This window comes from Klenkia taihuensis (assembly GCF_900112525.1).
Taxonomy (GTDB): Bacteria; Actinomycetota; Actinomycetes; order Mycobacteriales; family Geodermatophilaceae; genus Klenkia; species Klenkia taihuensis.
Map to the genome: position 1 here is coordinate 284,091 of NZ_FOMD01000003.1, position 115,343 is coordinate 399,433.

The window sequence follows — 115,343 nt, forward strand, 5'->3', positions numbered from 1 at the left end:
TGGTCACCACGCTCACCAAGAAGATGAGCGAGGACCTCACCGACTACCTGCTCGAGCTGGGCATCAAGGTCCGCTACCTGCACTCCGAGGTCGACACCCTGCGCCGGGTGGAGCTGCTGCGCGAGCTGCGGCAGGGCGAGTACGACGTGCTGGTCGGCATCAACCTGCTGCGCGAGGGCCTCGACCTGCCCGAGGTGTCGCTGGTCGCGATCCTCGACGCCGACAAGGAGGGCTTCCTCCGGTCGGGCACGTCGCTGATCCAGACCATCGGCCGCGCGGCCCGCAACGTGTCGGGCCAGGTGCACATGTACGCCGACAAGATCACCCCGTCGATGGCGCTTGCGATCGACGAGACGGCCCGGCGGCGTGAGAAGCAGATCGCCTACAACAAGGAGAAGGGCGTCGACCCGCAGCCGCTGCGGAAGAAGATCGTCGACATCCTGGACGGCATCTACCAGGCCAGCGAGGACGCCGACAAGGCCACCGAGCAGTTCGGCGGCTCCGGCCGGCAGCAGTCCCGCGGCAAGGCGCCGGTGCCCGGGCTGTCCTCCAAGAGCAAGGGCAGCAAGGCCAAGGCCGGGTCGATCGACGTCGAGGGCCTGCCCCGGGCCGCGCTGGCCGACATGATCCAGGAGATGAACGACCAGATGCTGGCCGCGGCGCGGGAGCTGCAGTTCGAGGTCGCCGCCCGCCTGCGCGACGAGCTCAACGAGCTCAAGCGCGAGCTGCGCCAGTTCGACCAGGCCCACGCCTGACCCGTCCGGCCTTTCCCTGCCCGTCGCGGCTCGCGTCGGCCGGCATTGATCAGCTGGGTTGACCAGAGTCCGTCCTGGCTCACCGGTGCCGGTGAGCCAGGACGGACTCCGGTGAGCTCCGCCGGCGTCCGGCAGCTCGCCGACGTCGACGCGCTGGCCCGCGACACCTCGCTGCGGGCGCCGGGCCTCCGGCGTCCCGGCTGAGCGCCGGCCGGTCTCGTGATGGTGGCTGGCGGCTCAGGGGCTCGCCGCACATCTCGCACGGTCGCCGTCCGTTGCGCTGCGCGGCCACCGTGCACGACGTCCGGCCACCCCGCCGGCCCGCCGCACCCGCCAGCCCGTCCCGCCCGGTGAACCGCCGCGCCCGCCGGCCCGTCCCGCCCGCCGAACCGCTGCGCCCGCCGGCCCGCCGCGCCCGGCCGGGCCGGGCATCGTGCCTGCTCGCCGGCCGGGGTGGTCGGTGAACGCCCACGGTGGGAGGTGGTTGCGCTGGCCTCCCACCGTCGGAGATCACCTCCCACCCTCGCGCGGGAGCCGCCGCGGCGCTGCGGACGGCAGCAGATCCGGCCACCGCCGAGGCTGCCGCAGGGGCCGGTCCAAGTAGTAACGGATTGGTCGATGTCCCCGTGCGCCGCGAGAGGGGTGGGGCCGAGCCGACCCATGGACGCCCACGGCCCGTTCCGGGTGCCGGAACGGGCCGTGGGTGTTCGAGCTCGCGGTCAGCCGCCGGGGCCCCGCCCCGGTCCGCCGCCACCGGGGCCGCCTCCGCCGCCGGGGCCCCCGCCCCCGCCCGGGCCGTCCTCGCCGGGGCCGCCACCGCCGGGGCCGCCACCGGGGCCGTTGCCGCCCCCGTGCCCGCCGCCGGGGCCCGGACCCTCCTCCGTCGTCGGCGACGGCTCGGTCGTGGACGGCTCGGTCGTGGACGGCTCCGTCGGGCTGGTCGGCGCCGTCGTGGTGTCGTCGGCGCTGGAGGGGGCCGCCGAGCTCGGGGCGGGCGCGGTGGTGCCGGCCGGCTCACCCGCCGACGACCCGCTGTCGCCGAGCGTCGCGCCCAGGACCACACCCACGACCAGCACCACGGCCAGCGCCGCGACCGCGGCGACCAGGGCACCCACCCGCCGGCGCGGCCGCTGCTCGCGGGGTGCCGGCGCGACCGGCTCGTCGGCGACCGGGTCCGCCTCGACCGCCGGGAAGGCCGTCGTCTCGTCCCGGGTGCCCAGCGCCCACGGACCCACCACGTGCGTTGGCCGGCGGCTGCCGGGCAGGTCCGACCCGACCGCCGGGAACTCCGACGTCTCCCCGTCCCGCGCGTTCACCCAGGTCCTCCCGTCGGCAGGTGCAGGTCGGGAGTCTGCACCCGGACCACCTGCAACGCCTGGTCGGCGGCGTCCGCGGCCCAGCCGCCCAGCTGCGAGTCCCGGGCCGCGGACAGCCACGGACCGACCCCACCGGGACCCCAGCCGGGGGCGCCGCCGACCAGGGCCAGGCCCAGCCCGACGACCACCAGGGCGAGCACGGCCCCGCCGACCGCGCCCGCCAGCCGGTCCAGCACCCCGAGGTGCAGCCGGGCGACCAGTGCCGCCAGCAGCCCACCGGCCGCGCGGCCCAGGCCGGAGCCCAGCGCCGCCACGACCAGCACGCCGAGGGCGGTGACCGCCACGCGGGTCCCACCCTGCAGCGACCCGGTGAGCACCGGCACCAGGGCGGTGCCGACGGCCAGGCCGACCACCAGCCCGACCACCGAGCCGGCCAGCCGCAGTCCGCCGCGCCGCCAGCCGGCGACCGCGCCGAGCACGAGCAGCAGCACCAGCACCAGGTCCACCCAGCCGGTGCCCACCGCGGGGGTCACCGGTCGGCGTCGGCGACGACCGTCCGGCCGTCGTCGGTCACCGAGCCGTGCAGGTGCACCTCGTCGCCCACCGCGGGCAGCTCGGACAGCGACGCGGCGTCGACGTCCACCCGCAGACCCGGGGTGGTCACCACGGTGAGGTCGGTGCCGTCGACCGAGACCACGGTGCCGTCGACGTGCGCGTCGACCTCACGGACCTCCAGCGCGGCGCCGTCGGACACCCGGACCTCGACCCGGTCGCCGACCGCGATGTCCCCGGCCGACCCGGCGTCGGGTGCGTCCCCCGCGGGCGGCGCCGGCGCGTCCCCCTCGGCGGGGGTGCTGCCGTCGGCCGGGGGAGCGGGGGCGTCGGAGGGCGCGCTGCCGTCCGAGGGCGCGGATGGCGCTGCGGGGGTGTCCCCCTCGGAGGGCGTGGCTGGGGTGCTGCTGTCCGAGGGCGCGGTTGGGGTGCTGCCGTCGGCCGGGGCGTCGGGGGCACCGCCGCCGGGCCCGGGACGACCCTCGCCCGGGCCGCCCGGTCCACGGCCCGGCCCGCCGGGGCCACCGCCCGGGCCGCCGTAGCGGGTCTCGTCGGACAGCGTCAGCTCGTGCGTGGCGCCGGTGTCGTCGGTGACGGTCAGGGACGAGTCCGACACCGCGGTCACGGTGCCGACCACGCGCTCGCCGGCGGGGCCGCGGTCGCCGGGGGCCTGGTCGGTGGACGGGGCGTCGGCAGAACCGGAGCCGGAGCCGTCGGCGAGCGCGATGCCGCCGCCGAGCAGCACCGCGCCGGTGGCGGCGCCGCCGACGACGGCCGCGGTCCAGCGGCGGGAGCGGGGGGTGCGGGCGGATCGGGACACGGGTCCTCCTCGGGTCGGTGCCGTCCCGTGGTCCGGGGCGGCGCTGTCCCCACCGTGTGCGGCGACCCTGAACCCACCCTGAAGCGACCGCCGACCGCCCCGTTCTTCAGCGCGCCTTCAGGCTGGGGGAGGCACCATCGCTGCCGTGCGCAGCGACGGAACCCCCCGGCCACGGGTGCTGGTGGTGGAGGACGAGGCAGCCATCCGGGACGGCGTGGTCACCGCGCTGGCCGACGAGGGCTGCGCGGTGGAGGGCCGCCCCGACGGCAGCACGCTGGCCGCCGACCTCGCCGGCTTCCGGCCCGACCTCGTCGTCCTCGACGTGATGCTGCCCGGTCGCGACGGGCTCGCGCTGGCCGCCGACGTCCGCCGGGCCGGGGACGCCGGCGTCGTCGTCCTCACCGCCCGCGACGCCGTCCCCGACCGGCTGGCCGGGTTCGCCGCCGGCGCCGACGACTACCTGGTCAAGCCCTTCGCCATGGCCGAGCTGGTCGCCCGGGTGCGCGCGGTGCTCAACCGGCGCGGCCGCTGGCCCGGCGCGGTCGAGGTCGGCGACCTCGTGGTCGACGAGCCGGCCGGCACCGCCACCCGCGCCGGCGCCGACCTCGAGCTCACGGCCACCGAGCTGCGGCTGCTGGGCTACCTGGTGGGCAACCGCGGCCGCACCGTGTCCAAGACCCAGATCCTCACCCAGGTCTGGGGCTACGGGGACTACGACCCGAACCTGGTCGAGGTCCACGTCAGTGCGCTGCGCCGCAAGCTCGAGGCGCACGGCCCGCGGCTGGTGCACACCGTCCGCGGGCTGGGCTACACGGTGCGGGCGTGACCGCCCCCGCCCTGCGCACCGCGTCCCTGCGCCGCCGGCTGAGCCTGTGGGTGCTCGGCCTGCTCGCCGTGCTGCTCGTCGTCCTGGGCGTCACCGTCGACCTGGTGCTCGGCGCCAACCTGCGCAGCGACCTCCGGCAGCGGCTGGTCGACCGGGCCGAGATCGCCGCCGAGCTCGTCGCCCAGGGCCGCTCGGACGAGGAGGTGCTCGACGCGGTCACCGGGGACACCGTGCAGGCGCAGATCGAGACCGCCGACGGCGCCCAGGTCGGCGAGCTGGAACCACCCCGCCCGGGCGCCGGGCCCCCCGCCCGGCCCGGGCCACCGCCGCGGCAGGACGCCGTCGTCGACACCGGCGACGCCTACGTGCTGCAGACCGGGCTGGACGACGGCTCGCGGCTCACCCTGCTGGCCGACCAGGGCCCGATCACCGACGCGGTGCACCAGCTGCGGTGGGTGCTGGTCGTCGGCGCCGCGCTCACCCTGGTGCTGGCCGCCGTCCTGGTCAGCGCCACCGTCGGCCTCGGGCTGCGGCCGCTGGGCCGGATGACCGCGCTGGCCCGGTCGATCACCTCCGGCGACCGCGGACGGCGGCTGCGCCCCGACCGCCCGCACACCGAGCTGGGCAGCACCGCGGCCGCCTTCGACGACATGCTCGACGAGCTGGAGGGCGCCGAGCGCACCGCCCGCCGCGCCGAGGCGGGCATGCGGGACCTGCTCGGCGACGCCGCCCACGAGCTGCGCACGCCGCTGGCCGCCGTCCAGGCGTCGGTGGAGACCGTGCTGCGCACCGACCCGAACCGCGACCGCCGCGAGGAGCTGCTGGCCGGCGCGGTCCGGGAGCTGCAGCGCTCCGGCCGGCTGGTGGCCGACCTGCTCGACGTCGCCCGGTTCGACAGCGGCGACCCGCCCGCGCTGGAGCGGCGTCCCACCGACCTGCTCGGGCTGGCCCGGGGGAGCGCCCACCGCGTCGGCGGGCCGGTCGAGGTCGCCGGCGACGCGGTCACGGCCGACGTCGACCCCGACCGGGTCGGCCAGGTGCTGGACAACCTGCTGCGCAATGCCGTCCGGGCGGCGGGGCCGGACGGCCACGTGCAGGTGGTGGTCCGCTCGGAGGGGGAGCACGTGCGGCTGGACGTCGTCGACGACGGCCCCGGCGTCCCGGCCGACCAGCGGGAGCGGGTCTTCGACCGGCTGGTCCGCCTGGACGCCGCCCGCACCCGGGACGGCGGGGCAGGGCTGGGCCTGCCGATCGCCCGGGCGCTGGCCCGCGCGCACGGGGGCGACGTGCTGTGCCTGCCCGCCGACCGGGGCGCCTGCTTCCGGGTGCAGCTGCCGGTGACGGCCGTCACGCAGCCGCCCGGGAACCCCGGGTAGGGCCCGTTCGTTCACCCCCACGAGCTGGTCGCAGCAATGGTTGCCGTTTGCACTCGGTCTCCATCGCGCACAACCGGCTCGCGTGGAGGGGAGTATCCCCCGCGGCAGCTGTCGTCAGCACGAGGTCGCCATCGACCTCCGGCACTGCCGGCCGGTCCCCTCGGGGGTCGGTGGGAGAGACCTCCGGCGTTCTGCAGCAGACACCGGAGGCACACGTTGGACGTCCCGTTCTGGGTGTGGGCAGTCACGGTGGCCGCGATCGTCGGGATGATCGTCTTCGACTTCGTCGGCCACGTGCGCACCCCGCACGCCCCCTCGCTCAAGGAGTCGGCCACCTGGTCGGCCATCTACGTCGGCATCGCGATCCTGTTCGGGATCGGGGTGTTCATCTTCGCCGGCGGCCAGTTCGGCGGTGAGTACTTCGCGGGCTACGTGACGGAGAAGGCCCTGTCGGTCGACAACCTCTTCGTCTTCGTGATCATCATGGCCAGCTTCGGCGTCCCGCGGGAGCTGCAGCAGAAGGTGCTGCTGTTCGGCATCGCGTTCGCCCTGGCGCTGCGCACGGTCTTCATCTTCGTCGGCGCCGCGGCCATCGAGAACTTCAGCTGGGTCTTCTACCTCTTCGGCGCCATCCTCATCTACACCGCGATCGTGCAGGCCCGCAGCGGCGGCCACGACGAGGACGAGGAGTACAAGGAGAACGCCGTCCTCCGGTTCGTCAAGAAGGTCGTCCCGACGACCGAGGAGTACCACTCCGACAAGCTGACGACGAAGATCGACGGCAAGCGGTTCATCACCCCGCTGATGATCGCGCTGATCGCCATCGGCACCGCCGACATCATCTTCGCCGTCGACTCGATCCCGGCGATCTTCGGCCTGACCCAGGAGACCTTCCTGGTCTTCACCGCCAACGCGTTCTCGCTGCTGGGCCTGCGCCAGCTGTTCTTCCTCATCGACGGCCTGCTGGACCGCCTGGTCTACCTGGCCTACGGCCTGGCCGTGATCCTGGGCTTCATCGGCATCAAGCTGGTCATCCACGCCCTGCACACCAACGAGCTGCCCTTCATCAACGGCGGTGAGCACATCACGCTCATCCCGGAGATCCCGACGTGGCTGTCGTTGCTGGTGATCCTCGCGACCCTGTTGGTCACCACCGTGCTCAGCCTCCGCAAGAACAAGAAGGACGCCGAGCGCGGCATCACCAGCCCGACCGGCGCCGCGGACAAGGGCGCCGGCCGCGACGGCCTGCACGCCCAGGGCCCCGGCGACCGCGACGGCAGCCCGGCCGGTGCCCGCGCCGACGCCCCGCCGTCGGGCCGCACCGCCGCGGTGACCGACAGCAGCCGCGAGGGCTGACCCCGCACCACCCAGGAGCCCCACCGGACACCGTCCGGTGGGGCTCCGTGCGTCGGACACCACTGCGGGGCGCACAGCGGGGCCCCAGGTCCGCCCGTACTGTGGCGCGACGTGGAGCTCCCCGTCTGGTTCGAGATCGGCACCTTCGTGGGACTCACCGTCCTGCTGCTGGCCGACCTCGCCCTCGTCGCCCGCCGCCCGCACGAGCCGTCGGTGCGGGAGGCCAGCATCTGGGTGACGTTCTACGTCGCGCTCGCCCTGGTCTTCGGCCTGGTGCTGCTGCTGGTCACCAACGGCGACTTCGCCACGCAGTTCTACGCGGGCTGGCTGACCGAGTACTCGCTCTCGGTCGACAACCTCTTCGTCTTCGTGATCATCATGGCCCGCTTCCAGGTGCCCCGGAAGCTGCAGCAAGAGGTCCTGATGGTCGGGATCATCATCGCCCTGGTCCTGCGCGGGGTCTTCATCCTGCTCGGCGCCGCGGTGATCGAGCGCTTCACCTGGGTCTTCTACATCTTCGGCGCCTTCCTCGTGTACACCGCGATCAACCTGGTCCGGAACCGCGGCGAGGACGAGGACTACGAGGAGAACGCCCTCATCCGGCGGCTGCGCAAGGTGCTGCCGCTGACCAAGGACTTCGAGGGCAACAAGATCCGCGTCCAGCGGGACGGCAAGAAGCTCTGGACGCCGATGATCGTGGTCTTCCTGGCCCTGGGGACGACGGACCTGCTGTTCGCGCTGGACTCGATCCCGGCCATCTTCGGCCTCACCCGCGAGGCGTTCATCGTCTTCACCGCCAACGTCTTCGCCCTGATGGGCCTGCGGCAGCTGTACTTCCTGCTCGGCGGGCTGCTCAAGCGGCTGGTCTACCTGTCGCTGGGCCTCGCGGTCATCCTGGCCTTCATCGGCGTCAAGCTGGTGCTCGAGGCCGTCCACGAGAACACGCTGCCGTTCATCAACGGCGGCGAGCCGGTCGAGGCGGTCCCCGAGATCCCGATCTGGCTGTCGCTGGCGGTCATCCTCGGCGTCCTGGTGGTCGCCACCGTCGCCTCCCTGCTCAAGACCCGCGGCCAGCTGCCGCCTGCCGAGGGCACCGGGGTGGGCCCGGAGCAGCCCGCGGAGCGCACCGAGCAGTAGCGGCTCAGGCGGCCGGGTCGGCCACCCGGCCGCCGGCCGCCACCCGCTCGCCGTCCAGCCACACCTCGCGGACGCGACCGGCCAGGCCCGACAGGTCGGCGGCGTCGCCGTCCAGCACCACGACGTCGGCCCGCTTGCCCGGCTCCAGGGAGCCCAGCTCGTGGTCCACCCGCAGCAGCCGGGCCGCGGACAGCGTGGTGGCGTGCCACACCTCCTCGACCGACATGCCGCGGTCGCGCATCAGCTGCAGCTCGCCGAGGTTCTCCCCGTGCGGGCCGACGCCGGAGTCGGTGCCCATCGCGATCCGCACCCCCGCCTCGTGCGCCCGGGACACCGACGCGTCGTGCTGCGCCTGCACCGCGATCGCCTTGTCCACCACGGCCTGCGGCAGCGCGGCACCGGCGGCCACCGCGGCGAGCACCGCCCGCGGCGCGGACAGCGTCGGCACCAGCCAGGTGCCGTGCTCGAGCATGAGCTCGATCGCCTCGTCGTCGAGGAAGATGCCGTGCTCGATCGACCGGATGCCCGCGCGGACGGCGTTCTTGATGCCGTCGGCGCCCTGCGCGTGCGCCATCACCGCCAGCCCGGCGGCGGTGGCCTCCTCGACCAGCACCGCGAGCTCGGCGGGGCGGAAGTGCGCGTGCCGCGGGTCGTCCCGGGGCGAGAGGACGCCGCCGCTGGTGGCCACCTTCAGCACGTCGGCGCCGGCCCGGACCAGCGTGCGGACGGTGCGCCGCACCTCGTCGGGGCCGTCGCAGATGCCGTTGGGCCGGCCCGGCGTGGGCGGCAGCAGCGGGGTCTCCGCACCGCAGACGTGCCAGTCGTCGGCGTGCCCGCCGGTCTGGCTGATCATGGTCAGCGAGATCTGCATCCGCGGTCCGCGGACCAGGCCCGACCGCACGGCCTCGGCCACGCCCAGGTCGGCGCCGGCGGCGTCGCGCACCGAGGTGATGCCCAGCGCCAGCGTGCGCCGCAGGTTCCGGGCGGCCTCGAAGTAGACCTGGCTGTAGGGGGTCTGCAGCTGGCGCAGGGTGTCCACCCCGCTCATCAGCACGTGCACGTGGCAGTCGAAGAGGCCGGGGAGCACCGTGGCGCCGGTGCAGTCGACCACCTCGTCGCCGTCCAGGCCGGTGCCGACCTCGACCACCCGGCCGTCCTGCACCGCCACGTCGGCCCGCGCGGCGGGGGCCCCGGTGCCGTCGAGGACCTGCCCACCGGTGAACACGCGCCGCGTCGTCATGGGCGCAGCCTAGGTACTGAGCCCGGCTCACGGAATCGCCCCCGGGTGGCGCTGGGTTAGCGTCTGCGCCATGCGGCCCGACGACCTCGCCTCCCTGCGCACGCCCGGTGCGGCCACGGTGACCCCGGACGGGTCGACCGCGGTGGTCGCGGTGACCCGGCTGGACCTCGACGGCGACCAGTACCGCAGCCAGCTCTGGGCGGTGCCCACCGACGCCTCCGCCCCGGCCCGGCCGCTCACCCACGGGCACCGCGACTCGGCGCCGGTCTTCTCCCCGGACGGTCGCTGGCTGGCCTTCCTGGGCGCGGAGAGCGGCGGGAAGCCGCAGCTGCACCTGCTGCCCACCGGGGGCGGGGAGGCCCGCCGGCTCACCGACCACCCGCTCGGTGCCGGCGCCCCGGTCTGGGCACCGGACTCGCGGCGGATCGCGTACACCGCCCGGGTCCCGGAGGAGGGCCGCTACGGCACCGTCGAGGGCGTCGACCCGGCCGCCGAGCCGCCCCGGCTGATCACCACGCTGAAGTACCGGTCCGACGACGTCGGGTTCACCACCGACCGCCGGCAGCACGTGTTCGTCCTCGACCTGCCCGACGACGACGCCGACGACGAGGTGCCGGTCGCCGAGCCGGTGCAGGTCACCTCGGGCGACCACGACGACACCGACGTCGCCTGGCACCCGGCCGGCACCGAGCTGGTCTTCGTGTCCGCCCGCCACCCGCGTGCCGACCGCGACCTGGTCAGCGACGTGTGGGCCTGCCGGCCCGACGGCTCGCACCTGCGGCGGGTCACCGAGAGCCGCTCCTCGTGCTCGGCCCCCACCTACGACCCCGACGACCTCGAGGGCCGCACCGTCTACCTGGCCGCCCAGCCCGACCTGGGCCCCGAGGGGCTGGACTTCGTCGGCCGCGGCACCGTGCCGTGCCGGGTGGACGCCGCCGGCGGCCACCCCCAGCCGCTGCTGGACCCGGCCAAGCACGACCTCGGCCACGACTTCGGCCGCGTCGTGGTGGCCGGCGGCGACCTGTTCGTGGCCGTGCAGAAGCAGGGCGCGGTCGAGCTGCTGCGGGTGCCGCTGGCCGGCGGGGAGCCCGAGGCGCTGGTCGACGGCCCGTACACCACCCGCGGCATCGGGGTGGGCGGCGGTGTCGTCGTCGCCACCGTCGCGCACGACCGCTCGGCGGGGGAGCTGCTGGCGATCACCCCGGGCCGCCGCCGGCTGCTCACCGGCTTCGGCAGCCTGCTGCAGGGCACCGGGCGGCTGCACGCGATGCGGGAGAAGACGGCCACCGCGCCCGACGGCTACCCGGTGCACGGCTGGATCACCGTGCCCGACGGGCCCGGCCCGCACCCGGTGCTGCTCACCGTGCACGGCGGGCCGCACAGCCAGTACGGCTGGTCGCTGTTCGACGAGACCCAGGTCTACGTCTCGGCCGGCTACGCCGTCCTGCAGTGCAACCCGCGCGGGTCGTCGGGGTACGGCGAGGAGCACGGCCGCGCGGTCAGGGAGCGCTTCGGCGAGGTGGACGCCGACGACGTCGTCGCCTTCCTGGACGAGGCCCTCCAGGAGCCCGAGCTCGACGACACCCGGGTCGGCCTCATGGGCGGGTCCTACGGCGGGTACATGACCACCCTGCTGGTCGGGCGCACCCAGCGGTTCGCCGCCGCGATCAGCGAGCGGGCGTTCAACGACCCGGTGAGCTTCGTCGGCTCCTCCGACATCGGGTTCTTCTTCCCCGACCAGTACCTGGGCACCGACCCCGAGCGGGTCGCCGCCCAGTCGGCGATGGCCGGGGCGCACCGGATCACCACCCCCACCATGGTCATCCACTCGGAGGAGGACTGGCGCTGCCCGCTGGAGCAGGGCACCCGGCTGTTCGTGGAGCTGAAGCGGCGCGGGGTGCCCAGCGAGCTGCTGCTGTTCCCCGGCGAGGGCCACGAGCTGTCCCGCACCGGCCGGCCGCGGCACCGCCTGGCGCGGCTGGAGCACGTGCTGCGCTGGTGGGGCCGCTGGCTGCCGACCGCGCAGAACAGCACGGCGGCGGCGCTGCCGGCCGGTCCGACGGCGGGGGAGCAGCAGCCCGCCGGGTGATCCTGTGGGTCCCCTGAGCGGGAGCTGGACCGACCGGTTACCGTCCCCCCGATCCGTCGACCGGACCGGGAGGTTCCGCCAGGTGACCGAGTTCGTGCTGGTCGTGCTGCTGCTGGCCGCGGTGGCCGCCGTGGTGGTGCTCGTCCTCCGGCAGCGGCGCGCCCGGCGGCCCGCCGCCCGCCGCACCGACCCGCTGGCCGGCCAGCCCGACACCTGGGACCCGATGCGGATCGGTCCCGGCGACGTCATCACCTACGCGGGCATCGACCACGTCGTCCGCGGCACGATCACGCTCACCGAGGCCGGCGTCAGCTGGTACGAGCACCTGCTCGACGGCTCGACCGGCCGCCGCTGGCTGACCGTCGAGGACGACGAGGGCGACCTCGAGCTCACCCTCTGGCAGCGCGCCGAGGGCACCGGGCTGACCCCGGACGGCGACGTCGTCCTGCGCGACGTGGTGCACCGGCAGGTCGAGCGGGGCCGCGCGCAGTACCGGGCCGAGGGCACCACCGGCACCGCGCCCAGCGGGACCGTGGACTACGCCGACTACCGCACCCGCGACGGCCTGGGCCTGCTCGCCTTCGAGCGCTGGGCCGACACCCAGTCGTGGGAGGTCTCCACCGGCCGGCGGGTCACCCCGGCCGAGCTGACCGTCTACCACGCCCAGCCCGGTCAGCCCGGCTCGTGAGCACGCTCGACCTCGCCGTCCCCACCCGCGACGTGGCCGCCGACGCGCTGGGCCTGCTGCTGGACGCCCCGGCCCCGCCGGCCCTGGCCTCGCTGCTGCTGCGCGGTGCCCACGGCGGCGAGCTGGAGCTCGGCGTCCTCGGCGCCTCGCACGTCGTCCGCGCCAGCGCGGGCGGCCGGTCGACCACCGAGCAGGTCTCCTGCGACGCCGTCGCCGCCGGCGGCGACCCGCTGCCGCCCACCGCCGGGCGGCCGGGCTACGCCTTCACCGCCACCGTGGAGCACCTCCCGGCCGCCGAGCTCGACCGCCGGGCGGTCGAGCTGCGGGCCTGGGCCGCCGCGGCCGACGACCGGCTGTGCGCCGGCTTCCCCGGCCACGACGCGGCGCTCACCGCGGTCACCGGGGCGGCCACCGCCACCGGCTGGACCTGGACCACCTGGCACCTCTACCCCGGGGCGCCCACCGGGCAGCTCGTCACCACCGCCAGCGACTGGAGGCCGGCATGACCCCCCGACCCGCGTGGGCGGCGCTGCTCGCCGCCGGCCTGCTGCTGACCGGCTGCGGATCGGGCGGCGACCCGGAGGACTTCATCCGCGACACCTACCGCTCGACGGGCACCGACGCCGACGGCGACACCTACGAGTCGTCCGACCCGGTCGGCACCACCGCCGGGGACATCGCCGCGGCCGTCGCGCCCGCGGCCCGGCAGAGCGACGGCGGCTCGGAGTACCTGCGCTACGACGACGACATCGTGGTCGTCACCGCCGCCAGCGCCGGCAGCACCGTCCGGGTCGAGGACGTCGACGGCCGCTACAGCCGCGGCTACTACTCCTACCTCGGCTCGGGCTTCCGGCCCGGCTCGCCCGCCGCCGGCGGGGGCGACGGCGGCCCCGGCGACGGCAAGTGACCACCCACCCCACCCCCGGCAGGAGCACCCCGTGACCTTCGGTTCCCTGGACGGCAGCGAGCTCGGCGACGGCGTGGTCGCGACGCTGCTGTACTTCGTCGTCGGCGTCGCCGTGCTCGGCCTGGGCTTCCTCGCCCTGGACGCACTGACCCCGGGCAACCTGCGCACGCAGGTCTACACCGACCGCAAGCCCAACGCGGCGATCCTGCTGGGCGCCAACCACCTGGCGCTGGCGGTCATCGTGGTCACCGCGATCATGACCAGCTCCGACGAGCTGCTGCAGGGCCTGGTCGACTCCGCGGTCTACGGAGTCCTCGGCGTGGTGCTGCAGGGCGTCGCGCTGCGGGTGCTCGACGCGTTCGTGCCCGGCCACCTGCGGGCGATCGTGGACGAGGACCGGATGAGCGGCGCAGCCTGGGCGGTGGCCACGAGCCTGGTCGCCATCGGCGTGGTCAACGCCGCCGCCCTCTCCTGAGCCCCGCCGTGGCGGTGCTCGAGCAGCAGCGGCCGGCGGCGCGCTGGTACCGGCCGCTCCTGCTGGCCGCCGTCGGGGTCTGCGCGGCCTGCGGGCTGGTGTACGAGCTGGTGCTGCTCACCCTGTCCGCGTCGCTGGCCGGCGGCGGGATCACCCAGACCTCGCTCATCGTGGCCGGGTTCGTCGCCGCCCTCGGCGCCGGCGCGCTGCTGGTCAAGCCGTTCCTGGGCCACGCGGCGGCCACCTTCGTCGCGGTCGAGATCCTGCTCGGCGTGGTCGGCGGGCTGTCCGCCGTCACCCTCTACGTGACGTTCAGCTTCTACGGGGCCAGCGGGTGGGTGCTGGTCGCCGGCACCGCGGTGATCGGCGTGCTGGTCGGCGCCGAGGTGCCGCTGCTGATGACCCTGCTCCAGCGCGGTGCCGACGACGTCGACGCGCAGGGCAGCGGCCGGATCCTGGCCGACCTCAACGCCGCCGACTACGCCGGCGCCCTGCTCGGCGGGCTGGCCTGGCCGTTCCTGCTGCTGCCGCTGGCCGGGCAGGTGCGCGGCGCCGCGCTGACCGGCCTGGTCAACCTGCTGGCCGCCGCCGTCGTCGCCGGGGTGCTGCTGCGCGCCCAGCTCGGCCCGCGCGCCCGGCGGACGGCGACCGCTGCCCTGCTGGCCGCGGCCGCGCTGCTCGGCGTGCTGCTCTGGCGGGCCCAGGACATCGAGGTCGACGCCCGGCAGCGGCTCTACGACGACCCGGTGGTCTCGGCCGAGCGCTCCCGCTACCAGGAGGTCGTGGTCACCCGGCGTGGGGACGACGTCCGGCTCTACCTGGACGGCGACCTGCAGTTCTCCAGCCTCGACGAGCACCGCTACACCGAGTCGCTGGTGCACCCCGTGCTGGCCCGGGACCCCCAGCGGGTGCTGGTGCTCGGCGGCGGCGACGGCCTGGCCGCCCGCGAGCTGCTGCGCCACCCCACGGTGACCGAGGTGGTGCAGGTCGAGCTCGACCCCGCCGTCCTGGACCTCGCCCGCACCCGGCTGGCCGACCTCAACGACGACGCCCTCGCCGACCCCCGCGTGCAGGTCGTCGTCGCCGACGCCTTCACCTGGCTGCGCGACCCGCCCGGGGCGCCCTTCGACGCCGTCGTGGTGGACATGCCCGACCCCGACACCCCGGCACTGGGCCGGCTCTACTCCACCGAGTTCTACGGCCTGGTCGGCAGCGTGCTCGCGCCCGGCGGGCTGGTCACCGTTCAGGCCGGCAGCCCCTACTCCACGCCCGCCGCCTACTGGCGCACGCTGGCCACCGTCGACAGCGCCGGGCTGACCGGCACGCCGTACCACGTGGACGTGCCCAGCTTCGGCGACTGGGGCTTCGTGCTGGCCCAGGCCGGCGACGCGGCCCCGCCGCTCGCGCTGTCGGCGCAGCGGCCCCCCACCCGGTTCCTGGACGAGGCGGTGCTCGCCGCGGCGGGGGTCTTCCCGCCCGACCGGTCGCGTCAGGAGCTCGCACCCAGCACGCTCGACCAGCCGCTGGTCGTCGACGACATGCGGCAGGGGTACCAGGGATGAGGAGACTGCGATGTCGAAGGTGACCGACGGGCTGATCAGCTGCGCGAACCGCACGCCGCTGGCCGTCGCGCTGTACCTGACCACGGTGGTGCTGTCGGCCACCGGCGTGTGGGCGCTGGAGGGCTGGGGGTTCGGCGACTCGGTGTGGTGGGCCTTCGTGACCACCACGACGACCGGCTACGGCGACCTGTTCCCGGTGACCGTCGCCGGGCGGGTGATCGGCGTGCTGACGATGTTCGCCGGCATCATCGGCATCGGCGTCATCGTCGGCCGGATCGCCGCGGTGGTCATCCGCACCCACGACGACTTCACGCACGAGGAGCAGGTGGACCTCCTCGAGGAGTCCGACGAGCAGCTGCGGCTGCTGCGCGAGATCCGGGCCGAGCTCGGCACCCGCCGTCCCGACCACGCAGGCTGAGAGTTCGCCGGGACGGCGTGCCGGCAGAGGGCGGTCGCCGCATGATCGGCCCGTGACCGCGATCGAGGACCTGGCCGTGATCGGCGACCTGCAGACCGCCGCGCTGGTGGACGCCGAGGGGTCGGTGGTCTGGCTCTGCCTGCCCCGCTTCGACTCCCCGGCCTGCTTCGCCGCGCTGCTGGACACCGACGCCGCCGGGCACTGGCGGATCGCCCCCGCCGACGGCGGGCGGTGCACCCGGCGGCGCTACCGCGGCGACACCCTGGTGCTGGAGACCGAGTGGGAGACGCCCGACGGCACCGTGCGGGTGGTCGACCACATGCCGCTGCGCGGCCGCTACCCGGACGTGGTGCGCATCGTCGAGGGCGTCACCGGCGAGGTGGCGGTGCGCGGCGAGCTCGCCGTCCGGTTCGACTACGGCCGGGTGGTGCCCTGGGTGCGCCGCGTCGGCGACCGCTGGCAGGCCCTCGCCGGCCCGGACGCGCTGTGGCTGTCCACGCCCGCCCCGCTGGAGGGCCGCGACCGCACCACCGTCTCGGAGTTCACCGTCCGCGCGGGGGAGCGGGTGCCCTTCGTGCTGACCTGGACGCCGGGCCACCACGACGCCCCGCCCGAGGTCGACGCCGAGCGGGCGCTGGGCGAGACCGTCGCCGCGTGGGAGCGCTGGGTGGCCGACGGCCGGGCCGTCGGCGGCCGGTGGGCCGGTGCCGTCACCCGGTCGCTGGTCACCCTGCGGGCACTGACCCACGCGCCCACCGGCGGCATCGTCGCCGCCGTCACGACCTCGCTGCCCGAGCAGCCCGGGGGCCCGCGCAACTGGGACTACCGGTACAGCTGGCTGCGCGACTCCACCTACACCCTGCAGGCGCTGCTGGCCGCCGGGCACACCGAGGAGGCGCAGGCCTGGCGGCGCTGGCTGCTGCGCGCGGTCGCCGGTGACCCCGCGGACCTGCAGATCATGTACGGCGTCGACGGCACCCGGCGGCTGCCCGAGGCGGAGCTGGACTGGCTGGCCGGCTGGGAGGGGTCCCGGCCGGTGCGCACCGGCAACGCCGCAGCCGCCCAGCTGCAGCTCGACGTGGTCGGCGAGGTGCTCGACGGCCTGCACCTGGCCCGGGCCGCCGGCCTCGGCGCCCCGGAGGAGGCCTGGGACCTGCAGTGCGCGCTGCTGGACCACCTCGAGGGCCAGTGGCAGCAGCCGGACTCCGGGCTGTGGGAGCAGCGCGGCGAGCCCCGGCACTTCGTGCACTCCAAGGTGATGGCCTGGGTCGCCTTCGACCGCATGGTCCGCGGCGCGCGGGAGCACGGCCTGCCCGGTCCGGTCGAGCACTGGGCGCGAGTGCGCGACACCATCCGCGCGGAGGTGCTCGAGCACGGCGTCCACGACGGCCACCTGGTGCAGTCCTACGGGTCCACCGAGCTCGACGCCGCGCTGCTGCTGGTGCCCCGGGTCGGCTTCCTGCCCGCCGACGACCCGCGCGTGGTCGCCACCGTGGAGGCCGTGCAGCGCGACCTCACCCGCGACGGCCTGGTGCTGCGCTACCGCCCCGACAGCAGCGGCGACGGGCTGCCCGGCACCGAGGGCGTCTTCCTGGCCTGCTCCTTCTGGCTGGTGGACGCCCTGCACGGCGCCGGCCGGCGGGACGAGGCCGAGGCGCTGTTCGAGCGGCTGCTGGGGTGCGCCTCCGACCTGGGTCTGCTCAGCGAGGAGTGGGACCCCGACGCCGGCCGCCAGCTCGGCAACACCCCGCAGGCCTTCAGCCACTTCGCGCTGGTGGTCACCGCCGTCCAGCTCGACGAGGGCCGGCACGCCCGCAGCGACCACCCGGTGGGCGCTGCCCGCGCGGGTGCCCCCCGGCTGCCCTAGCGTCGTCGGCGTCCCCGACCGACCCCAGGAGAGCTCCGTGGCCGCCCCTTCGCACGACCCCACCTCCACCGCCGCCTGGTCGGCCCTGCTGGCCCACCGCGACGCCACCACCCCCGACCTGCGCGGCTGGTTCGACGCCGACCCGGGCCGTGCCGAGCGCCTGACGATGGACGTCGCCGACCTGCACGTCGACCTGTCCAAGAACCTGGTCACCGACGAGACGCTCGCGCTGCTGCGCGACCTCGCCGAGCAGACCGGCGTGACCGACCGGCTGCAGGCCATGTTCGCCGGGGAGCACATCAACGTCACCGAGGACCGCGCCGTGCTGCACACCGCGCTGCGCCGCCCGGCCGGGCTGGACCCGCTCACCGTCGACGGGCAGGACGTCGACGCCGACGTGCAGGCCGAGCTGGCCAAGGTCTACGAGTTCGCCCGGGCCGTCCGGTCGGGGGAGTGGACCGGCGCCACCGGCCAGCGCATCACGACGGTGGTCAACATCGGCATCGGCGGCTCCGACCTCGGCCCCGTGATGGCCTACGAGGCGCTGCAGGCCCACCGCCAGGCGGGGCTGACCTGCCGGTTCGTCTCCAACATCGACCCCACCGACCTGGCCGAGACCACCGCCGACCTCGACCCCGCCAGCACGCTGTTCATCGTGGCGTCGAAGACCTTCGGCACGCTGGAGACGCTGACCAACGCCCGGCTGGCCCGGCAGTGGATGTGGGACGGCCTGGCCGGCGAGATCGAGGACAGCGACGCCGGGCGCCGCGAGGCCGTCGCCCGGCACTTCGTGGCCGTCTCCACCGCGCTGGACAAGGTGGCCGACTTCGGCATCGACCCGGACAACGCCTTCGGGTTCTGGGACTGGGTCGGCGGCCGCTACTCCGTCGACTCGGCCATCGGCACCTCGCTGGCCGTGGCGATCGGCCCGGAGCGGTTCGCCGAGTTCCTGGCCGGCTTCCACGCCGTCGACGAGCACGTGCGCACCACCCCGCTGGAGCGCAACGTCCCGCTGCTCATGGGCCTGCTCAACGTCTGGTACGTCAACTTCCTCGGCGCGCACACCCACGCCGTGCTGCCCTACAGCCAGTACCTGCACCGGTTCCCTGCCTACCTGCAGCAGCTGACCATGGAGAGCAACGGGAAGTCCGTGCGCTGGGACGGCCAGCCGGTCACCTGCGACACCGGCGAGGTGTTCTGGGGCGAGCCCGGCACCAACGGCCAGCACGCCTTCTACCAGCTCATCCACCAGGGCACCCGGCTGATCCCGGCCGACTTCGTGGCCTTCGCGACCCCGCAGCACGCGCTGACCGACGGCGACACCGACGTGCACGCCCTGTTCATGGCGAACTTCTTCGCGCAGACCAAGGCGCTGGCCTTCGGCAAGACCGCCGAGGAGGTCCGGGCCGAGGGGACGGCGGAGGACGTCGTCCCGGCGCGGGTGTTCCCCGGCAACCGGCCGACCACCTCGATCATGGCGGAGTCGCTCACCCCGTCGGTGCTCGGCCAGCTGATCGCGCTCTACGAGCACATCACCTTCGCCGAGGGCGCCGTCTGGGGCATCGACAGCTTCGACCAGTGGGGCGTCGAGCTGGGCAAGCAGCTGGCCCTGCAGATCGCCCCCGCGCTGACCGGGGACGACGACGCCCTGCAGTCCCAGGACCCGAGCACGAAGGGCCTCATCGGCTGGTACCTGGCCCACCGCGCCTGAGCGGGCGCGCCCGCGGCCGTCACCAGCCGCGGGCGCGCCACTCCGCGAGGTGGGGGCGCTCGGCGCCGATGGTGGTGTCCTTGCCGTGGCCGGGGTAGACCCAGGTCTCGTCGGGCAGGGTGCCGAACAGCCGCTCCTCGACGTCGTCGAGGAGCTGGGTGAACCGGTCGGGGTCCTGCTGCGTGTTGCCGACGCCACCGGGGAAGAGGCTGTCCCCGGTGAACACGTGCGTGCCGGCCTCGCCGCCGCGCCAGACCAGCGCGATCGAGCCGGGCGTGTGGCCGCGCAGGTGGACCACCTCGAGCACCTGGTCGCCCACCGGCACGGTGTCGCCGTGCTCCACCGGGTGGGTCACCGGCACCGGGAGGTCGGGGGCGTCGGCCGGGTGCGCCATGGTCGCCGCGCCGCTGGAGGCGACCACCTCGGGCAGGGCCCGGTGGTGGTCCCAGTGCCCGTGGGTGGTGACGACGCCGGTCAGCCGGGTGTCGCCGACCAGCTGCCGCAGCGCGTCGGGCTCGGCCGCGGCGTCGACCAGCACGCCGTCGCCGGTGGCCGCGCAGGTGAGCAGGTAGGCGTTGTTGGCCATCTCGCTGACCGCGAGCTTGCGCACGGTCAGGGCGCCCAGCTCGCGGGTGTCCGCGGGCCCGCCGACCTCGACGTCGCCGGTGTACTGGCTCACGCTGCACGCTCCGATCTGAGAGTGTCGGTGGGTCCGTCTAGGTTCGACGGCGTGGACGCCAACCTAGCCACGGAGGGCGCCGGGGGCGCGCGGGAGACCACCCGGCGGCTGGTCGGCCTGCCCGCGGTCGAGCTCGCCGCCCGGGTGCGCAGAGGCGACGTCAGCGCGGTCGAGGTGGTCCGCGCGCACCTGGCGCACATCGCCGCCGTCGAGGCCCGCGTCGGCGCCTACCGGGTGCTGCGCACCGAGGCCGCGCTGGCCGAGGCGGCCGAGGTCGACGCCCGGCCCGACCGCGCCCGGCTGCCGCTGGCCGGGGTGCCGGTCGCGGTCAAGGACAACGTCGAGGTCACCGGCGAGGTGGCCACCGACGGCACCGCCCGCACCGGCCCGCCCGCCACCGCCGACCACCCGGTGGTGGCCCGGCTGCGTGCCGCGGGCGCCGTCGTGGTCGGCATCACCCGGGTGCCCGAGCTGTGCGTCTTCGCCACCACCGACGGCCCCGGCACGGTCAGCCGCAACCCCTGGGACACCGCGCTCTCCCCGGCCGGCTCCTCGGGCGGCAGCGCGGCTGCGGTGGCCTCCGGCGGCGTCCCGCTGGCCCAGGGCAACGACGGCCTGGGCTCGCTGCGGCTGCCCGCGGCCGCCTGCGGCCTGGTCACCCTCAAGCCCGGCCGCGGCGTCGTCCCCGCGCTGCTGGGTGCCGACTCGTGGTCGGGCATGGCCGAGAACGGGGCGCTGGCCACCACCGTCGCCGACCTGGCCCTGGCGCACGCGGTGCTGGCCGACGGCGCGGCCACCGAGCCGGCCGACGACGACGGCGCCGCGCTCACCGTCGCGCTGTCCACGGCCACCCCGGTGCCCGGTGCGCGGCTGGACGCCGAGGGCCGGGCCGCGCTGGAGGCGGTCGCCGCCCGGCTGACCGCGATGGGCCACACCGTGGTGCGCCGCGACCCGCCGGTGCCGCTGTCGGCCGGGCTGGCCGTGGTCGCCCGGTGGTTCGCCGGTGCCGCCGCCGACGCCGAGCACCTGGGCCTCGACCCCCGCGCGCTGCAGCCCCGCACCCGCGCGCACGCCCGGCTGGGCCGGTGGGCGCGGCGGGCGGGGCTGGTGCGCCCGGCCGGCGCCGAGCGGTTCCGGGCGCAGGTGGCCCGCTGGTTCGCCGGCTCCGCGGCCACCGCCGACCCCGGCGTCGACGTGCTGCTCACCCCCGTCGTCACCGGCCCGCCGCTGGCCGCCCGGCCCTGGCACGAGCGCGGCTGGCTGGCCAACGTGACCGCCAACGCGCGGTGGGCGCCGTGGGTGTCGGCGTGGAACCTCGCGGGGCTCCCGGCGCTCGTGCTGCCCGCCGGGATGCGTTCCACGGGCACCCCGCTGGCGGTCCAGCTGGTCGGCCCCCCGGGGGCCGAGACGCGACTACTCTGGCTGGCTGCGGAGCTGGAACGCCACGGACCCTGGCGTCGGCACGCCCCCGTCTTCGACCCCGCCGCCGGCGGCTGAGCCCGCCCTTCGCGGAGCTCCGCCCCGCGGCACCCCCGCACGCCCTCCCACGACCACCCTCGTGACCACACAGACAGGGACCCACATGGACCGGCTCGTCGTCCGCGGCGCCCGCGAGCACAACCTCAAGGACGTCCACCTCGACCTGCCCCGCGACGCGATGATCGTGTTCACGGGGCTCTCCGGGTCGGGCAAGTCCAGCCTGGCCTTCGACACGATCTTCGCCGAGGGGCAGCGCCGCTACGTCGAGTCCCTGTCGGCCTACGCCCGCCAGTTCCTGGGCCAGATGGACAAGCCCGACGTCGACTTCATCGAGGGCCTCTCGCCGGCGGTCTCGATCGACCAGAAGTCGACCAACCGCAACCCGCGCTCCACGGTCGGCACGATCACCGAGGTCTACGACTACCTCCGGCTGCTCTACGCCCGCGCCGGCCAGCCGCACTGCCCCAACTGCGGCAAGCCGATCGCCCTGCAGACCCCGCAGCAGATCGTCGACCAGGTGCTGGAGATGCCCGAGGGCACCCGGTTCCAGGTGCTGGCGCCGGTCGTGCGGGCCCGCAAGGGCGAGTACGTCGACCTGTTCTCCTCGCTGCAGACCCAGGGCTTCTCCCGCGTCCGGGTCGACGGCACGGTGCACCCGCTGACCGAGCCGCCCAAGCTCAAGAAGCAGGAGAAGCACACCATCGAGGTGATCGTCGACCGGCTGACGGTCAAGGACAGCGCCAAGCGGCGGCTCACCGACTCGGTGGAGACCGCGCTGGGTCTGGCCGGCGGCCTCGTGGTGCTCGACTTCGTCGACCGCGAGGAGGACGACCCCGAGCGCGAGCGCACCTTCTCCGAGCACCTGGCCTGCATCGACGACGGCCTGAGCTTCGAGGCCCTGGAGCCCCGCTCGTTCTCGTTCAACTCGCCGTTCGGCGCGTGCCCGGAGTGCACCGGCATCGGTACCCGCAAGGAGGTCGACCCCGAGCTGGTCGTCCCCGACCCGGAGAAGAGCCTGGCCGAGGGCGCCATCGCGCCGTGGGCTGGCTCGATGAGCAACGAGTACTTCATCCGGCTGCTCGGCGGGCTCGCCGACCAGATGGGGTTCTCCATGAAGGACCCCTGGGAACGGCTGCCGGCCAAGGTGCAGAAGGCCGTGCTGCACGGCTCGCCCGACCAGGTGCACGTCCGCTACAAGAACCGCTACGGCCGCGAGCGCAGCTACTACGCCGCCTTCGAGGGCGTGCTGCCGTTCCTGGAGCGCCGGCACGAGGACACCGACTCGGACTTCATGCGGGACAAGTACGAGGGCTACATGCGCGACGTCCCGTGCCCGGTGTGCCACGGCACCCGGCTCAAGCCCGAGATCCTCGCCGTCAAGCTCGACGGCCGCTCCATCGCCGAGGTCACCGGGCTGTCCATCGGCGACGCCTCCGAGTGGCTGGGTGCCCTGACCCTGGGCGAGCGCGAGCGGGCCATCGCCGACCGGGTGCTGAAGGAGATCCAGGCCCGGCTGTCCTTCCTGGTCGACGTCGGCCTGGACTACCTCTCCCTCGACCGGCCGGCCGCCACCCTGGCCGGCGGCGAGGCCCAGCGCATCCGGCTGGCCACCCAGATCGGTTCCGGGCTGGTCGGCGTCCTCTACGTGCTCGACGAGCCCTCGATCGGGCTGCACCAGCGCGACAACATCCGGCTGATCGAGACGCTGGTCCGGCTGCGCGACATGGGCAACACGCTCATCGTCGTCGAGCACGACGAGGACACCATCAAGCAGGCCGACTGGATCGTCGACATCGGCCCGGGCGCCGGCGAGCACGGCGGCGAGGTCGTGGTCAGCGGCACGCTGCCCGAGCTGCTGGCCAGCGAGCGGTCGCTGACCGGGGCCTACCTGTCCGGCCGGGCCGAGATCGCGATCCCCGAGGTGCGGCGGGTGCCCACCCCGGGCCGCGAGCTGGTGGTCAAGGGCGCCCGCGAGCACAACCTGCGCGGGGTCGACGTCACGTTCCCGCTGGGCATGCTGGTCGCCGTCACCGGCGTGTCCGGGTCGGGCAAGTCCAGCCTGGTCAACGACATCCTCTACACGGTGCTGGCCAACCAGCTCAACCGTGCCCGGATGGTCCCCGGCCGGCACCGCACGGTCACCGGCCTGGAGCACCTGGACAAGGTGGTCGGGGTCGACCAGTCGCCGATCGGGCGCACCCCGCGGTCCAACCCGGCCACCTACACCGGCGTCTGGGACCACGTGCGCAAGCTGTTCGCCTCCACCGAGGAGGCCAAGATCCGCGGCTACCAGCCCGGTCGGTTCAGCTTCAACGTCAAGGGCGGCCGCTGCGAGGCGTGCTCCGGCGACGGAACGCTGAAGATCGAGATGAACTTCCTGCCCGACGTCTACGTGCCCTGCGAGGTGTGCAAGGGCGCCCGGTTCAACCGGGAGACCCTCGAGGTGCACTACAAGGGCAAGACCGTCGCCCAGGTGCTGGACATGCCGATCGAGGAGGCCGCGGACTTCTTCGCCGCCATCCCGGCCATCGCCCGGTACCTGCGCACGCTCACCGAGGTGGGGCTGGGCTACGTCCGGCTCGGCCAGCCGGCCACCACGCTGTCCGGCGGCGAGGCCCAGCGGGTGAAGCTGGCCAGCGAGCTGCAGAAGCGGTCCAACGGCCGCACCGTGTACGTCCTCGACGAGCCCACCACCGGGCTGCACTTCGAGGACATCCGCAAGCTGCTGCTGGTCATCCAGGGCCTGGTCGACAAGGGCAACTCGGTCATCGTCATCGAGCACAACCTGGACGTCATCAAGAGCGCCGACTGGCTCATCGACATGGGCCCGGAGGGCGGCTTCCGCGGCGGCACCGTCGTCGGCCAGGGCGCGCCGGAGGTCATCGCCGGGATCCCGGAGAGCCACACCGGCCGCTTCCTCGCCGACATCCTCGACCCGGAGCGGATCGCGGCGGCCGCGGCACCGCCGAAGCGGGCGTCCCGGCGCAAGGCGGGGTGACCCGTGCCCGACCCGTCCACCTACCGGCCGGCGGTCGGCAGCATCCCGGAGTCGCCGGGGGTCTACAAGTTCCGTGACCCCGGCGGCCGGGTGATCTACGTCGGCAAGGCCAAGAGCCTGCGGCAGCGGCTGAACAGCTACTTCGCCGACATCGCCGGGCTGCACCCCCGCACCCGGCAGATGGTCACCACCGCCGGGTCGGTGGAGTGGACCGTGGTCGGCACCGAGGTCGAGGCCCTCCAGCTCGAGTACAACTGGATCAAGGAGTTCGACCCGCGGTTCAACGTCCGCTACCGGGACGACAAGAGCTACCCGTCGCTCGCGGTGACCCTCAACGAGGAGTTCCCGCGGCTGCAGGTCATGCGCGGTCCCAAGCGCAAGGGCGTGCGGTACTTCGGGCCCTACGCCCACGCGTGGGCGATCCGGGAGACGCTGGACACCCTCACCCGGGTGTTCCCGGCCCGCACCTGCTCCACCGGGGTGTTCAAGCGGCACGGCCAGATCGGCCGGCCCTGCCTGCTGGGCTACATCGGCAAGTGCTCGGCCCCATGCGTCGGCAAGGTCTCCGCCGAGGAGCACCGCGACATCGTCGACGACTTCTGCGACTTCATGGGCGGCCGCACCGAGCAGATCATCCGCCGGCTGGAGCGGGAGATGGCCCGCGCGGCCGAGGACATGGAGTACGAGCGCGCCGCCCGGCTGCGCGACGACCTCGGTGCGCTGCGCCGGGCGCTGGAGAAGCAGGCGGTCGTGCTCGGCGACGGCACCGACGCCGACGTCGTCGCCTTCGCCCAGGACGAGCTCGAGGCCGCGGTGCAGGTCTTCCACGTCCGCGGCGGCCGGGTCCGCGGGCAGCGTGGCTGGATCATCGACAAGGTCGAGGAGGTCACCACCGGCCAGCTCGTCGAGCAGTTCCTGCTGCAGGTCTACGGCGGCGGCGAGACCGGCGACGCCAGCGCCGACGCCGTGCCGCGCGAGGTGCTGGTGCCCGAGCTGCCCGCCGAGTCCGAGGTCTACGCCGAGCTGCTCACCGAGCTGCGCGGGTCGAAGGTGTCGCTGCGGGTGCCCCAGCGCGGGGACAAGCGGTCGCTGATGGAGACCGTCGAGCGCAACGCCCAGGAGGCCTTCGCCCGGCACCGGGTCAAGCGCGCCGGCGACCTGACCGCCCGCTCGCTGGCGCTGTCGGAGCTGCAGGAGGCCCTCGACCTGCCCGACGCCCCGCTGCGCATCGAGTGCATGGACGTCAGCCACGTGCAGGGCACCAACGTGGTGGCCAGCATGGTCGTCTTCGAGGACGGCCTGGCCAAGAAGAGCGACTACCGCCGCTTCCAGGTCGCCCAGGGCACCGACGACACCGCGGCGATGGCCGAGGTCGTGCGGCGCCGGTTCGCCCGGCACCTCAAGGAGGAGGAGGACCGCAAGGACGAGCAGGGCGTCGCCGCCGAGGAGGGCCGGCCGCGCCGGTTCGCCTACCCGCCCAACCTGCTCGTCGTCGACGGCGGCCAGCCGCAGGTCGCCGCCGCGGCCCGCTCGCTCGCCGAGCTCGGCGTGCACGACGTCGCCGTCTGCGGGCTGGCCAAGCGGATGGAGGAGGTGTGGCTGCCGCACGACCCCGACCCGGTCATCCTGCCGCGCACCTCCGAGGCGCTGTACCTGCTGCAGCGGGTCCGCGACGAGGCGCACCGGTTCGCGATCACCTACCACCGGCAGAAGCGCTCGGCCGGGATGCTGGTCTCCCTGCTCGACGACGTCCCCGGGCTGGGCGACACCCGCCGCAAGGCGCTGATGAAGGAGTTCGGGTCGCTCAAGCGGCTGCGGGCGGCCACGGTCGAGGAGCTGACCCGGGTGCCGGGCATCGGCCGGCGCACCGCCGAGGCCGTGCTGGCGGCGGTGGCCGAGCCACCCACGGCCGACGCCGACGTCGCGGCGGGCGATGATGGCAGCTCGACCCCGCTGACCACCGGAGCCGCCTCGTGACCGACCTGCCCGGGCCCGCGCCGCAGGCCGACCCCGCCGAGCCCCTGGACCCCGGCCCCCTCGAGGTCGTCGTGGTCACCGGCCTGTCCGGCGCCGGCAAGAACAGCGCCGGCCGGGTGCTGGAGGACCTCGGCTTCTTCGTCGTCGACAACCTGCCGCCGGCGCTGCTGGCCCCGATGGTCGAGCTGGGCTCGCGGGGTGACGTCCGCCGGTTCGCCGCCGTCGTCGACGTGCGCAGCCGGGCCTTCTCCAGCGACCTGGCCGAGTCGATCCGGTCGCTGTCGGACGCCGGCCACCGGCCGCGGGTGGTGTACGTGCACGCCCGCGACGAGGTGCTGGTGCGGCGCTACGAGTCCAACCGCCGGGAGCACCCGCTGCAGGGCTCGGGCCGGCTCTCCGACGGCATCGCCGCCGAGCGCGCGCTGCTGACCGGCATCGCCGGGGACGCCGACCTGTGGGTGGACACCTCCGACCTCAACGTGCACCAGCTGCGGGCGACGCTGGAGGCGGCGTTCCTGCGCGAGGGGGCGGTGCCCGAGCTGACCGCCACGGTGCTCAGCTTCGGGTTCAAGTACGGCCTCCCGCTGGACGCCGACCTGGTGGTCGACGCCCGGTTCCTGCCCAACCCGCACTGGGTGCCCGAGCTGCGCCCGCTGACCGGCCGCGACGCCCCGGTGCGCGACCACGTGCTCGGCGCCGCCGACGCGGCGGAGTTCCTGGACCGCTACCAGGACGTGCTGCGGCTGCTGGTCCCCGGCTACCGGCGGGAGGGCAAGAAGTACCTGACCCTGGCGGTGGGCTGCACCGGCGGCAAGCACCGCTCGGTGGCCATCGCCGAGGAGTTCGCCCGGCGGCTGAGCGCCGACGGGGTCACCGCCGCCGCTCGCCACCGCGACCTGGGCCGCGAGTGACCGACGGGGCGGGCACCGCGTCCGGGCCCGCGGTGGTCGCGCTGGGCGGCGGGCACGGGCTCGCCGCGTCGCTGGCCGCCTGGCGTCCGGTGGCCGGGGAGCTCACCGCGGTGGTCACCGTCGCCGACGACGGCGGCTCCTCGGGCCGGATCCGGCGCGAGATGCCGGTCCTCCCGCCCGGCGACCTGCGGATGGCGCTGGCCGCGCTCGCCGGCGACGACCCGCGCACGCAGGAGTTCGCGACCCTGCTGCAGCACCGGCTGGGCGGGAACGGGGTGCTGGCCGGCCACCCGGTGGGCAACCTGGTCCTCACCGGGCTGACCGAGGTGCACGACGGGGACGCCGTGCGGGCCCTGGACACCCTGTGCGCGATGCTCGGCGCCCACGGGCGGGTGCTGCCCATGGCCGACGTCCCGCTCGACCTGGTGGCCATCGTCGACACCGTCGACCCCGACGACCCGCAGCGGTCCCGGCACATCCGCGGGCAGGTGGCCATCGCGACCAGTCCCGACCGGGTGCGCTCGATCCGGGTCACCCCGGCCGACCCCCCGGTGCATCCCGACGTGCTGGCCGCCATCGCCCGGGCCGACGTCGTCTCGCTGGGCCCGGGGTCCTGGTACACCTCCGTGCTGCCGCACCTGCTGGTGCCGCGGCTGCGGGCGGCGCTGGCGGAGACCCGGGCGCACGTGGTCGTCGTGCTCAACCTCGAGCCCCAGGCCGGCGAGACCGACGGGTTCTCCCCGGAGGAGCACCTGCGGGTCCTGGTGGACCACCTGCAGGGCGTGCCGTTGCACACCGTGGTCGCGGATGCGGGAGCGGTTGTTGACCGGCGTGGTCTGCTGTCAGCTGTGCGGGCGTGCGGGGCGGAACTGGTGCTTGCGCCGGTGGCCGCCCGCGACGGCGCCCCGCACCACGAGCCGGAGCTGCTCCGGGGTGCGCTCGCGCAGGTCGTGCAGCGGCTGCCGGCGGCGGGGCGGACGTGAGGTCGGCCGCGAGGTCGACGTGGCCGCACGCTTCCGGCGTGCGGCAGTATCGGGGGACGACGGTCGCGGGAGCGGTTCCGGCGCGCCGCTGGCGCCCGGTCGCCGGGGGCCCGGCCGAGGGGGAGAGGGACAGCGCATGGCGATGACGGCGATGGTCAAGGACGAGCTCTCCCGGGTGGAGTGCACCCGGACCTCCGAGCGCAAGGCCGAGGTCACGGCGCTCCTGCGCTTCTCCGGCGGCCTGCACATCGTGGGCGGCCGGGTGGTCATCGAGGCCGAGCTCGACACCGGGTCGGTGGCCCGCCGGCTGCGCCGCGACATCAGCGAGGTCTACGGCTACACCAGCGGCGTCAGCGTGCTGGCCGGCGGCAACATCCGCCGCGGGGTGCGCTACCTGGTCCGCATCGCCAAGCACGGCGAGGGCCTGGCCCGCCAGACCGGCCTGGTCGACCAGCGCGGCCGCCCGGTGCGCGGCCTGCCGCCGGCCGTGGTCTCCGGCGGGCTCAACGACGCCGAGGCCGCGTGGCGGGGTGCCTTCCTCGCCCACGGCTCGCTCACCGAGCCCGGCCGCTCCTCCTCCCTGGAGGTGACCTGCCCCGGCCCGGAGGCCGCGATGGCGCTGGTCGGCGCCGCCCGCCGGCTGGGCATCGCCGCGAAGGCCCGCGAGGTCCGCGGCGCCGACCGGGTCGTGGTGCGCGACGGCGACGCGATCAGCGCGCTGCTCACCCGGATGGGCGCCCACGAGGCGGTCCTCACCTGGGAGGAGCGGCGGATGCGCCGCGAGGTCCGGGCCACCGCCAACCGGCTGGCCAACTTCGACGACGCCAACCTGCGCCGCTCGGCCCGCGCGGCGGTCGCGGCCAGCGCCCGCGTCGAGCGCGCGCTGGAGATCCTGGGCGACGACGCCCCCGAGCACCTGCTGGTCGCCGGCCGGCTGCGGCTGGAGCACGGCCAGGCATCCCTGGAGGAGCTCGGCCAGCGGGCCGACCCGCCGATGACCAAGGACGCCGTCGCCGGCCGCATCCGCCGGCTGCTGGCGATGGCCGACAAGCGGGCCAAGGACCTCGGCATCCCCGACACCGAGTCCGTCGTCACCGACGACATGATCGGGCCCTAGCAGGCCCGCGCCCGCGTGGCCGACCTCACCCGGCCGGGGCGGGGCGTGACCCGTCCGCTCAGGTCCGGGCCCGCGAACGCCGACGAGGAGGGGTGAGGACCGCGCCGGAGGACGGCCGCGGCTGGAGCACGGGGGAGGCGCGGTGGGGACGCTCTGGGTGCTCGCCTTCGGGCTCGCACCGCTGCTGACCGCCGGCGTCGGCCTCGCCGCCTGGCGGCACCGGCGGGACAACCCCGGCGCCCGCGCCCTGGCGCTCACCCTCGCCGGCATCAGCGGCTGGTCGCTGGCCTGCGCCTGGGTCCTCGCGCCGCTGGCACCCGGCCTGCGGGCCGCCGCCTACCCGGCCGTCTTCCTCTCCGTCGGCGCGACCGTCGCCGGGTTCTGGGGGCTGTCCCGGCTGGTGGCCGACCCGCGCTGGCGGATGACCCGCCGCACCGGGGTGCTGCTCGGGGTCGAGCCGGTCGCCCTCGCCGTCCTCTCCGTCCTGCCCGCCACCACCGACCTGGTCTTCGGCCGCACCGACCTGACCGCGCCCACCGGTGCCGTGATGCTGGTCGGCGGCCCGCTGTTCGCCGCGCACAGCCTCTACAGCTACGCCTTCATCGCCGCGTCCCTGCTCCGCCTGGTGCGGGTCGCCCGCGCCGGCGCCCCGCTGGCCCGGCGGCAGGCCGTGGTGCTGCTGGTCTCCGCGGTGCCGCCGACGATCGGCAACGTCGTGATGACGACGTCCATGCGCGGGGACGGCGTGGTCGACCTGACCCCGCTGTTCTTCATCGCCACCGGGCTGATCGCGGGGTGGGCGGTGCTGCGGGCCGGCCTGCTCGAGGTGGTCCCGGTGGCCCGCGACCTCGTGGTGGAGACGATGACCGACGGGGTGCTGGTCAGCGACCGCGCCGGCCGGCTGGTCGACCTCAACCCCGCCGCGCGGCGCCTGCTGCAGCTGGTCCGCCCCGACGACGTCGCCGACCCGGTGGGGGAGCGGTTCGCCGCCCTGGTCGGCCCGACGCTGCTCGGGGCCGTGCTGCCCGACGGCCCGGCCGCGGACGGCACCTTCGCCTCCGGCCACGCCGTCGTGCAGGTCTCCGCCGACGTGTGGCTGGACGTGCAGACCGTGCCGGTCGGCGGCCGCGGCCACCGCGGCGGCCGGCTCACCGTCGTCCGCGACGTCAGCACCGAGCAGCGCCGGGAGGCCGACCTGCGCCGGCTCAACGCCGAGCTCGCCGAGCACGTGGCCACCGTCGAGCGGCTGCGCGCCGCGCTCGCCGAGGAGGCGGTCCGCGACCCGCTCACCGGCCTGCACAACCGCCGTCACCTCGACCGCGAGCTCGACGCCGCGGTCGCCGCCGGCGGGACCGACCCGGTCGCCGTCGTCGCCGTGGACGTCGACCACTTCAAGTCCGTCAACGACCGGTGGGGCCACGCCGCCGGCGACGCCGTGCTGTGCTCGGTCGCCGACGAGCTGCGCGCCGCGGCCCGCGCCGAGGACGTCGTCGCCCGGGTCGGCGGCGAGGAGTTCGTGCTGGTGCTGGCCGGTGCCGACGCCGGTGCCGCCGCCGCCCGCGCCGAGGAGCTGCGGGCCCGGTGCGCGGCGCTGGTGCACGCCGTCCCCGGTGGCTCGACCGCGCTCACCGTGAGCATCGGGGTGGCCGTGGCCGGTCTGCCCGGCGACGCCGGCCCCGAGGTGCTGGCCCGGGCGGACGCCGCGCTGTACGCGGCCAAGGCGGCCGGGCGGGACCGGGTCGTCCTGGCGGCACCCGGTGCCACCCCCGCAGACGTCACGGACGTCTTCTCGCCGTCCTGACCTGCGACGACGGTCCCGTCCTGCAGCCTCCACCCCGACGGCTAGGGTTCTCGGCGAGGCGGTGTCGCGCACAGCTGCGCGACCCCCCGCGCCAGCAGCACGGCACCCCGCAGAGCACCCACAGAGCACGCACAAGGCACCCACGGAGGTCCCAGTGACGGTACGCGTCGGCATCAACGGCTTCGGTCGCATCGGCCGCAACTTCTACCGGGCGGTCGCCGCCAGCGGCCAGGACATCGAGATCGTCGCCGTCAACGACCTGACGAGCAACGACGTCCTCGCCCACCTGCTCAAGTACGACTCGGTCCTCGGCAAGTTCCCCGAGGAGGTCACCTCCTCCGGTGACGGCATCACCGTCGGCGGCACGACCATCACCGCCCTCGCCGAGCGCGACCCGGCCAACCTGCCCTGGGGCGACCTGGGCGTCGACGTGGTCATCGAGTCCACCGGCTTCTTCACCAAGGCCGCCGACGCCCGCAAGCACGTCGAGGCCGGCGCCAAGAAGGTCATCATCTCCGCGCCCGCGACCGACGACGACATCACCATCGTCATGGGCGCCAACCACGAGCTCTACGACGGCTCGCAGACCATCATCAGCAACGCCTCGTGCACCACCAACTGCCTGGCCCCGCTGGCCAAGGTGCTCAACGACTCGTTCGGCATCGAGCGCGGCCTGATGACCACCATCCACGCCTACACCGCCGACCAGAACCTGCAGGACGGCCCGCACAAGGACCTGCGCCGCGCCCGCGCCGCCGCGCTGAACATCGTCCCCACCTCCACCGGAGCGGCCAAGGCCATCGGCCTGGTCCTGCCGGAGCTCAAGGGCAAGCTCGACGGCTACGCGCTGCGCGTCCCGGTCCCGACCGGCTCGGCCACCGACCTGACCGTCACGCTGTCCCGCGAGGTCACCGTCGAGGAGGTCAACGCCGCCTACAAGGCCGCCGCCGAGGGCCCGCTGGCGCCCTACCTGGTCTACACCGACGCGCCGATCGTCTCCTCCGACATCGTCACCGACCCGGCCTCGTGCATCTACGACTCGGGCCTGACCAAGGTCTTCGGCGACCAGGTCAAGGTCGTGGGCTGGTACGACAACGAGTGGGGCTACTCCAACCGCCTCGTCGACCTGACCTCGCTCGTCGGCTCGAAGCTCTGAGCATGCGCACCGTCGACGAGCTGATCGCCGAGGGGGTGTCGGGGAAGCGCGTGCTGCTGCGCGCCGACCTCAACGTCCCCCTCGACGACTCCACCGGCGACCCGGTCATCACCGACGACGGCCGCATCCGGGCCAGCCTGCCCACCCTGCAGGCGCTCCGGGAGGCCGGCGCCCGGGTCGTCGTCGCGGCGCACCTGGGCCGGCCCAAGGGCGAGCCGGACCCCCGGTTCAGCCTGGCCCCGGTCGCCGCGCGGCTGTCCGAGCTGCTCGGCGCCCCGGTGCCGCTGGCCGCCGACACCGCCGGGTCCGGGGCGCAGGCCGCGGTCGAGGCCCTCGGTGACGGCGACGTCTGCCTGCTGGAGAACGTCCGCTTCGAGGCGGCCGAGACCAGCAAGGACGACGACGCCCGCGGTGCCCTGGCCGACCGGTTCGCCGCGCTGGCCGACCTGTACGTGGACGACGCCTTCGGGGCCGTGCACCGCAAGCACGCCTCGGTCTACGACGTCGCCACCCGGCTGCCGCACGCGGCCGGCCGGCTGGTCGCCACCGAGCTCGACGTGCTCACCCGGCTGACGGAGGACCCGCAGCGGCCCTACGTCGTGGTGCTGGGCGGGTCGAAGGTCAGCGACAAGCTGGCCGTCATCGAGGCCATGCTGCCCAAGGTCGACAGGCTCCTGGTCGGCGGCGGCATGTGCTTCACCTTCCTGGCCGCGCAGGGCCACGGGGTGGGCGGCTCGCTGCTCGAGCAGGACCAGGTCGAGACCTGCCGGCGGCTGCTGGCCGAGGCCGGGGACAAGATCGTGCTGCCGGTCGACGTGGTCTGCGCCGAGGCCCTGGTGGCCGACGCCCAGGTCACGGTGACCCCGGTCGACGCCATCCCCGACGGCCTCAAGGGCCTCGACGTCGGTCCGCACACCGTCGAGCTGTTCGGCCGGCACCTGGCCGACGCCCGTACGGTGTTCTGGAACGGCCCGATGGGCGTGTTCGAGCTGGCGCCGTTCACCTCCGGCACCCGGGGGGTGGCCACCGCGGTGGCCGCCGTCGACGGGCTGTCGGTCGTCGGCGGGGGCGACTCCGCCGCCGCGGTGCGCCAGCTGGGCCTGCCCGAGGACGGCTACGGCCACATCTCCACCGGCGGCGGTGCGTCCCTGGAGTTCCTCGAGGGCCGCGAGCTGCCGGGCCTGGCCGTGCTGTCGGGCGGGGCCGGCTGATGGCCCGCACGAAGTCCGCGAAGGTGTACGAGGGCCGCCGTCCGCTCATCGCGGGCAACTGGAAGATGAACCTGACCCACCTGGAGGCCATCGGGCTGGTCCAGAAGGTCGCGTTCGGCCTCAAGGAGCCCGAGCTGGAGGCGGCCGAGGTCGTCGTCGTCCCGCCGTTCACCGCGATCCGCAGCGTGCAGACGCTGGTGCAGGGCGACAAGATCGAGATCGGCTTCGGCGGCCAGGACCTGTCCACCGCCGACTCCGGCGCCTACACCGGCGAGGTCAGCGGTGCCCAGCTCAAGGCGCTGGCCTGCACCTACGTCGTCGTCGGGCACTCGGAGCGGCGGGCGATGCACGCCGAGACGGACGAGGTCGTCGCGGCCAAGGTGCGCAAGGCGCTGGAGCACGAGCTGGTGCCGATCCTGTGCGTGGGGGAGGGGCTCGAGGTGCGCAAGGCCGGCGAGCACGTCCCGTACACCACCGCGCAGGTCGACGCCGCGCTCGAGGGCCTGGACGCCGCGACCGTCGCCGGGGTCGTGGTCGCCTACGAGCCGGTGTGGGCGATCGGCACCGGCGAGGTGGCCACCCCCGAGGACGCGCAGGAGGTCTGCGGGGCGATCCGCTCCCGGCTCGCCGAGCGTTTCGGGCCGGAGACCGCCGACGTCGTCCGTATCCTCTACGGCGGTTCGGTGAAGGCCGGCAACACCGCGGGCATCCTCGCCGGACCGGACGTGGACGGGGCACTGGTGGGCGGCGCGAGCCTGGACGCCGACGAGTTCGTCTCGATCTGCCGCTCCGCAGCCGAGAGCCGCTGACCCGCAGGGGCGGCGGCCCCCCCACCTGGAGGACCGCCGCCCCCGTGAGGCCCCACCCGCGCCGAGCGCTCCCCGCCCTGCTCCTGCTGGTCGCCCTGGTGGCCGGCTGCACCGGGGGCGACCCCGCGGACACCGCGCTCCCGACCGCGTCGGGTGCCCCGGACGGCGGGGTCGACGGCCTGCGCGCCCCGTCGGAGGCCACCGGCGGCACGCTGCGCCTGGTCACCGCGCAGGTGGACAGCCTGGACCCGCAGCGCTCCTACCTGCCGGCGGTGTGGAACCTGATGCGGCTCTACACCCGCACCCTGGTGACCTACTCGTCCGAGCCGGGGAGCACCGAGCAGCTGGTGCCCGACCTCGCCACGGACCTCGGGACGACGCCGGACGGCGGCCGCACCTGGACCTTCACCCTCCGGCCCGGGGCCACCTTCGAGACCGGCCGCCCGATCACCAGCCGCGACATCAAGTACGGCATCGAGCGGTCCTTCGCCGTCGACGTGCTCCGCGGCGGGCCGAACTTCGTGCTCGACCTGCTCGACCCGGAGAGCCTCTACGCCGGCCCGTACCAGGACGAGACCCCCGACCGGCTCGGCCTCACCACGATCGCCACCCCCGACGACGCGACGATCACCTTCACGCTCTCCCGGGCCGACCCGGACTTCCCGTTCGTGCTGGCGCTGCCCTCCTCGGGCCCGGTGCCGGCGGAGGCCGACACCGGCGCGGCCTACCAGGACGACCCGGTCTCCTCGGGGCCCTACGCGATCACCTCGGTGGACCCGGTGGCCGGCATCGTGCTGGACCGCAACCCGGCCTGGACCGCCGACAGCGACCCGGTGCGCACCGCGCTGCCCGACCAGGTGGTGGTGCGCACCGGCCTGACCGGCCTCGACCGGGACCAGGCGCTGCTGGCCGGGTCCGCCGACGCCGACCTGTCCGGCACTGGTGTCCAGGACGCCACCACCGCCCGGGCGGACGCCGACGACGCCATCGCCGACCGGGTGGACGACGTCACCACCGGCGCGGTGCGGCTGCTGGCGCTGCCCACCACGGTGGCCCCGATGACGTCCCCGGACTGCCGCGCCGCCGTCGCCGCCGTCGTCGACCGGACCGGCGTGCAGGAGGCCCTCGGCGGCGCCGGTGCCGCCGTCCGCACCTCGGTGCTCTGGCCCCGCTCGCTGCCCGGCGGGCCCGAGGACCCCGACCCGGCCGCCGACCTCGACGCGGCGCGCGGGTCCCTCGCGGCGTGCGGCAGCCCCGACGGGTTCGCCACCAGGATGGCCGTCCCCGACGCCCCGGTCAGCCGGGCGGTCGCCGAGCGGCTGGTCGCGCAGTTCGCGCAGGTCGGCATCCAGGTCACCGTCGTCCCGCTGGACCCCACGACCTACTACACGACCGGCGTCGGCTCGCCCCAGGCGATCACCGACGGCGGCTACGGCATGGTGCTGGCCACCTGGACCTCCGACCTGCCCACCCCGGCGTCGTTCCTGGTGCCGCTGGTCGACGGCCGGTCCATCACGCAGGTGGCCGGCAACCACAACCTGGGCCTGCTCGCCGACCCCGCCGTCGACGCGCTGGTCGACACCGCGGTGGGCGCCGGGGACGTGGCGGCCTGGGCGGCGGTCGCCGACGCGGCGCTGGCCACCCACGCCGTGGTGCCGCTGGCGGAGAACCGGGTGCAGCTGCTGGCCGGCCAGCGGCTGCACAACGGCGTGGTGATGCTGCCCTGGACCGGCTACGACGTGGCCACCGCCGGTGTGGGTGGCGGCTGACCGACGTCCCGTAGGCTGGTCCGCTGGCTGCCCGCTGAGCTTGGAGAACCCGTGATCGAGATCGTCCTGAACGTCCTGCTGGTGCTCACCAGCCTGCTGCTGATCGTGCTGATCCTGCTGCACCGCGGCAAGGGCGGCGGGCTGTCCTCGATGTTCGGCGGCGCGGCGTCGTCCTCGCTGTCCGGGTCGTCGGTCGTGGAGAAGAACCTGAACCGGCTGACCGTCTTCACCGCCGCCGTCTGGACCGTCTGCATCGTCGCCCTGGGCATCCTCCTCAAGGTCTGACGGCCCGCGACCGGATCGCGCACACCCCGTCTGACCTGGGAATCTGTGCTCCGTCCGTGACGTGGGTGTGCCTACACTCAGGCGCGCGGGGGATCGATCCCAGGACCTGAGTGGGGGCACACGTGGCTGGTGGCAGCGCGATCCGGGGCAGCCGGGTCGGAGCAGGGCCGATGGGCGAGTCCGAGCGCGGCGAGTCCGCCCCGCGGGTACGGGTGGGCTTCTGGTGCGCGAACGGGCACGACACCCGCATCGTGTTCGCGCACGACGTCGAGGTGCCCGAGACGTGGGACTGCCCGCGCTGCGGGCTCCCCGCCGGGCAGGACCAGCAGAACCCGCCGCCGCCCCCGCGGACGGAGCCGTACAAGACGCACCTGGCCTACGTGCGGGAGCGGCGCAGCGACGAGGACGGCGCCGCCCTCCTCGAGGAGGCCCTGCAGCGGCTGCGCGCCCGCCGCGGCGCCTGAGCCCGCGGGGGCCCGGGCATCCCCGGGCCCCCGCGGGTCACAGCTGCGAGGCGGCGTCCTGGTCGAGCATCCAGCGGGTGGCCCGCCGGCCGACGGCACCGGCCGCGGGGAGCGACGCCGGGGTCTCCCGGCCGGACAGCGCCCTCGCCACGGCCTCGGCCTTGCCCTCGCCGGAGACCAGCAGCCAGACCTCCTCGGCCGCGGTGATCACCGGGAAGCCGAGGCTGACCCGGGTCGGCGGCGGCTTCGGGCAGTCACGCACGGCCACCACGGTGCGGTCGTCGGCGACGGCGGGGGAGTCGGGGAAGATCGACGCGACGTGGCCCTCGGGGCCGACCCCGAGCAGCAGGACGTCGATCCGGGGTACCGCGCCGTCGCCGGCCGCGGCCAGCTCCTGCGCGTAGGCCACGGCGGCGTCCTCGGGCTCGGCGTAGCCGGCGTCGGCGGCCGGGATGGCGTGCACCCGCTCCGCCGGCACCCCGACCACGTCGAGCATGGCCGCGCGGGCGCCCTTCTCGTTGCGGTCGTCGTCGGCGGCGGGGACCCAGCGCTCGTCGCCCCACCAGACGTCGACCCGGGTCCAGTCCACCTCCCCGGGCGCCGCGGCGACCGCGCGCAGCACCGCGGTGCCGATGCCGCCGCCGGTGAGCACCACCGACGCCGTCCCGTGCTCGGCCTGCGCGGCCGCCAGCCGGGCCACGAGCTCGCCGGCCACGGTGGCGGCCAGCTCGTCGGCACCGGGCCGGACGACGACCTCGGGGGCGCTCACGAGGCCTGCCCCGGCTCGTCGTCGCCGCCGTCGTCGTCCCCGGTGCCGGTCTGCGCGACCTCGTCGTCGTCGCGCGAGTCGGCGGGCACGGTGGGGGCCGGCGGCGGGGGCGGCCGCATGGGGTCGAACCAGTGGTGCTCGCGCACCGGCGACCGCCGGGCCAGGCCGGTCACGCCGGTGGCCGCCTCCAGCGCCTCGCGGTAGGGCTCGTCGCTGTCCAGCCGCTTCATCTCCTCGCCGATGAGCTCGCCGAGGGACCGCTTGGGCAGCGCGACGGTGGCGTCGGGCCGGTAGGGCTGGCTGATCACCGCACCGCCCTTGCGGTCGTCGGTCAGCCGGACCTCCTCGTCCTCGTCGAGGGAGAGGACGACGGTCTCGATGCCCTTCGTGCCCGTGCTGCGCTGACCGGGCTCGACGGTGATCGAGCACCCGCAGCGCGCGCTGAGCCAGCCGGCCACCAGCTGGGCGGTCGGGTTCTCCGGGTCGCCGAGCAGCTGCCCGCCCAGCACCCGGACCGGCCCGCCGCGGCGGCCGACCACGGCGTCGAGGGTGGAGGCCAGCGCGGAGCGCCAGAACGTGCTGCGGGTCCAGGCCAGGTCGGTGTCGCCGGGGGCGAAGTCCTCGGCCCGCCGGTGCAGCGACGCCACGGGGTCGGCGGCCATCAGGCTGTCGGTCACCCGCCGGTTGGCGATGACGCCGAGCGCGTCGCGGTCCAGGTGGTCCGGCGGGGCGCCGTGGAACCAGGTGACCACCGGGGCGTCGGCGGCCAGCAGCGGCAGCACGACGGACTCGGCGTGCAGGCCGAGCCGGCCGTACATGCGCATGACGACGGCCTCGCCGGGGCCGAGCCGGCCGCCGACCAGCACCTCAGCGTCCAGCCGCGGCGTCGGCGCCTCGACCTGGCGTCGCACGACGACCAGCAGCCGGCAGGGGTGCACCTCGGCCGCGGCCGCCGCGGCGGCCTCGGCCTCGGCGACCTGGTCCTCGTCGGCGACGACGACCAGGGTCAGCGCTACCCCGCTCATCACGGCTCCGCCGGTGCGGCGCTGGGCGGCGAGCTCCTTGACGATCGCCGACCCGTTGGTGTCCCAGAGGGTGCTCACTGCGGGTCCTCCCCGTGGCTGGTGGTGGTCACGGTCGGCGCCATGCCCGGCCCTCGGAGGCGAGCATCTCGTCGGCGGCCCGCGGGCCCCACTCGCCGGCGCGGTAGGGGTAGGGCGTGGTGGAGGCCCAGTACTCCTCGAGCGGGTCGATGACCGCCCAGGAGGCCTCGACCTCGGCGTTGCGGGGGAACAGCGTGGCGTCGCCGAGCAGCACGTCCAGCAGCAGCCGCTCGTAGGCCTCGGGGGAGGCCTCGGTGAACTGCTCGCCGTAGAGGAAGTCCATGGAGACGTCGCGGACCTCCATGACGCTGCCCGGGACCTTCGACCCGAACTTGAGGGTGACCCCCTCGTCGGGCTGCACCCGCACGACGAGCTGGTTGTGGCCCAGCTCCTCGGTGTCGGTGGGCGCGAAGGGCAGGTGCGGCGCACGGCGGAAGGACAGCGCGATCTCGGTGACCCGCCGGGGCAGCCGCTTGCCGGTGCGCAGGTAGAACGGCACCCCGGCCCAGCGGCGGGTCTCCACGCCCAGCCGGACGGCGGCGTAGGTCTCGGTGCGGGAGTCCTCGGCGACGCCGTCCTCCTGCCGGTAGCCCTTGGCGCGCTGGCCGGCCAGCCAGCCCTGCTCGTACTGACCCCGGACGGCGAAGCGCTCCATGTCGGTGGGCACCGACACCGCGCGCAGCACCTTGAGCTTCTCGGTGCGGATCTCCTCGGCGGAGAACTCGACCGGCTCCTCCATCGCGGTGAGCGCCAGCAGCTGCAGCAGGTGGTTCTGCAGCACGTCGCGGGCCGCGCCGGTGCGCTCGTAGAACTCCGCGCGCCCGCCGATGCCGACGTCCTCGGCCATGGTGATCTGCACGCTGTCGACGTGCGCGCCGTTCCAGACCGGCTCGAACAGGGTGTTGGCGAACCGCAGCGCCAGCAGGTTCTGGACGGTCTCCTTGCCCAGGTAGTGGTCGATGCGGAAGACGTCGTCGGCGCTGAACACCGAGTCGACCAGGCCGTTGAGCTCGCGGCTGGAGGGCAGGTCGGAGCCGAAGGGCTTCTCCACGACCACCCGGCGCCACCGCTCGGCGGTGCTCTCGGCCATGCCGGTGCGCTGCATCTGCTTGAGCACCACCGGGAACATGCTCGGCGGGATGGACAGGTAGAACGCCGCGTTGCCGCCGATGCCGTGGCTGCCCTCGAGCTCGCCGAGGGTGCGGGCCAGCTCGTCGAAGGCCGCGTCGTCGTCGAAGGAGCCCTGGATGAAGCGGACCGAGGCGGACAGCCGCTCCCAGACCTCCTCCCGCCACGGGGTGCGGGCGTGCTGGCGGGCGGCCTCGCGGGACAGCTCGGCGAAGTCGACGTCGTCCCAGTCGCGGCGGGCGAAGCCCAGCAGCGCGAAGTTGGTGGGGAGCAGGCCGCGGTTGGCCAGGTCGTAGACGGCGGGCAGCAGCTTCTTGCGGGCCAGGTCGCCGGTGATGCCGAAGACGACGAGGGCGCAGGGTTCGGGGACCCGGGGCAACCGCCGGTCCCTCGGGTCGCGCAAGGGGTTGGTCATCGATCCCTCTGGTGGTGTGCGCTGGTGGTGTACGGGTGGCGGACACCAGCGGGGCCGGGTGCGGCGGTGCACCCGGCCCCGGTGGGCTACTTCTTGTCCTGCAGCTGTTCCTTCACCGAGCCGGACAGCTCGTCCCAGGCGTCGATGAACTTCTGCACGCCCTCGGTCTCGAGGACGGCGAACACGTCGTCGAGGTCGACCCCGGCGTCGCGCACCGACTGCATGACCTTCTCGGCGTCCGCGTAGGTCTCCTGCACCGGGCGGCCGACCTGGCCGTGGTCGGCGAAGGCCTGCATGGTCTTCTCCGGCATGGTGTTGACCGTGTCGGGGGCGACCAGCTCGGACAGGTAGAGGACGTCGCTGTAGTCGGGGTTCTTGACCCCGGTCGAGGCCCACAGGGGGCGCTGCTTGCTCGCACCGCGGGCCTCGAGCGCCGCCCAGCGGTCGGAGGAGAAGACCTCCTCGTAGGCCTGGTAGGCCAGCTGCGCGTTGGCGACGCCGGCCTTGCCCTTCAGCGAGGGGTCGGCGCCGGCGTCGTCCAGGCGCTTGTCGATCTCGGTGTCCACCCGGGACACGAAGAACGACGCCACGCTCTCGATGCCCTCAAAGCTCGCGTCGGGGTCCTCGGCGCGCTTCTCCAGGCCGGCCAGGTAGGCCTCCATGACCGCCTTGTACCGCTCGAGGCTGAAGATCAGCGTGACGTTCACGCTGATGCCGTTGGCGATCGTCTCGGTGATCGCGGGCAGGCCCTCGACGGTGGCCGGGATCTTGATGAACAGGTTCGGCCGGTCGACCAGCCACCACAGGTGGGCGGCCTCCGCGGCGGTGGCGTCGGTCTCGTGGGCCAGCCCGGGGGCGACCTCGAGGGAGACGCGGCCGTCGCGGCCGGTGCGCTGCGCGACCGGGGCGAGCAGGTCGCAGGCATCGCGGACGTCGGCGGCGGTGATGGTGCGCAGCGCCTCCTCCACCGAGACCCCCCGGACGGCCATGGCGTGCAGCTGGTCGTCGTAGGACTCCGAGCCGCTGATCGCGGCCGCGAAGATGGAGGGGTTGGTGGTCACGCCGACGACGGAGTGCTCGTCGACGAGCTGCTGCAGGTTGCCGCTGCGGATCCGGTCGCGGGACAGGTCGTCCAGCCACACGGCCACACCGGCGTCCGAGAGTGCCTCGAGGTTCTCGTTCTGGGTCATGTCGGTCTCCTTCACTCGCCGGTGCGGTCGTGGAGCTTGCCCACGACGTCGGCACCGGAGGCGGGGCCGGCGCCGTCGGCGGCGGCCTGGATGCTCTCGCGGGCGGCGGCCACGACGGCCTCGGCGGTCAGGCCGAACTCGTCGTACAGCTTCTGGAACGAGGCGCTGGCGCCGTAGTGGTCCAGGCCGACGACGCGTCCGGCGTCGCCGACGAACTCGCGCCAGCCCATGGCGACCGCGGCCTCGATGCTGACCCGGGCCTTGACGGTCGGGGGCAGCACCTCGTCGCGGTAGGCCGGGCCCTGCTCGGCGAACCACTCCTGGCACGGGATCGACACGACCCGGGTGGGCGTGCCGGCGGCCTCCAGCTGCTCGCGGGCGGCCACGGCGATCTGCACCTCGGACCCGGTGCTCATCAGGATCACCTCGGGGGTGCCGCCGCTGGCCTCGGCCAGCACGTAGGCGCCCTTCGCGGTGCCCTCGGCCGAGCCGAACTCCGACCGGTCGAGCACCGGCAGGTTCTGCCGGGACAGGATGATGCCGGCCGGGCGGTCGTTGTGCTCCAGGATCGTGCGCCACGCGACCGCGGTCTCGTTGGCGTCGGCGGGCCGGACGACGTCCAGGCCGATGATGGCCCGCAGCGCGGCGAGGTGCTCGATCGGCTGGTGGGTCGGGCCGTCCTCGCCCAGGCCGATCGAGTCGTGCGTCCACACGTAGGTGACCGGCAGCTGCATGAGGGCGGCGAGCCGGACGGCGGGGCGCATGTAGTCGGAGAACGTCAGGAACGTGCCGCCGTAGACGCGGGTGCCGCCGTGCAGGGCGATGCCGTTCATGATCGAGCCCATCGCGTGCTCGCGGATGCCGAAGTGCAGCGTGCGGCCGAACGGCCCGCCGCTCCACGTCTTGGTCTGCCGGCTCGGCGGCAGGAACGAGGGCTCGCCCTCGACCGCGGTGTTGTTGGACTCGGCCAGGTCGGCCGACCCGCCCCACAGCTCCGGGAGCTCGGGGTAGATCGCGGCCAGCACCGCGCCGGACGCCTTGCGGGTGGCCATGCCCTTGGGGTCGGCGTCGAAGGTCGGCAGCGCGTCGGCCCAGCCCTCGGGCAGGGTGCGGGTGCGCATGCGGTCGAACAGCTCGGCCTGGTCGGGGTTGGCCGACCGCCAGGCGTCGAAGGAGGGCTGCCACTCGGCCCGGGCCGCCCGGCCCCGCTCGACGACCTGGCGGGTGTGCGCGATGACGTCGTCGGCGACCTGGAAGGTCTGCGCCGGGTCGAAGCCCAGCACCTCCTTGGTGGCGGCGACCTCGTCGTCCCCGAGGGCGGAGCCGTGCACGGCGCCGGTGTTCTGCTTGTTCGGCGACGGCCAGCCGATGATCGAACGGCTCACGATCAGCGACGGGCGGGAGGTCTCGGCCTTCGCGGCGGCGAGGGCGGCATCGAGGGAGGCGAGGTCCTCGCTGTCGGCGACGTGCTGCACGTGCCAGCCGTAGGCCTCGTATCGGGCGGCGACGTCCTCGGTGAAGGCGATCGTGGTGTCGTCCTCGATCGAGATCTTGTTGTCGTCGTAGACGACGACGAGGTTGCCCAGCTGCTGGGTGCCGGCCAGCGACGACGCCTCGCCGGAGATGCCCTCCTGCAGGTCGCCGTCGGAGGCGATCGCCCAGATCGTGTGGTCGAAGAGGCTCGGCTCGTCCGGTCCGCTGGTCGGGTCCCAGATCCCGCGCTCGCGGCGGGCGGCCATGGCCATGCCGACGGCGTTGCCCACGCCCTGGCCCAGCGGCCCGGTGGTGGTCTCGACGCCGGTGGTGTGGCCGACCTCGGGGTGGCCCGGGGTCTTGGAACCCCAGGTGCGCAGGGCCTTGAGGTCGTCGAGCTCGAGGCCGTAGCCGGAGAAGTACAGCTGGGTGTACAGGGTCAGCGCGGTGTGGCCGGGGGACAGCACGAAGCGGTCACGGGCCACCCAGTCCGGCTCGGAGGGGTCGTGCTTGATCCACTTCTGGAACAGCAGGTAGGCCAGCGGGGCCAGGCTCATCGCGGTGCCGGGGTGGCCGTTGCCGACCTTCTGGACGGCGTCCATCGCCAGCACGCGGGCGGTGTCGATGGCCTTGCGGTCGAGGTCGGTGAAGCCCTCGGGCAGGGTCGGGATGGGCTGTGCGGGGTTGCCGGTGGGGGAGTCCGTGGCGGCCTCCGCCGGTGCCTCGGACTCGGTGCTCTTGTCTGCCATCGTGGCGGGTGCTCCCTCGGGGGGTCGGTCGTACGTCGGAGCGATGCCGGTGTGTCTGCCGGTCGTCGTCCTTGCCGACCTGGGCACTACCCGCCGGGCGCGCACCATCAACGTGGTCGAACCCTAGTGGTAGCCCCGGTGTTCCGGCGCCGGGTCGGGCTACAGTGGGCTCGACCTCCGCCCGCCCCGGTTCGAATGGTGTGGATCGACTCGTGACCTCGATCGCCGAACGGCGTGCCGTCGTCCGGCGCACCCCTCCGCTGGCGCTCGTCGGGGCCTACGTCTCGCTGACCAAGCCCAAGCTCGTCGAGCTGCTGCTGGTCACCACGCTGCCGGCGATGATGCTGGCCGCCGGCGGCTGGCCGGGCACCGGTCTCGTGGTCGCCACCCTGGTCGGCGGGATGCTCGCCGCGGGTGCCGCCAACACGATCAACTGCTGGTACGACCGTGACATCGACCGGATCATGTCGCGCACCCGCGACCGGCCGACCGTCACCGGGGTGGTCGCCCCGCGGGCCGCGCTGACCTTCGGCGTCATCCTGGCCTGGATCTCGCTGGTCGTCCTCGGCGTCTTCACCACGCCGCTGGCCACCGCGCTGGCCGCCGTGGCGATGCTGGCCTACTCGGTCTTCTACACGATGGTGCTCAAGCGCCGGACCCACCACAACACCGTCTTCGGCGGCCTCCCCGGCGCCGCCCCGGTGCTCATCGGGTGGGCCGCGGTCACCGGTTCGCTGGCCTGGCCGGCCGTCGTCTTCTTCGGGATCGTCTTCTGCTGGCAGATGCCGCACTTCTGGGCGCTGGCCAGCCGCTACCGCTACGACTACTTCCGCGCCGGCGTCCCGATGCTCTCCGTCGTCGCCGGGCCGGTGACGGTGGCCAGGCAGTCCGCCGCCTGGGCCTGGGCGACCCTCGCCGTCTCCGCGCTCATGGTGCCGGTGACGCCGCAGCTGGGCTGGATCGCCGGTGCGCCCGTGCTGGCCCTGGGTGCCTGGTACGTCTACGAGACGCACGCCTGGCTGGCCCGCATCAAGGCCGGCGCCCCGGACCGCCCGATGAAGTTGTTCTCGGTGTCCATCACCTACATGACCCTGCTGTCCATCGCCCTGGTCCTCGACGTCCTCCTCTGAGGCCCCACCGGGAACGAGAGCGGGCGCCTGACGCCCGGTTGCCGGGTTGCGGCCCTCTCGCGCTGCGTCGAGTGGGAGGGAACCCCGCAGGCCGGTCACCCGAGAACGGGGTTCCCGGGGTGCAGGCACGCCCGATGACCCCGCGAACCCTGCACTCGGGGGTGCCTGACGCCCGGTTGCCCTTTCGCGCTGCGTCGAGCGGGCGGGAACCCCGCGGTCGCGAGGTGCGCGCCCGGGCGGAGCTACCTGGTGGTGGCGAAGGCGTCGGCGGGGGGCTGGACCTCGGCCTCGGTGCGGGGGCCGCGGACGGCCCAGCACAGCCGCGCGGTGTAGGCGGTGATCAGCACCGCGCCCAGCATGTGCAGCAGCACCAGCACGACCGGCAGGCCGGTGAAGTACTGCACGTAGCCGATCACCCCCTGGGCCAGCTCCACGACCAGCAGGTCGCGGGCGGCCCGGCGGACCCGACCGGGGGAGTCGGTGGCGTACAGGGCCACCAGCAGTGCCACGGTCAGCCCGATGAGCAGGAAGACGACGTCGGCGTGCAGCTGGCTGACCAGCTCGGGGTCGAAGCCGGTGCGCCCGGCGCCCGGGTCGCCGCTGTGCGGGCCCGAGCCGGTGACGACGGTGCCGAACACCTGGACGGCGGCGACGGTGACCGCGATGCCGGTGACCAGCGCGGCGATCGGCCGGCGCACCAGCAGCCCGCCCACCCCGGGCTCCCGGGAGCGGAGCCACAGCGTGGTGGCGACGGCCACCAGGACCATCGACACCAGGAAGTGCGCGGCGACCGTCCACGGGTTCAGCCCGGTGAGCACGGTGACCCCGCCCAGCAGCGCCTGTGCCGGGATGCCCAGGAAGCTGCCGACCGCCCACTTCCGCAGCTCCCGGCGGGTGGAGCGCCACACCACCACCACGGTGGCGATGGCGATCACCGCGAGCGCGAAGGTCAGCAGCCGGTTGCCGAACTCGATCAGCCCGTGCCCGGCGAGCTCGGCCGTCGGGGTGATCGACCCGTCGGTGCACTCGGGCCAGGTGGGGCAGCCCAGCCCGCTCCCGGTCAGCCGGACCGCACCGCCGGTGACGACGATGAGGCCGTTGGCGACGGCGTTGGCGAGGGCGACGCGGCGGACGACGACGGGGGAGACCGGCACGCACCCAGGGTAGGTGGCTGCGTGTTCGCCCTGGGCGCACACGGGAAGGACAGGACCGGCGGACGCGCTGCACCCCACAGCGCAGGGCCCCGGGCAGCGACGGCTGACCGGTCCGGCCCCCGCGGCGCACGACCCCCGGTCGAGGAACGGCCGCCCGGGTCGGCGCAGGACCTGACCCAGGGAGCACACCCCCGTGACCTCTCCGTTCGACGACTTCTTCTCCTCCTTCCCCGGCCCCGGCGCCCGCCGGGGCATGCAGCGGGTCGACCTGACCCAGCTGCTGTCCGACCACGCCCGCGAGACCCTGCTGGCCGCCGCGCGCCAGGCCGCCGGGTGGGGCGGCCGTGACCTCGACGCCCCGCACCTGCTGTGGGCGCTGGCCGGCCAGGAGCCGACCCGCACCCTGCTGACCCGCGCCGGCGCGGACCCCGACCGGCTGCGCACCGGCCTGGAGGAGACCCTCCGGGTCGGCGAGGCGACCGACGGCCCGGTCACCCTCACCCCCGCCGCCAAGCGCGCCCTGCTGGACGCCCACCAGGTCTCCCGCGCCAGCGGCTCGACCTACATCGGCCCCGAGCACCTGCTGTTCGCCCTGGCGCTCAACGCTGACTCCGCGGCCGGACGGCAGCTGTCCGGTGCCCAGGTGACCCCGGAGTCCCTGCAGCGGGCGGCCAGCGGCGCCCCGGCCGAGCAGCCGCCGTCGGACACCCCGACGCTGGACCAGTACGGCCGCGACCTGACCGCGCTGGCCCGCGACGGGAAGATCGACCCGGTCATCGGCCGGGCCGACGAGATCGAGCAGACCATCGAGGTGCTCTCCCGCCGCACCAAGAACAACCCGGTGCTGATCGGCGAGGCCGGCGTCGGCAAGACCGCCGTCGTCGAGGGCATCGCCGCGCAGATCGTGGCCGGCGACGTCCCCGACGTGCTCCGCGGCCGCCGGCTGGTCGAGCTCGACCTCACCGGCCTGGTCGCCGGCACCCGCTACCGCGGCGACTTCGAGGAGCGGCTCGGCAAGGTCATGGACGAGATCCGCGCGCACGCGGACTCCGTCCTCGTCTTCGTCGACGAGCTGCACACGGTGGTCAACGCCGGCGGCTCGGAGGGCTCGGCCGGCGCCGGCAACATCCTCAAGCCGGCACTGGCCCGCGGTGAGCTGCACGTCATCGGCGCGACCACGCTGGACGAGTACCGCACCAGCATCGAGAAGGACCCCGCCCTGGAGCGGCGGTTCCAGCCGATCCTGGTCGGGGAGCCCAGCGTCGCCGACACCGTGGAGATCCTGCGCGGCCTGCGCGACCGGTACGAGGCGCACCACCAGGTGCGCTTCACCGACGAGGCGCTGGTCGCCGCCGCGGAGCTCTCGGACCGCTACGTCGCCGACCGGCACCTGCCCGACAAGGCCATCGACCTGGTCGACCAGGCCGGCGCCCGGGTGCGGCTGCGGGTCCGCCGTCCGACCACCGACCTGCGGTGGCTGGAGCAGGAGGTCGAGCGGCTGCAGCGGGAGAAGGACCAGGCCGTGGCCGCCGAGCAGTACGAGCGCGCCTCCGGGCTGCGCGACGAGCTGGCCGGCGTGCAGCAGCGGCTCACCGAGGCCCGCGCCGGCGGTGGCGAGGCCGGCGTCCCCGAGGTGGGCGTCGCCGAGATCGCCGAGGTGGTCTCCCGGGCCACCGGCATCCCGGTGGCCCAGCTGACCGAGGAGGAGCGTGACCGGCTGCTGCGGCTGGAGGAGGTGCTGCACGCCCGCGTCGTCGGCCAGGACGAGGCCGTCGAGGTCGTCGCCGAGGCCGTCCGCCGGTCCCGCGCCGGCCTGGGCGACCCGGACCGGCCGATCGGCAGCTTCCTGTTCCTCGGCCCGACCGGCGTCGGCAAGACCGAGCTGGCCCGTGCGCTGGCCGAGGCGCTGTTCGGCGACCAGGACAAGATGGTCCGGCTCGACATGGGCGAGTTCCAGGAGCGGCACACCGTCAGCCGGCTGGTCGGCTCGCCCCCCGGGTACGTGGGCTACGAGGACGCCGGGCAGCTGACCGAGGCGGTGCGCCGCAACCCCTACTCGGTGGTGCTGCTCGACGAGGTGGAGAAGGCCCACCCGGACGTGTTCAACACGCTCCTGCAGCTGCTGGACGACGGCCGGCTCACCGACTCCCAGGGCCGCACGGTCTCCTTCGCCAACACCGTCGTGGTGATGACGTCGAACCTGGGCTCGGAGGCCATCGTCAACGCCGCGCACGGCCCGCTGGGCTTCACCTCGGGCACCGACGACGGCGGCCGCGACGTCCGGGACGCCGTCCTGCGGCGGCTGCGGGAGGCCTTCCGCCCCGAGTTCCTCAACCGGATCGACGAGGTCGTGGTCTTCCGGCAGCTGGAGGCCGCGCAGCTGGCCCGCATCACCGACCTGCTGCTGGACGAGACCCGGCGCCGCCTGGCCGCCCAGGACATCGCCGTCGAGTTCGACGAGCAGGCGGTCGCCTGGCTCGCCGAGCGGGGCCACGAGCCGGCCTACGGGGCCCGTCCGCTGCGCCGCGCGATCCAGCGTGAGGTCGACAACCCGGTGTCCCGGATGGTGCTGGCCGGTGATCTGCAGCGCGGCCAGCGGCTGCGGGTGGGCGTGGTCGACGACCGGCTGCACTTCGCGGTCGACAGCCCGGTGGCCGTCTGACCTGGCACGCCGTGCCACGGGGGGTGCCGGATGCGTCCGGCACCCCCCGTGGGCTGCACGTTCGGGTTAGGGCGACCTTGCTTGCGAGGCACGGGAAATAGCGCACACTCGTGTTGTGGAATCCAGCGCGGCGCCGTCCGCCCGGCCGTCGGTGAGCCCCGACGACGGGCGTACGCGCGACCGCGTCACCGGCCTGCTGCTCGAGCACGGCGCGCAGACCGCCACCGAGCTCGCCGGCCGCCTGGGCGTCTCCCCGGCCGCCGTCCGCCGGCACCTGGACTCCCTCGTCGCCGAGGGGCACGTGACCGAGCTGGTGAGGTCGCGCAGCGGGCAGGGCGCCGAGCGGGCCCTGCCCGGCTCGGTCCGCGGCCGGGGTCGCCCGGCCCGGCACTTCGTGCTCACCGACGCCGGCCGCGCCGGCTTCCCGCACGCCTACGACGACCTCGCGCTGACAGCGCTGCGGTTCGTCGCCGCGCACGGCGGGCCGGACGCCGTCCGGGACGTCGCCGAGCAGCAGCTCGCCGGCCTGGAGGAGCGCTGCTCCACCGCCGTCGAGCGGGCCACCGCCACCACCGGCAGCGCCCCCGTCGACCGCGCCCAGGTGCTCGCCGAGGCGCTGACCGCCGAGGGCTACGCTGCCTCGGCCTCCGCGCTCTCCGGCGGCGGGCAGCTGTGCCAGCACCACTGCCCGGTGGCGCACGTGGCCGCGGAGTTCCCGCAACTGTGCGAGGCCGAGACCGCGGTGATCGGCCGGCTGGTCGGCACGCACGTGCAGCGGCTGGCCACCATCGCCCACGGCGACGGCATCTGCACGACCCACATCCCGGGCCGCCTGTCCGGGAACACCAGCCGGGCCCCGCGCCCTGTACCCACCGAGCGGTCGGCCCAGCGCCGGCCCGCACCGAGCACCACCCCCCAGTCAGCCCGGGAGAGGACGCCCGCATGACCACCACCCAGCCCACCACGCCGCTGACCCAGGACGAGCAGATCGACCAGCTCGGCCGCTACAAGTACGGCTGGGCGGACGCCGACGTCGCCGGCGCCTCGGCCCGCCGTGGCATCAACGAGGAGGTCGTGCGCGACATCTCCCGGCGCAAGAACGAGCCGGAGTGGATGCTCGACCGCCGCCTCAAGGCGCTCAAGCTGTTCGGCAAGAAGCCCATGCCCGACTGGGGCTCGGACCTGTCCGGCATCGACTTCGACAACATCAAGTACTTCGTGAAGTCGACCGAGGCGCAGGCCGCGACCTGGGACGACCTGCCGGCCGACATCAAGAACACCTACGACAAGCTGGGCATCCCCGAGGCCGAGAAGCAGCGCCTGGTCTCCGGTGTGGCGGCCCAGTACGAGTCCGAGGTCGTCTACCACAAGATCCGCGAGGACCTGGAGGAGCAGGGCGTCCTGTTCCTGGACACCGACACCGCGCTGCGCGAGCACGAGGACCTGTTCCGCGAGTACTTCGGCTCGGTGATCCCGTCCGGCGACAACAAGTTCGCCGCGCTGAACACCGCCGTGTGGTCGGGTGGCTCCTTCATCTACGTGCCGCCGGGCGTGCACGTGGAGATCCCGCTGCAGGCCTACTTCCGGATCAACACCGAGAACATGGGCCAGTTCGAGCGGACCCTGATGATCATCGACGAGGGCGCCTACGTGCACTACGTCGAGGGCTGCACCGCCCCGATCTACAAGTCCGACTCCCTGCACTCCGCGGTCGTCGAGATCATCGTCAAGAAGAACGCCCGCTGCCGGTACACGACCATCCAGAACTGGTCGAACAACGTCTACAACCTGGTCACCAAGCGGGCCGTGGCCCACGAGGGCGCGACCATGGAGTGGGTCGACGGCAACATCGGCTCCAAGGTGACGATGAAGTACCCGGCCGTGTGGATGACCGGCGAGCACGCCAAGGGCGAGGTCATGAGCATCGCCTTCGCCGGCGAGGGCCAGCACCAGGACGCCGGCGCCAAGATGGTGCACGCCGCGCCGCACACCTCCTCGACCATCGTGAGCAAGTCCGTCGCCCGGGGCGGTGGCCGCACCTCCTACCGCGGCCTGGTCCAGGTCGACGAGGGCGCCCACGGCTCGGCCTCGACGGTGAAGTGCGACGCGCTGCTGGTCGACACCATCAGCCGCTCCGACACCTACCCCTACGTCGACGTCCGCGAGGACGACGTGTCCATGGGCCACGAGGCCACGGTCTCCCGGGTCAGCGAGGACCAGCTCTTCTACCTGATGAGCCGCGGTCTGTCCGAGGACGAGGCGATGGCGATGGTCGTGCGCGGCTTCGTCGAGCCGATCGCCCGGGAGCTGCCCATGGAGTACGCCCTCGAGCTGAACCGCCTGATCGAGCTGCAGATGGAAGGTGCCGTCGGCTGATGACCGACTCGAAGACTCCCGACACGATCGCCGGGCCCGCCGAGTCCGCCGCGCTGGCCAGCGAGCTGTTCGCCGACGGCGTCGGCGCGCAGGCCGGCCCGCCGACCACCCCGGCGGCGGGCACCGGCGGCCCGGCCGGGGCGCACAGCCACGGCGGCCCGGTGCCCACCGGCTCCCCGGCCGAGCGCTTCACCTCGACCGACCCCGACGACTTCGCCGTCGTCACCGGCCGCGAGGAGGACTGGCGGTTCACCCCGATGAAGCGGATCCGCCCGCTGCTCGAGGGCGCCGACACCGGCCGGCGACCCGACTGGGACGCCGACCTGCCCGAGGGCGTCGAGCTGACTACCGTCGGCGCCGACGACCCGCTGCTCAAGGGCCTGCCCGAGCCAGTCGACCGGCTCGCCGCGCTCACCCGGGTGCGCGCCGGCGGCGCGACCGTCGTCCGCGTCCCGGCCGAGGCCCAGCTCGCCACCCCGGTCACCCTGACCCTGCGCGGCCAGGGCGCCGAGGACGTCGTCTGGGGCCAGACGGTCATCGAGGTCGGCCGGTTCGCCAAGGCCACCATCGTGCTCGACCACCAGGGCGAGGCGCGCTACTCCGGCGCCGTCGCCGTCGTCCTCGGGGACGGTGCGCAGGTCGAGCTGGTCAGCGTGCAGGACTGGGCGCCGGGTGCCGCGCACGGCGGGCAGTACGACGCCGTCGTGGGCCGCGACGCCTCGTTCACCCAGGTCGTGGTGACCCTCGGCGGTGACCTGGTCCGGCTGGTCAGCAACGTGACCTACGCCGGCCCCGGCGGCTCGGTGGACCTGTTCGGCGTCTACTTCGCCGACGAGACCCAGCACCAGGAGCACCGCCTGTGGGTCGACCACGCGGTGCCCAACTGCCGCAGCAACGTCGTCTACAAGGGCGCGCTGCAGGGCGAGCAGGCGCACACCGTGTGGGTCGGCGACGTCCGGATCCGCCCGGCGGCCACCGGCACCGAGACCTACGAGCTCAACCGCAACCTGGTGCTCACCGACGGCGCCCGCGCCGACTCGGTCCCCAACCTGGAGATCGAGACCGGCGAGATCGTCGGCGCCGGCCACGCCAGCGCCACCGGCCGGTTCGACGACGAGCAGCTGTTCTACCTCTGCTCGCGCGGCATCGACGCCGAGACCGCCCGCCGCCTGGTGGTGCGCGGCTTCTTCGCCGACGTCGTCCAGCGCATCGGCGTCCCGGCCCTGCAGGACCGGCTGATGGGCACCATCGAGCAGCGGCTCGGCGCCCTGCCGGGCCTGGAGGAGCAGGAGACGCCGGAGTCGGAGCTGCAGCCGGCATGAGCTTCCAGCGGGCCTGCGCGCTGAGCGAGATCGGCGAGGGCGAAGCCGTGCCCGTCGTCGTCGGCGACGTCGAGCTCGTGCTCGCCCGGCACGACGGCACGGTCTACGCCCTCACCGACCTGTGCTCGCACCAGGACTACCCGCTGAGCGACGGGGGCGAGGTCGAGATGGTCGACGGCGTCCCCACCATCGAGTGCACCTGGCACGGGTCGTGCTTCGACCTGCGCACCGGTGCGCCCACCAACCTGCCGGCCAACCAGCCGGTCACCACCCACCCGGTCCGCGTCGAGGGCGACGACGTCCTCGTCGACACCTCCGCGGCCGAGAACTGAGAGAGGCACCACCCAGATGACCGAGAGCACCGGCAGCGTGCTGGAGATCCGCGACCTGCACGTCAGCGTCGGCGAGGGCGACGAGGCCAAGCCGATCCTGAAGGGCGTCGACCTGACCATCCGCAGCGGCGAGACCCACGCGATCATGGGCCCCAACGGGTCGGGCAAGTCCACCCTGGCCTACTCCATCGCCGGCCACCCGAAGTACACGATCACCGGCGGCACGGTGACCCTGGACGGCGAGGACGTCCTGGAGATGAGCGTCGACGAGCGCGCCCGCGCCGGCCTGTTCCTGGCCATGCAGTACCCCGTCGAGGTCCCCGGCGTCTCGGTGTCGAACTTCCTGCGGACGGCGAAGACCGCCATCTCCGGCGAGGCGCCGAAGCTGCGCAGCTGGGTCAAGGACGTGCGCACCGAGATGGAGGCGCTGGAGATGGACTCCGCCTTCGCCGAGCGCAACGTCAACGAGGGCTTCTCCGGCGGTGAGAAGAAGCGTCACGAGATCCTGCAGATGGGCCTGCTCAAGCCGAAGATCGCGATCCTCGACGAGACCGACTCCGGCCTGGACGTCGACGCCCTGCGCGTGGTCTCCGAGGGCGTGAACCGGGCCAAGGCGACCAGCTCGGTCGGCGTCCTGCTGATCACGCACTACACCCGCATCCTGCGCTACATCCAGCCCGACTTCGTGCACGTCTTCGTGGCCGGCCGGGTCGTCGAGGAGGGCGGCCCGGAGCTGGCCGAGAAGCTGGAGAACGAGGGCTACGCGGCCTACCTCAAGGCCGACGCGGACGCGGCGGCGGCGACGGCATGACCGCCACCGCCCCGCGCTCCACGACGGAGCGCGCACCGCTCCCGCTGGACGTGGCGGCGGTGCGCGCGGACTTCCCGATCCTGGGCCGCACGGTCCGGGACGGGAAGCCGCTGGTCTACCTGGACTCCGGCGCGACCTCGCAGAAGCCCCGCCAGGTGCTCGACGCCGAGCGGTGGTTCTACGAGAACGTCAACGCCGCTCCGCACCGCGGCGCGCACGCCCTCGCCGAGGAGGCCACCGAGGCCTACGAGGCGGCCCGGGCCACCATCGCGTCGTTCATCGGCGGGCAGCCCGACGAGGTCGTGTTCACCCGCAACTCGACCGAGTCGATCAACCTGGTCGCCTACGCGATGAGCAACGCGGCGACGGCCAAGGAGCCGGAGTTCCGCCGGTACGCCGTCGGTCAGGGCGACGAGGTCGTGGTGACCGAGATGGAGCACCACGCCAACCTGGTGCCCTGGCAGCAGCTGTGCGAGCGCACCGGGGCGACCCTGCGCTGGCTCGGGCTGACCGACGACGGCCGGCTGGACCTCTCCGACCTCGACACCGTGGTCAACGAGCGGACCAAGCTGGTCACGGTCACCCAGCAGTCGAACATCCTCGGCACCATGCCGCCGCTGCAGCCGATCATCGACCGCGCCCACGAGGTCGGTGCGCTGGTCATGGTCGACGGCGCGCAGTCGGTGCCGCACCAGCCGGTCGACGTGGCCGCGCTGGGCGCGGACTTCCTGGTGTTCTCCGGGCACAAGATGCTCGGCCCCACCGGCGTCGGTGTGCTGTGGGGCCGTGCCGAGGTGCTGGCCGCGCTGCCGCCGTTCCTCACCGGCGGCTCGATGATCGAGGTCGTCCGGATGGAGGGCAGCACCTTCGCCCCGCCGCCGCAGCGGTTCGAGGCCGGCGTCCCGATGACCGCGCAGGTCGTCGGCCTGGCCGCGGCCTGCGACTACCTCACCGGCCTGGGCATGGAGAACGTGCTGGCCCACGAGGAGGCGCTGACCGAGTACGCGCTGGCCGAGCTCCAGGCGGTCCCGGGCGTCACCGTCATCGGCCCGGTCGACACCGTGGCCCGCGGCGGGGCCATCAGCTTCACCGTCGAGGGCATCCACCCGCACGACGTCGGCCAGGTGCTCGACGACCAGGGCATCGCCGTCCGGGTCGGGCACCACTGCGCGTGGCCGGTCGTCCGCCGGTACGGCGTTCCGGCGACCACCCGGGCCACGTTCTACGTGCACACCGGGTACGACGACGTCGACGCGCTGGTCGAAGGCGTGCGGCATGCCCAGCGCTTCTTCGGTGTTGACGCTCCTGAGGAGGCCTGATGAAGCTGCAGGACATGTACCAGGAGATCATCCTGGACCACTACCGGAACCCGCACGGCCGCGGGCTGCGGGAGCCGTTCGACGCCGAGGTGCACCACGTCAACCCCACCTGCGGGGACGAGGTGACCCTGCGCGTCAAGGTCGACGGCGACACCCTCACCGACGTGTCCTACGAGGGCATGGGCTGCTCGATCAGCCAGGCGTCGGTGTCGGCGATGTACGACCTGGTCGTCGGGCGCAGCGTGCAGGACGCGCTGGCCACCGGCGACGACTTCATGAAGCTGATGCAGGCCAAGGGCGACCAGGCGGTCGCCGACGAGCTCGAGGACAGCCTGGAGGACGCCGTGGCGTTCGCCGGGGTGTCGAAGTACCCCGCGCGCATCAAGTGCGCGCTGATGAGCTGGATGGCCCTCAAGGACGCCAGCGCCCGAGCCTGGGGAGGACCCGCAGCATGACCGAGAGCACCGAGACCCCCGTGCAGACCCCTGTCGAGACCCCCGCGGCCCCGGTCATCAAGGCCGACATGGAGGAGCTCGAGGAGGCCATGCGCGACGTCGTCGACCCCGAGCTGGGCGTCAACGTGGTCGACCTCGGCCTGGTCTACGGCATGGAGGTCGACGACAACAACGTCGCCGTCATCGACATGACCCTGACCTCGGCGGCCTGCCCGCTGACCGACGTCATCGAGGACCAGGCCCGCCAGGCGCTCACCGGTGGCCCCGGCCCCGGCCTGGTCGACGACATCCGGATCAACTGGGTCTGGATGCCGCCGTGGGGCCCGGACAAGATCACCGACGACGGCCGGGAGCAGCTGCGCGCCCTGGGCTTCCGGGTCTGAACGAGCTCCTCGACCGGTTGGCGCGCGGGGACGACCCGCCCGCCGACGGCAGCGTGACCACGCGGCCCGCGCCCTCCGGGGCGCGGGCCGTCGTCGTGGGCGGCACCGCCTGGGCCTGGGTCGGTGCCGACGTCGACCCCGCCTGGGTGGACGCGTGGGTCGCCGCCTCGCCCGACCCGGTCGCCGCGCCGCTGTCCGCCCGGTTCCTCGCCGCGCTCGCCGACGAGACCGGCGTCGAGCCGGGCGTGGTGGACGCCGTCCTGCTCGCCCCGTCCGCCCCCGTCGCCCCGGCGCTGTCGTTGCAGCCACTGGAGGCAGCCGACCACCCGCGGGTGCAGCGGGCGCACCGGCACCGCACCGGCGTGCGCGTGCTGGGCACGGCGGACGCCACCGCCCTGCTCACCCTGGGCCGCGGGTTGGCCGGCCGGTGGGAGGTCAGCATCGAGGTCGACCCCGCCGCCCGCGGGCGGGGCCTGGGCACGGCGCTCGCCGCGGCTGCCCCCGCCTTCGTCGACGGCCCGCTGTGGGCGCAGGTCGCCCCGGCCAACACCGCGTCGCTGCGCAGCTTCCTCGCCGCCGGCTACCGCGTGGTCTGCGCCGAGAGCCTGTTCGGCAGCTAGCGGAAGGTCCGCACCAGCGCCGGCACCGGGTCGCCCCGGCGGCGCTGACGTTCCCGGACCGCACCGACCAGCAGCAGCACCGCGCCGACGGCGAACAGCGCCACCACCCACGGCGTCGGGGCGCCGTCGGCCAGCCACCCGACCGTCACGCCCAGCACGCCGACCAGCCCCAGCACGAACGGTGCCCGGACCGCCCAGCCCAGCCCGCCGAGCACCAGCACCAGCGACGCGACCAGCGTGCCGACCTGCCGCGCCGGGGTGGGGTCGAGCACGGCCAGTGCCACCGACGGCAGCAGGGCCACCGCCAGGCCCGGCCCCCACGACGGCCAGCTCGCCCCGTGCGGCAGCGCCCGCCAGGTGCCGGCCAGCAGCACCGCCCCGGCGGCGACCGGTACGACCTCCGGCACGCTCCACCCGGCCAGCGCGGCCCCGGTCCAGGCGGCCGCCACCAGGCACAGCCCGCCCAGCACCCGGGTGCCCCGGCCGCGGGTGTCCTGGTCCTCCGCCGGCACGTCGGGCGGCTTCGTGCCGCGGGTGACGTCGCCGTGGCCCATCAGCGCGAGCCCGAGCACGGCCAGCAGGACGGCGGTCACCCCGGGCCGGCCGGACGACAGGGCCACCCCGGTGCCCAGCAGGCCCACCACCGACCCGGTGACCGCCGCCGAGCCGGCCGCGCGCACGTCGGGGGAGTCGGGGTCGGGTCCGGCGGCCCCCACGGGCGTCTCGGTGCGGCCGGTGTCGGCGGCGGCGAAGGCGTCCCGGACGTCGTCCACCCGGCCGGTGACCGGTCGCGGCCCGCGGCCCACCCGCTGGCGCACCCAGGCCCGCACGCGCTGGTCGGCCCACCACGGCAGCACGACCGCGAGCACCACGGCCTCGGCCAGCGCGGCCACCGCGACCGCGACGAGCGCGGCCCCGACCGCGGCGCCGGACACCGGGCCCTCGCTGGTCAGCAGCACCACGGCCAGCGCCACGGTGCCCACCGCGATCGGCACGGTGGAGGGCCGGGTGTCGCGGTCGCGCACCGACAGCAGCACCGCCGCGGCGGCGGTGGTGACCATGAGCAGGCCGAGGTCGCCCCACCGGCCGGCGCGCCCGGTGCCGACGGCGGACAGCAGCACGAGGGTGGCCGCGGCCGACAGGCCGGCGTCCCGGGGCACCCAGTCCGGCCCGCGCGAGGCGGCGACGGCGACCAGCGCGGCCAGGGCCAGCCCCAGGAACCCGGCGCCCAGCACCCACCGCGGCCCGGCCGAGGCGGCGGCACCGGCGACCGTGGACCCGGCCACGACGCCGGCCAGCACCGGCACCAGCGGGCCGGCCACCGGCAGCCGCGGCACCCGGGGGTGCGTGGTGACCAGCAGCCCGAGCGAGGCGGCGACGGCGAACCCGGCGGCGACGGCGGGCCGGTCCCCGCCCCACGCGGCCCGCTCGGCCGCCCAGACCCCGGTCAGCCACCACGGCACCGAGCCCAGCAGCCCGGCCAGTGCCACCACGCCGCGCCCGGCCCACGCGATCGCCAGCCCGGTCAGCGCGACGCCGAGCAGCACCCCGGTGAGCAGGTCGCTGCGCAGCTCCACCGCCCGGACCGCCACCAGCACGGCGACCTGCCCGGCCGCCCACGCCGCCACCGGCCAGGTGCGCAACTGGGGGGCGACCAGCCGCAGTGCCCCCGTGCCCACGGCCACCAGCAGGGCGAGGGTGCCGGCGGCGAGCTCCGGCCGCGGCGCCGTCCGGGCCCCCACGACGACGAGCGCCCCGGCGGCGACGACGGAGGCGACCGCCAGCGCCTCGCCGGCCGTCGGGGTGCCGACGTACCCCGCCAGCACCGCCAGCGCGGCGGCGACCACCAGCAGGGCGCAGACCGCGACCACCCCGGCGGGGGTGCCGACGGTGAACACCGAGAGCACGGCCCCGAGGACGGCGACCACCCCGGCGCCCAGCAGCAGCACCTGCGGCGTGACCCGGTCGCCGAGGGCGGCCGCGGGCACCGGCGGCGGGTAGGCCGGCCGGGCGTCCTCGGGGTAGGGCAGGGGCGGCAGCGGGGGAGCGGCGGCTGTGCGGCTCCCGTCCACCGCCCCACCGTAGGGGCCTCAGCGCAGATCGGACACCCAGGCGACGGCCTCCCGGGCCTGCTGCCGGCGGCGCTCGTAGGAGGCCCCGAGCACCAGCAGGAGCAGGCCCGCGGCACCCAGCGGCACCCAGGACTCCAGCCGGGCGACCCAGGGCGCGACCTCGACCGCGCCGACCACGCCGGCGGCCACCGCACCCACCACGAAGGGCGCCTGCCGGTGGGTCAGCGTGCCCGCGACCAGGGCGACGACCCCGGCCAGCACCACCAGCACCGTCCGGGCCTGGTCACCGGTCCCCACCGCCGCGACGACCGAGGGGGCGAACCCGACGACCAGCGCCGGACCCCAGCCCTGCCAGGACGGCGCCCGCCGCAGCTGCGGAGCGGCGGCGACCAGCAGCGCGGCGGCCAGCGGCAGGCTGTACGCCTCGACGGTGACCACCGCGGCCCCGGCGAGCGCGACCCAGGTGGCCACGACGAGGTCGGCGAGCGCCACCCAGCCGGTCAGCACCCGCCGGCCGGCCACCGCGTAGGCCAGCCCGGCGACGCCGACCAGCGCGAGCTGCGCGCCGACCTGGCCCCAGGCGCCCACCGACGCACCGGTCACCGCGGCGGCCAGGCCCAGCACCGGGGCGGTCAGCGCGGCGGCGCGCTCCTCGGGCCGGCCCAGCCGCACCGCGGCCAGCCCCAGCGCCGCGGCGCCGAGCACGGCCAGCAGCAGACCGGCGACCGGGGCGGCGAGCACCCCGCCGTGCCGGGCGGCCAGGACCGTGGCGCCGGGCAGCAGCAGCGCCGCGGCGACGGCGGGCACCCGGGCGGCCGGGCGGAGCACAGCGGCCAGCGCGGCGGGCACCGTGGCGGCGAGGGCGACCAGCGCCAGCGCGGCCGGCCGGTCGGCCTGGTCCAGCTGCACCGTCCCGACGACGGCCAGCACGGCCGCCGGCCCACCGGCCAGCTCCCGCGGGAGCGGGGAGGCCCAGACCAGCACGCAGACCGTCGCCAGGGCGAGCCCGACCAGGGCCAGCAGCGGGGCGGCCACCGACCCGGCCGGCTGGGCCAGCCCGGCCAGCGCCAGCGCGGGGACGGCGGCGAGGCCGGCCACCGGGGCGGGCACCGGCACCGTGCGGCCCTGCCGGGCCCACCGGATCACCAGCAGGACGACGGCGGCCGCGGCGGCGGTGAGCACCGCGGTGGCGGCGGCGCCCTCCGCGGCCGGCCCGGTCCAGGCCAGCCCGACCGCGAGCAGCGACCCGCAGGCCGCGGCGACGACCGACAGCAGCCGGGCGACGTCAGCGGACCAGCGCGGGAGCAGCCGGACGACGGCGGCGTCGGCCCCGGCCAGGAGCAGCAGGGCGACCACGCCGGCGACGCCGTCCGCCAGCTCGCCGAGCGCCAGCGGCAGCACCGGCTGCGCGGCGAGCAGGGCGACCGCGGGCCAGACCAGCGTGGACCGGGTGGCGGCGCGCAGGCCGGCGGCGAGCAGGGTGACCACGGCGAGGGCGCCCGCGGCGTAGGCGTGCAGCGGGACCTCGTCCAGCCCGGCCAGGCCCAGCGCCCGGGCGGCGGTGACGTCGACCAGCAGCAGCGCCGCGGCGGTGGCGGCCAGGGCCTCCTCGGTGACCCGCAGACCCCGCCGGGCGGCCCAGGCGGAGGCGCTCGCGGCGGCCGCGGTGGCGGTGACCATGACGGTGGCCTGGAAGCCCAGCCCGAGCCGGGTCCAGCCGACCGCCACGAGGGCCGTGGCCGCGGCGACCACCAGAAGCGAACCGAGGCCGACGAGCACCTGCTGCGGGCTGACCCGCCGGCGCGGCTCGGGGGCCGGAGGCGCGACCGGGGGCCCGGGCGGAGGTGCCCAGGTGGGCCGGCCCGCCGCGGGCCGGGGCGGAGGTGGCCGCCGCACCGCGGACTGCGCGGCGGGGGCGGCAGGCGTGCCGGGGGAGCGCACCGGGGTGGTGGCGTGCGCCCGGAGGGTCGCGAGCAGGGCGTCGCGGTCGCGGTGCAGCTCGGCCAGGGTGGCGCCGATCCGGCCCACCACCACGCCGGCGTGCCCCGCGGCCGGCAGGCCGCACCCGGCGCAGGCCGTCCCCGGGTGGGCCCGGTCGGGGACCGGGGTGGAGCAGACCGGGCAGCGCAGCACCCACGGGGCAGCGGTCGGAGCACTCATGCAGCCAGGTTCGGCGCGCGCGGTCCCGCCGCCCTCCGCCGCACCACCTGACCTGGCCTGGGTAGTGCTACCCAGGTCACCGGCCGGAGCCCTCGGAACCGGGCCGTCCCGGCGGTACCCTGGGACCGGTGATCACGACCACCGGGCTCGAGCTGCGCGCGGGCGCCCGCATCCTGATCAGCGAGGCCGACCTGCGCGTGCAGCCCGGTGACCGGATCGGGCTGGTCGGTCGCAACGGCGCCGGCAAGACCACCACGCTGACCACCCTCGCCGGCGAGCGCGTGCCGCACGCCGGCAAGGTCGAGCAGACCGGCGAGCTCGGCTACCTGCCGCAGGACCCCCGCAGCGGCGACCTGTCGATCACCGCCAGCGACCGGGTGCTGTCCGGCCGCGGCCTCGACGAGCTGAAGGCCAAGCTGACCAAGGCCCAGATCGCCATGGCCGAGCCCGCCGACGACGCCGAGCGCGACCGCGCCGTCCGCCGGTACGGCCGGCTCGAGGACCAGTTCGCCGCCATGGGCGGGTACGCCGCGGAGTCCGACGCCGCCCGCATCTGCACCAACCTCGGTCTGCCCGACCGGGTGCTCGCCCAGCCGCTGTCGACGCTGTCCGGCGGCCAGCGGCGCCGTGTGGAGCTGGCCCGGATCCTGTTCTCCGACGCCGACACCCTGCTGCTCGACGAGCCCACCAACCACCTCGACGCCGACTCCATCGCCTGGCTGAAGACGTTCCTGGCCAGCCACCGCAGCGGCCTGGTCGTCATCAGCCACGACGTCGAGCTGCTGGCCGCCGTGGTCAACAAGGTCTGGCACCTGGACGCCAACCGGGCCACCGTCGACGTCTACAACCTGGGCTGGAAGCGCTACCTCGAGGCCCGCGAGACCGACGAGCGGCGCCGCCGCTCCGAGCGCGCCAACGCCGAGAAGAAGATCGGCGCGCTCACCGCGCAGGCGGACAAGATGCGCGCCAAGGCCACCAAGGCCAAGGCCGCGCAGTCGATGGACAAGCGCGCCGCCCGGCTGGCCGCGGGTCTGGAGCAGGTCCGGGTGCAGGACCGGGTCGCCAAGCTGCGCTTCCCGACCCCCGCCCCGTGCGGGAAGACCCCGCTCACCGCCGAGCGGCTGTCCAAGAGCTACGGGTCGCTGGAGATCTTCACCGGCGTGGACCTGGCCGTCGACCGCGGCACCCGGGTCGTCGTCCTGGGCCTCAACGGTGCGGGGAAGACCACGCTGCTGCGGATGCTGGCCGGCACCGAGACCCCCGACACCGGCGAGGTCAAGGCCGGGCACGGGCTGCGCCTGGGCTACTACGCCCAGGAGCACGAGACCATCGACATGGACCGCTCGCTGCTGGAGGTCATGCGCTCGGCCGCCCCCGAGCAGACCGACACCGAGCTGCGCCGCATCCTCGGCGCCTTCCTGTTCTCCGGCGAGGCGGTCGACCAGCGGGCCGGCACGCTGTCCGGCGGCGAGAAGACCCGGCTGGCGATGGCCGCCCTGGTCTGCTCGGCGGCGAACGTGCTGCTGCTCGACGAGCCGACCAACAACCTGGACCCGGCCAGCCGCGAGCAGGTGCTCGAGGCGCTGCGCACCTACCAGGGCGCCATCGTGCTCGTCACCCACGACGAGGGCGCCGTCACCGCGCTGGACCCGGACAAGGTGATCCTGCTGCCCGACGGCACCGAGGACAGCTGGTCGCCCGACTTCGCCGAGCTGGTCGAGCTCGCCTGAGCCCGGCTCGCCGGTCACCGCGCGCGGTCCCGCGCGAGGGGTGATCATTCGAGCGGGACCGGCGTCACAGGGACGGCGGCCAGGCGACCAGTGGGGGACCCGGCACGACCGGGAGCGCTGGCGGGGAGGGAGTCATGGCCGACTCGAACGCAGCGGACACCTCGGGCACGGGGGACGCCGCCGGGCTGACCAAGGGCAAGCGCATCACCGGCGACGACCGCAACTCGCTCGCCGGTGACCTGCGCAAGCGCTACGACAACGGCGAGAGCATCCGGGTGCTGGCCGCCGACACGGGCCGCTCCTACGGCTTCGTGCACCGGCTGCTCAGCGAGTCGGGCGCGACCCTGCGCAGCCGGGGCGGGGCCAACCGGCCGGCCGCCGACAAGAAGTGAGCGGTGACCCGGCGCGCGGCTGGGTCACCACCTCGCAGGCCGGCCCGGTCCTCACCGTCCTGCTGGACCGGGCCGACCAGCTGAACGCCCAGGTCCCCGCGACCTGGACCACCCTCGCCGAGGTCGGCGCCGCGCTGCCCGCCGACGTGCGGGTCGTGGTGGTCCGCGGCGCCGGGCGGGCCTTCTCCGCCGGCCTGGACCGGTCGCTGTTCGCCGCCGACCCCGGCACCCCGGGCGGCCTCGGCGAGCTGGCCGGGCTCGGCCCCGAGGGCGCGCAGGAGCGCATCCGCGGCTACCAGGCCGGGTTCCGCTGGCTCCGGCAGCCGGGGATCGTCTCGGTCGCGGTGGTGCAGGGCCACGCCATCGGCGCCGGCGCGCAGCTCGCGCTGGCCTGCGACCTGCGGGTGTGCGCCGAGGAGGCCACCTTCGCGCTGCCCGAGGCCACGCTCGGCCTGGTCCCCGACCTCACCGGCACCTCGACCCTGGTGCAGGCGGTCGGCTACAGCCGCGCCCTGGAGATGTGCCTGACCGGCCGCCGGGTCGGCGCCGCCGAGGCCTCCGCGGCGGGGCTGGCGAACGTCGTCGTCCCGGCCGCGCAGCTCGACGCCGCGGTCGACCAGCTGGTCACCGCCGTCCTCGGCCCGGACGTCGACGCCAGCCGCGAGACCGCCGCCCTCGTGCGCCGGGCCGCGGCCGTCGACGACGACGGGCAGGACGCCGCCGAGCGGGCGGCGCAGGTCCGGCGGCTGCACGCCCTGGCCGTGCGCGCGGCGGAACAGGCGTCCGCAGCCCGGGGTTGACCGCGTCGTGGACGGACCGATGACCTCGATGGCCGCGATGCGGTCCTTCCGCCGCGACGCCACCCCCGCCCGCGAGATCCCGAAGGGCACCGTCCGGCGCATCCTCGGGGTGGCCCGGCCCTACCGGCGCGACCTGACCTCCTTCCTCGCCCTGGTGGTGCTCTCGGCGGTCATCGGCGTCGCCACGCCGCTGCTGGCCGGCGACATCGTGAACCGGATCGCCGGGTTGACCGGCACGGCCGCGGACATCGTGCGGATCGCGCTGCTCATCGCCGGCCTGGCGCTGGTCGACGCCGGCAGCTCGCTGGCCCAGCGCTGGTACTCCGCGCGCATCGGCGAGGGCGTCATCTACGACCTGCGCGCCCGGGTGTTCGCGCACGTGCAGCGGATGCCGGTCGCCTTCTTCACCCGCACCCAGACCGGCGCGCTGGTCAGCCGGCTCAACAACGACGTGATCGGCGCGCAGCAGGCCTTCACCTCGACGCTGTCCGGGGTGGTCTCCAACGCCATCGGGCTGGTGCTCACCGGCGCGGTGATGCTCACCCTGTCCTGGCAGATCACCCTGCTGTCGGTGGTGCTGGTGCCGCTGTTCGTGCTGCCGGCCAAGCGGATCGGGAAGCGGCTGCAGGAGATCACCCGGGAGTCCTACGGCCTCAACGCCTCGATGAACGCCACGATGACCGAGCGGTTCAACGTCGCCGGTGCGCTGCTGGTCAAGCTGTTCGGCCGGCCCGAGGCCGAGGTGGAGTCCTTCCGCTCCCGCGCCGCCCGGGTGCGCGACATCGGCGTGCTGTCGGCGATGTACGGCCGCACCTTCTTCACCGCGCTCACCCTGGTCGCCGCGCTCGCCACCGCGCTGGTCTACGGCCTGGGCGGCGCGCTGGCCTTCGACGGCGCGCTCACCCCGGGCGCGGTGGTCTCGCTGGCGCTGCTGCTGTCGCGGCTCTACGGCCCGCTGACCGCGCTGTCCAACGTCCGGGTGGACGTGATGAGCGCGATGGTCAGTTTCGACCGGGTCTTCGAGGTCCTGGACCTGGCGCCGATGATCGCCGACGCCCCCGACGCCCGGCCCGTGCCGGCCGGCGACCGCTCGGTCGAGTTCGACCGGGTGTCCTTCCGCTACCCGACCGCCGAGCAGGTGTCGCTGGCCTCGCTGGAGGACCTGTCGCTGCCCGAGCACGGCGAGCCCGCCACCGTGCTGCACGAGGTCAGCTTCCGCGCCGAGCCCGGCCAGCTGGTCGCGCTGGTCGGCCACTCCGGCGCCGGCAAGTCCACCATCGCCAACCTGGTGCCCCGGCTCTACGACGTCACCGAGGGCGCGGTCCGGGTGGGCGGGGTCGACGTGCGGCAGGCGACGTCGGACTCGCTGCGCGCCGCCATCGGCGTGGTCAGCCAGGACGCGCACCTGTTCCACGACACCATCCGCGCCAACCTGCGCTACGCCCGGCCCGAGGCCACCGACGACGAGCTGTGGACGGCGATGACCGGCGCGCGCATCGCTGCCCTCGTCGCGTCGCTGCCCGACGGGCTGGACACCGTGGTCGGCGACCGCGGCTACCGCATGTCGGGCGGGGAGAAGCAGCGGCTGGCCATCGCACGGGTGCTGCTCAAGGCGCCGGGCATCGTCATCCTCGACGAGGCCACCGCGCACCTGGACAGCGAGAGCGAGGTGGCCGTGCAGAAGGCGCTGGACACCGCGCTCACCGGCCGGACGTCGTTGGTGATCGCGCACCGGCTGTCGACGATCCGCAGCGCCGACCTGATCCTGGTGCTGGACGAGGGCCGGGTGGTCGAGCGCGGCACGCACGAGGAGCTGCTCGACCGCGGGGGCCGCTACGCCGACCTGTACCGCACCCAGTTCGCCCAGCGGCCCGTGTCGTCGGCGCCCGGGCAGGGCTGAGCACTACCGTCACAGGGGTCCCACCCGCACCACCCCGGGAGTCCCGTTGTCCGTCGCCCACCCCGAGGACGCGGACATCCGCGCCGTCTACGCCGAGTACCTGGACGGCTGGAACGCGCACAGCGCCGCCCGCCAGGCGGCCACCCTCACCGACGACGCCGACGTGGTCGGCTTCGACGGCACCCAGCACCACGGCCGGCTGCAGTTCGCCGCCGACCTGCGCCGCATCTTCGCCGACCACGCGCCGCCGCCCTACGTCGCCGTCGTCCGGTCGGTGCGGGCGATGGGCGAGGACACCGCGGTGCTGGTCGCGACGGCCGGCATGCCCGGCTCGGACGGTGCCCTGCACCCCGATCTGCTCGCCGTGCACACCCTGGTGCTGGTCAAGGACGGCCGCCGCTGGAAGATCGCCGTCTTCGCCGCCACCCCCGCCTCCCGCACGACCACCCTCGACCTGGTGGAGGCCCTGGCCGCACAGCTCCCGGTGCCCCGGTGAGCGGCGTGCTGGCCGGGCCGGACGACGTCGCGGGCGCCGTGCTGCTCGACGTCCGCTGGGCGCTGGGCCGCAGCGACGGCCACGAGCGCTACCTGGCCGGCCACCTGCCGGGCGCGGTGTACGTCGACCTGGACACCGAGCTGGCGGCCCCGCCGTCCGCGGCCGGCCGGCACCCGCTGCCCGACGTCGCCGACCTGCAGGCCGCCGCCCGCCGCTGGGGCATCTCGGCCGGCTCGCGGGTGGTCGTGTACGACGACGGGCCGGGGATCGCCGCGGCCCGGGCCTGGTGGCTGCTGCGCTGGTGTCGACGTGTCGACGTGTCGATCCTGGACGGCGGCCTGGCCGGCTGGGACGGTCCGCTGGAGACCGGCGAGGTGGTGCCCGGGCCCGGGGACGTCGTCCTCTCGCCCGGCGGCATGCCGGTGCTGACCGCGGACGAGGCGGCCGCGCTGCCCGGGGAGGGCGGGGTGCTGCTGGACGCCCGGGCCGCCGAGCGGTTCCGCGGCGAGGTGGAGCCGGTCGACCCGGTGGCCGGGCACGTGCCGGGCGCGGTCAACCTGCCGACCACCGACCTGCTCGCCGACGGCCGGATCCGCCCCGACCTCGCCGCCGAGCTCGCCCGCCGCGGGATCACCCCCGGCACGACGGTCGGCGTCTACTGCGGCTCCGGGGTGACCGCCGCGCACGAGGTCGCCGCGCTGGCGCACGCCGGGGTCGAGGCGGCGCTGTGGCCGGGGTCGTGGTCGGAGTGGGTGGCCGACCCGGCCCGCCCGGTGGCGGTCGGGCCGTGAGCGCGCCCGCCCGGTTCAAGGACATCTGCCTGGACGCCCGTGACCACCAGGCCCTGGCCGACTGGTGGTGCGCGGCGATGGGCTACGTCCGCCGCGACGTCGCCGCCCCGCCCGAGGACGGCTGGGTGCGCCCGCAGGACTGGCCGGTGCCGATCGTCGACCCGGCCGGCCACGGCCCGCTGATGTGGGTGATCCCGGTGCCCGACGAGAAGGTGGTGAAGAACCGGATGCACCACGACGTCGTCGGCGACACCGCCGCGCTGCTGGCACTCGGCGCGACCCTGGTCCGCGGCCGGGACGGCGACGGCACCGGTGAGCCCTCCGACTACAGCTCGGGCGACATCGAGTGGGACGTGCTCGCGGACCCCGAGGGCAACGAGTTCTGCGTCTTCGCCCCCGGCCGGCACGCCTTCCCCCAGCCCGACTGACCCCGCTGGACCCCGCGAGATGCCACTCCAGCGGGGACGGCGGCCGCCGTCCCCGCTGGATGTCACATCGGACGGCCTTCAGCGACCGGCGAGGGCGGCGTCGTAGCGGTCGACGAGGACGGCGGCGATGCGGTCGTCGGGCAGCAGCGGCGCGGTGACCAGGTCCGCGCCGGCGGCGTCCAGCTTGTCGCGGAAGTGGCCGGGCGCCAGCAGGTAGGCCGCGACCACCACCCGGGTCGCCCCGGCGGCGCGGGCCGCGGCCACCGCGTCCGGCACCGGGGGGCGGGCGGCGGAGCCGTAGCCGGTGGTGACCGGCCCGGCCCAGGACACCTGCAGCATGGCGGCGGTGGCCTCGACGTCGGCGGTGGCGCGCGGGTCGCTGGACCCGGCCGCGGCCACGACGACGGCGGTGCCGGGGTCGGCCGGGTCGGCGCCGGCCTCGACCAGGCGGGCGCGCAGCACTTCGGCCAGCCGGGGGTCCGGGCCCAGCGGGCGGGCCGCGACGGCGTCCGCGCGCTGGCCGACGGCGCCGGCGATGTCCACGTGCACGTGGTAGCCGCCCGACAGCAGCACCGGAACCACCACCGCGGGGCGGTCCAGGCCGGCGACGACGTCGACCACGGTCGGCGGCTGGACGTCGACGAACGCCGCGGTGGTGGTCAGGCCCGGCCGCAGCCGGCGTGCGGCCAGGGCCAGCTCGGCGACGAGCCGGCGTCCGGTGGGGTTGCGGGTGCCGTGCGCGCAGGCCACCAGCACGGGGCCGCTCACAGGGCGCGGGTGACGCCGCCGTCCACGGCGATCATCGTGCCGGTGACGTAGGAGGCCGCGGGGGACAGGGCGAACGCGGCGACGCGGCCGAACTCCTCGGGCCGGCCGACGCGGCGCAGCGGGATACCGGCCTCGGTGCGGTCCCGCATGCCCCCGGGGTCACCGGAGGCGGCCTCGATGTCGGTGATCCGGTCGGTGGCGATGGTGCCGGGCAGCAGGCCGAGGACCCGGACGCCACGGGGGCCGAGCTCGTCGGCCAGCGCCTTGGCGGTCATCGCCAGGCCCGGGCGCAGGCCGTTGGAGACGGCGAGGTGGCCGATGGGCTGGCGCACCGAGGTGGACAGCACCAGCCCGATCGCGGCGCCCTCGGCGAGCTCGGGCACGACGGCCTTGACCAGCCGGATGGTGCCCAGCAGGACGGAGTCGACGGCGTCGCGCCAGGCCGACTCGTCGGTGTCGAGCACGGTGCCCGGTGCCGGGCCGCCCACCGAGACCAGGACGCCGTCGAGCCCGCCGAGCTCGCTGCGGCAGGCCTCGACCAGCCGCTGCGCCGCGTCCGGGTCGGCGAGGTCGGCGGCCAGACCGTACGCCGCCGGTGCCCCGCCGAGCGAGGCCACGGCGGCGTCCACGGACTCCGGGGAGCGGGAGCTGATCAGCACCCGCGCCCCGTCGTCGACCAGGGCCCGGGCGGTCGCCGCGCCCAGCCCACGGCTCGCGCCGGTGAGCAGGTAGCGGCGGCCGCCCAGGCCCAGGTCCACGTCAGCGCTCCGGGGTCAGCTGGCCCGCAGCGAGCGCAGGACGTACTGCATGATCCCGCCGTTGCGGTAGTAGTTCGCCTCGCCGGGGGTGTCGATCCGGACCCGCGCGTCGAACTCGACGTCGCCGGCCTTGACCTTCACCGTGCGCGGGGTCGACCCGTCGTTCAGCGCGGTGATCCCGGTGATGGTGAACTCCTCGTCGCCGGTCAGGCCCAGCGACTCCCGGTTCTGGCCCTCGGGGTACTGCAGCGGCAGCACGCCCATGCCGATCAGGTTCGACCGGTGGATGCGCTCGTAGGACTCGGCGATGACCGCCTTGACCCCCAGCAGCGCCGTCCCCTTGGCCGCCCAGTCGCGGGAGGACCCCGAGCCGTACTCCTTGCCGGCCAGCACCACCAGCGGGATGCCCGCGTCGATGTAGGCGCGCGAGGCGTCGTAGATCGTCGTGGTCTCGCCGGTCAGGTGGTTCTTGGTGACGCCGCCCTCGGTGCCGGGCACCAGCTGGTTGCGCAGCCGGATGTTGGCGAAGGTGCCGCGGATCATGACCTCGTGGTTCCCGCGGCGGGAGCCGTAGGAGTTGAAGTCGCGGCGCTCGATGCCGTGCTCGGACAGGTACTTGCCGGCGGGGGAGTCGGCCTTGATGGAGCCGGCCGGGCTGATGTGGTCGGTGGTCACCGAGTCGCCCAGCACCGCGAGGGTGCGGGCACCGGTGATGTCCTCGACCGGCGCCGGCTCGTCGGCCATGCCGTCGAAGTACGGGGGCTTGCGGACGTAGGTGCTCTCGGCGTCCCAGTCGAAGGTGTTGCCCTCCGGGGTGGGCAGCGAGCGCCACTGCTCGTCGCCGGCGAACACGTCGGCGTAGTCCTCCGTGAACATCTCCGAGGTGATCGACTCGTCGATGACCCGCTGCACCTCGTTCGGCGAGGGCCAGATGTCGTGCAGGAAGACGTCGTTGCCGTCCTGGTCCTGACCCAGCGGGTCGTTGTTCAGGTCGACGTCCATCGAGCCGGCCAGGGCGTAGGCGATGACCAGCGGCGGGGACGCCAGGTAGTTCATCTTGATGTCGGGGTTGATCCGGCCCTCGAAGTTGCGGTTGCCCGAGAGCACCGACACCACGGCCAGGTCGGCCTCGTTGACCGCCTCGCTGATCGGACCCGGCAGCGGGCCCGAGTTGCCGATGCAGGTCACGCAGCCGTAGCCGACCAGGTAGAAGCCGAGCTTCTCCAGGTACGGGGTGAGCTGGGCCTTCTCGTAGTAGTCCATGACGACCTTGGACCCCGGCGCCAGGGTGGTCTTCACCCACGGCTTGCTGGTCAGCCCGCGCTCGACGGCGTTCTTGGCCAGCAGCGCCGCGCCGATCATCACCGACGGGTTCGAGGTGTTGGTGCACGAGGTGATCGAGGCGATCGTGACGTGCCCGTGGTCGACGAAGGTCTCGGTGCCGTCCTCGAGCACGACCGTGGTCGGCTTGGAGGCCCGGCCCGGTACCCGGTCGGGGACGACGGTGTGCGGCTTGCCGGCGTCGCCGTTGGAGCCCGAGGACGGCGAGACCGGGTCGGAGGCCGGGAAGGTCTCCTCGATCGACTCGTCGACCTTGGAGCCCTCGGCGGCGGCCGAGTCGGGGTCGGCGTCGCCGTCGCCGGCGTAGTCGGGCAGGGCGGCCCGGAAGGCGGCCTTGGCGTCGGTGAGCTGCACGCGGTCCTGCGGGCGCTTCGGGCCGGCGATCGAGGGCACGATGGTGGCGAGGTCGAGCTCGAGGTACTCGGAGAAGGCCGGCTCGCGCGAGGTGTCGTGCCAGAGGCCCTGCTCCTTGGCGTAGGCCTCGACCAGTGCGACCTGCTCGGCCGAGCGGCCGGTCAGCTGCAGGTAGCGGATGGTCTCGCCGTCGATCGGGAAGATCGCGGCGGTGGAGCCGAACTCCGGGCTCATGTTGCCGATGGTGGCCCGGTTGGCCAGCGGGACCTCGCTGACGCCGGCACCGTAGAACTCGACGAACTTCCCGACGACGCCGTGCTTGCGCAGCATCTCGGTGATGGTCAGCACCAGGTCGGTGGCGGTGGCGCCGTCGGGCAGCTGCCCGGTGAGCTTGAAGCCGACCACGCGCGGGATGAGCATCGACACCGGCTGGCCGAGCATGGCCGCCTCGGCCTCGATGCCGCCGACGCCCCAGCCCAGCACGCCCAGGCCGTTGACCATGGTGGTGTGCGAGTCGGTGCCGACGCAGGTGTCGGGGTAGGCCAGCACGCGGTCGCCCTCGGGACGGGGGAAGACCACGCGGGCCAGGTGCTCGATGTTGACCTGGTGCACGATGCCGGTGCCCGGGGGGACGACCTTGAAGTCGTCGAAGGCGCCCTGGCCCCAGCGCAGGAACTGGTAGCGCTCGCCGTTGCGCTGGTACTCGATCTCGACGTTGCGCTCGAAGGACTCCGGGGTGCCGAACACGTCGGAGATGACCGAGTGGTCGATGACCAGCTCGGCCGGGGCGAGCGGGTTGATCCGGGCCGGGTCGCCGCCCAGGTCGGCCATGGCCTCGCGCATGGTGGCCAGGTCGACGATGCACGGCACGCCGGTGAAGTCCTGCATGACCACGCGGGCCGGGGTGAACTGGATCTCCTGGTCGGGCTCGGCCGACGGGTCCCAGTTCGCGATCGCCCGGATGTGGTCGGCGGTGATGTCCGCGCCGTCCTCGGTGCGCAGCAGGTTCTCGAGGAGGACCTTCAGGCTGTAGGGGAGCTTCTCCGAGCCCTCCACCGCGTCGAGCCGGAAGATGTCGTACTCGGTGCCGTCGACGTCGAGCGTCGCCCGTGCCCCGAAGCTGTCCTTGCTGGCTGCCACTGTGCCCCACCCTCGCTGGTTCGCTCTCGTTGCCACCGGCCATCATCCCAGCCCCCGCGCCGACGTGCGGTATCAGGCCACCCTTCCCTGGGGCTCGAGGGGTGTCGGTGCGGCGAACGCCACACGAACCGGTTCCGAACCCCTACGGTCTGCGCCGTGACGACGACGGCGGTGCCCCCGACGGCGGCCGCCGCACCGGCCCTCGCGGCGCCGGAGCGCGGCCGCCTGCTGCGCGCGGTGCTGTCGACGGTGCACCTGGCGGCGTTCCTCGCCGTCTGCGTGGCGCAGGGGCTGCCCACCGACCGGCTGAGCCTGCTGCTCTGGGTGCTCACCGGCCTGGCGTGCCGCTGCGCCGGCCGCGGATGGCGCCGGGCGGGCCGGCTGCTGGCCGACTGGGTGCCGCTGGGTGCGGTGCTGCTGCTCTACGACGCCAGCCGGGGCATCGCCGACACCCTGGGTGCCCCGGTGCACGTCGCCGAGCCCGCGGCCGCCGACGCGGCCGTCTTCGGCGCGGTGCCGACCGTCTGGCTGCAGGCGCACCTGACCGCGCCGCCGTGGCTGCAGGTCCTGGTCACCCTGGTCTACAGCTCGCACTTCGTGGTGACGCCGCTGGTGCTGGCGGTGCTGTGGATGCGCGACCGCGCACGGTGGGGCCGCTACGCCCGCCTGGTGGTCGCGCTGTCGCTGGCCGGGCTGGCCACCTACGTGCTGTACCCGGCCGCGCCGCCGTGGCTGGCCGCCCGGCACGACGTCGTCGGGGAGATGCACCGCACCAGCGGCGACGGCTGGGCGGTGCTCGGCCTGCCGCGCGCCCAGGCGCTGCTGCACGCCGGTCAGGGCCAGGTGAACCCGGTGGCCGCCGTCCCTTCGCTGCACACCGCGTTCGCGGTGCTGCTGTGCCTGTTCGCGCTCCGGCTGGTCCGCCGCCGCTGGCAGCAGGTCGCCCTGGTCGGCTACGCGCTTGCCATGCCGCTGGTGCTGGTCTGGTCCGGCGAGCACTACGTGGTGGACACCGTGCTCGGGGCGCTCTACGCCGCGGGGGTCGGCTGGGCGGTGCCGCGGCTGGAGGAGGTTGCGCGCACCGTGCAACGGCGGCTGCCGGGGGGCGGCGCTAGCGTGACGCCGACCACCTTCCGCGGCTGACCCAGCGGTCGGCCCCGACCCTCCGGGAGCCGGCATGCGCGTGCCCCTGACCACCCGCGACTTCATCGACCGCGCCGAGCTGGTCTACGGCGACCGCGTGGGCGTCGTCGACGAGCCGGTGCAGCCGGCGCCGTCCCTGGGCGAGCTCACCTACCGCCAGCTCGCCCGCCGCGGCCGGGCGCTGGCCGCGGGCCTGGACGGCCTGGGCGTGGGCGAGGGCGAGCGGGTGGCCGTGGTCAGCCACAACTCCGCCCGCCTGCTGGAGATGCTGCTGTCGGTGCCCTCCTTCGGCCGCGTCTGCGTGCCGGTGAACTTCCGGCTCTCGGCCGAGGAGGTGCGCTACATCGTCGAGCACTCCGGCGCATCCGTGCTGCTGGTCGACCCGGAGATCGACGAGGCCCTGTCCGGTGTCTCCGCCCCGCACCGCCTGGTGCTCGGCGAGGAGTACGAGCAGCTGCTCGACCACGACCGGGAGCCGCGGCCGTGGTCGGAGCCCGACGAGGACGCCACCGCCACCATCAACTACACCTCGGGGACGACGGCCCGGCCCAAGGGCGTGCAGCTCACCCACCGCAACATCTGGCTCAACGCCGTCACCTTCGGCATGCACATGCAGCTGTCCGACCGCGACGCCTACCTGCACACGCTCCCGATGTTCCACTGCAACGGCTGGGGCCTGCTCTACGCCGCCGCCGGCCTGGGCGTGAAGCAGGTGGCGCTGCGCAAGGTCGACGGCCCCGAGATCCTGCGCCGGGTCGACCAGCACGGGCTCACCTTCGCCGCCGGTGCACCGGCGGTCTGGAACGCCGTCCTCGACGCCGCCGCCGACCTCGAGGGCCCGGTGCCCGGCCGCGACCGGATGCGCATCGTGGTGGCCGGGGCGCCGCCGCCCTCGCGCACCATCGCCCGGGTCGAGGCCGAGCTGGGCTGGGAGTTCAACCAGATCTACGGCCTCACCGAGACCTCGCCGCTGCTCACGGTCAACCGGCCGCGCGCCGAGGACGACGGCCTCGAGCCCCTCGAGCGGGCGAAGAACCTCGCGCGGGCGGGTGTCCCGGCGCTGGGCACCCGGATCAGGGTGAGCGAGTCCGGTGAGGTGCTGGCGCAGGGCAACACCGTGCTGGCCGGCTACTGGGAGAACCCGGAGGCCAGCGCCGAGGCCCTCGACGGCGGCTGGTTCCACACCGGCGACGGCGGGTCGGTCGACGAGGGCGGCTACGTCACCATCTCCGACCGCAAGAAGGACGTCATCATCACCGGCGGGGAGAACGTGTCCTCCATCGAGGTCGAGGACGCCGTGTTCAGCCACCCCGCGGTCGCCGAGGTGGCGGTCATCGGCGTCCCGGACGAGAAGTGGGGCGAGATGGTCACCGCGCTGGTCGTGCTCGCCGAGGGCGAGACGGTCGGCGAGGCCGACCTCATCGCGCACTGCCGCACCAGGCTGGCCGGCTACAAGCTGCCCAAGCGGGTCGAGTTCCGCGAGGCCATCCCGCGCACCGCCACCGGCAAGATCCAGAAGTTCAAGCTCCGGCAGGACTTCTGGGGCGGCCAGGAACGGCAGGTCAACTGACGCCGCGCCGGGCCGGCCGCCCCCGGGCTGCCGGTCCGGCGCCGACGGTCTAGCGTCACCACCACTCGGAGCCCGCGAGTCCCTCGCCCGGGGTCCACCCGGGCCGGCCTCCGGTAGCACCCGTGAGCCTGCTCACGCCGTCCACGATCGTCGCCCGTCCGCCGCACGTCCCCGCCCCCCGGCGGGGCCGCCGGTTCCTGGTGCTGCTGCGCACCACCGACCACAAGACGATCGGCCTGATGTACCTGGCCACCTCGCTGGCCTTCTTCCTGCTGGCCGGCCTGATGGCGATGCTGATCCGCGGGGAGCTGGCGCGCCCGGGGCTGCAGTTCCTCTCCAACGAGCAGTACAACCAGCTGTTCACCATGCACGGCACGATCATGCTGCTGCTGTTCGCCACCCCGACCTTCGTCGGGTTCGCCAACCTGGTGATGCCGCTGCACATCGGCGCACCCGACGTCGCCTTCCCGCGGCTGAACGCCTTCTCCTACTGGCTGTTCCTGTTCGGCGGGCTGATCGTGGTCTCGGGCTTCCTCACCCCGGGCGGGGCGGCGGACTTCGGCTGGACCGCCTACACGCCGCTGTCGGACGTGACGAACTCGCCGGGCCCGGGGGCCGACCTGTGGGTGGCCGGGCTGGCGGTGTCGGGGCTGGGCACGATCCTCGGCGCGGTCAACTTCGTGGCCACCATCATCTGCCTGCGGGCGCCGGGCATGACGATGTTCCGGATGTCGATCTTCGCCTGGTCGGCGCTGGTCACGTCCATCCTGATCCTGCTGGCGTTCCCGATCCTCACCGCGGCGCTGATGGCCCTGCTGGCCGACCGGCACCTGGGGGCGCTGGTGTTCTCCGCGGTCAACGGCGGGCCGATGCTGTGGCAGCACCTGTTCTGGTTCTTCGGCCACCCCGAGGTCTACATCGTGGCGCTGCCGTTCTTCAGCATCGTCAGCGAGGTCATCCCGGTCTTCGCCCGCAAGCCGCTGTTCGGCTACAAGGGCATGGTGTTCGCGCTGATCGCGATCACGGCGCTGTCGCTGACGGTGTGGGCGCACCACATGTACGCCACCGGCGCGGTGCTGCTGCCCTTCTTCGCGTTCCTCACCTACCTGATCGCGGTGCCCACGGGCATCAAGTTCTTCAACTGGATCGGCACCATGTGGCGCGGCCAGCTCACCTTCGAGACGCCCATGCTGTTCTCGGTCGGGTTCCTCGTCACCTTCCTGCTCGGGGGGCTGACCGGGGTGCTGCTGGCCTCGCCGCCGCTGGACTGGCACGTGCACGACAGCTACTTCGTCGTCGCCCACTTCCACTACGTGCTGTTCGGGACGATCGTGTTCGCGGCGTTCGCCGGGCTGTACTTCTGGTTCCCCAAGATGTGCGGCCGGATGCTGGACGAGCGCCTGGGCAAGGTGCACTTCTGGCTGACCTTCGTCGGGTTCCACACCACCTTCCTGGTGATGCACTGGCTCGGTGCCGAGGGCATGCCGCGCCGGTACGCCGACTACCTGCCGACCGACGGGTCCACCACGCTGCACACCATCAGCACGGTGGGGTCGTTCGTGCTCGGGGCCTCGATGATCCCGCTGCTGTACAACATCGCCGTCTCCTGGCGGCACGGGCAGCTCGCCCTGCGCGACGACCCGTGGGGGCACGGCAACTCCCTGGAGTGGGCCACCTCCAGCCCCCCGCCGCGGCACAACTTCACCGAGATCCCGCGCATCCGCTCCAACCGGCCGGCCTTCGACCTGCACTACCCGCACATGCGCGAACGGCTGGACGCCGAGGCGCACGCCGGCCGGGGCAAGCCCTACGCCAGCGAGCTGATGACCGGCACCGGGACCCGGCAGGGGAGCAGCGACCCCGACCCCACCTGACCTCACCCCTCCGGGTGGAACCGGTCAAGGGCCGGCCCACCGGGGACGACTCCCTCTGCGGCGCCGCTCCACGGCGGCGCCCCGTGGTCGAGGAGCGCCCGCGGTCCCGCGGGACGTGCCGCGGGCCGCCGCGGGCGCAGGGGAGTTGTCAACCGGTGCGCAGCATGAACGCCAAGAGGGTCCGGGACCGGGTCGCCGTCCGCACGGGGGGAGTGCTGCTCGCCGCGGCCCTCGCCGTGGGGATCGCGCCCGGGGCGGCGCAGGCCGCCCCGCCGAACCCGACCGACAGCCAGCTCGCCGGGGCCGCCTCCGCCCGTGACCAGGCCGCGGCCGCCGTCGGCGCCATCTCCGCCCAGCTCGCCGCTGCCCAGGCCTCCGCCGACGCCGCGCACCAGCAGGCGCTGATCGCGCTGCAGGACTACGAGGAGAAGCAGGCCGCCGCCCAGCAGGCCCAGACCGACGCGACCGCCGCCACCGCCGCGGCCGACGCCGCCGACGCCGCCCGCGCCCAGGGCCAGGACGCCGTCGACGACTACGCGCGCACCAGCTACATGGGTGGCAGCACCAGCCCCGGCTTCGCCTCGCTCCTCACCTCCGGCAGCCCCAGCGAGTTCATCGAGCGCTCCGCGCTGCTCGAGGCCGCCGGCACCGGCCGCACCGACGTCCTGGCCGAGCTCACCACGCTGCAGCAGCAGGCCGACGTCGCCGAGACCCAGGCGGCCACCGCGCTGACCGCCGCCACCGACCTGCAGGCCCAGGCCGAGCAGCTGCTGGCCGGCGCCCAGGCGCAGGAGAGCGCCGCCCGCGCCCAGGCCGACACCCTCGCGGTGCAGAGCGCGGACCTGCAGGCCCAGCTCACCGCCGCCCAGCAGACCCTCTACGGCATGCAGGGCGCCCGCCAGGTCGCCGAGCAGCAGGCCGCCGCGGCCCGCGCGGCCGCGGCCGCGGTGCCCACCCGCAGCAACAGCCAGTCCAGCTCGTCCGGCGGCACGGCGACCGCGCCCCGCCCGTCGTCCTCGGGTGGCGGTTCGGCGTCCTCCGGTGGCGGCTCGTCCTCCTCGGGCGGGTCCTCGTCATCGGGCGGCGGCACCTCGGCCCCCGTCGGCGGCAACGCCGGCGCCCCGTCGGGGTCGGCGGTGCAGACCGCCATCGCCGCCGCCCGGTCGCAGATCGGCGTCCTGTACTCCTGGGGCGGTGGCAACGCCAGCGGCCCCACGTACGGCATCTCGCCCGACACCTCGGTCTACGGCTTCGACTGCTCCGGCCTGATGGAGTACGCCTACGCCCAGGCCGGCATCCGGGTCGGCGGCACCAGCCGCGACCAGTGGTGGCTCAACCGCAACAAGCAGGTCGACGCCGGCAGCCTGCAGCCCGGCGACATGCTGTTCTGGGGCTCGGGCAGCGCCTACACCTCGATCTACCACGTGGCCATGTACATCGGCGGCGGCCAGATGATCGAGGCCCCGGACCGCGGCCAGCGGGTCAAGATCAGCTCGGTGCGCTACGGCAGCGACTACTACGGGGCCGTGCGGCCCAGCGCCTGACGCCCGCCGCACGCACGAGGGCCGGTCACCTGGTGGTGACCGGCCCTCGACGTGTGGGCGCCGGGCAGCCACGGGGGGAGCTGCCCGACGCGGTACGAACCGTACCGCACACCGGGGCCGGTGGGACAGGAGTCGTCACCTGCTGTGGACCCACGGGTCACAGCACCGTGTAGGACACTGGTCGGTGGGGTCGAGTCGGCCCCGGTGCAGAAGACCGCCGACCAGGGAGCCCCGTGAGCAGCGCTGCCAGCCCGTCCGCCCCTTCCCCGCAGCAGCACACCCCGCCGGCCACCGACGCCGCCCTCCTGGAGCGGGTGCTGTTCGAGGTCAAGCGGGTCATCGTCGGCCAGGACCGCCTGGTCGAGCGGATGCTGGTCGGGCTGCTGGCCCGCGGCCACGTGCTGCTGGAGGGTGTGCCCGGCGTGGCCAAGACCCTCGCGGTCGAGACGCTGGCCACCGCGGTCGGCGGGTCCTTCGCCCGCCTGCAGTTCACCCCCGACCTGGTGCCCGCCGACATCATCGGCACCCGCATCTACAAGGCCGGCCAGGACGCCTTCGACACCGAGCTCGGCCCGGTGTTCGCCAACTTCGTGCTCACCGACGAGGTCAACCGCGCCCCGGCCAAGGTGCAGTCGGCGCTGCTGGAGGTCATGGCCGAGCGCCAGGTGTCCATCGGCGGGGTGACCCACCCGCTGCCCGACCCGTTCCTGGTGCTGGCCACGCAGAACCCGATCGAGAGCGAGGGCGTCTACCAACTGCCCGAGGCCCAGCGGGACCGTTTCCTGATGAAGGTGCTGGTCGACTACCCCAGCCCCGAGGAGGAGCGCGAGATCGTCTACCGGATGGGCGCCAACCCCCCGCACGCGGAGACCGTGCTGGGCATCGACGACCTGCGCCGGCTGCAGCGCACCGCCTCGAGCGTGTTCGTGCACCACGCGCTGGTCGACTACGTCGTCCGGCTGGTGGTGGCCACCCGGGCGCCGCGCGAGCACGGCATGCCCGACGTCGCGGGCTGGGTGACCTACGGCGCCAGCCCCCGCGCCACCCTGGGCCTGGTGTCGGCCAGCCGGGCGCTGGCCCTGGTCCGCGGGCGGGACTACGTGCTGCCGCAGGACGTCCTGGACATCACCGCCGACGTGCTGCGGCACCGGCTGGTGCTCTCCTACGACGCGCTGGCCGACGGCGTGCCGGCCGACCACGTGGTCAAGCGGATCGTGCAGAGCGTGCCGCTGCCCCAGGTCAGCCCCCGGCAGCGGGCCGGCGGCTTCGGCCCGGCCTCCCCGGGCGGTCCGCAGGTGCCGCAGGGTCCGCAGCCCGGTCCGCAGCCCGGTCCGTGGGGCGGTCCCCAGCAGCAGGGCCCGCAGCAGCAGGGTCCGCAGTCGGCGTGACGTCCGCCGACCCCGTCCGCTTCGGCGAGGGCGGTGACGCCGCCGTCCTGCTCCGGCGTCTGGAGCTGACCGTCCGCCGCCGGCTGGACGGGCTGCTGCAGGGCGACCACCTCGGGCTGGTGCCCGGCTCGGGCACCGAGGCGGGGGACTCCCGGCCCTACTACCCGGGGGACGACGTCCGCCGGATGGACTGGTTCGCCACCGCCCGCACCCAGACGCCCTACGTGCGCGAGACCATCGCCGACCGGGAGCTGGAGACCTGGGTGGTGCTGGACCTGTCGGCCTCCCTGGACTTCGGGACGGCGGACTGCGAGAAGCGCGACCTCGCGGTGGCGGGGCTGGCGGCGGTCAGCCACCTCACCGTCCGCGACGGCAACCGGCTGGGCGCGGTGGTCACCACCGGCGAGCGGGTCGACCGCTACCCGGCGCTGCCGGGGCGGCTGGCCGCCGACCGGATGCTGCGCCAGGTGGTGCAGACCCCGCGCGCCTCCGGTGGCCGCCGCGGTGACCTGGCCGCGGCGCTGGAGTCGCTGCGCCGCCCGCCGCGCCGCCGCGGCCTGGTGTGCGTGGTCTCGGACTTCCTCGGCGACCCGGACTGGGAGCGGCCGCTGCGCGCGCTGGGCCAGCGGCACGAGCTGCTGGCCGTCGAGGTGGTCGACCCCCGGGAGCTGGAGTTGGCCGACGTCGGGCTGCTGACCGTCGTCGACCCGGAGACCGGGCAGACCCTCGAGGTGCCCACCGGCAACGACGAGGTGCGCCGCCGGTTCGCCGAGGGCGCCGCCGTCCAGCGGGAGCAGATCGCCCGCACGCTGCGCCGGGTGGGCGCGGGCCACCTGCGGCTGCGCACCGACCGCGACTGGGTGGCCGACGTCGTCCGGTTCGTCGCCGACCGCCGCCGCGCCGGGGCCGGAGGTGCCTCCCGATGACCTTCCAGGCCCCCTGGTGGCTGCTGGCACTGCTCGCCGTCGCGGCGCTGGCCGCGTTCTACGTGGTGCTGCAGCGGCGGCGGCAGAAGTACGCCGCCCGGTTCACCAACGTCGCGCTGCTGGGGTCGCTGGTGCCCCGGCGGCCCGGCTGGCGGCGGCACCTGGCCTTCGCGCTGGTGGTGCTCGGCCTCGGCGCGTTCGTCGTGTCGCTGGCCCAGCCCTCCACCGAGGTCCGCGTGCCCCGGGAGCGCGCGACGGTGATGCTGGCGCTGGACGTGTCGCTGTCGATGCAGGCCACCGACGTCGAGCCCAGCCGGTTCCAGGCGATGCAGACCGCGGCCAAGGAGTTCGTGGACATCCTGCCGGCGCGGATCAACCTGGGCCTGGTGTCGTTCTCGGGGACGGCGACCACGCTGGTGCCCCCGACCACCGACCGCCAGCAGGTCAGCGTGGCGATCGACAACCTGCAGCTGAGCGAGGCCACCGCGATCGGCGACGCGATCCTCACGTCGCTGACCGCGGTGCAGAACTTCACCTCCACCCTGCAGGACGCCGGCGAGGCGGCGCCGCCGGCGCGGGTGGTGCTGCTGTCGGACGGGTTCTCCACGGTGGGCGCCGAGCCCGAGCAGGCCATCGAGTCCGCGATCGCCGCGGAGGTGCCGGTGTCGACGATCGCGTTCGGCACCGACTTCGGCACCGTGGAGATCGAGGGCCAGGAGCAGCCGGTGCCGGTCGACCGGGCCACCCTGGAGCAGATCGCCGACGAGACCGGCGGCAGCTACTCCGAGGCGGCCAGCGCGGCCGAGCTGGAGCAGGTCTACGCCGACCTGGGCAGCCAGATCGGCTACACCACCGAGCCGCAGGACATCAGCCCGTGGTTCGTGCGCGGCGGGGTGCTGTTCGCCTTCCTCGGCGTCGTGCTGAGCCTGCTGTGGACCAACCGCCTGCTCTGAGGGGCAGCGTCGATCAGGTCCCCTGATCGAACTCCGTCCTCCTGCACCAGATCTGGCGCAGGAGGACGGACTTGTGCGCAGGAGGACGTCAGCGGGAGGGGTCGAGGACCAGCTTCCCGGTGCTGCGGCGGGCCAGCAGGTCCTGGTGCGCCTCGCGGACGGCGGTCATCGGGTACCGCCCACCGACGACGGGCCGCAGGTCGCCGGCCGCGGTGAGGGCGAGCAGGTCGGTCATCGCCTCGTCGAGCATCTCCGGCCGGGCGGTGCAGTGCGCCAGCCAGAAGCCGACGACGGCGCGGCTGGTGCCCATCAGCGAGGCGGGGGCGACGGCGGACGCCGCCTGCCGGGAGGCCATGCCGTAGGCGGCGATCCGGCCGAACGGGGCCAGCGCGGAGAACGCGCCGTCGAAGACGTTCCCGCCGGTCATCTCCAGGACGACGTCCACCCGGGCGCCGCCGTTGGCCTCGCGCAGCGCCGCGGTGAAGGCCTTCGGGTCGTCCTCGGCCAGCGCGGGGTCGACGGTGGCGTCGGCGCCGAGCTCCTCGGCCAGCGCGCGCTTCTCCGCCGAGGACGCGGTCGCGATGACCCGCCCGGCGCCCCACCGCTTGGCCAGCTGCACCGCCAGCGTGCCCACGCCGCCGGCGCCGGCCATGACCACCACGGACTCGCCGGCCACCAGGTGGGTGGAGGTGCGCAGCAGGTGCCAGGCGGTGGTGCCCTGCAGCACCAGCGACAGCGCCTGCTCGTCGGTCACGCCGTCGGGCAGGGCCCACGTCGTCCGGGGGTCGGTGACGACGGTGTCGGCGTAGCCCCCGCCGCCGAGCAGCAGACCCACCACCCGCTCGTCGGAGCCCTCCGCCGTACCCACGAACTCCGCGCCCGGGATCAGCGGCAGCTGCTGCGGGGCGAGGTAGGAGTCCTCGGTCTGGTGCGTGTCGGCGTAGTTCACCCCCGCCGCGCGGACCCGGTACAGCCGCTGGCCGTCGGCCGGGGTCGGGTCGGGGAGGTCGACGACGTCGAGGACCTCGGGGCCGCCGAAGCGGGTGATCTGCACGGCTCGCATGACCGCGACGCTAGGCGACGGCCCGGGTGGGCGTCAGGTCCAGTCGCCGTCCCCGGCGCCGAGGTGCTCGTGGCCGAGCGGCGTGACGGGGATGGCGGCCATGCTCGCCAGGCCGATCTCGAGCAGGGTGGCCCGGGTGGCCCCGGAGCCCCCCAGGGTGGACATGCCCTCGATCACCGCCACGAAGAACGCGCCGAGCGCCCCCGGGTCGGCCCCGGCGTCGACCTCGCCGGCGGTCTGGGCGTCGGCGATGCAGGCCGCGTAGTGCGTCCGCATGGCCTCGAAGGCGGCGGCCACCGTGGTGGCCACCGCGTCGTCCTGGCCGGCGAGCTCGACGGCGGCCTTGGTGAACAGCGACGGTGCTGCCTGCGCGCCGCCGTGCTGCACCGCGACGTGCACCAGCTGCGCGCGGATGCGCGTGATGGGGCTGTCGGACCCGTGCCGGACCGCCTCGACGGCGTCGACCGCCTCGGCGGTGTCGGCCAGGAACGCCCGCATGAAGAGCTCCTTCTTGCCGCCGAAGGCGTTGTAGAGGCTCTGCCGGGCCAGGCCGGTCGCCTCCAGCAGGGTGTCCAGCGACGTGCCGGCGAAGCCGGTCTCGGCGAAGGCCCGCCGGGCGCGCGCCACGACGTCGGCCTCGTCGAAGGTGCGGGGTCGAGCCATGCGGGTCCTCCTGGTGCTCCGGTGCCGCCCATCCTGCGGCACGGCCGTCTCAGGCGATCGAGGCGCCGCCGTCGACGAGCAGCTCGCTGCCGGTCATGCCCGAGCTCTGGTCGGTGACCAGGAACAGGACGGCGGCGGCGACCTCCTCGGGCCGCAGCAGCCGGCCGAAGGGCAACCCGGCGGCGATCCGCTCCACCAGCACGTCCCCGCCACCCGGGACCAGCCCCTTGAGCCCGGGCGTCTCGGTCGGTCCGGGGACGACGGTGTTGATGCGGACGCCTCGCGGGGCCAGCTCGGCGGCCCAGGTGCGGGTCATCGTGGCGACCGCGGCCTTCGACCCGCCGTAGAGCCCGAACGACGGCTCGGTGCCCGATGCCGCGGTCGACCCGGTGACGACGACGGCGGCGCCGCTCCTCAGGTGGGGCACCGCGCCCTGCACGGTGAGCACCGTCCCCCGCACGTTGGTGGCGAAGGCGGCGTCGACGTCCTCGGCGGTGACCTCGGCCAGCGGCTTGAACTCGCCGAGGCCTGCGTTGACGTGGACGGCGTCCAGCCCGGTGCCGCGCTGCGCGACGACGTCGAACAGCGCCCGCACGTCGGCGGGGTCGGATGCGTCGGCGCGCACGGTGGTGACGGCCTCGCCGAGCTCGGCCGCGACGGCGTCGAGCTGGGCCTGGCGGCGCCCGGTGACGACGACGTGGGCGCCCTCCGCGACGAACCGGCGGACGACGGCCAGCCCGATCCCCGACGTCCCGCCGGTCACGAGGGCGGTCTTCCCGGTCAGCGCTGCGGTCATGGTGGTCTCCTCCAGGAGTTGTTGACTGGTCGGTCCCGAACGTAGCACTGTTCAGGACCGTCCAGTCAAGAACTCAGGGGCCGACCGGTGCCCGTCCTGCGCTGAACGGGGCAGCAGCCAGGCCACGACCGCGGTCACGAGGCACACCGCCGTCCCGACGACGGCGATCGTGGCGTAGCCCCCGGACCCGGGCTCGGCTGCCCCGGGGGGCGTGGCGGCGGCCAGCACGGTGGCGGCCACCGCGCTGCCGAGGGCGAACCCCACGTAGCGCAGGACCTGGTTCAGGCTCGTGGCGCTGCCGGTCTCCGACGGCGGCACGGTGGAGATCACCAGTGCCGGGAAGGCCGCGAAGGCCGCCCCGACCCCGAGCCCGGCCACGGCCATGACCAGGAACACCTGCCACAGCTCGCCGCGCAGGAGGGCGAACAGGACGAAGGCGCAGGCCTGCACCAGGGCCGCGACCGGCAGGACGACCAGGCGCCCGGCCCGGTCGGCCAGCACCCGGGCGAGCCGACCGCCCAGCACGCTGGCCGCCGAGAACGGCAGCAGGGCCAGCCCCGCGACCAGGACGGACCCGCCCAGACCGGGGCCGCCCGCTCCGGGGGCCTGCACGAGCACGGGCACCGTGACCAGCAGCAGGTAGTTCGACAGCCCGACCAGCAGGGCCGCGGAGTGCGCCGTGGCGGCGACGCGCCCGCGGGCGAGCCGCAGGTCGACCAGGGGCGCGGGTGTGCGGAGCTCCCACCGGGCCCAGCACACCAGCAGCAGCACGGACCCGGCGGTCAGGCCCCAGGTCAGCGGCGACGTCCACCCCCAGGTGCCGGCCTGGTCGAGGGCCAGGAGCGCACCGGCCAGGCCCCCGCCGAGCAGCAGGGCGCCGACCACGTCGAGGGGGCGGGCGGCCGGCACCCGCGATGCCGGCAGCACCACGGCCGAGGCCACCAGGGCGGAAGCGCTCACGGCGGCGCCGGCCCAGAAGGCGGCGTGGACGCCGCCGAGCTCGGCGACCAGGCCGGCGAGCGGGTAGCCCAGCCCCAGTCCGGCGACCACGGTGATGGACAGGGCGGCCACCGTGGCACGCGACCGGTCGCCCTGCAGCGCCTCACGGGCCGTGGCGATCGCCAGGGGCGTCAGGCCCAGCCCGAGGCCCTGCAGCCCCCGGCCGGCGATCAACCACCCCAGGCCGAGCGGGAGGGCCGCCAGCACACCGCCGAGGGTGACCACGGCGAGCACGACGAGGACGACGCCGCGCCGCCGGGGGCCGTCCCCGAGCCGGCCGACCACCGGTGTGGCGACCGCCCCGACCAGCAGGGTGACCGTGAGCGCCCACTGCGCATCGGGCAGCGGCGACCCCGTCGAGGCGGCGATCGACGGGATCAGCGGTGCGCCGAGGCTGCTGATGACGGCGACGACGGTGCCCACGAAGAGCAGCACGGGCACCAGGCCGCGGGGCGGAGCAGGAGCGGACACGGGTCCAGGCTCGCAGGTCGTTGCGCGCGTCAAGCTGTCCGGCTCGGGTGCGCGGGGCCGGTAACCTCGCGGCCCGTGCCCGCCCCCGCCGACCTCCTGCCCACCGCCACCCGCATCGCCGACGCGCTGCTGGCGGTGCAGCAGCGGGTCAACGACCGGGTCGACGCCGCGCACGCCGAGCTGCTCCCCGCCGTCCAGGCGGCCCTGGGCGTCGTGCCGGCCGACGCCGTCGACCCCGGGGACCTGGTCGACCAGCGCATCACCGGGGCCAGCGCCGTCGTCACCCCCGCCGCCGTCGCCGCGCTGGTCCCGCTGACGGCGGCGTCGGCAGCCACCACCCGGGCCGGACGGCGGGCGGTCGGCGACGTCGTCCGGGGCGCCGATGACCGGCTCGCCGTCATCGCCGGGCCCTGCTCGATCCACGACCCGGTGGCCGCGCTGGAGTACGCCGCGTTCCTCGCCCGGATGCGCGAGCGGCACGGCGCGGACCTCGAGGTCGTCATGCGCACCTACACCGAGAAGCCGCGCACCGAGGTGGACTGGAAGGGGTTCGCCTACGACCCGTTCCTCGACGGGTCCAGCCGGATCAGCGTCGGCCTGGTCGCCACCCGGATGCTGATGGCCGAGATCACCGCGCTCGGGGTCCCGGTCGCCGCCGAGCCGCTGAACGCCCTCACCCCGCAGTACGTCGACGGCCTGGTCACCTACAACGGCGTGGGCGCGCGCAACGTCACCGACCAGACCGCCCGGGAGCGGGTGTCGGGCTTCTCCTCGGTGGTCGGGTTCAAGAACTCGCCCGAGGGCTCGGTCGACGTCGCGGTCTCCGCGGTCATCTCCGCCCGGTCGGGCCACGACTTCCTGGGCGTGGACCGGCACGGGGTCTCCGCCCAGCTCGGGACGACGGGCAACGACACCGGGCACGTCATCCTGCGCGGGGACGCCGACGGGCCGAACTACTCCCCGGCGCACATCGCCGACACGAAGGCCCGGCTGGCCGCCCGCGGCCTGCCGGAGGTGCTGGTGGTGGACGCCTCGCACGGCAACAGCGGGAAGGACCACGTCCGCCAGGTCCAGGTCGTCCGCGACCTCGCCGGGCAGGTCGCCGGCGGGGAGCAGGGCATCCGCGGAGTCATGGTGGAGAGCAACCTGGTCGCCGGCCGGCAGGACCTCGACCGCACCGACCCGGGTGCGCTGACCTACGGGCAGAGCGTGACCGACTCCTGCGTCGACCTCGCCACCACCGAGGAGCTCCTGGCCGAGCTGGCGGCCGCGGTGCGGGCACGTCGCGCCGGCTGACTGTTTGCCCCCGGCCGCGGGCTGGGCACGGGCCGTCGATGACACGCTGCCTGGTGACCGGGTCTTCGGGCTACATCGGCTCCCGGCTGGTGGTCGCGCTGCACCGGGCCGGCCACCAGGTGGTGGCCACCGCCCGCGACGTGGGCAAGCTCGGTGGGTTCGACTGGTCCGACCAGGTCGTCGAGCTGCCGCTGGACGTCGCCGACGCCGCCTCGTGCGCCGAGGCGTTCGCCGCGGCCGGCGAGGTGGACGTCGCCTACTTCCTGGTGCACTCCATCGGCGAGGGCGACTTCGCCGCGCAGGACCTGGACAGCGCCCGGACGTTCGCGGCGGCGGCCCGGGAGGCCGGGGTGGCCCGGGTGGTCTACCTGGGCGGGTTCGTCCCCGACGAGCACCTCTCCGAGCACCTGGAGAGCCGGGCCGACGTCGGCGACGCCCTGGACGAGGCGGGCCCGGAGCTGGTCTGGCTCCGGGCGGCGGTGGTGCTCGGCGGCGGCTCGACGTCCTACGAGCTGGTGCGGCACATCGCCGAACGGGTGCCGGTCATCCCGTTCCCCACCTGGATGCGGCACCCGGTCTCGCCGATCGCCGTCCGCGACGTGCTGCACTACCTGGTCGCCGCCGCCGACCGCGACCTGCTGCCGGCCGGTGCCTACGAGGTGTCCAACGGCGAGTCGCCGACCTACGCCGACCTGCTGAGGGCCTACGCCGACGACGCCGGGCTGCGCCGGGTGTGGCTGCCGTTCCCGGCCGTGCCGCCGCGGCTGGTCGCCACCGTCGCGTCCTGGCTGACGCCGCTGCCGCACGAGCTCACCGCTGACCTGGTGATGAGCCTGCCCAACAGCATGCAGTCCCGCGACGACCGGATCCGGGCCCTGGTCCCCGACCCCGACGGGGGCCTGCTCACCTCCCGGGAGGCGCTCCGCCGAGCACGCGCGGGCAGCGGCCGCGCGGGGGTCGGCAGCACCGACGACCCGGCGCACCGGGTGCGCACCGATCCCGCCTGGTCCGCCTGAGCCGGACGGTCCAGGATCGGAGGGGTGGCGAACCCGTTCCAGGTGACCTTCGACGCGCACGACCCGCAGCGGCTGGGCCGGTTCTGGGCCGCGGTGCTCGGCTACGTCGACCAGCCCCCACCGGAGGGGCACGACAGCTGGCCCGCCTACCTGGCGTCGGTGGGGGTGCCCGAGGACGAGTGGGACTCCTCCTGGTCGGTGGTCGACCCGGACGGCGCCGGCGCGCGGCTGCTGTTCCAGCGGGTGCCCGAGGGCAAGACGGCGAAGAACCGGGTGCACCTGGACGTCACCGTGGGCGGGGGCCGCGGCGTCCCGCTGGACGAGCGACGCCGCCGCGTCGACACCCGGGCCGCCGAGCTGGTGCAGCTGGGCGCCGAGCTGGTGGGGCCGGGGGAGGAGCCCGGCGGCTACTGGGTCGTGCTCCGCGACCCGGAGGGCAACGAGTTCTGCATCCAGTGACCGTTCAGCGCCGGTACTCCTGGACGGTGACCACCACGTCGGCCTGGTTGCTCGAGTAGCTCTGCTGCTCACCGTCGGGGTTCGCGAAGCCGGGTGCCGAACAACCGTCGGTGCTGATCGTCCCGCCGAGGCCCTCCGCGGAGGTGCGGACGGCGTCGTCGGGACCGAGCAGGGCCGCGGTCAGGGTGATCTCGTCCGACCGCACCTGCCAGGTCAGGAGCAGCCGCCGTTCCTCGCACCCCTGCAGGTCGGGCACCAGCGAGGCGCCGTTCGCCCCCGGGACCCGGCGGTGGGTGTCCGCGCCGACGGTGATCCGCAGCGTCGCTGACCACTCGTCCTGCAGGACCCACCCGTCGAGGGCGCCGGGGAGGGGGAGCACCTCGCCCGCGGTGACGGCGTCCCCGGAAGCCAGCCAGCGGGGAGGACCGGTGCCGCACGCGGCGAGCAGCAGCACGGCGGCGACGACGACCCCGGTGCGCACGCGACCAGTGTCGCTCGACGACCCGGTCAGAGCTGCGGGGTGCGGTAGGGGTCGTGCTCGGCGAGCATCCGCTCCAGCCGTGCCTCGTCGATGCGGGACAGGACGGTCGAGCCCTCCTGCGCGTCGCGGATGACCTTGGCCAGCGTGAACGACGAGGTGATGACGAACAGGCCGGTCATCCCGAGGAACAGCCGCTGCCAGACGTCCAGCGGCAGGTAGGCGATCCCCACCAGCAGGCCCACGGCGCTGACGCCGAAGGCGATCGCGGCCTGGGCGAAGAAGGCGGCGGTGTTCTTGTTCTTCATGGGGTTGGTGGTCATGGCACCGACGGTGCCCGCCCACCCCGGGCCGCGGACCCCGTAGGACTGCTCAACCCTCCTGCGTGGACCCCGCCACCGGACGCGGCGTGCGCAGCACGGGGACCTCGCGCCCGCGCAGCTCACCGGCCCGCACGTGGTCGAGCACCAGGTCCAGCGCGGCGTCGGACAGCCGGGTCACCGAGCCGGTGTCCACCGCGTCGACCGGCACCGGCTCCCGGCCGTAGCGGGCGTGGAAGTCGGCCACCACGGATGGGTCGACGTCACCGGCCAGGCACAGCACGCCCCGACCCGACGTGTTCACCAGCCGCACCAGCCCGCGGGTCGCCATGGCCCGAGTGTCCCGCACCCGGTGCCGTGGACCGGAACCACGCGACCGCGCGGGCCAGCCCCTCCGCCAGGCCGACCTCCGGTTCCCAGCCCAGCCGGGTGCGGATCGCGGTGATGTCCGGGCAGCGCACCGACGGGTCGTCCACCGGCCGGCCGACGAACTCCACGTCCGGCGGGACGCCGACCACCGCGGCCACCGCCCGGGCGATGTCGAGCACCGACCGCTCCTCGGGCAGCCCCACGTTGAACGGCCCCGGCAGGTCCGACCCGGCCACCGCGAGGATGCCGCGCACGGTGTCGTCGACGTAGCAGACCGAGCGGGTCTGGCTGCCGTCCCCGGCGACGGTCATCGGCTGCCCGGTCAGCGCCTGCGCGATGAACGTGGGGATGGCCCGGCCGTCGTCGCGGCGCATCCGCGGCCCGTAGGTGTTGAAGATCCGCACGATCGCGGTGTCCACCCCGTAGGCGTTGCGGTACGCGGTGGTCAGCGCCTCGCCGAAGCGCTTGGCCTCGTCGTAGACCCCGCGCGGGCCGACCGGGTTGACGTGCCCCCAGTAGCTCTCCGGCTGCGGGTGCACCTGCGGGTCGCCGTAGGTCTCCGACGTCGACGCCAGCACCATCCGCGCCCCGGTCCGGCGGGCGGCCTCCAGGGCGTGGCCGGTGCCGGCGCTGCCCACCCGCAGCGTCTCCACCGGCAGCCGCAGGTAGTCCGCGGGCGAGGCCGGCGAGGCCAGGTGCAGCACCAGGTCGACGTCGTCGCTGGTGGTGAACGGCGTGCTCACGTCGTGCCGGACGAAGGCGAAGCAGGGGTCGTCCCGCAGGTGCGCGACGTTGCCGCCGTCGCTGGTGGACAGGTCGTCCATGCAGGTCACCCGGGTGCCGGTGGCCAGCAGGCGCTCGCACAGGTGCGAGCCGAGGAACCCGGCGCCGCCGGTGACGACGGCGTGCCGGAAGGGGACGGCGGGCACGGGCTGGGTCATGGCGGCGCCCACCGAGAGGGCGACCGCGTCTTCGAGCCGGGCCGACCGTAACCCGCCCCGGACGCCGACCGCGACCGGTCGACGTGCGGGACCCCCCGGGCCCGTGCTGTCATGAGCCGGCCGGTCGAACCTCGCGCTGAGCAGACCCCCGGGCCACCGGGTGATCCGCGAGGTGACACGTGCGCGTCCTCGGCATCAACGCCCTCTTCCACGACCCCGCCGCGGCGGTCGTCGTCGACGGCCGGGTGGTCGCCGCGGCCGAGGAGGAGCGCTTCAGCCGCCGCAAGCACGGCAAGCGGCCGGTGCCGTTCTCCGCCTGGGAGACCCCCGACCAGGCCGCCGCCTGGTGCCTGGAGCACGCCGGGGTGCGCGCCGAGGACCTCGACGCCGTCGCCTACTCCTACGACCCCGACCTGCACCTGGCGCCTGAGCAGGCCGGCGTGCACGACCCGTGGGACCACCTCCGGCTGACCTACGCCCGGCAGGCCCCCGGCTTCCTCGCCGAGGGCATCCCGGGGCTGGACCCCGACCGCGTCCGGTTCGTCCCGCACCACGTCGCGCACGCCGCCTCGGCCGCGCTGGCCGCGCCGTGGGGCGGCAGCTGCGCGGTCCTGGTGCTCGACGGCCGCGGCGAGCGGCACAGCTCGCTGGCCGGGGTCTACCGCGACGGCGTGCTCGAGGTGCTGGCCAGCCAGCAGCTGCCGCACTCCCTGGGCCTGCTCTACGAGGACGTCACCGCCCACCTGGGCTTCCTGCGCAGCTCCGACGAGTTCAAGGTGATGGCGCTGGCCTCCTACGGCCGGCCCCGCCACGCCGAGGCGCTGCGCACGCTGGTCCGCGCCACCGGGGACGGCGGGTTCACCACCGCCGGCGTCGACCTCGCCGCGCTGGCCAAGGCGCGCCGGCCCGACGAGCCGTGGACCGACGAGCACGCCGACCTGGCCGCCAGCGTGCAGCTGGTCGTCGAGGAGGTGCTGCTCGACCTCGCCCGCTGGCTGCGCGACGCCACCGGCGAGACCCGGCTGGCGCTGGCCGGCGGCGTGGCGCTGAACTGCGTGGCCAACACCCGTCTGGCCGCGGAGTCCGGGTTCGCCGACCTGTGGGTGCAGCCGGCCGCCGGGGACGCCGGGACGGCGCTGGGCGGTGCCCTGGAGCTGTCCTGGCGGGGCGGCGAGCCCACCGGGCCGTTCCCGGGCGCGGACCTCGGCCGCGGCTGGACCGACGAGGAGATCGGGGCCGTGCTGCGCACCGCACGGGTGGAACACCGGCGCAGCGACGACGTCGCCGACGAGGTGGCCCGGGTGCTCGCCGCCGACGGCGTGGTCGCCTGGTTCCAGGGCCGCAGCGAGTTCGGTCCGCGGGCGCTGGGCCACCGCTCGCTGCTCGCGCACCCCGGCCGGGCGGCCAACCTGGAGCGGCTCAACGACGTCAAGGGCCGCGAGCAGTTCCGCCCGGTCGCCCCGATGGTCCGGCTGGACCGGGCCGGCGAGATCTTCTCCCGGGGTCCGGTGCCCAGCCCGCACATGCTCTTCGTGCACGACGTCGCCCCCGCCTGGCGGGACCGCATCCCCGCCGTGGTGCACGTCGACGGCACCGCCCGCATCCAGTCCGTGGACCCCGCCACCGAGCCGCTCGTGGCGCGGATGCTCACCGCCTTCGAGGCGCGCACGGGCCTGCCGGTGGTGGTCAACACCAGCCTGAACACCGCGGGCCGGCCGATGGTCGACACGCCCCGGGACGCGCTGGAGTGCTTCGGCTCCGGCCCGGTCGACCTGCTCGCGATCGGCCCGTTCGTCGTGCACCGCTCGTGGGCCCACGAGGGGATGGCCGCCGATGGGTGAGCCCGGGTACGCCGTCGTCGTCCCCACGCTGGGGCGGCCCTCGCTGCGCGTCCTGCTCGACGCGCTCGCCGCGGCCGACGGGCCGCGGCCGCAGTGGCTGGTCGTCGTGGACGACCGGCGGGAGCCGGGCGACGTCCCGGTGGTCGACGTCCGTGACCTGCCCCCGGACGTCGCCCGGCACGTGCTGGTGCTGCACGGCGGCGGACGCGGGCCGGCCGCCGCCCGCAACACCGGCTGGCGTGCCGTCCCGCCGGGCACGGCGTGGGTCGCCTTCCTCGACGACGACGTCGTGGTCGGCCCGCGCTGGTGCGCCGACCTGGCCGCCGACCTCGCCGACGCCGACCGGCACGGCATCGCCGGCACCCAGGCGGAGATCGACGTGCCGCTGCCGGCCGGGCGCCGGCCCACCGACTGGGAGCGCGGCACCGCGGGGCTGGCCACGGCGTGGTGGATCACCGCCGACATGGCCTACCGCCGCGACGTCCTGGCCGCCGTCGACGGGTTCGACGAGCGCTTCCCGCGCGCCTTCCGGGAGGACGCCGACCTCGCGCTGCAGGTGCAGGCCACCGGGCGCCGGCTGGTCGTCGGCCGGCGCCGCACCACCCACCCGGTCCGGCCCACCGGCCGCTGGACCAGCGTCCGCCAGCAGCGGGGCAACGCCGACGACGTGCTCATGGCCCGGTTGCACGGCCGGCTGTGGGGCGACCGCGCGCACGCCCCGGCCGGGCGACGCCCGCGCCACGTCGTCCTCACCGCCGCCGGGCTGGCCGCCCTGCTCCTGCGCAACCGCGCGGCGGCTGCGGTGTGGGCGCTGGGCACGGCCGAGTTCGCCTGGGCCCGGATCGCCCCGGGCCCGCGGGACCGCGCCGAGGTCACCACGATGCTGCTCACCAGCGCGGCGATCCCGCCGGCCGCGACCTGGTGGTGGCTGCGCGCGCTGGTCCGCCGCACCCCTCCCCGCCCGGTGCACGAGGCCCCGCGCACCACGGCGCTGCTGGCCGACCGGGACGGCACGCTGGTCGTCGACGTCCCGTACAACGGCGACCCGGCGCGGGTGCGGCCCGTCGACGGCGCGGTCGAGGCGGTGCGGGCGGCCCGGGAGGCCGGGCTGCCGGTGGGCGTGGTGACCAACCAGTCGGGCCTGGCCCGCGGCGCGTTCACCGCCCGCGACCTGGCCGCGGTGCACGACCGGGTCGAGGAGCTGCTCGGCCCCTTCGACGCCTGGGCGGTCTGCCTGCACGGGCCCGAGGACGGCTGCTCCTGCCGCAAGCCCGAGCCCGGGTCGGTGCTCGCCGCGGCGGCCGTCCTCGGCGTCGAGCCGGCCGAGTGCGTCCTCGTCGGGGACATCTGGTCCGACGTCGTCGCGGCGCAGGCCGCCGGCGCCCGCGGGGTGCTGGTGCCCACCGACGAGACCCGCACCGCCGAGCTGGCCGCCGCCCCCGCCGTCGCCCGCGACCTGGCCACCGCGGTCGCGCTGGTGGTGGGGCAGCGGTGAGCCGGGCCCTGGTGGTGCGGCTGGACTCCCTCGGCGACGTCGTCGTGTGCGGGCCGGCGGTCCGGGCGGTGGCCGCGGGGTCGGCCTCGACCACGGTGCTGGCCGGGCCGCGCGGCGCCGAGGTCGCCCGGCTGCTGCCCGGCGTGGACGACGTCGAGGTGTTCGACGCGCCGTGGATCTCCGCCGGCGCCGGGCCGGTCGACCCCGCCGCGACGGCGGCCCTCGTCGACCGGCTGCGCGGGCGGTTCGACACCGCGCTGGTGCTCACCTCCTTCCACCAGAGCGCGCTGCCCACCGCCCTGCTGCTCCGGCTCGCCGGGGTGCCCCGGGTGGCCGCCGTCAGCACCGACTTCCCGGGCTCGCTGCTCGACGTCCGGCTGCCCGAGCCGGCCGACGCGCCCGAGCCGGTGCGCATGCTCGCGGTCGCCGCCGGGGCCGGGTACGCCCTGCCGCCCGGGGACGACGGCCGGCTCGCGCTGGTCGACGGGCTGCCCCCGGTGGCCGGCCTGCCCGACCGCTACGTGGTGGTGCACCCCGGCGCCGACGCGCCCGCCCGCAGCTACCCGCCCGAGCGGTGGCGGGCGGTGGTGCTCGCCCTCGCCGGCCGCGGTCTGCCCGTGGTGGTCACCGGCGGGCCGGACGAGCGCGCGCTCACCTCCGTCGTCGCCGCCGACCACGGCGTGGACCTGGGCGCCCGGCTGACCGTCGCCGAGCTCGCCGCCGTGCTGCGGGGGGCCGACGCCGTCGCCGTCGGCAACACCGGCCCGGCGCACCTGGCCGCCGCCGTCGGCGCCCCGGTGGTGAGCCTGTTCTCCCCGGTCGTGCCGGCCCTGCGGTGGGCGCCGCACACCGACCACCGGGTGATCCTCGGGGACCAGCACGCCGCCTGCGCCGGCAGCCGGGCCCGGGTCTGCCCGCTGCCCGGCCACCCCTGCCTGGCCGGCGTCGACCCGGCCGACGTGGTCGAGGGCGTGGCGCGGCTGGTGGGGGTGCGGGCATGAACGTCCTGGTCTGGCACGTGCACGGGTCCTGGCTCACCGCCGTCGTGCAGGGCGGGCACCGCTACCTGGTCCCGGTGGTCCCCGGGCGCACCGGCGACGGGCTGGGCCGGGCGCGCACCTGGGACTGGCCCGCCTCGGTGGTCGAGGTGACCCCCGAGCAGGTGCGCGACGCCGGGGTGGACGTCGTGCTGCTGCAGCGGCCGCGGGACCTGGAGCTGCTGCGGCAGTGGGCCGGGTGGGAGGCCGGCGTCGACGTCCCGGCGCTGTACGTCGAGCACGACACCCCGCCGACCCCGGCCGGCAGCCGGCACCTGCTCGCCGACCGCACCGACGTGCCGCTGGTGCACGTCACCCACTTCAACCGGGTCGCGTGGGACAACGGGTGCGCCCCCACCCGGGTGCTCGAGCACGGCGTCCCCGACCCCGGTCCGCGGTGGACCGGCGAGCTGCCCCGGGTCTCGGTGGTCAGCAACGAGCCGCTGCGCCGGGGGCGCACCGTCGGCACCGACCTGCTGCCGCACTTCGCCCCCTTCGGCGTCGACCTGTTCGGCATGCAGGTCACCGGCGCGTCGGGCGCCCTGGGCACGGCGGTCCGCGAGTTCGAGGACCTGCCCCAGCACGCCCTGCACGACGAGGTCGCCCGGCGCCGGGTCCACCTGCACCTCACGCGGTGGACCTCGCTGGGCCTGTCCCTGGTGGAGGCGATGACGATGGGCTGCCCGGTGGTGGTGCTCGCGACGACGGAGGCCCCGACCGCCGTCCCGGACGGGGCCGGCGTGGTGGCCTCGGACGTCGAGGCGCTGGTGGACGCCGTCCGCTGGTTCCTGGCCGACCCCGACTCCGCCCGCGCCGCCGGGCAGGTCGCCCGGGCCGCCGCGCTGGAGCGGTTCGGGCTCGACCGGTTCCTCGCCGACCTCGACGGCCTGCTCGCCGAGGTGGCCCGGTGAGGGTCGACCTGGTCAGCGAGCACGCCAGCCCGCTGGCCACCCTGGGCGGCGAGGACGCCGGCGGGCAGAACGTGCACGTGGCGATGCTGGCCCGCGCGCTCGCCGCCCGCGGCCACGACGTCGTCGTGCACACCCGCCGGGACGACGTCGACCTCCCGCCCGCCGTGGACTTCGCCCCCGGCGTCGTCGTGCGGCACCTGGACGCCGGGCCGCCCAAGGAGGTGCCCAAGGACCAGCTCTGGCCGCACGTCCCCGAGCTGGCCGCCGCGCTGCGCACCGAGCTGCTGGCCGACCCGCCCGACGTGGTGCACGCGCACTTCTGGATGAGCGGCCGGGCCGCCGTCGACGCCGCGCACGGCCTGGGCGTGCCGGTGGCGCAGACCTTCCACGCGCTGGGCTCGGTCAAGCGCCGGTGGCAGGGCACGGCCGACACCAGCCCACCGGTGCGCATCCGGGTGGAGACCGCGGTCGCCCGCCGCGCCGCCGGGGTGATCGCCACCTGCGCCGACGAGGTCGACGAGCTGGCCGCCCTCGGCGTCGACCGGCGCAAGGTCACCGTCGTCCCCAGCGGCGTGGACACCGGCGCCTTCACCCCCGACGGGCCGCGGGTGCCCCGCGCCGGCCGGCCCCGGCTGCTGGTGGTGGGCCGGCTGGTGCCGCGCAAGGGCCTGGGCGACGTGCTCACCGCGCTGGCCGACGTCCCCGGCGCCGAGCTCGTCGTGCTGGGCGGCCCGGCCGCCGAGGTGCTGGCCGCCGACCCCGCCGCCGCCCAGGTGCAGGCGGCCGCGGCCGCCCGCGGCGTCGCCGACCGGGTCCGGCTGGTCGGCCGCGGCGGCCGCGAGGAGGTGGCGGCCTGGGTCCGCTCGGCCGACGTCGTGGTCTGCGCACCCTGGTACGAGCCGTTCGGCATCGTGCCGCTGGAGGCGATGGCCTGCGGCGTGCCGGTCGTGGGCACCGGGGTCGGCGGGCTCACCGACACCGTCGTGGACGGCGGCACCGGCCTGCTCGTCCCGCCGCGCGACCCGGCGGCGCTGGCCGCGGCGCTGCGCACGCTGCTCACCGACCCCGCCCTCGGCCGGCGGCTCGGCGCCGCCGGCCGGGAGCGCGTCGTCACCACCTACGACTGGCAGGAGGTCGCCCGCATGACCGAGGACGCCTACCGACGGCTGCCCCGCCCGCGCCCGGCGGTGGCCCGGTGACCCGCCCGCCGACGCCGGTGGGCGCCGAGCACGTGCAGCACCTGACCACCGCGCTGGCCGCGTCCGCGCCGGCCGTGGCCACCGCAACCCGGTGGAGCCGGGAGCTGGCCGGGCTGCTGACCGGCGGGGCCCGCCTGGTCGCCGCGGGCAACGGCGGCAGCGCCGCGCAGGCCGCGCACCTCACCGCCGAGCTGGTCGGCCGCTACCGCGACGACCGGCGCCCGTTCTCCGCGGTGGCGCTGCACGCCGAGGTGTCCGCGCTGACCGCGATCACCAATGACTACGGCCACGAGGAGGGCTTCGCCCGGCAGCTGGAGGCGCACACCCGGCCCGGCGACGTCGCCGTCCTGCTCTCCACCTCCGGCGGCAGCCCGAACGTGGTGGAGGCGGCGCGCCGGGCCCGGGCCGGCGGGGTCACCTGCTGGGCGATGACCGGCCGCGGGCCCAATGCGCTCACCGAGGTCGCCGACGACGCGCTCACCGTCGCCTCCCCGTTCACCGCCACCGTGCAGGAGGTGCACCTGGTGCTGCTGCACGTGCTGTGCGCGGGCCTGGACGCCGAGCTCGACGCCCGCCTGCTGGCCGGTGCGCCGTGAGGACGCTGGTCGTGGTCGGGGACACCCTGCTCGACGTCGACACCGACGGCCGGGCCGAGAAGCTCTCGCCCGACGGCCCGGTGCCGGTGGTGCGGGCCGACGCCGAGAGCACCCGGGCCGGCGGCGCGGGCCTGGTGGCCGCGGTGGCCGCGGTGGCCGCGCTGGCCGCGGGCGGCGGACGGGTCGTGCTGGTCACCCCGCTGGCCGACGACGCCGACGGCGCCACCCTGCGGTCGGTGCTGCCGGCCGGGGTCGAGCTGGTCCCGCTGCCCTGGGCCGGCAGCACCCCGGTCAAGCACCGCATCCGGGCCGGCGGGCAGACCGTGGCCCGGGTCGACCGCGGTGGGGAGCCCGGCCCGGTCGGCCCGCTGCCCGGTGCGGTGGCCACCGTGCTCGCCGGGGCCGACGCCGTGGTGGTCGCGGACTACGGCCTGGGCGCCACCGCCGACCCGGAGCTGCGCGGCCTGCTCACCGCGGTGGCCCGGCGCCGCCCGGTGGTCTGGGACCCGCACCCCCGCGGCGCCCCGCCGGTGCCCGGTTGCCGGCTGGTCACCCCGAACGCGGTCGAGGCCCTGGGCGCCGACCCGGGCCCGCGGCCCGACGTCGGCGCGGTCGCCGACCGCGCGCTGGCGCTGCGCGCGGAGTGGGCCGCCGGCACCGTCGCGGTCACCCTCGGCGCGGCCGGCGCGCTGGCCACGGTGGGGGAGGACGGCGTGCTGGCCGTGCCCGCCCCGGCCGTGGACGCCGGCGACGCCTGCGGCGCCGGGGACGCGTTCGCCGCCGCCGCGGGCTGGGCGCTGGCCGGGGGCGCGCTGCCCCCGGAGGCGGTGGCCGCCGCGGTGCGGGCCGCCTCCGCGCACGTCGCCGCGCCCGCGCCGGCGCCGACCGGCGGCGGGGTGCTGGTCGCCACCGGTGGCTGCTTCGACCTGCTGCACGCCGGCCACGTCGCCACCCTGGAGGCCGCCCGCGCGCTGGGCGACCGGCTGGTGGTGTGCGTCAACTCCGACGCCTCGGTCACCCGGCTCAAGGGCCCGGGCCGGCCGCTGCAGCCGCAGGCCGACCGGGTGCGCATCCTGCGTGCGCTGGGCTGCGTCGACGACGTCGTGGTCTTCGACGAGGACACCCCGGAGCAGGTGCTGCGCGGCCTGCGCCCGCAGCTGTGGGTCAAGGGCGGCGACTACTCCGGCGTCGCCGTCCCCGAGGCCGCCGTCCTCGCCGGCTGGGGCGGCCGGGTGGTCACCGTGCCGTTCCTGGCCGGCCGGTCCACCACCGCGCTCGCCGAGCTGGCCCGGGCATGAGCACCTGCGTCGTGCTGCGGGCCATCGGCCTGGGCGACATGGTCACCGGCCTGCCCGCCCTCGCCCTGCTGCGCCGCCGGCTCCCCGGCTGGCGGGTGGTGCTGGGCGCGCCGGTGCGGTTCACCGAGGTGCTGTGCGGCTCCGGGCTGGTCGACGACGTCGTCCCCGTCGAGCACCTCGACCACGTGACCGGCCTGCCCGGGCGGCCCGACCTCGCCGTCGACCTGCACGGCAACGGCCCGGCGTCCAAGGCGCCCCTCCTGGCGCTGCGCCCGGGCCGGTGCGTGGGCTTCGCGCTCGGGCCGGCCCCGGACCGGTCGGTGTGGGACGACGACGAGCACGAGGTCGACCGCTGGTGCCGGCTGGTCGCCGAGCAGCTGGGCGGCCCGGCCACCCCGCCGCCGCTGGCCGGCCTGCTGCCGGTGCCGCCGGCGATCCGTCCCGGGTCGACCGTGGTGCACCCCGGGGCGGCGGCCCGGTCCCGCCGGTGGCCGGCGCAGCGGTGGGCCGCGGTGGCGGACGCGCTGCGCGGGGCCGGCCACCGGGTCGTGGTCACCGGGACGGCGGAGGAGCGGTCGCTGGTCGACGCGGTCGCCGACGGCGCACCGGCCCTGGTCGACCTCTCGGTGCAGGAGCTGTGCGGGCTGGTCGCCGCCGCCCGGCTGGTGCTGTCCGGCGACACCGGGACCGCGCACGTGGCCGCGGTGTTCGGCCGGCCGTCGGTGGTGCTCAGCGGGCCGGTGCCGCCCAGCCGCTGGGGTCCCCCGGTGCACCCCCGGCACCGCGTGCTCTGGCCGGCCGACGACCCCGGCTACCGCGGGGACCCGCACGGCGGCGAGGTGGACCCGGTGCTGCTGCGCACCACGGTCGCCGACGTGCTGGCCGCGGCCGCGGAGGTGGGACCATGACGGGCCTCGCGGACCGGCTCACGGTGGTCCTGCTGACCCACGACTGCGCAGCGTGGCTCCCGCACACCCTGGACCGCCTCGCCGAGCTGGACCTGCCGGTGGTCGCGGTGGACAACGCCTCCACCGACGGCACCCGCGAGCTGCTGGCCGACCGGCCCTGGGTGAGGGTGCGCGCGCTGCCCACCAACACCGGCGCGGCCGGGCGGACCGAGGGCGTGCGGGCCGCGACCACGCCCTACGTCGTCTTCTGCGACGACGACGGCTGGTGGGAGCGGCCCGGCCTGGAGCGCGCCGTCGCCCTGCTGGACGCCCACCCCCGGCTGGCCCTGGTGAACGCCCGCATCGTGGTCGGCGACGAGCAGGCGCCGGACCCCATCTCGACCGAGATGGCGGCCAGCCCGCTGCCCGAGACCGAGGGCGTCCCCGGCACCGTGCTGCTCAGCTTCATGGGCGGGGCCGCGGTCGTGCGGGTGGCCGCCTACGAGCAGGTCGGCGGGTACGCCCCGGAGTTCACCATCGGCGGGGAGGAGGAGACGCTGGCCCACCCGCTGCTGCGGGAGGGCTGGCTGATGCGCTACGTCGACGACGTCGTCATGCACCACCACCCGAGCCTGGCCAACCACAGCCGGATCCGGCACTGGGGCCTGCGCAACACGCTCTGGAACGCCTGGCTGCACCGGCCCCGGCGCAGCGCACTGCGCTGGACGGTGTTCGTGCTGCGCTCGGCCCCGCGGGACGCCGACCTGGTCCGCGGCGTGCTGCTGGCGCTGCGCGGAGTGCCCTGGGTGCTGGCCCGCCGCCGGCCGCTGCCCGACGACGTCGACGCCGGGCTGCGGGTGCTCGAGGAGCGGCGGTTCGCCGCGTGGGACGTCGCCCGGCTGGCCGGCCTCCCCGCCGGCTCGGCGCCGAAGTACCCGGTGACCCGGTGAGGGTGCTCGTGGTGGGCTGGTTCAGCTTCACCGAGGTCATCGCCACCGTGGGCGACGAGCGCGCCGCCGAGGTGGTGACCGGCTGGCTGGCCCGGGCCGGCATCGCGCACGACGTGGCGTGGGCGCGCTACCTGGACCGGGGCGTCGACCACGCCCGGGTCGACCCGGCCGGCTACACGCACCTGGTGTGGGTGTGCGGGCCGCTGCTGGGCGACCCGCTGGTGGAGGGCCTGCTCCGGCGGTTCGCGCACACCCGCCGGCTGGCCGTCGGGGTGTCGGTGGTGGACCCGGCGACGGCCGCGCGGTTCGGCGCCGTCTGGCCGCGGGACGCCCCCGGCTGCCCGCCGCGCCCCGACCTGGCCATCGACCCGCCCGGCGACGGCCCGGCCGTCGTCGCCACCGTGTTCGCCCCCGTCCAGCCCGAGTACGGCGACCGCGGCCGGCACGCCCAGGTGCAGGCCGTCGTGGAGCGGTGGGTCGCCGACCGCGGGCTGGGGTCCTTCGACGTCGGCACCGACCTGCTCACGCCCTCCGGGCAGCGGCGGCGCGTGGGGCAGGTGCAGGCCGTGCTGGGCCGCGCCGACGTCGTGGTCAGCTCCCGGCTGCACGGGCTGGTGCTCGGTCTGGGCCGCGGCCGGCCGGTGATCGCCGTCGACCCCGTCGTCGGCGGCGCCAAGGTCAGCGCGCAGGCGGCGGCGCTGGGCTGGCCGGTGCTGCTGGCCGCCGACGAGGTGGACGCCGCCGCCCTGGACGCCGCCCTGGACCGCTGCCTGCTGCCCGCCGAGCCGGTGCTGCCGGCCTGGGCCGAGGTCGCGCGCTCGGCCGCCGACCAGCGGGCGCGGCTGGTCGCCGCCCTGGCCGGTTGACCCCCACCGGGGCCGGGGTAGGGCGGCAGGGCTCCAGAAGACGGGCATCCCTGACCGACAGCACCCGGAGGACCCTGTGCCTGCTCTCACCACGCTCACCGGCGCCGCCACCGCCGCCTACTCCGCCGCCCTCGTCGCCCGCCCCGAGCTGCTGCAGCGGCCCTCCGGCCTGTCCCGCAACCAGGACAACCGGACGATGACCCGGCTGGTCGGCGTGCGGGACACCGCCATCGGGCTGGCCATGGTGCTCGCCCCCGCCGGCGCCGCGCGCCGCGCCGCCGTCGGCGCCCGGGTCGCCAGCGACTGGGGCGACGCCGCCGTCCTCGGGGTGGCCCTGCGCGGCCGGGGCACCCGGGCGAAGGTGGTCGGGTTCGCCGCGCTGTGGGGCGCGGTCTGCCTGGCCGCGCTGCGGTACGACGAGCGCTGAGGGCTACCGGTCGGTAGGCCGCCCGGCCCGGCGGGACCCCGGCCGCCACCGATAGGTTGCTCCCGACGGACGCCGGGACGAGCGCGGGAGTGGCAGTGGGCAGATCGGTGCTGGTGACCGGGGGCAACCGGGGGATCGGGTTGGCCATCGCCCGCTCGTTCGCGCAGGCGGGCGACTCCGTGGCGGTCACCCACCGCGGCAGCGGCGCGCCCGACGGCCTGTTCGGGGTGCGCTGCGACGTCACCTCCACCGAGGACGTCGACGCCGCCTTCACCGCGGTCGAGGAGCACCAGGGCCCGGTCGAGGTGCTCGTCAGCAACGCCGGCATCACCCGCGACGGCCTGCTCATGCGGATGGGCGAGGACGCCTTCACCGACGTCGTCGACGCCAACCTCACCGCCGCCTACCGGGTGGCCAAGCGGGCCAGCGCCAAGATGGTCCGCGCCCGCAGCGGCCGGATGGTGTTCGTGTCCTCGGTCGTCGGGCTGCTGGGCTCGGCCGGGCAGGTCAACTACGCGGCGTCGAAGTCCGGGCTGGTCGGGCTGGCCCGCTCCATCGCCCGCGAGCTGGGCGGGCGCGGCATCACCGCCAACGTGGTGGCACCGGGCTTCGTGCGCACCGACATGACCGCGGAGCTGCCCGAGAAGCGGCAGCAGGAGATCCTCGGGCAGGTCCCGCTGGGTCGGCTCGCCGAGGCCGAGGAGGTCGCCGGCGTCGTCCGGTTCCTGGCCGGCGAGCACGCGGGGTACATCACCGGGGCGGTCGTCCCGGTCGACGGCGGACTGGGAATGGGGCACTGAGCATGGGCATCCTCGAGGGCAAGACGGTCCTGATCGCCGGTGTGCTGACCGAGGCGTCGATCGCCTTCTCGGCGGCGCGCATCGCGCAGGAGCAGGGCGCCACCGTCGTCCTGTCCAACTTCGGGCGGGCGCTGAGCCTGTGCCAGCGGATCGCCAAGCGGCTGCCGCAGGAGGCCGCCGTCGTCGAGCTCGACGTGACGAACACCGAGCACCTGGCCACCCTGGCCGACCGGCTGCGCGAGGTCATGCCCGCGGGCGCCCAGCTCGACGGGGTCGTGCACTCCATCGGCTTCGCGCCGCAGGAGGCCATGGGCGAGGGCTTCCCGGAGGTCGCGTGGGAGCACGCCGCCACCGCCTTCCAGGTCTCCACCTGGTCGCTGGCCTCCCTCACCCAGGCCTGCCGGCCGCTGTTCGGCGAGCAGGCCTCGGTGGTCGGGCTGACCTTCGACGCCACCGTCGCCTGGCCGGTCTACGGCTGGATGGGCGCGGCCAAGGCGGCGCTGGAGTCCACCTCGCGCTACCTGGCCCGCGAGCTGGGCCCCGACGGCGTCCGGGTCAACCTGGTGGCCGCCGGCCCGCTGCGCACCATGGCCATGAAGTCGATCCCGGGCAGCAAGCAGTTCGAGGAGGCCTGGGAGACCAAGGCCCCGCTGGGCTGGTCGGTCACCGACACCGAGCCCTCGGGCAAGGCGATCGTGGCGCTGCTCAGCGACTGGTTCCCCGCGACGACGGGTGAGATCGTGCACGTGGACGGCGGGTTCCACGCCGTCGGGGTATGACTGGGCGGTGACCGAACAGCTCCTCCCTGCCCGGCCCGCCCACCCGCTCCCCGACGGGGTGTCCATCACCCCCGACGGGCAGCGGCCGGACGAGGCCCCCTCGCTCGCCGCCCGCAACAACGGTGGCGTCGTCCCGGGGTCCGCGCCGGCGCCGGCGGGCCGGCGGGAGGCGCTGCTGGTGCTCGGCTTCGGCGGTCCCGAGGGCCACGACCAGGTCATGCCGTTCCTGGAGAACGTCACCCGCGGCCGCGGCATCCCGCGCGAGCGGCTGGAGAGCGTCGCCGAGCACTACCACCACTTCGACGGCGTCAGCCCAATCAACGACCAGAACAAGGCGCTGGTCGCCGCGCTGCGCGGGGCCGGCGTCGACCTGCCGGTGTACTGGGGCAACCGCAACTGGGCGCCCTACGTCGAGGACGTGTGGCGCGAGATGGCCGACGACGGCATCGAGCACGCCTACGTGCTGGCCACCTCGGCCTACGCCTCGTTCTCCGGCTGCCGGCAGTACCACGAGGACGTCGCCCGGGCCCGGGTCGCGCTGGAGTCCGACCCGTCCGCGCCCGCGGGCCCCACGGCGGAGAAGCTGCCGCACTACTACGACGCCGACGGCTTCGTGCAGGCCAACGCCGACGCCCTCGCCGCCGCGCTCGCCGAGCTCCCCGAGGAGCTGCGGGACGGCGCCCGGCTGGTCGCCACCGCGCACTCCATCCCCGACGCGATGGCCGCCGTCGCCGGGCCCGGGGGCCACACCTACGAGCGCGAGCTGGAGACCGCCGCGCGGCTGGTGGTGGACCGGGTCGCGCCGGGCCGGTCCTTCGACCTGGTGTGGCAGTCGCGGTCGGGCCCGCCGTCGGTGCCGTGGCTGGAGCCCGACGTCAACGACCACCTGCAGGCGCTCTCGGCGGAGGGCGTGCAGGCGGTCGTGGTGTTCCCGGTCGGGTTCATCTCCGACCACCTCGAGGTGATCTGGGACCTGGACAACGAGGCGAAGGAGACCGCCGAGGAGCTCGGCCTGGCCTTCGCCCGCGCCGGGACGGCGGGCACCCACCCGGCGTTCGTCCGCTCGCTCGTCGACCTGCTGGCCGAGCGCCGCGCCGGTGGTGAGCCGCGGCTGGGGACCAACTGCCCGGCGTCCTGCTGCTTCGTGCAGCGCCCCGCCGGCCGCCCGGGCGCCCGCCCCAGCTAGCGGGGGAGCCAGTTCCAGACGGCGGTGGTGGCCTCCCGGACGGCGTCGGACAGCGGGCGCAGCGCGTCCTCCCGGGCCGCCATCTGGCCGGCGGTGACCGCGCCGCCGGGGGAGTCGGCCAGCGCCAGGTCCAGCACGGTGGCCAGCCGGCGGGCGCGGGTGAGCACCGAGACCGCGACCGGGTCGGTGTCCGGCGGCAGGCCCGGGTCCGCCGGCGCGGCGGACAGCCCGGCCAGCAGCGCGGGCACCTCCGGGTGCCAGCGGGCCAGGTCCAGCCCGGCCAGGGTGCGGGCGGCGTCGCCGACGGCGAGGTCCAGCCGGCCCGACAGCGACCGCAGCGTGCCCTCCACCGGCGGCGGCGCGAGGCAGCCGGCCGGCAGGTCCACCTGGGTCCACAGCACGGTCTCGGTGGTGGCCGTGGCGGGCAGCAGCACCAGCGTGTCCCCGACGACGGCCTGACCGGCCTCCATCGCGGTGGCGGCCAGGGCGGGCACCGGCGGCAGGCCGTGCACGTCACCGGGCACCGGCAGCACCAGCCGCAGCCGGCGCTCGCCCCGCCCGCGCAGCGACGTCAGCACCTCGCCCAGCGGGCGGGAGCCGTCGGGGCCCTGCACCACGTGCGCGCGGTCGCCGGTCACCGCCTCGAGGGCGTCGTCGTAGGGCACCCGGCCGGCCAGCCACGCGGTCGCCCAGGCGGCCAGCCGTCCGGCGGGGTCGCCGGCGGCGCGGCGGGTCCTGAGGTCGGGCACCCGGTCGAGGGTAGGCGGCCCGCGACCCGGGTGCCGCTCTGCCAGACTCGGGCGCATGGCCGCCTGGGTGCTCTGGTTGATCGCGGCGGGGCTGTTCACGGCCGGTGAGGTCGCCAGCCTCGACCTGGTGCTGCTCATGCTCGCCGGCGGAGCGCTGGGCGGGATGCTCGTCGCCCTGCTCGGCGGGGCGGTCGTGCTGCAGCTCGTCGCCTTCGTCGTGGTGTCCCTGGGCCTGCTGCTCGTGGTGCGGCCGGTCGCCAAGCGGCACCTGACCCAGCGCACGCCGGAGCAGGTCGACGGCGTCGAGGTCTACGTCGGCCGCACCGCCGAGGTCAGCGAGCGGGTCACCGGCACCTCGGGCCAGGTGCGGATGGGCCACGACGAGTGGTCGGCCCGCACCCAGCTCGACGGCGAGGCCTACGACGTCGGCCAGGTCGTGCGCATCGTGCAGATCGAGGGGCCGATCGCCTACGTGTCCCGGGCCTGAACGCCCGGGTTTCGCATAGGTCCTGCCGGGAGGGCAGTATCGGTGGTGATCACCCCACCGACGTCAGGAGCGCCCCGCCCGTGGAAGCCCTCATCGCACTGCTCGTGATCGCCGTCCTGGTGATCATCGTGCTCGCCAAGAGCGTCACGATCGTCCCGCAGGCGCAGGCCAAGGTCATCGAGCGGTTCGGCCGCTACAGCCGGACGCTCAGCCCCGGTCTGGCGATCCTGGTGCCCTTCGCCGACCGGGTGCGCGCCACCATCGACCTGCGCGAGCAGGTCATCAGCTTCCCGCCGCAGCCGGTCATCACCGCCGACAACCTGCAGGTCGGCATCGACACCGTCGTGTACTTCCAGGTCACCGACCCGCGGCTGGCCGTCTACGGCATCGCGAACTACATCACCGGCATGGAGCAGCTGACCACCACGACGCTGCGCAACGTCGTCGGCGGGCTGAACCTCGAGGGCGCCCTCACCGGCCGCGACGGCATCAACTCGCAGCTGCGCGCCGTGCTCGACGGCACCACCGGCCCGTGGGGCCTGCGGGTGGCCCGGGTGGAGATCAAGGCGATCGACCCGCCGCTGTCCATCCAGGACTCGATGGAGAAGCAGATGCGGGCCGACCGCGACAAGCGGGCCACCATCCTCACCGCCGAGGGGCAGCGGCAGTCGGCGATCATGACCGCCGAGGGCCAGAAGGCCAGCCAGATCCTCGCCGCCGAGGGCCACAAGCAGGCCGCGATCCTCGAGGCCGAGGCCGAGCGGCAGTCCCGCATCCTGCGCGCCGAGGGTGAGCGCGCCGCGCTGTTCCTGCAGGCGCAGGGCCAGGCCAAGTCGATCGAGACGGTCTTCCAGGCCATCCACGACGGCAAGCCCGACCAGGGTCTGCTGGCCTACCAGTACCTGCAGACGCTGCCCAAGATCGCGCAGGGCGACGCGAACAAGATGTGGATCGTGCCCAGCGAGTTCTCCCAGGCCCTCGAGGGGCTGGCCAACCTCGGCGGCGCCGGCCGGGGCGGCTCGGGCGACGGCGAGGGCAAGCGGTCCTGGCTCGACGTCGACGGCACCCAGGCCGAGGCGTCGGCGCCGGCGCAGAAGCTGGACACCTCCGACTGGTTCGAGTCCGCGCTGCCCAAGGCGGCCGACCAGCCCGAGGCGCGCATCGAGATGAGCACGCTGGCCGACGCGGCACCGGAGACCCCGCACCCGCAGATGCCCAGCACGCCGTCCCTGGCCGAGCTCACCGCCGACGTCCGGGAGTCCGGCGCCGCGGCCGACCCGCGCAACGCCCCCGACGAGGACGACGACCGCCCGGCCCCGCCGCCGCCCTACGGCGACCAGGGACCGCAGCAGCAGGGCCCCCCGCCGCAGCAGTGGCAGCAGGGCCCGCCCCAGCAGTGGGGCCCGCCCCCCGGCTACCGGGGCCGCTGACCGACGACGACGGGCCCACCTCCCGACCGGGAGGTGGGCCCGTCGTCGTGTGCGGGGTCAGTCGTCCTTGAGCAGGCCTTCGCGGAGCTTGGCCAGGGTCTGGGCCAGCAGCCGGGACACGTGCATCTGCGAGATGCCGATGTCGGCGGCGATCTGCGACTGGGTCATGTTGCCGAAGAACCGCAGGATGAGGATGCGGCGCTCGCGGGCCGGGATGGTGGCCAGCAGCGGCTGCAGCGACTCCCGGTACTCCACGCCCTCCAGCGCAGCGTCCTCCTGGCCCAGCGTGGCGGCCAGGGTGGGGGAGTCCTCCTCGCCGGACAACCGCTCGTCCAGCGACGAGGACCGGTAGGCGTTGGCGACCTGGAGGCCCTCCAGCACCTCCGACCGCGGGATGCCCAGGTACTCGGCCAGCTCGGAGGGGTTGGGCGCGCGGCCGTTCTTCTGCGCGAGCTCCCCGACGGCGGCGTTGAGCGACAGGTGCAGTTCCTGCAGCCGCCGCGGCACCCGCACCGACCACCCCTGGTCGCGGAAGTGCCGCTTGATCTCCCCGGTGATGGTGGGGACGGCGAAGGACAGGAACTCGACGCCCCGGGTGGGGTCGAAGCGGTCGATCGCGGCGATCAGGCCCAGCGTGCCGACCTGCAGCAGGTCGTCGAAGGGCTCACCCCGGTTGGAGAACCGGCGGGCGAAGTGGCGGACCAGCGGCAGGTGCTCCTCGACCAGGACCTCCCGCAGCCGCTCCCGGCGCGGGTCGTCGGGGTCGAGGGAGGCCAGCTCGACGAACAGCGGCGCGGTGCGCTGGGCCCGGCGCCGGTTGTCCGACACCGGCGGGGCGGGCTCCGCGTCGGGCTTGGCGGTCTCCGCGGCGGCCTGGACGGCGGTCTCCGTGGCCGGGCCCTCGGCAGCGGGTGCGCCGGCGCCGGCGGGGGCGTCGTCGGCCGGTCCGGAGGGGACGGGGACCACGTCGTGGGGGCCGGTGTCGGGGGTCCGCTCGACCACCCGGGTCACCGGGCCACCGAGAGGTCGGCGTCGCTGTCACCTGCTGCGGGGGTGCGCAGCGGGGGAGGGAGCTCCTTGACCAGGGTGATGGTGGCGACCGGGCCCTCGCCGCCCTCGCCGCCGGGGACGTCGCCCCGGTCGGCCGGGCCGGCGTCGACGGAGTCGACCAGGGCGGCGATGACCGCCCAGCCGAACCCGTCGCGGGGGACGTCGGTGCCCGCGGTGGTGGCCACCCAGGCGGTGATGGTCAGGCCCGTGGAGCCGGTCTCGAAGACCGCGACGAGCGGGGTGCCGGGGAGGGCGACGGAGGCGAGCGTGGCGCTGGCCTCGTCGACGGCCAGGCGGAGGTCCTCGACGGCGTCGAGGTCGAAGTCCATCCGCATGGCCAGGTCCCCGGTCATGGCCCGGACGGCGGGGAGCTGGGTGCGCGAGGTGGGCACCCGGAGCTCCAGGCGTTCGGTGCGGCGCCCTGCGGCGCCACCGGTCGTGTCGACCATCGGCTGGTTCGCTCCTCACGTGTGCACACCGTCCGGACGGACGGCCTGTCCATACTCCCGCACCGCTGTTCGTCCCGCGCGCCCGTCGCGGTTGCCGGAGCGGCGCAGGTGCGGTGGTATGGCGTCGATGAGCGCAGTTCCGGGGAACCCCCGTCCTCGCGCCGACCCCCTGGTCCTCGACCTCCCCGCCGAGGCGGCCTCCCTGGTCACCGTGCGGCGGTCCCTGGGCCGGTGGCTGTCGGCGGCCGAGGTGACCCCCGACGTCGTCGGCGCCCTGCAGGTCGCGGTGGGCGAGGCGTGCGCCAACGCCGTCGACCACGCCTACCCGCCGGGCACCCCCGGCACGATGCAGGTCCGGGTGTCGGTCGAGCCCGGCGGGCGGGTCACCGCCGTCGTCGCCGACCACGGCGGCTGGCGCACCCCCGACGCCGACCCCGGCGACCGCGGCCGCGGGCTGCTGATCATGCACCAGCTGCTGGAGGACGTGGAGATCTCCCGCCGGCCCGACGGCACCACGGTCACCCTGCGGGTCCCGGCCCGGGAACTGCCCGAGCGGGCGACCGCATCGGCCGACGAGCTGGCCGTGCTGCGCATCGACCGCTCCGCCGGTGTCCCCTGCGTGCGCGCCAGCGGCCCGCTCGAGGACGACGCGGCGGCCGGCGTCCGCCTGCGGCTGCTCGAGGCCTCCCGCGGCGGCGTGGTGCGCACCGAGCTCGACCTCGACGGCGTGGGCCACCTCGGCCCCGCCGTCGTCGCCGCGGTGGCCGAGGTGGCCGCCATCGGCCGGGCCAACGGCTGGCCGCTGCGGGTGGTCTCGGCGGCCACCCAGCCGCGCGCCGCGCTGGCCCGGGCCGGCGTGCCGCTCGCCGACGACTGACCCGGGCGGGCGATCCGGTTCCGCTCCCAGGTTTGCCGGGCGCGCCCGCTGCCCACCACGACGGGGGTGAGGCTGCGGCGCAGTGACGTGCACGCCCCGGGGTGGACCCGCCGGGCGCGCGGTCGCGGCTGGGCGTTCTACGACGAGGACGGCGCCCTCATCCGCGACGACCGGCGGGTCCGCGTCGAGGGTCTGGCCATCCCGCCGGCCTGGCGCGACGTGTGGATCTGCCCCTGGCCGCACGGCCACATCCAGGCCACCGGCACCGACGCCGCCGGCCGCCGCCAGTACCGCTACCACGACCAGTGGCGGGTGCAGCGCGACGCCGCCAAGCACGAGCGGGTGCTGGAGATCAGCCACACGCTGCCCGACGTCCGCGATGCGGTGGCCGCGGCGCTGCGCCGGCGGGGGCTGCCGCGCGAGCGGGTGCTGGCCCTCGCCGTCCGGCTGCTGGACCTCGGGGCCTTCCGGGTCGGCAGCGACCAGTACGCCGAGGACAACGGCACCTACGGGCTGGCCACGCTCCGCCGGGAGCACGTCGAGGTGCGGGGGCGCACCGTGGCGTTCTGCTACCTGGCCAAGGGCGGCAAGCAGCGCGAGGTCGAGGTCACCGACCCGGCCACCGCCACCGTCGTCGGCCAGCTGCTCGACCGCCCGGCCGACGCCGGCGACGAGCTGCTGGCCTGGCAGAACGAGGACGGCGGCTGGCGCGACGTGCACAGCGACGACGTCAACGCCTACCTGCGGGAGGTCTCCGGCGCCGAGATCACCGCCAAGGACTTCCGCACCTGGACGGCGACCGTGCTCATGGCCGTGCTGCTGGCCGAGGACCCGCTGCCGACGTCGCGGACCGGACGCACCAAGGTGGCGCGGGCGGCGTACCGGGCGGTGTCGGACCAGCTGGGCAACACCCCGGCGGTGTGCCGGGCCAGCTACGTCGACCCGCGGGTGGTCGACCGGTTCGAGCACGGCGAGACGATCGCCGACGCGCTCGCCGAGGCGGCCGGGGCCGGCGACGACCGGGAGCGCCAGCGGGTGCTCGAGGCCGGGGTCTGCCGGCTGCTGTCGGCCTGACCCTGGACGCACGAGGGCCCCGTCACCGGGTGGTGACGGGGCCCTCGGGTGCGACGGGTCAGCTGTTGCCGTCGACGATGGTGAACAGGTCGATCAGACCGGTGACCTCCAGCGGCCGGGTGACCGCGCGGGTGGAGGCGACCAGGGTCAGACCCACCTCGCGGGCCCGGGCCGACTTCTGGGTCTCGACCAGCACGGCGAGACCGGCGGAGCCCAGGAACTGGACGCCGCAGAGGTCGATGACCAGCTCCTCGGGCTGCTGCTCCAGCTGGGTGTCCAGCGAGGCGCGCAGCACGGGGGCGGTGAAGGTGTCCACCTCGCCGACGACCGTCACCGTGACCGCGCCGTCGGCGTCCGTGGACGTCGACAGGGTGATCACGTCGTCGAAGGGAGCGTCGGCGGTGTCGGTGGGAGCCGGCACGTCGCGCTGACCCTCGGCGGGCAGGTCAGATGAGGTCACGGACTGGAGCTCCTCTCAGCGGTGGTGCCCGACGGGCACGCATCGGCGTGCACAACGTACCTGCCGCGCGCGCGGCCCGCCGTCCTCACCCGGGGCCCCGGTGGTGGACGGCGCCCGGATCGCTCCCGGGGGCAGGTGCTGTCGGGCAGCTCGTTGCTGAACCGCCCGACCGGACCCTAGACACGGCCGGGGCCGCCCACAAGCCGGGTGGGCGGCCCCGCGGTGCTGCGGTGCGGCTCAGTCGGCGGTGGGGTGCACGGCCCGCTCCTCGGGCCCCTCGCCGCCGACCGACGCCTCCCCGGTGGCCAGCACGTCGTCGCCCACGGAGTCGGTGCCGGAGTCGTCGCGGGGGTCGGTGTCGACGTCCTGGTCGAGCTGGGTGACCGGGCCGTCGGGGTCCTCGGCGGGGCGGGTGCCGGGGTCGACGTCGACGTCGGGCTCCTCGCGGGCCAGCCGGCCGTCGAGGGGCTCGCCCTCGGCCTGCTCCTCGGCGGTGGTGCCGAAGTCGACGCTGGCGCCGGCGGTCTCGCGGCCCATGTCGGGGGCGAACTGCGGGTCCTCGGCGAGGGCGGCCTCGGGGGTGTCGTCGGCGATCTCGGGGATGCCGGCGTCCTCGGGGAACTGGTCGCGGGCGGTCTGGCCCTCGGGGTTGGTCATGATCGCCCCCCTACCCCCGCAGGACCGCCGTCCACACGCGGTGTGAGCCCCCTCCCGGCGGGGGTAGCGGCGCCCCATGTCGGTCACCGAGAAGGTCGGGTCCTGGGCCCGGAGCCAGCAGGAGCAGTACGCGCACGGGGAGCAGCGGCCCCTGGGCGGGCTGCTGGGCGCCATGGGCGTCTACGGCGCCCTCACCGCGGCCGGGGCGGCGGCGCTGCGGGCCTCGGGCAGACCGCTGCCCGACCGGATCCCGCTCGGCGACGCACTAATGCTGACCGTCGGCACCTTCCGGCTGGCCCGCACGGTGGCCAAGGACCCGGTCACCAGCCCGCTGCGCGCCCCGTTCACCCGCTACGAGGGCACCTCCGGCGAGGCCGAGGTCGCCGAGGGGATCCGCGAGCACGGCGGGTGGAAGCACGCGGTGGGCGAGCTGGTCACCTGCCCGTTCTGCCTGGCCCAGTGGATCGGCACCGGCTTCGTGCTGTCCTACGTGGCCGCGCCGCGCGCCACCCGGCTGGCCGGCCTGGTCATGACGATCGTGGCCGGCGCCGACGTCGGGCAGTTCGCCTACGACAAGCTGCAGTCGGACGCGACCGACTCGTAGGGGGTGGAGCGCGGGTGCGCTGCAGGCACCCGCGCCCCTAGGCTGATCTTGACAACCAGCGGAGAGGGACGGGCATGCGGTCGATCTGGAAGGGCGCGGTCTCCTTCGGGCTGGTCTCGATCGCGGTGAAGCTGTACTCGGCGACCGAGGACCACGACGTCAAGTTCCACCAGGTGCACAAGACCGACGGCGGCCGCGTCAAGTACCGCCGTGTCTGCTCGGTCGACGGCGAGGAGATCGAGTACCGCGACATCGCCAAGGGCTTCGAGCTGCCCAACGGCGAGCTGGTCGTCCTCACCGACGCCGACATGGACGAGCTCCCCCTGGGCAGCACGCACGAGATCGAGGTGCTGCAGTTCGTCGAGCAGTCCGAGATCGACCCGATCCACTTCGAGAAGACCTACTACCTGGAGCCCGAGGGCAGCGCGACCCGGCCCTACGTCCTGCTGCGCACCGCGCTGGAGAACGCCGGCCAGGTCGCGATCACCAAGATCGCGATTCGGCAGCGGGAGTCCCTGGCCGCGCTGCGGGTCCGCGACGGCGTGCTGGTGCTGCACACCATGCGCTGGCCCGACGAGATCCGGGCGCCGGAGTTCGGGTTCCTCGACGAGGACGTCGCCGCCAAGCCCGCCGAGCTGAAGATGGCCGAGTCCCTCATCGCCACCATGAGCGGCTCCTTCGACCCGTCGGCCTTCACCGACGACTACAAGGAGGCGATGGCGGCGCTGCTGGAGGCCAAGCAGGCCGGCGGCGACGTCGTACGGCCCGAGGAGGCCGAGGACGACGAGGACGACGGCTCGGTGGTCGACCTGATGAGCGCGCTGCGGCGCAGCGTGGAGAAGGCCGGCGGGAAGTCCGGCGACGACGAGGCCCCGGAGGGGAAGGCGCCCGCGAAGAAGGCGCCGGCGAAGAAGGCCCCGGCGAAGAGGGCGGCGGCGAAGGCGACCCCCGCGAAGAAGGCCCCGGCCAAGAAGGCCGCGAGCAAGTCCGCCTGAAGTGGTGGACGAGTCGACCCGGCCGATGCTCGCCGTCGCCGGGGAGCTGCCCCGGGACGAGACCGGCTGGGCGTTCGAGTTCAAGTGGGACGGCGTCCGGGTGCTGGCCCACGTCCGCGACGGCGCGGTGCGGCTGCGTGCCCGCAGCGGCACCGACGTCACCGAGCGCTACCCCGAGCTGGCTGCGCTGCCGCCGTCCCTGGCCGGGCGGGACGCCGTGCTGGACGGCGAGGTGGTCGCCCTCGACGCGCAGGGCCGGCCCGACTTCGGGCTGCTGCAGCAGCGCATGCACCTGACCGGCCCCGAGGTCGCCCGCACCGCCCGCCGGGTGCCGGTCAGCTACTTCGTGTTCGACCTGCTGGAGCTCGACGGCCGGTCGCTGCTGGCCTGCAGCTACGCCGAGCGCCGCGCACTGCTCGACGAGCTGGCGCCGGCCGCCCGGCGGTGGACCCCCACGCCCTGGTTCCCCGCCGACGGCGCCGGCGTGCGCGCGGCCAGCGTCGAGCACGGCCTGGAGGGCGTGGTGGCCAAGCGGCTGGCCTCGCCCTACCGCCCCGGCGGCCGGGGCCCGGAGTGGCTCAAGGTCAAGAACGTGCAGCACCAGACCGTCGTCGTCGGCGGGTGGCGGCCGGGCAACGGCCGGCGGGCCGGCGGCATCGGGTCGCTGCTGGTGGGCGTCCGGGAGGACGGCGGGCTGCGCTACGCCGGGCGGGTGGGCACCGGGTTCACCGACCGCATGCTGGCCCAGCTGGCCCGGGGCGTCACCGGCCGGACGACGTCGCCCTTCGCCGGGGTGGTGCCGCCCGACGTCGTCCGGGAGGCGCACTGGGTGGAGCCCGAGCTGGTGGGGGAGGTGGTGTTCGCCGGCTGGACCGGCGACGGCCACCTGCGCCACCCCGCCTGGCGCGGCCTGCGCGACGACGTCCCCGCCGCCGACGCGGTGCCCGAGTGAGCCGGCAGCGGGTGGCGATCGGCGGGCGGCAGCTCGAGGTCTCCAACCTGGACAAGGTGCTCTTCCCCGAGGTGGGGTTCACCAAGGCGCAGGTCATCCAGTACTACGTGCAGGTCGCGCCGGTGCTGCTGCCGCACCTGGCCGGCCGGCCGGTCACCTTCACCCGCTGGCCGCACGGCGTCGAGGGCGCGTCCTTCTTCGAGAAGAACAACGCCCGGCACGCCCCGTCCTGGGTGCGGCACGTGGTGGTGCCCGCGCCGGGGTCGACCAAGGACCGCGAGGTGCTGGACATGGTGCTGCTCACCGACGTCCCCGACCTCGCGTGGTCGGCCAACCTGGCCGCGCTGGAGCTGCACGTGCCGCAGTGGCGGGTCGACGACGACGGCGCGCCGCAGCTGCCCGACCTGCTGGTCCTCGACCTCGACCCCGGACCGGGCACCGGGGTGGCCGAGTGCGCGGTGCTGGCCCACCGGCTGCGCGAGCGGCTGGTGGACGACGGGCTGGACCCGGTGGTCAAGACCTCGGGGTCCAAGGGCCTGCAGGTCTACGCACCCATCCGCTGCACCGACCCCGACCACCCCTCCCGCTACGCCAAGGCGCTGGCCCAGGCGCTCACCGAGGAGACCCCCGACGAGGTGGTCTGGCGGATGGAGAAGGTGCTGCGGCCGGGCAAGGTGCTCGTCGACTGGAGCCAGAACAACACCGCCAAGACCACCGTCGCGCCCTACTCCCTGCGTGCCCGGGCCGGTGCCACGGTCTCCACCCCGGTGGCCTGGGAGGAGCTGGACGGCCCGCTGGTCTTCGACACCGACGACGTGCTGGCGCGCATCGAGGAGCACGGCGACCTGTTCGCCACCGGGGAGCCCGCCGACCTGCCCTGACGCGTCTGGGATCATCCCTCCCCGTGTCCCTGAGCAACACCGGCCGGCTGGTCGTCCGCTGTCCCGACCGCCCCGGCATCGTCGCCGTCCTGTCCCGGCTGATGGCCGACGCCGGCGCCAACATCACCGACTCCCAGCAGCACAGCTCCGACCCCTCGGGCGGCACGTTCACGCTGCGCCTGGAGTTCGTGCTCGACGACCTGGCCGGCCGCCGCGCCGGCCTGGAGGAGCAGCTGGGCGCGCTGGCCGCCGAGTGGGGCATGACCTGGCGGCTCGCCCTGGCCGACCACCGGCCCCGGCTGGCGGTGTTCGTGTCCAGGACCGACCACGTGCTGCAGGAGCTGCTCTACCGGGTGTCGGCCGGCGACCTGCGCGCCGAGATCGCGGTGGTCATCTCCAACCACCCCGACCTCGAGCCCGTCGCCGCCGCCCACGGCATCCCGTTCCACCACGTGCCGGTCACCCCCGGCACCAAGGCCGAGGCCGAGGCCCGGGCGCTGGAGCTGGTGGGCGACTGCGACCTGGTGGTGCTGGCCCGCTACATGCAGATCGTGTCGCCGGAGTTCTGCGCGCGGTTCCCGGAGCGGCTGATCAACATCCACCACTCGTTCCTGCCGGCCTTCGTCGGCGCCAACCCCTACCAGGCCGCCGCCGACCGCGGCGTGAAGCTGATCGGGGCCACCGCGCACTACGTGACCGCCGAGCTCGACGCCGGCCCGATCATCGAGCAGGAGGTCGCCCGCATCGACCACCGCGCCACGGTGGAGGACATGCGCCGGGTCGGCCGCTACGTCGAGCGGCAGGTCCTCGCCCAGGCCGTGACCTGGCACGTGGAGGACCGGGTCATCGTCGACGGCGCCAAGACCATCGTCTTCGCTTGAG

Annotated in this window: 107 protein-coding genes (1 of these 107 only partly in view); 78 read left to right on the forward strand and 29 right to left on the reverse strand. The window is 75.2% G+C overall.

The window, feature by feature from the left end:
* Positions 1-755, forward strand: the final stretch of a protein-coding gene (gene uvrB, locus BM158_RS13440; RefSeq protein WP_091559726.1) for an excinuclease ABC subunit UvrB. The gene continues 1,372 nt to the left of window position 1, outside the view; only the last 755 of its 2,127 coding nucleotides appear in the window; the start codon falls outside the window, past its left edge; it ends in the stop codon at positions 753-755.
* Positions 756-1,474: 719 nt separating this feature from the next.
* On the opposite strand, the gene BM158_RS13445 is transcribed toward uvrB, so the two are convergent.
* The 3 genes from BM158_RS13445 to BM158_RS13455 are packed head-to-tail and all read right to left on the reverse strand — an operon-like array spanning position 1,475 to position 3,443.
* The gene (locus BM158_RS13445) at positions 1,475-2,071 is read right to left on the reverse strand and encodes a hypothetical protein (protein ID WP_091559732.1); all 597 of its coding nucleotides are present in this window, start codon (positions 2,069-2,071) and stop codon (positions 1,475-1,477) included.
* Complete coding sequence (locus BM158_RS13450) at positions 2,068-2,604, reverse strand: CvpA family protein (RefSeq protein ID WP_091559735.1); 537 nt, start codon at positions 2,602-2,604, stop codon at positions 2,068-2,070. The genes BM158_RS13445 and BM158_RS13450 overlap by 4 nt, the downstream gene beginning before the upstream one ends.
* Complete coding sequence (locus BM158_RS13455) at positions 2,601-3,443, reverse strand: hypothetical protein (RefSeq protein ID WP_091559739.1); 843 nt, start codon at positions 3,441-3,443, stop codon at positions 2,601-2,603. Before BM158_RS13455 ends, BM158_RS13450 begins: the two co-directional genes overlap by 4 nt.
* Positions 3,444-3,588: 145 nt before the next feature.
* On the opposite strand from BM158_RS13455, the gene BM158_RS13460 reads away from it, so the two are divergent.
* The 4 genes from BM158_RS13460 (at position 3,589) to BM158_RS13475 (ending at position 8,138) form a co-directional block, all read left to right on the forward strand.
* The gene (locus BM158_RS13460; RefSeq protein WP_191328524.1) at positions 3,589-4,269 is read left to right on the forward strand and encodes a response regulator transcription factor; all 681 of its coding nucleotides are present in this window, start codon (positions 3,589-3,591) and stop codon (positions 4,267-4,269) included.
* Entirely contained in the window at positions 4,266-5,645 is a 1,380-nt protein-coding gene (locus tag BM158_RS13465; protein ID WP_091559746.1) for a sensor histidine kinase, read from the forward strand. The genes BM158_RS13460 and BM158_RS13465 overlap by 4 nt, the downstream gene beginning before the upstream one ends.
* Positions 5,646-5,894: 249 nt before the next feature.
* Positions 5,895-7,001 carry a TerC family protein gene (locus BM158_RS13470; protein WP_229827417.1) on the forward strand — a complete coding sequence of 369 codons (1,107 nt, stop codon included), beginning with the start codon at positions 5,895-5,897 and terminating at the stop codon, positions 6,999-7,001.
* A 111-nt stretch (positions 7,002-7,112) separates the two neighbouring features.
* On the forward strand, positions 7,113-8,138 hold the full coding sequence (locus BM158_RS13475) for a TerC family protein (protein WP_091559753.1): 1,026 nt from the start codon (positions 7,113-7,115) through the stop codon (positions 8,136-8,138).
* A gap of 4 nt (positions 8,139-8,142) precedes the next feature.
* On the opposite strand, the gene BM158_RS13480 is transcribed toward BM158_RS13475, so the two are convergent.
* Positions 8,143-9,378, reverse strand: a complete 1,236-nt coding sequence (locus BM158_RS13480; RefSeq protein WP_091559755.1) for a metal-dependent hydrolase family protein — start codon at positions 9,376-9,378, stop codon at positions 8,143-8,145.
* Between the two features lie 70 nt (positions 9,379-9,448).
* Here BM158_RS13480 and BM158_RS13485 point away from each other — a divergent pair, with 70 nt between their 5' ends.
* The 9 genes from BM158_RS13485 to pgi all read left to right on the forward strand — a co-directional run bounded on the left by BM158_RS13485 (position 9,449) and on the right by pgi (position 19,095).
* The gene (locus tag BM158_RS13485; RefSeq protein WP_091559757.1) at positions 9,449-11,467 is read left to right on the forward strand and encodes a S9 family peptidase; all 2,019 of its coding nucleotides are present in this window, start codon (positions 9,449-9,451) and stop codon (positions 11,465-11,467) included.
* Positions 11,468-11,549: 82 nt separating this feature from the next.
* On the forward strand, positions 11,550-12,155 hold the full coding sequence (locus BM158_RS13490; RefSeq protein WP_091559760.1) for a DUF4178 domain-containing protein: 606 nt from the start codon (positions 11,550-11,552) through the stop codon (positions 12,153-12,155).
* Positions 12,152-12,661, forward strand: a complete 510-nt coding sequence (locus BM158_RS13495) for a DUF2617 family protein (protein ID WP_091559763.1) — start codon at positions 12,152-12,154, stop codon at positions 12,659-12,661. Before BM158_RS13490 ends, BM158_RS13495 begins: the two co-directional genes overlap by 4 nt.
* On the forward strand, positions 12,658-13,062 hold the full coding sequence (locus BM158_RS13500; protein ID WP_091559766.1) for a DUF4247 domain-containing protein: 405 nt from the start codon (positions 12,658-12,660) through the stop codon (positions 13,060-13,062). Before BM158_RS13495 ends, BM158_RS13500 begins: the two co-directional genes overlap by 4 nt.
* A gap of 31 nt (positions 13,063-13,093) precedes the next feature.
* Positions 13,094-13,537, forward strand: a complete 444-nt coding sequence (locus BM158_RS13505) for a DUF350 domain-containing protein (RefSeq protein WP_091559768.1) — start codon at positions 13,094-13,096, stop codon at positions 13,535-13,537.
* An 8-nt stretch (positions 13,538-13,545) separates the two neighbouring features.
* Complete coding sequence (locus BM158_RS13510; protein WP_229827416.1) at positions 13,546-15,099, forward strand: polyamine aminopropyltransferase; 1,554 nt, start codon at positions 13,546-13,548, stop codon at positions 15,097-15,099.
* 10 nt (positions 15,100-15,109) lie between these two features.
* Positions 15,110-15,517, forward strand: coding sequence for a potassium channel family protein (locus tag BM158_RS13515; RefSeq protein ID WP_091559773.1), 408 nt, complete (start codon positions 15,110-15,112; stop codon positions 15,515-15,517).
* Between the two features lie 52 nt (positions 15,518-15,569).
* On the forward strand, positions 15,570-17,384 hold the full coding sequence (locus BM158_RS13520; RefSeq protein ID WP_091559775.1) for a glycoside hydrolase family 15 protein: 1,815 nt from the start codon (positions 15,570-15,572) through the stop codon (positions 17,382-17,384).
* A gap of 37 nt (positions 17,385-17,421) precedes the next feature.
* Entirely contained in the window at positions 17,422-19,095 is a 1,674-nt protein-coding gene (gene pgi / locus BM158_RS13525; RefSeq protein WP_091559777.1) for a glucose-6-phosphate isomerase, read from the forward strand.
* Positions 19,096-19,114: 19 nt separating this feature from the next.
* Here pgi and BM158_RS13530 read toward each other — a convergent pair whose 3' ends face one another.
* Positions 19,115-19,774, reverse strand: a complete 660-nt coding sequence (locus BM158_RS13530) for an MBL fold metallo-hydrolase (protein ID WP_229827415.1) — start codon at positions 19,772-19,774, stop codon at positions 19,115-19,117.
* Between the two features lie 51 nt (positions 19,775-19,825).
* Here BM158_RS13530 and BM158_RS13535 point away from each other — a divergent pair, with 51 nt between their 5' ends.
* The 13 genes from BM158_RS13535 (at position 19,826) to BM158_RS13595 (ending at position 36,734) form a co-directional block, all read left to right on the forward strand.
* A complete protein-coding gene (locus BM158_RS13535) occupies positions 19,826-21,271 on the forward strand; it encodes an amidase (protein ID WP_229827414.1) in 1,446 nt (481 codons plus the stop codon).
* An 85-nt stretch (positions 21,272-21,356) separates the two neighbouring features.
* Positions 21,357-24,251, forward strand: a complete 2,895-nt coding sequence (uvrA, locus tag BM158_RS13540; protein WP_091559780.1) for an excinuclease ABC subunit UvrA — start codon at positions 21,357-21,359, stop codon at positions 24,249-24,251.
* A 3-nt stretch (positions 24,252-24,254) separates the two neighbouring features.
* Entirely contained in the window at positions 24,255-26,228 is a 1,974-nt protein-coding gene (gene uvrC, locus BM158_RS13545) for an excinuclease ABC subunit UvrC (RefSeq protein ID WP_091559784.1), read from the forward strand.
* The gene (gene rapZ / locus BM158_RS13550) at positions 26,225-27,139 is read left to right on the forward strand and encodes an RNase adapter RapZ (RefSeq protein WP_091559786.1); all 915 of its coding nucleotides are present in this window, start codon (positions 26,225-26,227) and stop codon (positions 27,137-27,139) included. The genes uvrC and rapZ overlap by 4 nt, the downstream gene beginning before the upstream one ends.
* Entirely contained in the window at positions 27,136-28,122 is a 987-nt protein-coding gene (locus BM158_RS13555; protein ID WP_091559788.1) for a gluconeogenesis factor YvcK family protein, read from the forward strand. The genes rapZ and BM158_RS13555 overlap by 4 nt, the downstream gene beginning before the upstream one ends.
* A 136-nt stretch (positions 28,123-28,258) precedes the next feature.
* The gene (gene whiA, locus BM158_RS13560; RefSeq protein WP_091559791.1) at positions 28,259-29,239 is read left to right on the forward strand and encodes a DNA-binding protein WhiA; all 981 of its coding nucleotides are present in this window, start codon (positions 28,259-28,261) and stop codon (positions 29,237-29,239) included.
* Positions 29,240-29,381: 142 nt separating this feature from the next.
* The gene (locus tag BM158_RS13565) at positions 29,382-31,040 is read left to right on the forward strand and encodes a histidine kinase N-terminal 7TM domain-containing diguanylate cyclase (RefSeq protein ID WP_091559794.1); all 1,659 of its coding nucleotides are present in this window, start codon (positions 29,382-29,384) and stop codon (positions 31,038-31,040) included.
* 154 nt (positions 31,041-31,194) lie between these two features.
* Entirely contained in the window at positions 31,195-32,196 is a 1,002-nt protein-coding gene (gap, locus tag BM158_RS13570; RefSeq protein ID WP_091559798.1) for a type I glyceraldehyde-3-phosphate dehydrogenase, read from the forward strand.
* Positions 32,197-32,198: 2 nt separating this feature from the next.
* Positions 32,199-33,407: a phosphoglycerate kinase gene (locus tag BM158_RS13575; RefSeq protein WP_191328522.1), complete on the forward strand. Its 1,209-nt coding sequence runs from the start codon at positions 32,199-32,201 to the stop codon at positions 33,405-33,407.
* Positions 33,407-34,216, forward strand: coding sequence for a triose-phosphate isomerase (gene tpiA, locus BM158_RS13580; RefSeq protein ID WP_091559802.1), 810 nt, complete (start codon positions 33,407-33,409; stop codon positions 34,214-34,216). The genes BM158_RS13575 and tpiA overlap by 1 nt, the downstream gene beginning before the upstream one ends.
* A gap of 44 nt (positions 34,217-34,260) precedes the next feature.
* The gene (locus BM158_RS13585; RefSeq protein ID WP_229827413.1) at positions 34,261-35,985 is read left to right on the forward strand and encodes an ABC transporter substrate-binding protein; all 1,725 of its coding nucleotides are present in this window, start codon (positions 34,261-34,263) and stop codon (positions 35,983-35,985) included.
* 51 nt (positions 35,986-36,036) lie between these two features.
* Entirely contained in the window at positions 36,037-36,270 is a 234-nt protein-coding gene (secG, locus tag BM158_RS13590) for a preprotein translocase subunit SecG (RefSeq protein WP_268247893.1), read from the forward strand.
* A gap of 122 nt (positions 36,271-36,392) precedes the next feature.
* Positions 36,393-36,734 carry an RNA polymerase-binding protein RbpA gene (locus BM158_RS13595; RefSeq protein WP_091559806.1) on the forward strand — a complete coding sequence of 114 codons (342 nt, stop codon included), beginning with the start codon at positions 36,393-36,395 and terminating at the stop codon, positions 36,732-36,734.
* Positions 36,735-36,771: 37 nt separating this feature from the next.
* Here the strand turns inward: BM158_RS13595 and pgl are convergent, their stop codons facing one another.
* The 5 genes from pgl to tkt all read right to left on the reverse strand — a co-directional run bounded on the left by pgl (position 36,772) and on the right by tkt (position 43,561).
* Positions 36,772-37,503, reverse strand: coding sequence for a 6-phosphogluconolactonase (pgl, locus tag BM158_RS13600; protein ID WP_091559808.1), 732 nt, complete (start codon positions 37,501-37,503; stop codon positions 36,772-36,774).
* On the reverse strand, positions 37,500-38,606 hold the full coding sequence (locus BM158_RS13605; protein WP_091559813.1) for a glucose-6-phosphate dehydrogenase assembly protein OpcA: 1,107 nt from the start codon (positions 38,604-38,606) through the stop codon (positions 37,500-37,502). Before BM158_RS13605 ends, pgl begins: the two co-directional genes overlap by 4 nt.
* 28 nt (positions 38,607-38,634) lie before the next feature.
* A complete protein-coding gene (zwf, locus tag BM158_RS13610) occupies positions 38,635-40,149 on the reverse strand; it encodes a glucose-6-phosphate dehydrogenase (protein ID WP_091559816.1) in 1,515 nt (504 codons plus the stop codon).
* Between the two features lie 86 nt (positions 40,150-40,235).
* Entirely contained in the window at positions 40,236-41,339 is a 1,104-nt protein-coding gene (gene tal / locus BM158_RS13615; RefSeq protein ID WP_091561192.1) for a transaldolase, read from the reverse strand.
* An 11-nt stretch (positions 41,340-41,350) separates the two neighbouring features.
* The gene (gene tkt / locus BM158_RS13620; RefSeq protein ID WP_091559821.1) at positions 41,351-43,561 is read right to left on the reverse strand and encodes a transketolase; all 2,211 of its coding nucleotides are present in this window, start codon (positions 43,559-43,561) and stop codon (positions 41,351-41,353) included.
* 212 nt (positions 43,562-43,773) lie between these two features.
* On the opposite strand from tkt, the gene BM158_RS13625 reads away from it, so the two are divergent.
* The gene (locus tag BM158_RS13625; RefSeq protein ID WP_091559824.1) at positions 43,774-44,691 is read left to right on the forward strand and encodes a heme o synthase; all 918 of its coding nucleotides are present in this window, start codon (positions 43,774-43,776) and stop codon (positions 44,689-44,691) included.
* Between the two features lie 242 nt (positions 44,692-44,933).
* Here the strand turns inward: BM158_RS13625 and BM158_RS13630 are convergent, their stop codons facing one another.
* Complete coding sequence (locus tag BM158_RS13630) at positions 44,934-45,845, reverse strand: COX15/CtaA family protein (protein WP_091559827.1); 912 nt, start codon at positions 45,843-45,845, stop codon at positions 44,934-44,936.
* 193 nt (positions 45,846-46,038) lie between these two features.
* Here BM158_RS13630 and BM158_RS13635 point away from each other — a divergent pair, with 193 nt between their 5' ends.
* From BM158_RS13635 to BM158_RS13680, 10 genes are all read left to right on the forward strand, one after another.
* Complete coding sequence (locus BM158_RS13635; RefSeq protein ID WP_229827411.1) at positions 46,039-48,507, forward strand: ATP-dependent Clp protease ATP-binding subunit; 2,469 nt, start codon at positions 46,039-46,041, stop codon at positions 48,505-48,507.
* A gap of 115 nt (positions 48,508-48,622) precedes the next feature.
* A complete protein-coding gene (locus tag BM158_RS13640; RefSeq protein WP_091559830.1) occupies positions 48,623-49,453 on the forward strand; it encodes a helix-turn-helix transcriptional regulator in 831 nt (276 codons plus the stop codon).
* Positions 49,450-50,883, forward strand: coding sequence for a Fe-S cluster assembly protein SufB (sufB, locus tag BM158_RS13645; protein WP_091559832.1), 1,434 nt, complete (start codon positions 49,450-49,452; stop codon positions 50,881-50,883). The genes BM158_RS13640 and sufB overlap by 4 nt, the downstream gene beginning before the upstream one ends.
* On the forward strand, positions 50,883-52,205 hold the full coding sequence (gene sufD / locus BM158_RS13650) for a Fe-S cluster assembly protein SufD (protein WP_091559835.1): 1,323 nt from the start codon (positions 50,883-50,885) through the stop codon (positions 52,203-52,205). Before sufB ends, sufD begins: the two co-directional genes overlap by 1 nt.
* Complete coding sequence (locus BM158_RS13655; RefSeq protein WP_091559838.1) at positions 52,202-52,537, forward strand: Rieske (2Fe-2S) protein; 336 nt, start codon at positions 52,202-52,204, stop codon at positions 52,535-52,537. The genes sufD and BM158_RS13655 overlap by 4 nt, the downstream gene beginning before the upstream one ends.
* 16 nt (positions 52,538-52,553) lie before the next feature.
* Entirely contained in the window at positions 52,554-53,348 is a 795-nt protein-coding gene (gene sufC, locus BM158_RS13660; protein ID WP_091559842.1) for a Fe-S cluster assembly ATPase SufC, read from the forward strand.
* Entirely contained in the window at positions 53,345-54,667 is a 1,323-nt protein-coding gene (locus BM158_RS13665) for a cysteine desulfurase (RefSeq protein WP_091559845.1), read from the forward strand. The genes sufC and BM158_RS13665 overlap by 4 nt, the downstream gene beginning before the upstream one ends.
* The gene (sufU, locus tag BM158_RS13670; RefSeq protein ID WP_091062447.1) at positions 54,667-55,122 is read left to right on the forward strand and encodes a Fe-S cluster assembly sulfur transfer protein SufU; all 456 of its coding nucleotides are present in this window, start codon (positions 54,667-54,669) and stop codon (positions 55,120-55,122) included. The genes BM158_RS13665 and sufU overlap by 1 nt, the downstream gene beginning before the upstream one ends.
* Complete coding sequence (locus BM158_RS13675) at positions 55,119-55,505, forward strand: metal-sulfur cluster assembly factor (RefSeq protein ID WP_091559850.1); 387 nt, start codon at positions 55,119-55,121, stop codon at positions 55,503-55,505. The genes sufU and BM158_RS13675 overlap by 4 nt, the downstream gene beginning before the upstream one ends.
* Before the next feature lie 53 nt (positions 55,506-55,558).
* Complete coding sequence (locus BM158_RS13680) at positions 55,559-56,125, forward strand: GNAT family N-acetyltransferase (protein WP_207506568.1); 567 nt, start codon at positions 55,559-55,561, stop codon at positions 56,123-56,125.
* Here BM158_RS13680 and BM158_RS13685 read toward each other — a convergent pair.
* Together BM158_RS13685 and BM158_RS21805 are read right to left on the reverse strand one after the other, a co-directional pair.
* Entirely contained in the window at positions 56,122-58,197 is a 2,076-nt protein-coding gene (locus tag BM158_RS13685) for an SCO7613 C-terminal domain-containing membrane protein (RefSeq protein WP_091559853.1), read from the reverse strand. The genes BM158_RS13680 and BM158_RS13685 overlap by 4 nt on opposite strands.
* Before the next feature lie 18 nt (positions 58,198-58,215).
* Positions 58,216-60,357 (reverse strand): SCO7613 C-terminal domain-containing membrane protein, encoded by a 2,142-nt coding sequence (locus BM158_RS21805; RefSeq protein ID WP_165628916.1) that lies wholly within the window; start codon positions 60,355-60,357, stop codon positions 58,216-58,218.
* Positions 60,358-60,485: 128 nt separating this feature from the next.
* On the opposite strand from BM158_RS21805, the gene BM158_RS13695 reads away from it, so the two are divergent.
* The 7 genes from BM158_RS13695 to BM158_RS13725 all read left to right on the forward strand — a co-directional run bounded on the left by BM158_RS13695 (position 60,486) and on the right by BM158_RS13725 (position 66,894).
* Positions 60,486-62,087: an ABC-F family ATP-binding cassette domain-containing protein gene (locus tag BM158_RS13695; protein ID WP_091062439.1), complete on the forward strand. Its 1,602-nt coding sequence runs from the start codon at positions 60,486-60,488 to the stop codon at positions 62,085-62,087.
* Positions 62,088-62,221: 134 nt separating this feature from the next.
* Entirely contained in the window at positions 62,222-62,479 is a 258-nt protein-coding gene (locus BM158_RS13700; protein ID WP_091559861.1) for a helix-turn-helix domain-containing protein, read from the forward strand.
* Entirely contained in the window at positions 62,476-63,279 is an 804-nt protein-coding gene (locus tag BM158_RS13705) for an enoyl-CoA hydratase/isomerase family protein (RefSeq protein WP_091559864.1), read from the forward strand. The genes BM158_RS13700 and BM158_RS13705 overlap by 4 nt, the downstream gene beginning before the upstream one ends.
* A 19-nt stretch (positions 63,280-63,298) precedes the next feature.
* Positions 63,299-65,179, forward strand: coding sequence for an ABC transporter ATP-binding protein (locus tag BM158_RS13710; RefSeq protein ID WP_091559868.1), 1,881 nt, complete (start codon positions 63,299-63,301; stop codon positions 65,177-65,179).
* A gap of 46 nt (positions 65,180-65,225) precedes the next feature.
* A complete protein-coding gene (locus tag BM158_RS13715; protein ID WP_091559873.1) occupies positions 65,226-65,675 on the forward strand; it encodes an SgcJ/EcaC family oxidoreductase in 450 nt (149 codons plus the stop codon).
* The gene (locus BM158_RS13720; protein ID WP_207506572.1) at positions 65,672-66,466 is read left to right on the forward strand and encodes a sulfurtransferase; all 795 of its coding nucleotides are present in this window, start codon (positions 65,672-65,674) and stop codon (positions 66,464-66,466) included. The genes BM158_RS13715 and BM158_RS13720 overlap by 4 nt, the downstream gene beginning before the upstream one ends.
* The gene (locus BM158_RS13725) at positions 66,463-66,894 is read left to right on the forward strand and encodes a VOC family protein (RefSeq protein WP_091561206.1); all 432 of its coding nucleotides are present in this window, start codon (positions 66,463-66,465) and stop codon (positions 66,892-66,894) included. Before BM158_RS13720 ends, BM158_RS13725 begins: the two co-directional genes overlap by 4 nt.
* A gap of 78 nt (positions 66,895-66,972) precedes the next feature.
* Here BM158_RS13725 and BM158_RS13730 read toward each other — a convergent pair whose 3' ends face one another.
* From BM158_RS13730 to BM158_RS13740, 3 genes are read right to left on the reverse strand one after another with little or no spacing between them, the layout of a single operon-like run.
* Positions 66,973-67,662: a sirohydrochlorin chelatase gene (locus tag BM158_RS13730; RefSeq protein WP_229827410.1), complete on the reverse strand. Its 690-nt coding sequence runs from the start codon at positions 67,660-67,662 to the stop codon at positions 66,973-66,975.
* A complete protein-coding gene (locus tag BM158_RS13735; RefSeq protein WP_091559881.1) occupies positions 67,659-68,420 on the reverse strand; it encodes an SDR family oxidoreductase in 762 nt (253 codons plus the stop codon). The genes BM158_RS13730 and BM158_RS13735 overlap by 4 nt, the downstream gene beginning before the upstream one ends.
* 15 nt (positions 68,421-68,435) lie before the next feature.
* Positions 68,436-71,255: an aconitate hydratase gene (locus BM158_RS13740; RefSeq protein WP_091559885.1), complete on the reverse strand. Its 2,820-nt coding sequence runs from the start codon at positions 71,253-71,255 to the stop codon at positions 68,436-68,438.
* Between the two features lie 156 nt (positions 71,256-71,411).
* Between BM158_RS13740 and BM158_RS13745 the strand changes: the two genes are divergently transcribed.
* The 7 genes from BM158_RS13745 to BM158_RS13775 all read left to right on the forward strand — a co-directional run bounded on the left by BM158_RS13745 (position 71,412) and on the right by BM158_RS13775 (position 80,653).
* On the forward strand, positions 71,412-72,398 hold the full coding sequence (locus BM158_RS13745) for a phosphatase PAP2 family protein (protein WP_091559888.1): 987 nt from the start codon (positions 71,412-71,414) through the stop codon (positions 72,396-72,398).
* A 34-nt stretch (positions 72,399-72,432) separates the two neighbouring features.
* Positions 72,433-73,968 carry an AMP-binding protein gene (locus BM158_RS13750; RefSeq protein ID WP_091559892.1) on the forward strand — a complete coding sequence of 512 codons (1,536 nt, stop codon included), beginning with the start codon at positions 72,433-72,435 and terminating at the stop codon, positions 73,966-73,968.
* Between the two features lie 122 nt (positions 73,969-74,090).
* The gene (ctaD, locus tag BM158_RS13755) at positions 74,091-75,842 is read left to right on the forward strand and encodes an aa3-type cytochrome oxidase subunit I (protein WP_091559894.1); all 1,752 of its coding nucleotides are present in this window, start codon (positions 74,091-74,093) and stop codon (positions 75,840-75,842) included.
* Between the two features lie 164 nt (positions 75,843-76,006).
* Positions 76,007-77,386: a C40 family peptidase gene (locus BM158_RS13760; RefSeq protein ID WP_229827409.1), complete on the forward strand. Its 1,380-nt coding sequence runs from the start codon at positions 76,007-76,009 to the stop codon at positions 77,384-77,386.
* 233 nt (positions 77,387-77,619) lie between these two features.
* On the forward strand, positions 77,620-78,774 hold the full coding sequence (locus BM158_RS13765; RefSeq protein ID WP_091559896.1) for an AAA family ATPase: 1,155 nt from the start codon (positions 77,620-77,622) through the stop codon (positions 78,772-78,774).
* A complete protein-coding gene (locus tag BM158_RS13770; RefSeq protein WP_165628928.1) occupies positions 78,771-79,700 on the forward strand; it encodes a DUF58 domain-containing protein in 930 nt (309 codons plus the stop codon). The genes BM158_RS13765 and BM158_RS13770 overlap by 4 nt, the downstream gene beginning before the upstream one ends.
* On the forward strand, positions 79,697-80,653 hold the full coding sequence (locus BM158_RS13775) for a VWA domain-containing protein (protein WP_091559904.1): 957 nt from the start codon (positions 79,697-79,699) through the stop codon (positions 80,651-80,653). Before BM158_RS13770 ends, BM158_RS13775 begins: the two co-directional genes overlap by 4 nt.
* Before the next feature lie 88 nt (positions 80,654-80,741).
* Here the strand turns inward: BM158_RS13775 and BM158_RS13780 are convergent, their stop codons facing one another.
* Genes BM158_RS13780 through BM158_RS13795 form a run of 4 tightly spaced genes read right to left on the reverse strand, consistent with a single transcriptional unit; the run spans position 80,742 to position 84,645 of the window.
* Positions 80,742-81,716 carry a quinone oxidoreductase family protein gene (locus tag BM158_RS13780; RefSeq protein ID WP_091559907.1) on the reverse strand — a complete coding sequence of 325 codons (975 nt, stop codon included), beginning with the start codon at positions 81,714-81,716 and terminating at the stop codon, positions 80,742-80,744.
* 33 nt (positions 81,717-81,749) lie between these two features.
* On the reverse strand, positions 81,750-82,379 hold the full coding sequence (locus BM158_RS13785) for a TetR/AcrR family transcriptional regulator (RefSeq protein ID WP_091559911.1): 630 nt from the start codon (positions 82,377-82,379) through the stop codon (positions 81,750-81,752).
* 49 nt (positions 82,380-82,428) lie between these two features.
* Complete coding sequence (locus tag BM158_RS13790; protein WP_091559914.1) at positions 82,429-83,175, reverse strand: SDR family NAD(P)-dependent oxidoreductase; 747 nt, start codon at positions 83,173-83,175, stop codon at positions 82,429-82,431.
* 51 nt (positions 83,176-83,226) lie between these two features.
* Positions 83,227-84,645 (reverse strand): MFS transporter, encoded by a 1,419-nt coding sequence (locus BM158_RS13795; protein ID WP_229827408.1) that lies wholly within the window; start codon positions 84,643-84,645, stop codon positions 83,227-83,229.
* Between the two features lie 75 nt (positions 84,646-84,720).
* Between BM158_RS13795 and BM158_RS13800 the strand changes: the two genes are divergently transcribed.
* The 3 genes from BM158_RS13800 to BM158_RS21810 are packed head-to-tail and all read left to right on the forward strand — an operon-like array spanning position 84,721 to position 87,416.
* A complete protein-coding gene (locus tag BM158_RS13800) occupies positions 84,721-85,941 on the forward strand; it encodes a 3-deoxy-7-phosphoheptulonate synthase (protein ID WP_207506573.1) in 1,221 nt (406 codons plus the stop codon).
* A gap of 53 nt (positions 85,942-85,994) precedes the next feature.
* Complete coding sequence (locus tag BM158_RS13805) at positions 85,995-86,957, forward strand: NAD(P)H-binding protein (protein WP_165628929.1); 963 nt, start codon at positions 85,995-85,997, stop codon at positions 86,955-86,957.
* A gap of 24 nt (positions 86,958-86,981) precedes the next feature.
* Complete coding sequence (locus tag BM158_RS21810) at positions 86,982-87,416, forward strand: VOC family protein (RefSeq protein ID WP_091559921.1); 435 nt, start codon at positions 86,982-86,984, stop codon at positions 87,414-87,416.
* A gap of 4 nt (positions 87,417-87,420) precedes the next feature.
* On the opposite strand, the gene BM158_RS13815 is transcribed toward BM158_RS21810, so the two are convergent.
* From BM158_RS13815 to BM158_RS13830, 4 genes are read right to left on the reverse strand one after another with little or no spacing between them, the layout of a single operon-like run.
* Positions 87,421-87,897: a hypothetical protein gene (locus BM158_RS13815; protein WP_091559922.1), complete on the reverse strand. Its 477-nt coding sequence runs from the start codon at positions 87,895-87,897 to the stop codon at positions 87,421-87,423.
* Between the two features lie 26 nt (positions 87,898-87,923).
* Positions 87,924-88,217 (reverse strand): YiaA/YiaB family inner membrane protein, encoded by a 294-nt coding sequence (locus BM158_RS13820; RefSeq protein ID WP_091559925.1) that lies wholly within the window; start codon positions 88,215-88,217, stop codon positions 87,924-87,926.
* Between the two features lie 49 nt (positions 88,218-88,266).
* Entirely contained in the window at positions 88,267-88,545 is a 279-nt protein-coding gene (locus BM158_RS13825) for a hypothetical protein (RefSeq protein WP_131802046.1), read from the reverse strand.
* On the reverse strand, positions 88,478-89,524 hold the full coding sequence (locus BM158_RS13830) for an NAD-dependent epimerase/dehydratase family protein (protein ID WP_091561228.1): 1,047 nt from the start codon (positions 89,522-89,524) through the stop codon (positions 88,478-88,480). Before BM158_RS13830 ends, BM158_RS13825 begins: the two co-directional genes overlap by 68 nt.
* A 179-nt stretch (positions 89,525-89,703) precedes the next feature.
* Between BM158_RS13830 and BM158_RS13835 the strand changes: the two genes are divergently transcribed.
* From BM158_RS13835 to BM158_RS13900, 14 genes are all read left to right on the forward strand, one after another.
* Positions 89,704-91,365 (forward strand): carbamoyltransferase family protein, encoded by a 1,662-nt coding sequence (locus BM158_RS13835; protein WP_091559932.1) that lies wholly within the window; start codon positions 89,704-89,706, stop codon positions 91,363-91,365.
* Positions 91,358-92,860, forward strand: a complete 1,503-nt coding sequence (locus BM158_RS13840; protein WP_091559936.1) for an HAD-IIIA family hydrolase — start codon at positions 91,358-91,360, stop codon at positions 92,858-92,860. The genes BM158_RS13835 and BM158_RS13840 overlap by 8 nt, the downstream gene beginning before the upstream one ends.
* Positions 92,857-93,861, forward strand: a complete 1,005-nt coding sequence (locus BM158_RS13845) for a glycosyltransferase family 9 protein (RefSeq protein ID WP_091559939.1) — start codon at positions 92,857-92,859, stop codon at positions 93,859-93,861. The genes BM158_RS13840 and BM158_RS13845 overlap by 4 nt, the downstream gene beginning before the upstream one ends.
* Entirely contained in the window at positions 93,858-94,808 is a 951-nt protein-coding gene (locus tag BM158_RS13850) for a glycosyltransferase (RefSeq protein WP_091559942.1), read from the forward strand. Before BM158_RS13845 ends, BM158_RS13850 begins: the two co-directional genes overlap by 4 nt.
* Positions 94,805-96,007 carry a glycosyltransferase gene (locus BM158_RS13855; protein WP_091559945.1) on the forward strand — a complete coding sequence of 401 codons (1,203 nt, stop codon included), beginning with the start codon at positions 94,805-94,807 and terminating at the stop codon, positions 96,005-96,007. The genes BM158_RS13850 and BM158_RS13855 overlap by 4 nt, the downstream gene beginning before the upstream one ends.
* A complete protein-coding gene (locus tag BM158_RS13860; RefSeq protein WP_165628930.1) occupies positions 96,004-96,603 on the forward strand; it encodes a D-sedoheptulose-7-phosphate isomerase in 600 nt (199 codons plus the stop codon). Before BM158_RS13855 ends, BM158_RS13860 begins: the two co-directional genes overlap by 4 nt.
* Entirely contained in the window at positions 96,600-97,901 is a 1,302-nt protein-coding gene (locus tag BM158_RS13865; RefSeq protein ID WP_091559947.1) for a PfkB family carbohydrate kinase, read from the forward strand. Before BM158_RS13860 ends, BM158_RS13865 begins: the two co-directional genes overlap by 4 nt.
* A complete protein-coding gene (locus BM158_RS13870; protein ID WP_091559950.1) occupies positions 97,898-98,809 on the forward strand; it encodes a glycosyltransferase family 9 protein in 912 nt (303 codons plus the stop codon). The genes BM158_RS13865 and BM158_RS13870 overlap by 4 nt, the downstream gene beginning before the upstream one ends.
* Positions 98,806-99,738 (forward strand): glycosyltransferase family 2 protein, encoded by a 933-nt coding sequence (locus BM158_RS13875; protein WP_091559951.1) that lies wholly within the window; start codon positions 98,806-98,808, stop codon positions 99,736-99,738. Before BM158_RS13870 ends, BM158_RS13875 begins: the two co-directional genes overlap by 4 nt.
* Entirely contained in the window at positions 99,735-100,604 is an 870-nt protein-coding gene (locus BM158_RS13880; protein WP_091559954.1) for a hypothetical protein, read from the forward strand. The genes BM158_RS13875 and BM158_RS13880 overlap by 4 nt, the downstream gene beginning before the upstream one ends.
* Positions 100,605-100,680: 76 nt before the next feature.
* Positions 100,681-101,031 carry a hypothetical protein gene (locus BM158_RS13885; protein ID WP_091559956.1) on the forward strand — a complete coding sequence of 117 codons (351 nt, stop codon included), beginning with the start codon at positions 100,681-100,683 and terminating at the stop codon, positions 101,029-101,031.
* 113 nt (positions 101,032-101,144) lie between these two features.
* Complete coding sequence (locus BM158_RS13890; RefSeq protein ID WP_278247576.1) at positions 101,145-101,831, forward strand: SDR family oxidoreductase; 687 nt, start codon at positions 101,145-101,147, stop codon at positions 101,829-101,831.
* Between the two features lie 2 nt (positions 101,832-101,833).
* Complete coding sequence (gene fabI, locus BM158_RS13895; RefSeq protein WP_165628931.1) at positions 101,834-102,610, forward strand: enoyl-ACP reductase FabI; 777 nt, start codon at positions 101,834-101,836, stop codon at positions 102,608-102,610.
* Between the two features lie 7 nt (positions 102,611-102,617).
* On the forward strand, positions 102,618-103,796 hold the full coding sequence (locus tag BM158_RS13900; RefSeq protein WP_207506574.1) for a ferrochelatase: 1,179 nt from the start codon (positions 102,618-102,620) through the stop codon (positions 103,794-103,796).
* Here the strand turns inward: BM158_RS13900 and BM158_RS13905 are convergent.
* Positions 103,793-104,545, reverse strand: a complete 753-nt coding sequence (locus tag BM158_RS13905; protein ID WP_091559966.1) for a hypothetical protein — start codon at positions 104,543-104,545, stop codon at positions 103,793-103,795. The two genes, BM158_RS13900 and BM158_RS13905, sit on opposite strands and share 4 nt — an antisense overlap.
* Positions 104,546-104,600: 55 nt before the next feature.
* On the opposite strand from BM158_RS13905, the gene BM158_RS13910 reads away from it, so the two are divergent.
* A complete protein-coding gene (locus tag BM158_RS13910) occupies positions 104,601-105,032 on the forward strand; it encodes an NfeD family protein (protein ID WP_091559968.1) in 432 nt (143 codons plus the stop codon).
* 80 nt (positions 105,033-105,112) lie between these two features.
* Positions 105,113-106,462, forward strand: a complete 1,350-nt coding sequence (locus tag BM158_RS13915; RefSeq protein WP_091559971.1) for an SPFH domain-containing protein — start codon at positions 105,113-105,115, stop codon at positions 106,460-106,462.
* 57 nt (positions 106,463-106,519) lie between these two features.
* On the opposite strand, the gene BM158_RS13920 is transcribed toward BM158_RS13915, so the two are convergent.
* Positions 106,520-107,473, reverse strand: coding sequence for an RNA polymerase sigma factor SigF (locus BM158_RS13920; protein WP_268247892.1), 954 nt, complete (start codon positions 107,471-107,473; stop codon positions 106,520-106,522).
* Positions 107,470-107,961 (reverse strand): ATP-binding protein, encoded by a 492-nt coding sequence (locus tag BM158_RS13925; protein WP_091559974.1) that lies wholly within the window; start codon positions 107,959-107,961, stop codon positions 107,470-107,472. Before BM158_RS13925 ends, BM158_RS13920 begins: the two co-directional genes overlap by 4 nt.
* Positions 107,962-108,088: 127 nt before the next feature.
* Here BM158_RS13925 and BM158_RS13930 point away from each other — a divergent pair, with 127 nt between their 5' ends.
* Positions 108,089-108,838 carry an ATP-binding protein gene (locus BM158_RS13930; protein WP_165628932.1) on the forward strand — a complete coding sequence of 250 codons (750 nt, stop codon included), beginning with the start codon at positions 108,089-108,091 and terminating at the stop codon, positions 108,836-108,838.
* Between the two features lie 66 nt (positions 108,839-108,904).
* Complete coding sequence (locus BM158_RS13935) at positions 108,905-109,912, forward strand: DNA topoisomerase IB (RefSeq protein WP_091559981.1); 1,008 nt, start codon at positions 108,905-108,907, stop codon at positions 109,910-109,912.
* A 58-nt stretch (positions 109,913-109,970) separates the two neighbouring features.
* On the opposite strand, the gene BM158_RS13940 is transcribed toward BM158_RS13935, so the two are convergent.
* Both BM158_RS13940 and BM158_RS13945 read right to left on the reverse strand, forming a co-directional pair.
* Positions 109,971-110,372, reverse strand: a complete 402-nt coding sequence (locus tag BM158_RS13940; RefSeq protein ID WP_091559984.1) for an STAS domain-containing protein — start codon at positions 110,370-110,372, stop codon at positions 109,971-109,973.
* Positions 110,373-110,609: 237 nt separating this feature from the next.
* Positions 110,610-111,029: a hypothetical protein gene (locus BM158_RS13945; RefSeq protein ID WP_091559986.1), complete on the reverse strand. Its 420-nt coding sequence runs from the start codon at positions 111,027-111,029 to the stop codon at positions 110,610-110,612.
* A gap of 76 nt (positions 111,030-111,105) precedes the next feature.
* Between BM158_RS13945 and BM158_RS13950 the strand changes: the two genes are divergently transcribed.
* The 5 genes from BM158_RS13950 (at position 111,106) to purU (ending at position 115,342) form a co-directional block, all read left to right on the forward strand.
* A complete protein-coding gene (locus tag BM158_RS13950) occupies positions 111,106-111,633 on the forward strand; it encodes a DUF1360 domain-containing protein (protein ID WP_091559989.1) in 528 nt (175 codons plus the stop codon).
* Positions 111,634-111,707: 74 nt separating this feature from the next.
* The gene (ku, locus tag BM158_RS13955; RefSeq protein ID WP_091559992.1) at positions 111,708-112,628 is read left to right on the forward strand and encodes a non-homologous end joining protein Ku; all 921 of its coding nucleotides are present in this window, start codon (positions 111,708-111,710) and stop codon (positions 112,626-112,628) included.
* A 4-nt stretch (positions 112,629-112,632) separates the two neighbouring features.
* Positions 112,633-113,580, forward strand: coding sequence for a non-homologous end-joining DNA ligase (gene ligD / locus BM158_RS13960; protein ID WP_229827407.1), 948 nt, complete (start codon positions 112,633-112,635; stop codon positions 113,578-113,580).
* Entirely contained in the window at positions 113,577-114,461 is an 885-nt protein-coding gene (ligD, locus tag BM158_RS13965; protein ID WP_165628934.1) for a non-homologous end-joining DNA ligase, read from the forward strand. The genes ligD (BM158_RS13960) and ligD (BM158_RS13965) overlap by 4 nt, the downstream gene beginning before the upstream one ends.
* Before the next feature lie 23 nt (positions 114,462-114,484).
* Complete coding sequence (gene purU, locus BM158_RS13970) at positions 114,485-115,342, forward strand: formyltetrahydrofolate deformylase (protein ID WP_191328516.1); 858 nt, start codon at positions 114,485-114,487, stop codon at positions 115,340-115,342.
* Position 115,343 lies beyond the last annotated feature (1 nt).

What these genes read in the sequence shown, in the direction of transcription:
- BM158_RS13480 (WP_091559755.1), bottom strand. Translation starts at nt 9,378, where the DNA reads ATGACGACGCGGCGCGTGTTCACCGGTGGGCAGGTCCTCGACGGCACC.
- BM158_RS13485 (WP_091559757.1), top strand. Translation starts at nt 9,449, where the DNA reads ATGCGGCCCGACGACCTCGCCTCCCTGCGCACGCCCGGTGCGGCCACG.
- BM158_RS13500 (WP_091559766.1), top strand. Translation starts at nt 12,658, where the DNA reads ATGACCCCCCGACCCGCGTGGGCGGCGCTGCTCGCCGCCGGCCTGCTG.
- BM158_RS13515 (WP_091559773.1), top strand. Translation starts at nt 15,110, where the DNA reads ATGTCGAAGGTGACCGACGGGCTGATCAGCTGCGCGAACCGCACGCCG.
- uvrA (WP_091559780.1), top strand. Translation starts at nt 21,357, where the DNA reads ATGGACCGGCTCGTCGTCCGCGGCGCCCGCGAGCACAACCTCAAGGAC.
- whiA (WP_091559791.1), top strand. Translation starts at nt 28,259, where the DNA reads ATGGCGATGACGGCGATGGTCAAGGACGAGCTCTCCCGGGTGGAGTGC.
- BM158_RS13575 (WP_191328522.1), top strand. Translation starts at nt 32,199, where the DNA reads ATGCGCACCGTCGACGAGCTGATCGCCGAGGGGGTGTCGGGGAAGCGC.
- tpiA (WP_091559802.1), top strand. Translation starts at nt 33,407, where the DNA reads ATGGCCCGCACGAAGTCCGCGAAGGTGTACGAGGGCCGCCGTCCGCTC.
- zwf (WP_091559816.1), bottom strand. Translation starts at nt 40,149, where the DNA reads ATGACCAACCCCTTGCGCGACCCGAGGGACCGGCGGTTGCCCCGGGTC.
- tal (WP_091561192.1), bottom strand. Translation starts at nt 41,339, where the DNA reads ATGACCCAGAACGAGAACCTCGAGGCACTCTCGGACGCCGGTGTGGCC.
- tkt (WP_091559821.1), bottom strand. Translation starts at nt 43,561, where the DNA reads ATGGCAGACAAGAGCACCGAGTCCGAGGCACCGGCGGAGGCCGCCACG.
- sufB (WP_091559832.1), top strand. Translation starts at nt 49,450, where the DNA reads ATGACCACCACCCAGCCCACCACGCCGCTGACCCAGGACGAGCAGATC.
- sufD (WP_091559835.1), top strand. Translation starts at nt 50,883, where the DNA reads ATGACCGACTCGAAGACTCCCGACACGATCGCCGGGCCCGCCGAGTCC.
- BM158_RS13655 (WP_091559838.1), top strand. Translation starts at nt 52,202, where the DNA reads ATGAGCTTCCAGCGGGCCTGCGCGCTGAGCGAGATCGGCGAGGGCGAA.
- sufC (WP_091559842.1), top strand. Translation starts at nt 52,554, where the DNA reads ATGACCGAGAGCACCGGCAGCGTGCTGGAGATCCGCGACCTGCACGTC.
- BM158_RS13665 (WP_091559845.1), top strand. Translation starts at nt 53,345, where the DNA reads ATGACCGCCACCGCCCCGCGCTCCACGACGGAGCGCGCACCGCTCCCG.
- sufU (WP_091062447.1), top strand. Translation starts at nt 54,667, where the DNA reads ATGAAGCTGCAGGACATGTACCAGGAGATCATCCTGGACCACTACCGG.
- BM158_RS13675 (WP_091559850.1), top strand. Translation starts at nt 55,119, where the DNA reads ATGACCGAGAGCACCGAGACCCCCGTGCAGACCCCTGTCGAGACCCCC.
- BM158_RS21805 (WP_165628916.1), bottom strand. Translation starts at nt 60,357, where the DNA reads ATGAGTGCTCCGACCGCTGCCCCGTGGGTGCTGCGCTGCCCGGTCTGC.
- BM158_RS13700 (WP_091559861.1), top strand. Translation starts at nt 62,222, where the DNA reads ATGGCCGACTCGAACGCAGCGGACACCTCGGGCACGGGGGACGCCGCC.
- BM158_RS13710 (WP_091559868.1), top strand. Translation starts at nt 63,299, where the DNA reads ATGACCTCGATGGCCGCGATGCGGTCCTTCCGCCGCGACGCCACCCCC.
- BM158_RS13750 (WP_091559892.1), top strand. Translation starts at nt 72,433, where the DNA reads ATGCGCGTGCCCCTGACCACCCGCGACTTCATCGACCGCGCCGAGCTG.
- BM158_RS13760 (WP_229827409.1), top strand. Translation starts at nt 76,007, where the DNA reads ATGAACGCCAAGAGGGTCCGGGACCGGGTCGCCGTCCGCACGGGGGGA.
- BM158_RS13775 (WP_091559904.1), top strand. Translation starts at nt 79,697, where the DNA reads ATGACCTTCCAGGCCCCCTGGTGGCTGCTGGCACTGCTCGCCGTCGCG.
- BM158_RS13780 (WP_091559907.1), bottom strand. Translation starts at nt 81,716, where the DNA reads ATGCGAGCCGTGCAGATCACCCGCTTCGGCGGCCCCGAGGTCCTCGAC.
- BM158_RS13785 (WP_091559911.1), bottom strand. Translation starts at nt 82,379, where the DNA reads ATGGCTCGACCCCGCACCTTCGACGAGGCCGACGTCGTGGCGCGCGCC.
- BM158_RS13790 (WP_091559914.1), bottom strand. Translation starts at nt 83,175, where the DNA reads ATGACCGCAGCGCTGACCGGGAAGACCGCCCTCGTGACCGGCGGGACG.
- BM158_RS13820 (WP_091559925.1), bottom strand. Translation starts at nt 88,217, where the DNA reads ATGACCACCAACCCCATGAAGAACAAGAACACCGCCGCCTTCTTCGCC.
- BM158_RS13825 (WP_131802046.1), bottom strand. Translation starts at nt 88,545, where the DNA reads ATGGCGACCCGCGGGCTGGTGCGGCTGGTGAACACGTCGGGTCGGGGC.
- BM158_RS13830 (WP_091561228.1), bottom strand. Translation starts at nt 89,524, where the DNA reads ATGACCCAGCCCGTGCCCGCCGTCCCCTTCCGGCACGCCGTCGTCACC.
- BM158_RS13840 (WP_091559936.1), top strand. Translation starts at nt 91,358, where the DNA reads ATGGGTGAGCCCGGGTACGCCGTCGTCGTCCCCACGCTGGGGCGGCCC.
- BM158_RS13850 (WP_091559942.1), top strand. Translation starts at nt 93,858, where the DNA reads ATGAACGTCCTGGTCTGGCACGTGCACGGGTCCTGGCTCACCGCCGTC.
- BM158_RS13870 (WP_091559950.1), top strand. Translation starts at nt 97,898, where the DNA reads ATGAGCACCTGCGTCGTGCTGCGGGCCATCGGCCTGGGCGACATGGTC.
- BM158_RS13875 (WP_091559951.1), top strand. Translation starts at nt 98,806, where the DNA reads ATGACGGGCCTCGCGGACCGGCTCACGGTGGTCCTGCTGACCCACGAC.
- fabI (WP_165628931.1), top strand. Translation starts at nt 101,834, where the DNA reads ATGGGCATCCTCGAGGGCAAGACGGTCCTGATCGCCGGTGTGCTGACC.
- BM158_RS13910 (WP_091559968.1), top strand. Translation starts at nt 104,601, where the DNA reads ATGGCCGCCTGGGTGCTCTGGTTGATCGCGGCGGGGCTGTTCACGGCC.
- BM158_RS13925 (WP_091559974.1), bottom strand. Translation starts at nt 107,961, where the DNA reads ATGGTCGACACGACCGGTGGCGCCGCAGGGCGCCGCACCGAACGCCTG.
- BM158_RS13930 (WP_165628932.1), top strand. Translation starts at nt 108,089, where the DNA reads ATGAGCGCAGTTCCGGGGAACCCCCGTCCTCGCGCCGACCCCCTGGTC.
- BM158_RS13945 (WP_091559986.1), bottom strand. Translation starts at nt 111,029, where the DNA reads ATGACCAACCCCGAGGGCCAGACCGCCCGCGACCAGTTCCCCGAGGAC.
- BM158_RS13950 (WP_091559989.1), top strand. Translation starts at nt 111,106, where the DNA reads ATGTCGGTCACCGAGAAGGTCGGGTCCTGGGCCCGGAGCCAGCAGGAG.
- ku (WP_091559992.1), top strand. Translation starts at nt 111,708, where the DNA reads ATGCGGTCGATCTGGAAGGGCGCGGTCTCCTTCGGGCTGGTCTCGATC.